The organism is Micromonospora sp. CA-240977, assembly GCF_050942285.1.
In the GTDB taxonomy this organism is placed as follows: Bacteria; Actinomycetota; Actinomycetes; order Mycobacteriales; family Micromonosporaceae; genus Micromonospora.
Genome location: NZ_CP192055.1, coordinates 7,388,415 through 7,499,610, shown reverse-complemented (window position 1 = coordinate 7,499,610; position 111,196 = coordinate 7,388,415). Strand labels below are relative to the sequence as shown.

Here is a 111,196-nt window from a genome sequence, read left to right as displayed (position 1 = left end):
GACCCTTCTGAACCGAAAGCGGAATCCGCTGTCCAGGTGTAGCCGTTCGCTGGAGATAGTACGGGACGATCGTGTCACAGGCCCGACCGAAATATTCTCCTCCACAGGCTGGGGAGCATGTTCCCGCAGGTCAACGACCTAAGGCCAAGAATTCCCCAATGGTTATCCACAGGCTGTGCACACCCTGCGCACATCATGTCCCCCGGCATCCACAGGTTGTCCCGAGGCTCGTCCACCGGCCTTGTTGAGTCTCTGACCTCGGGGTCCGTATGGTTGGCCCTCGACCGCCGGCACGATGGCCCCCGATCGACCGGCCTGGTCGAAGGTGAAGTGTCGTACCCCAGCGGTAGAGCTGGAATCGGATCCGGCGCAGTGGAGGGGGGACCCGTGTCGGTCACCGACGACATGCGGGCGGAGTCACGGTCCGGTGGTGGCCAGCCACCCGCGCAACGAGACGGCCAGTTCGACAAGACCCCACCCCAGGACGTCGCCGCCGAGCAGTGCGTCCTCGGTGGCATGCTGCTCTCCAAGGACGCCATCGCCGACGTCGTCGAGATCCTCAAGACCAACGACTTCTACCGGCCGGTGCACGCCACCATCTTCGACATCATCCTCGACATCTACGGCCGGGGTGAGCCGGCCGACTCGATCACGGTCGCGGCGGCGCTCGCCGACTCCGGCGACCTGGTACGCATCGGCGGCGCGCCCTACCTGCACACCCTCATCGCCAGCGTGCCGACCGCCGCGAACGCGGCCTACTACGCGCGCATCGTCAGCGAACGCGCGGTGCTGCGCCGGTTGGTCGAGGCGGGCACCAAGATCGTGCAACTGGGCTACGGCACCGCCAGCGGCGGCAGTCGCGACGTCGACGACGTCGTGGACCTCGCCCAGCAGGCCGTCTACGACGTCACTGAACGGCGGGTCAGCGAGGACTTCGCGATCCTGGCCGACATGTTGCAGCCGACGCTTGACGAGATCGAGGCGGTGGGCGCGCAGGGCGGCATGATGACCGGCGTCCCCACCGGCTTCAGCGACCTGGACCGGCTGCTCAACGGCCTGCACGCCGGCCAATTGATCATCGTTGCTGGCAGGCCTGGTTTGGGCAAATCGACCGCTAGTATGGACTTTGCCCGAAATGCCGCCATTCGCGCCAATCAGGCCGCTGCGATCTTCTCGCTGGAAATGAGCAAGGTCGAGATCGTCATGCGGCTGCTCTCCGCCGAGGCGCGGGTGCCACTGCACGTGCTGCGCAGTGGGCAGCTCTCCGACGACGACTGGACCAAGCTGGCCCGGTGCATGGGTGAGATCAGTGAGGCGCCGCTCTTCGTCGACGACACGCCGAGCATGAACCTGATGGAGATCCGGGCCAAGGCCCGCCGGTTGAAGCAGCGGCACGACCTCAAGATGATCGTGGTCGACTATCTCCAGCTGATGACGTCGCCCAAGCGCACCGAGAGCCGCCAGCAGGAGGTCGCGGACCTGTCCCGTGGCCTCAAGCTGTTGGCCAAGGAGGTCGAGTGCCCGGTCATCGCGGTCAGTCAGCTGAACCGTGGTCCCGAACAGCGCACCGACAAGCGACCTCAGCTGTCCGATTTGCGGGAATCAGGGTCAATCGAGCAGGATGCCGACGTTGTCATCCTTCTGCACCGCGACGACTACTACGACAAGGAGTCGCCGCGTGCCGGGGAGGCGGATTTCATTGTTGCCAAGCATCGAAATGGACCAACGGACACCGTAACCGTAGCGGCGCAGTTGCATCTCTCTCGATTCGTCGACATGGCCATCGGCTGAGGAATCCTGCACGACGGGTCAGCCGAGCAGCGGGAACCAGCCCGCCGACTCGCCAAGCTCCAGCCGGTCCCGATCGGTCAGCGGAACGCGCCCGGTGGCCTTCAGCAGGAATTCGTTGTCGTCCCAGGCGGCCGGTCGGACGGCGTCGTCGCTGAGCAGCCCGTCCATGGTGGCCACCGCGACGCGTACCGCCAGCGGGCCGGGAGGCGGCGCGTCGGGCAGTTCCAGCGTCAGGTCCAGGTGGTGGACGACAGCCTCGGTGGTCAGGGTGGCGAGGAAATCGGGTACGCGCAGCACGTGCCCCTGCGTGGTCACGTACCCCTCGGGGTTGGCTGACCAGGCGGCGCGGACCGCCGCCGGGGCGGTGTCCCGCCAGAGGGTGACGATCGCGGTGGGACTGTCGAAGGCGGCGGCAGACCGGCGGACCCACCAGGCGTGCCGGGCGCTCTCGTCGTCGCCGGCCGGAAAGTCGCGCCAGTAGCTGACATCATCGACGTCGGCGGGGCCGTCGACGGGGCTGGCGAGTGTGACAAGCGCCCGCTGGGCATCGCCGAGGACGTGCAGGAGCAGGTCCGCGACCAGCCAGCCCGGGCAGCGGGTGGCCCGTTGTAGGCCGGCGTCGTCCAGGTCGCCGACCACCGCGGTGATCCCGTCGTACGCCTGGGCCAGCGCCTCGGCCGGCCGGAACGCGGTCATGCGATGCAGCCTCGCACGGACCACCGCGCCCGCCAACCGTCTGACGGGTGGGCGGTGTGCCCGGGTCGACGCGTGATCGACCCGGGCCGGTTGTCAGTCTCGGCTCAGCCGAACATCTCGTCGAGGAAGCCCTTGCGCTTCTTCTGCCGGTAGTGCCCGTGGTAGCCGTGGTGCTGCTGTTGCTGGTGGCCGTAGGCCGGCGCCGGCGGGTAGCCGGGCGGAGGCGGCGGCGGGACGGCACCGTATCCGGGCTGGTGCGGAGGCGGGGGCGGCGGCGGGTAGCCGGCCGGCTGGTGGCTGGGTTGTGGCGGCGCACCACCGGTCTGTTGGCGGCTCCAGTTGGCCTCCGCCTCGAACAGCTTCTCCAACTCGCCGCGGTCCAGGAAGATGCCTCGGCACTCCCCGCACTGGTCGATCACGACGCCGCTGCGCTCGTACTGACGCATTTCTCCGTGACACTTGGGACAGGTGAGACTACTCATCGCCCGACGGTACCTGGTCGACCTAAGCGGTTGCTGTGAGCGCTTCGGTGACTTCTTCGTCGGACACCTCGTGGAAGTCCTCGTAGTAGACGCTCACCGCGCCGAAGTCCGGTGGGCGTTGGGCACAGATGACCTGGTCCGCCTCTGCGGCGACCAGTTCGTACGCCTCCTGTGCGCCGACCGGGACGGCGACCACTACCCGGTGTGCCCCGAGTTGGCGGACGACCTCCACGGCGGCGCGGGCGGTCGCACCGGTGGCCAGGCCGTCGTCGATGATCAGCGCGGTCCGTCCGGTGAGGTCCAACTGTGCGCGGCCGCCTCGGTAGAGCCGCTCCCGTCGGGTCAGTTCGGCCTGCTCCCGTTGGCTGACCTCGGCGATGTCGTCGCTGCTGAGTCGGCTGGCGACCGCGTCGTTGAGCACCTGGACACCGCCTGGCCCGAGCGCGCCGAAGGCGACCTCCCGGGCCCACGGCATGCCGAGCTTGCGGACGACAAGCACGTCCAGTGGTGCGCCGAGTCGTTCGGCGACGACCTGGGCGACCGGTACGCCGCCACGGACGAGGCCGAGGACGACCACGTCCGGGTCGCCGACGAGTGCGGTGAGCCGCTCGGAGAGCACCCGGCCCGCGTCGGCCCGGTCGCGGTACGTCGTCATGCCTTCAGGTCTACGCCCTGGCGGGCCGTCGCGCCCAGCAGTTACGCCGATGTGGTCCGAGCGGACAGGTCGGGAAGCGCTGTGGTCGGCGTGTCGACCGGGCGGTGCAGGGCGGGTGCCCAGGTGAGCAGGGCCATCGGGTAGAGCAGATAGCCGAAGCGGGTCGAGGGCATCAGGGCGATGGCGGCGAGGAGCCCGTACCCGCAGATCAGCGTCGTGGCGACGGCGGTGCGGGGTGGGCGGCGGGCGAGCCGGACGGCGATGGCCACGCCGGCGGCGACGAGCAGCGCGGCGGCGACGAGCCGGCCGGCGGGGAGCGCGGTGGCGATCAGGTGGCCGGGGAAGGGGGACTGCGCGGGGCTGGTGACCAGGCCGTGGCCGAGGGGGAAGCGCAGCACGTTCTCGGTGAGCGCGTCGCTGTCGACGAGCATCGCGGGGATCAGGGCGGCGACGGGCAGGCCGATCGCGCCGGCGGCGACCCGGGTGCCGGCGCGTCGGGTCAGGCCCCAGACGATCAGGACCAGCGCCACCGGCCAGGCGAAGAGCTTCAGCGCGCCGGCCACCCCGATCGCGAGGCCGGCCCGGCCGGGTCGGTCGGTGGCGGCGAGGGCGAGGGCCAGCAGGCAGAGCGCGAGTACGGGGAGGTCGTCGCCGCCGGTGGCGAGGGTGAGGGCGCAGATGGGCAGTACGGTGGCGGCCTGCACGCCGCGCAGCAGCGCGGCGTCTCGCCGGTGAGCCTGCTGGGCGGGGAGGGCGGTGGCCGGTGTGGCGCGCAGGGCGGCGACGGCCACGGCGAGCGCCAGCAGGGTGCCGACCGCGAACCAGACCCGGGAGTCGGTCCACCAGGTGTCGATCAGGGCCCGGGGCAGGCCGAAGATCGCCATGCCGGGTTGGTACGGGGTGTAGCCGAGCAGTTGCTCGGCGGGGGGCAGGGCGGCGATCGCGTCGGGTCCGAGGTACGGCGTGCCGTGCTCCAGGAGGCGGGTGCCGGCGTGCTCCACGACCAGCACCTCCTCCTGTGCCCGGTCGGTGCGTCCGTTGGCCCGGTCGATGCTCTGCCAGAGCAGGGGCAGTAGCGCGGTGCTCGCCCAGGTGAGACCGGTGATCGTCCAGCGGGCTCCCGGGCCGGCCAGCCGCGCGGTCGGGCGGTGCCGGCGCAGCAGGAGTTGGGTGATCACCGCCAGCGTCGCGACCAGGTACCCGACGGCGGCGACCGCGCCCCACGCCCGGTGCGGCAGCAGGGTCGACGTGACAGCGGTGATCGCGGCGAAGATGGTCGAGACGGCGTAGAGGCCGAGGTCGACGGCGAGTCCGCCGGCGGCGGTGTCGAGCGTCCGCCAGGGCCAGGGCCAGGGACGGCGGCGGGCGGTCGGGGCGTCGGCGATCACGGGCGCCAGTCTGGCAGACGGGGTCGTACCTGCACCGGACCGTGTGGCGCGGTCGGCCGGTGCCGCTCAGGCGGGCAGGTGCGGGAGGCGCGCACGGCCGGGCTGGCGGCGGTTCTGGCTCAACCGGATCACCGCGCCGGCGTCGTGCAGGGGCGCCACGAGGGCGCCGGGACGCCCGCCGGAGCCACGCTGCATCGCCGCGAGGAGGGTGCCGGCGGGCACCGGCCGCGCGAACAGGTGGCCCTGGCCGGCGACGCAGCCCAACTCCCAGAGGGCCCGCCGTTGCGGCTCGCTCTCCACCCCCTCGGCCACCACCGCCAGGTTGAGACTGCGACCCAGGTCGAGGGTGGAGCGGATGACGGCGGCGGCCTCCGCGGAGCTTTCCATCGTCGTCACGAAGCTTCGGTCGATCTTCAACTCGTGCACCGGGATGCGGGAGAGGAGCGAGAGCGAGGAGTAGCCGGTGCCGAAGTCGTCAAGCGCCAACCGGACGCCCTCGTCACGGAGCCGGCTGAGCACGCGGTCGACCACGTCGAGTTGGCTGAGCGTCAGCGTCTCGGTCAACTCCAGCACCAGCCGGTCCGCCGGGAGGTCGTGGGCGCGCAGGCGGGCCAGCACCGAGCCGGGGAACCGCGCGTCGAGGAGGCTGCGGGGGGACACGTTTACCGCGACCGGTACGTCGAAGCCGGCGTCCCGCCAGGTGCCGGCCGCGATCAGCGCCTGGTCGAGGATCGCTTCGGCGAAGGCCGGCAGCAGACCGGACCGTTCCACCGCCTCCAGGAAGCGCAGCGGGTCGATCATGCCGTGGGTGGGGTGCCGCCAGCGGGCCAACGCCTCCGCGCTTGTCACCTCGCCGGTGCCCAGGTCGACGATCGGTTGGAAGTTGACGATGAACTCGTGGTCGGCGACCGCCCGGGGCAGGTCACCGCCGAGCGCGAGTCGACCCAGGTCAGCGGTGTCCCGGGTCGTGGCGTAGGTGGAGATTCTCTGCCCGGCACGCTTCGCCTGGTACATGGCCACGTCGGCGCGGCGCAACAGCTCGGCCATGCCACCGCTGGCCGGGGCGACGGAGATGCCGCCGCTGGCCTCGACGCTGATCCGCATGCCGTCCAGCTCGAACGGCTCGTGCAGAGCGGCGAGCAGCGACTCGGCCCGGTGCGCGGCCACCGCCGGGGCCGGCAGCCCGCGCAGGAGTACGGCGAACTCGTCGCCGCCGAGGCGGGCCACCAGGTCGCTCGCCTGCGCGGCGCCCCGTAACCGGTCGGCGACCTGCACCAGCACCTGGTCGCCGGCGGCGTGACCGAGGGTGTCGTTGACCTCCTTGAAGTGGTTGAGGTCGATCAGCACCAGTGCGGTCACCCCGTCGGCGTGGCGGGCGCTCAACTGCTCGGTGCCCTCGTCGAGGAGGTGCCGGCGGTTGGCCAGCCCGGTCAGCGCGTCGTGGGCGGCTGCGTACGCGTGTTCGTTGGCCACCCGGGCCAGTTCGGCGTACGCCTGGGCGTTGCGCACGGCCGTGCAGAGCGCGGAGGCGAACGTGCGCAGCGTGTACTGCTCCCGTTCGGAGAGCTGCACCGGGCCGCGGAAGCGCAGTCGTAGCACGCCGACGTCGACGGTGCGGTCGTGCCCTTCGAGCGGGGTGGGGACGACGGTGCCGTCCACGTCGGTGGGCTTGCCGATGGGGCCGTCGAAGGTGATGCCGCCGGTGCCGCCGCGCACGGCACGGTCGCCGTCGCGCAGCTCGATCTCGACCTCGTCGGCGGAGAACAGCTCGGCGGCCTGGGTGACGGCGGTGGTGAGGACGGTGTCGAGGTCGACAACGTTGAGCGCGTCGGTGGTGCGGGCGAGGCGCTGCCACGCCTGCTGTTCGGTCCGGGAACGGATTCTTGTGGAGTAGGCCAGGTGCAGGCTGAGCACGAGTGGCGGAATGGCCAACAGGAGTTTGAAGTTCGCGTCGAGGATCAGCAGCGTGCAGACCGCCACGATGAACCGCACGGCGAAGCCGGCGAGTCGGAGGTCGAGGTTGGTCCGGAACTGCTTGGAAATCTTGGTGGAGGAGGCCAGCGCGATGACCGGGATGGCCAGCAGGTCGTCCAGCAGTGCCGCGACCAGGTACGAGGCAGCCACCGGCACTATCAGGGCGACGGTGCTCTCCGGTGGCCAGGTCCAGGTCGTCATTGCCAGCGTGATGCCGGCACCCCAGGCCACAATGACGTTCTTGCCCACACTGAAGGCCATCTTGATCGGCGGCAGCCGGAGCGAGGCGAAGGTGATGCCCACTGCGGTGCAGAGGACCACCGACTGGGCCGGAGCGATGGCGAGGCCGATGATGATCGCGGCCTCGGTCCAACTGATCGAGTGGGTGGTGGACCGGATTCGTACTCTCGCCTTGACCAGGGTTCCCAGCGCGATGGCGATGGTGAGCGCGACGAGGATCGCGATGTCGGTCGGCGTGGCGGTCATCGCCGAGCGTGCCGCGACCGGTAGTGACGTGGCCGTGATGATAGTCGCTACAACGACGACGAGACCGACGAGCAGCCGTAGCCGCCGATCGGTCTCAATCTCTCGTCGCTGAGGAAGGGTCATGCCACTCCCGAAGGCCTGCCTCTGCCGTGCTCGTAGCCTACCGCTCGAGGCTCGTGCACGTCCCCAGTCGAGGGGTCAGTTCCACTCGCTGCCGCGCATCGCGTTGCCCCCTTCTCGCTAAGCCAATTCGAGGACCTTCCAAACGGGAGGTCTTCCTCGGAAAGGCAGCTTAAGAGAAGGATTGGCGGCTTAGAAAGAATAAATGTCGGTATGCGCAACATTAGCCAAGATGGAGGCCTTTTGTGACGTTCTGTCCATCGCTGCTGAACGGAGTGCGGTCGAACTCGCCTGCGTTGGATTCGTGGGACAGCGAGTAACTGCAGACGGTATCCGACGAGGTGACGGTCGCGTTATTCGCTAGGTCCGCGGTAGCCGGGAGTTGCCTCATCCGGAGTTTGGACAGGCGTGAAGGCGGCGTGGGCAGAGTTGACGCGTCCGGGGTGTCGGGCAGGCGGGGTAAAGGTGTCAGTCGGCGAGGATCAAGGGCGACGACGTGGAATTTGCGTCCCGGCCCGTGCCGATGCAACTTGCCGCCGACACGGTGCAGCTGCGGATAGGCAATCAAGCGGCCCTCCTCACGGTAATCCTGAAGTCACCAACAGCCATCTCCTTCGTCAGTGAGCAGCACGTCACCGAAGAGCATCGTAGGCATCGTTGCGTGATCGACTGAGTACGTGGCAGGGCAGGAACAGGGAACCGGTGGGGATTCGGGTTGTGGGCGACCTTTCGGTGCAACTGTCTACCCGCATGCTGCGCCTCGGTACGCCCCAAGTGGCAGCCAATCTTCGGGATGCGCACAGTGCAGCCCGGTCGGCTGGTGACATTGGACGACCTCGTCGATGAGTTATGGGCCGATTGCCCACCGCGATCAGCTGTGGCTAATGCGGCCAATCTGCGCTGGACTATCGAGGTTTCCCGAGCGGTCACGGTGCCATCGAACGCCAACGTAACGGCTATCGACTCGTTGCGGACCGGAGCGGGTCAACGTCTTTTGCTTGGCGCTGGAACGGAACGCGGTCGGGAAGCGCTGACGGCTGCTGACGCAACCCTGGCCGCAGAGCGTCGAACTGCCTGAACGGCGCGGGTCCCCGGCAACCCTCGGCGGCGGGTCGGTGAAAGGGATCGGCGTTCGACAGGTGCGCCGTCGGCACCCGGCGCGGCGGTCAGCGCGACACCGCTCCTTCCGAACGCCGTCGTACCGCACCGATAGGCTCACGGCCGTGACCGAACCCGCGCAGCTCAGCCACGTCGACCGCGCCGGCGCGGCCCGCATGGTCGACGTCTCCGACAAGGCCGTGACGGGCCGGTTGGCCGTCGCGGCCGGCCGTTTGCGGACCACACCCGAGGTCATCGACCTGCTGCACCGCGACGGGCTGCCCAAGGGCGACGCGTTGGCGGTCGGTCGGCTGGCCGGGATCATGGGCGCGAAGCGCACCCCCGACCTGATCCCGCTGTGCCACCCGATCGCCCTGCACGGCGTCACTGTCGACCTGCGGTTGACCGCCGACACCGTGGAGATCACGGCCACCGCCCGCACGGCGGACCGCACGGGGGTGGAGATGGAGGCCCTCACGGCGGTCGCCGTCGCCGGTCTCGCCCTGATCGACATGGTCAAGGCGGTCGACCCGGCGGCCTCGGTGGAGGCGGTCCGGGTGCTGCGCAAGGAGGGCGGCAAGACCGGCGAGTGGGTCCGGCCGGAGGACCGGCCGTGATCCGGGCCCGGGTGATCGTCGCGTCCAACCGGGCCTCGGCCGGCGTCTACGCCGACACCAGCGGTCCGCTGCTCGTGGCCGGCCTGCGCGAGCTGGGATGCCAGGTCGACGAGCCGGTGGTGGTGCCCGACGGCGAGCCGGTCGGCGCGGCAGTGCTCGCCGCCCGCGCCGACGGTGTCGACGTGGTGCTGACCAGCGGTGGCACCGGGGTGACCCCGACGGATCGCACCCCGGACGTCACCCGGGGCCTGCTGGACTACGAGATCCCCGGCATCGCCGAGGCGATCCGCGCGCACAGCCGCGACCGGGTGCCGACCTCGGTGCTCTCCCGCGGCCTGGCCGGGGTCGCCGGCCGGATGCTGGTGGTCAACCTGCCCGGCTCGACCGGTGGCGCCCGGGACGGGTTGGCCGTGCTCGGGCCGATCCTCGGGCACACCGTCGACCAGCTTCGCGGCGGAGACCACTGAATCGGAGGCGGAGACCACCGGCCGGTCCACGCCAGGCTCGGACGGGTGTCGGTCCGTGCCGATAGGCTCGGCCGGTGAGCACGGAAACCGCACCCACAGCGGATCGGACCGCCGCACCTCCGCCAGCCGAGTGGGAGGAGGCGCGGTCGCGGGTCTACGCGGTCGGTCTGGCCGCCGCGCTGCCCGCCCTCGCCCGACCACTCGCCGACATCGACGGGTCGACCCTGGCCGAGCCGTTGACCACCCGCACCGACCTGCCCGCCTTCCCCACCTCCAGCGTGGACGGCTGGGCGGTGCGCGGCGGCAGCCCGTGGCGCATCGTCGGCCGGGTGTTGGCCGGCAGCACCCCCGCGCCGCTCACCGAGGACCACACGACCGTCGAGATCGCGACCGGGGCCATGGTGCCCGAGGGCGCCACCGCCGTGCTGCGGGTGGAGGAGTCCACGACTGTCGACGGTCTGGTCAGCGGCGTACCCCGGGAGACGCCGGAGTGGCGCGAGCCCGGCGAGGAGGCGTACGCCGATGAGGAGCTGTTGCCGGTCGGCACGCCGGTCGACCCGGCGGTGATCGGCCTGGCCGCCTCCTGCGGGCACGACACGCTGCGGGTCCGGCGGGCGCCGCGCGCCGCGCTGCTGGTCTTCGGCGACGAGTTGCTGACCGCGGGCCCGCCTGCGGCCGGTCGGGTCCGCGACGCGCTGGGTCCTGCCGTGCCGGCGTGGCTGCGGCGCTACGGCTGCCAGATCCGCCCATCGGACGTGGTCGGCCCGGTGGCCGACACACTGCCCGCGCACGTGGCGGCGCTGCGTTCGGCGCTGGCCAGTGCCGACCTGGTCTGCACCACCGGTGGCACGATGAACGGCCCGGTCGACCACCTGCACCCGACCCTGGAGGCGCTCGGCGCCGACTACGTGGTCAACACGGTGGCGGTCCGCCCGGGTTTCCCGATGCTGCTGGCCCGGCTGGCCGGCCACGACGGGCGGGTCCGGTTCGTGGCCGGGCTGCCGGGCAACCCGCAGTCCGCCATCGTCGCGCTGGTGTCGCTTGTCGCGCCGCTGCTCGCCGGCCTCCAGGGCCGCTCGATGCCGGTGCTGCCGCACGCCACGTTGGCCGAGGCGGTGCCCGGCCGCGGGGACCACACCCACCTGGCCCTCGTCCGACTGGACCGGGCCGCCGGGACCGCGTCCCCGGTGCGCCACGTCGGCTCGGCGATGCTGCGTGGCCTGGCCGGCGCGGACGGGTTCGCCGTCATCCGGCCCGGCACCAAAGGCGAGCAGGGCGACCGGGTGCCCATCGTGCCGTTGCCGCTGCTACCTGGGGAGCGTTCGTCATGACCGCGCCGACGATCACCTTCGGTGAGATCACCGATCAGCCGCTCGACCTCGCCACCCACGAGGCGGCGGTCGCCGACCGTCGGGCCGGCGCCGTGGTCTCCTTCCAGGGCGTGGTCCGCGACCACGATCACGGTCGGCAGGTCACCAGCCTGGAATACGAGGGCCACCCGAGTGCCGCGCAGGTGCTGCGCGAGGTGGCCGCCGAGATCGCCGCGGAGCCCGACGTCTACGCGGTGGCGGTCTCGCACCGGGTCGGCCCCCTGGCGATCGGTGACGTGGCGCTCGTCGCCGCGGTGAGCACGGCGCACCGGGCGGCGGCCTTCGCGGCCTGCGCCCGGCTCGTCGACGAGGCCAAGGCGCGCCTACCGATCTGGAAGCGGCAGGTCTTCACCGATGGCACCGAGGAATGGGTCAACTGCCCCTGACCGCTCAGCGGCGGCCGTTGACCGCCATGGTCCGGGCGAGCCGGTCGCCGTAGAACGCCGGCTCCGCGCCCGGACGCCAGGGCAGCGCGGCGACCAGCACGATGAGCGCGAGCGCGAGCGAGTTTTCCATCAGGGCTCCGAAGAGACCGTCCTGGTAGTGCGACATCTCCGGCAGCTGGTGCTCGTACGGCCAGATCGGGGAGATCAGGAAGAGCAGGTAGAGCCCGATCGCGGCGCCACCGTGCCGGAGCCCGGTCAGCGTCGGGTACCAGATCGGCGGCCGGAGCCCGTTGACCCCGGGCACCCCTCCGAACACGGGCCCCTGGCCGGCGCGCGGTGGCATCGTCCGGCTCGCCTCCCGGCGGCGCACGGCGGCGTCGGCCAGCACGATGATCGCCGGGATCACCCAGACCAGGTGGTGCGTCCAGGAGATCGGGCTGATCACGTTCGCGGTGAGGCCGACAAGTGTGAACGCGGTCAACTCGTCCCCGTCGGCGCGGGAGCTGGCCGCCCGGGACAGGCCCAGCGCCAGGACCAGCACCGAGAAGGCGAGCCAGAGCAGCCCGGGGGTCTCGATCGAGTCGTACAGGCGGGCGAGCAGGCCGGCGAGTGACTGGTTCGGCGTCATGTCCGCCGCGCCGACCCGCTCCGTCTGCCAGAGCACGCTGCCGAAGTACGTCCGCGACTCGTCACCGACGATCGCGAAGGTCGCCACCGTCACGCCGATCGCGGTGCCGATCGCGGTGGCCGCCACCCGCCACTGGCGGGTGATCAGCAGGTAGGCGATGAAGAGCGCCGGGGTGAGCTTGACCGCGGTGGCCAGGCCGATGCCGGCGCCGGCCCAGGCTCCGCCGTAGAGGAAGCGCAGGAGGGGGCCGTCCGTCGCGGCGTAGTGGGTGCCCCGGCGGGAGCGCCAGCGCAGGCCGATCAGATCAGCCATGATCAACGCGAACAGCAGGATGTTGACCTGGCCGTAGCCGAGCGTCTCCCGACCTGGCTCGATGGCGACCGCGAGCGGCACCGCCACGGCCACCGTGAACCACAGTGGCCACCCCAGCCGGTCCACGATGGGGCGGAGCAGCCCGGCCAGCACCAGCGCCAGCGCGGCGATGCTGGCGACGGCGTTGACCATGCCGGCGGCGTCGATCGGAAGCTGCGCCATCGGCAGCATGACCAGCCCGCCGAACGGCGGGTAGGTGAAACCGAGGGTGGTGCCGGGCGCGATGAACTCGTAGAGCTCATGACCGCTCGCCCACCACACCACGGCACCGTGGTAGATCTTCATGTCGAAGAAGTTGTACGGACGCCCGAACGCGCCGATGGCGAGCCATGCGGCGTAGGCGACGGCGGCCACGATGGCGCCCCGTACGACGTTCTTGCGATCGATCCGACGCGTCACGCGTTGGATTGGGGCGAGGCGGTCCGCCCGACTACCGACAGCCGTCGGCATGGCGTGGCCACCCCCATACCAAGGTCGTCCTACCCGTCCAGGTCCTGCACGGAGCCTAGAACGGCGCCTCACGTCAGTGCCTCCCGCGTTATGCGACCGTGTCCGATCCCACACATGTTTTTGACATTTCCACCGCGTTAACGCCTACCGGGTGGTTCAGGTAATTCGCGGCCTTAGCGGGGGGTGGGGATGGCGCGGAGAGGCATCGATGCAGGTCAGCCGGGCAGTCGACGTGCCGTGGACGCGGACCGGACGGCGATCCGGGCTTCTCGGCGGGCGGTTCGGACGGCGCGCTGCATGGAACGTCGAGAGTGGCCGATGCGGTGACCGGTCCGCCAGCGCAGACCAGGCTTGCCACCGGTGTCGGCGGCGGCCAACAGCAGACCGCCGAGGAGACCGAGGTTCTTCAGGGCGTGAATCTGGTTGTTGTTCTTGGCGATCGGGTCGTCGTTGTTCCAGAAGGGATGCCCGGCGATGGTCACCGGCACCAGCGTGCCGGCGAGGACCAGCGCGGCGGGTCGACTGAACCGCCCGGTGGCCAGCATCACCCCGGCGCTGACCTGCACCGCGGCGTTGAGTCGGATCAGCGTCTCGGTGTCGGTGGGGAAGCTCGGGTGCGCCTTCTTCAACAGTGGCGCGACCTTGTCGGTGACCGGTGCGGCGGCCTGCGCCAGCCGGGCCGGGTTGCGGAAGTTGCGATACCCGCTGACCACGAAGATGCCGCTCAACATGGCGCGGGCGAGGGAGCGTACGGGCGTCATGGATCAGTCATACCCCGTCGCGGCGTTTGCTACCCCGGCAACGGTCGGATCGGATCGGTGTTCATACACGTCGCCACGCCGATTCGAGCGACAGCCACGGATGGACCGGCCGCGGCGGGTAACGTCGCGCGGGTGACCACGCTGCGGCTACGCCCCGAGGACCCGGCCGACGCCGGTCCGCTCCGCCGCGTGCTGGCCACCGCTTTCGCCCGCCCCGACGTGGCGACGCCGCCGGAGGTGAGCCTGGTCGACGAGTTGCGCGGCACCGCCGCCTGGTTGCCGCAGCTCGCGATGGTCGCCGAGTACGGGGGCGAGGTGGTCGGGTACGCGCTGCTCACCCGGGTGCGGGTGCGGCCGGAGCGGGGCGCGGACGTGCCCGCCCTGGCGCTCGGTCCGGTGGCGGTCGCGCCACACCGACAGCGCGTCGGGCACGGCACCGCGGTCGTGCAGGCGGCCCTGGACGCGTCCACCGAGCTGGGTGAGCGGCTGGTCGTGGTCCTCGGCGACCCGGCGTTCTACCGCCGGTTCGGCTTCAGCGCCGCGGCGGAGCTGGGCCTGACCAGTCCGTGGGCCGGTCTCGGTGAGCCCTGGCAGGCGTTGGTGCTGCCGCCGTCCACCAGCGAGGAGGGTCCCCCGCCCCGCGGTGAGGTGCTCTTTCCGGCGCCCTGGTCGAAGGTCTGACCGCGTCCACGACCCGGTCGGCGGTCAGGCCGGCTGGGTGCGCAGGTACCTGCCGAAGTGCGGCACCGTGAACGCGACAGTGCCCCGCTCGCCGGAGTAGATCAGCCCTTTCTTGATCAGCGCGTCCCGCGCCGGGGAGAGGCTGGCGGGCTTGCGGCCGAGGGCCCGGGCGATCTCCGCGGTGGGCACCGCGGCGTCCATGTCGTCGCGGATCACCGCCCCGGACTCGTCCTCGACCGCGGACATCATGGCCATCGCCCGCATGTACTCGCGTTCGGCGGGGGTGGCCCGCTCGAACCGGGAGCCGAAGAAACCGACCGCCAGTTCGGCTTCCGCCTCGGGTGCGGCGACCCGTACGTCCGCCGCGGTGATCGGCGAGCGCGGCGCGTGGTCCCAGGTCGCCTTGCCGTACGCCTGGACGAAGTACGGATAGCCGCCGGACTTCTCGTAGAGCAGGTCGAGTGCCTTCTGCTCGTACTCGACGTCCTCGCGCTCGGCGGGTGCGCAGAGTGCCTGGTCGGCCGCGATCCGGTCGAGCCGGTCGATGCGTTGGTAGCGGAACAGCCGTTCGGAGTACGACTTGGCGGCGCTGAGCACCGCCGGCAGGTGCGGGAGGCCGGCGCCGACGACGATCAGCGGCGCGCCGAGTTGGGACAGCTCGTGGCAGGCCGCGCAGAGTGCCGACACGTCCTCCGGGCCGAGATCCTGCATCTCGTCGATGAAGATCGCGATGCCGGTGCCGACGTCACTGGCCACCGCGGCGGCGTCACTGAGCAGCTCGACAAGGTCGATCTCGATGTCGCCGGAGTCGGCCCGGCCGCTGGCCGCCGGCACGTCGATGCCGGGTTGCCACCGGTCGCGCAGCTTCGGGGTGGCGCCGGCCCGGCCGGTCGGGGTGGACCGTTGGGCGAACGCCTTGAGGACGCCGAGGAACGCGTCGATCCGGTCGGGTGCGCGGTGTCGGGGCGCCAGCTCCCGGACCGCCATGTGCAGCGCGGCGGCGACCGGGCGGCGCAACGACTGGTCCGGTCGTGCCTCGATCTTGCCGCTGCCCCAGAGGTGGTTGATCGCCTGCGACCGGAGGGTGTTGAGCAGAACCGTCTTGCCGACGCCACGCAGCCCGGTGAGCATCAGGCTGCGTTCGGGTCGTCCCCGTGCGATGCGTTCGAGCACGATGTCGAAGACGTCCAGCTCCCGCCCCCGCCCGGCGAGTTCGGGCGGACGCTGGCCGGCGCCCGGCGCGTACGGGTTGCGGACCGGATCCACGCATCGCAGAGTATCGGGCCGTCTAGCTGCGGGGCTAGACATGGATAGATGGGGCTATCGGCGTGTCGAGACCGTCGACAAGAAACTAGGGCTGTCTAGCGTCCACGCTAGACAGCCCTAGTTTTCGTAATCGGACTACCGCTTCCGCAGGCACAGCACGTAGTCGAACAGGTCCACCGAGTTGTCGTGCACGTAGGTCGCGTTCGCCTGGGGTGCCAGCGACTCGCACCGGTCCGCGTCGGTGGTCGCCGCGATCCGCAGCAACACCTGATAGGTGTCCGGGCCGCACGGCACCTTGCGCAACTCCGCCTCCTGGTCGGTGCCCTCGTTCACCACGCAGTCGCCAGTGGCGACCTCGTCGTCCGGCGTCGGCGGGGCCGACCTCGGCGCGTCGGTGGGCAGGGCCGGCGGGACGACCGGCGCGCTCGTCGACGGCGTGCGCGTGTCGTCGGCGGCGTCGGCGACCCTCCAGACCGCCCAACCGGCCAGGCCGAGGCACGGGCAGAGCACGAGCAGCACCACCAGCGCGACGATGAGGGCGACGTTGCGGCCGGTCTTCCGTACCGGTGCGACGGGTGGCATACCGTAACCGCCGGGCGGCGGCTGTCCCCACGGTGCGGGCGGCTGACCCGGCATCGGCCCGGCCGGTGGGAACGGCCCGGGTGGCGGGTAGCCCGGACCGGAGGACGGCGGCGGGCCCCACCCCGGTGCGGCGGGCGGCGTCGCGGCGGGCGGCGGCGGGCCCCACTGCTGCCTGGTCGGATCTTCGGCGGGCGGCGGGGCGCCCCACTGCGGCACTGTCGGGTCGACCGCTGGCGGGCCGTCGGGGTCGGTGGGCGGGCGCTGGTACGGGTCGTCCGGCTGATCGGAGCCCGCTGGTCCGTAGGTCGTCATGTCATCCCCGGGGGTGGGTTGTCTCAGCGTTGCTTCAGGCAGAGGACGAAGTCGAGGGTGTCCAGCTCACTGTCGAAGAAGTACCAGTTGGTGTAACCCTTGACCTTGTCGCACTTGGCCTCGGCGTCCCGCTCGCCGCTTGTCGCGCCGTCGATCCGGCTCAACACCTCGTACGACTTCGCGGCACACTCGCTGATCAGCAGCTTGGGCTTGCCGTCCGCCGCGGCGTCGTTGCGGACGCACTGACCGACCTTCGCGAACCGGGGATCGGCCGACGACTCCGGGGCTGGGGCGCTCGGTGCCGGCGCGGTCCCGTCGGCGTCGGCGCTGGGCTCCAACGCGGCGGTCGAGTTGGTCGGCGCGGCCACCGGAGCCGGGTCGTTCTGCCCGCGACGGAACCAGAACGTGCCACCGACAGCCACCAGCAGCAGTACGACCGCCAGCACTGCGATGAGCGGCCCCCGACCGCGCCGGCCCGGTGCCGGGGTGGGAGCCGGGCCGTACGGGTCCTCGTCGGGCCGGTACGGCTGCCCGCCGTACCCCGGATTCGTCCCGGTCGGCTGGTACGCGCCGCCGTAGGGCGCTCCCGAGCCGCCCCCGTAGGGCGCGGTGGGCGGACCGCCGTACGGCCCGGGTCGTTCCTGGGGCGCCGGCGGGTACGACGGCGCCGCCGGCGGGTACGGCCCGGGTGCCGGCGGGTAGGGCTGCTGCACCGGCCGGCCGGGCCTCTCGTCCGGTCGCTGCCCGCGCCACGGTCCCGGGTCGCCGCCTCCGGGTGGTCCGTAGTTCGTCATGCCGCCCTCCTGCACAAGTGGTGAGAGCCTGGCCACCGGTACGCGACGCGGACTCCCACGTCACCGTAGCGTGGTCCCCTGATGAGCCCACCTCCACCGAGCGCCGCAGCCGCCGTCGGCCGCCGCGCTGACCTCGCACCGACAGTGATCTGGACCGCGTTGATCGTGGTCTACCTCCTCTGGGGATCCACCTATCTGGCCATCCGGATCACCGTGGAGACGCTGCCACCGCTGCTGTCGGCCACCCTGCGATTCGCCGTCGCCGGCCTGGTTCTGGCGGTGGTGCTGCGGCTGCGCCGGGGCCCCGGCGCGCTGCGGGTGGAGCGGCGGCAGCTCGTCTCGGCCGCGCTGGTCGGGGTGCTCCTGCTCGCCGGCGGCAATGGCCTGGTGGTGCTCGCCGAAGCCGGGCCGCCCGGGGTGGCGCTCCCGTCCGGGATCGCCGCGCTGCTGGTGGCGACAGTGCCGTTGCTCGTGGTGTTGTTGCGCGCCGCCACCGGGGACCGCCCGCCGATCTGGACGTTCGCCGGGGTCACAGTGGGTTTCGTCGGCCTGGTCCTGCTGGTGCTGCCCGCCGGCAGTTCGGACGCCGTACCCCTGGTCGGGGCGTTGACAGTGGTGGCGGGGGCGGTCTCCTGGTCGGTCGGGTCGTTCCTGTCCGGCCGGATCCGGATGCCCGCCGACCCCTTCGTGGCAACGGTGTACGAGATGCTGGCCGGCGCGCTCGTGCTGGCCGTCATCGCCGCCGGGCGAGGCGAGCTGAGCGACTTCCACCCGGCGGCGGTGAGCACCCGCTCGTGGCTGGCGCTCGGTTACCTCATGGTGGCGGGCTCACTGGTGGCCTTCACCGCGTACGTCTGGCTCCTGCACAACGCGCCCATCTCGCTGGTGTCGACGTACGCCTACGTCAACCCGGCCGTCGCGGTGGCGCTCGGCGCGCTGCTGGTGGCCGAGCCGATCACTCCGCAGGTGCTGCTCGGCGGCGCGGTCATCGTCGCCGGGGTCGCTCTGGTGGTGAGCACCGAACGGCCGCGCCGGGCGGGCACGGGTTCGCGATCGGGGGCCACGCCGGGGAGCGACCGCCAGTAACGTCCGGGCCATGTCGGCCGCCGCGCTGGTGTCGATCGCGCTGCTGGGGGCGTTTGTCGGTCTCGTCGTACCTTCGGTGTCGTGGCGTTTCGCCACGGCGGACGCCAGGCCACCGGCGTTCCCGGGGCCGCGGCCGATCCGACGGCAGTGGGTCGACCCGATGGTGGCGACAAGCGTCTTCGTCGGCCTTGCCGTCGCTGTGGGTGACGACCCGGCGCTGCCGGTCTTCCTCGCGGTCGCGGCGGTCGGGCTGGTGCTGGCGCGGGTCGACCTGGCCTGCCTGCGGCTGCCCGACCCGTTGGTCCTCGCCGCCGGGCTGCTGGCCTGCGGGGGTCTGACCGCCGCGGCGTTGCTGTCCGGCACTGCCGGCCGGCTGCTCGGCGCGCTGGGTGGTGCGATTGTCGCGGCCGCGGCGCACGTGCTGCTGGCCCTGTTGCCCGGCTCACGACTGGGCTTCGGGGACGTGAAACTCGCCGCCGTCCTCGGCCTGCCGCTCGGCTGGTTGGGCAGGGATGCCCTGCTTGCCGGGCTGCTCCTGCCACACTTGCTGCACGGCGGTCTGGTGCTCGGTCTCCTTGCCGCGCGGCGGGTCCGCCGGCACACACTGCTGCCGCTCGGCCCGGCCCTGCTGGTGGGTGCCTGGCTCGCCGTTCTTCTCGACTGACCGGCCGCACCCGTCAGATCAGGCGGAGCTGGCGGTCCTTCGGGCGACGCGGCTCGGCCTCGCCGAACCGTTCGAACAGGCCCGGATCGATCACGCTGAGGAACGGCGACGGAACACAGTCGCGTTCCGCGCCGTGCCGGGTGCGGCGGGCGGCGTGACTGACGTACAGCCGGTCCTGCGCCCGGGTCAGGCCGACGAAGAAGAGCCGGCGCTCCTCGGCCACCGCGTCCTCGTCGGGCGTCGAGCCCGGCCAGCGCAGCGGCAGCAACCCGTCCTCGACGCCGACCAGGAAGACCACCGGGAACTCCAGGCCCTTCGCGGCGTGCAGGGTGAGCAGCGTGACCGCCTCCGCGCGGGGGTCGAGCGCGTCCACCTCCGCGCCGGTCGCCAGCTGCGACAGGAACGTTTCCAGGTCGTCGCCGCAACGCCGGGCCAGCGGCATGAGCAGGTCCACGGCCGAGCGGACGGCCTCGGGGCGTACCGTGCCGGTGCCATCCAGGGTGGGCACCGCGAACCGTTCGGCGACCACCTGACCGGCCAACCGCACCCGGGCGGCCAGCGAGCCGGCCAACCCGTCGGCGTGCCGCAGCTCCCGGGCGATGGCCGCGACCCCGGGCCGGTCCCGCAGCCGGTCGTGGGAACGCTTCTGCACCGGGATGTTGGCGCGGGCCAGAGCGTCGACGATCGGCGCGGCCTGCGCGTCGGTGCGGTACAGCACTGCGATGTCGGAGAAGGACAGCGAGGTGGACCGGCCGTCGATCCGGCCCGAGTCCAACGAACGGTGTGACAGCCCGCCGACCAACTCGTCGACAGTCCGCACCACGAAGTCGGCCTCCTCGGCGACCGACCCGGCCGGATAGCGCCCGACCAGCGGGGCCTCCGGGTCGAGCCGGGCCGGATCCAGCCGCCGGCCACGGACCAGCGAGGACGGGGCGATGGCCTGCACGGCAGCGGCCAGGATCGGCGCCGACGAGCGGTAGTTGCGGTTGAGCCGGACCAACCGGGCGTCCGTGAAGTCCTCGGAGAAACGCAGGAAGTAGCCGACGTCGGCGCCCCGGAACGAGTAGATCGCCTGGTCCGGGTCGCCGATCGCGCAGAGGTTGCCGTCCGGTGGGCTGAGCAGCCGCAGCAGCTCGTACTGCACCTCGTCGACGTCCTGGTACTCGTCGACGAAGATCCACCGCCAGCGGTCCCGGTAACCCTCGACCAGCTTCCGATCGGCGCGCAGCAGCTCCACCGGCAGGGTGACCAGCTCGTCCAGGTCCACCAGGTCCTGCTTGCGCAACAGCGCCGTGTAGCTGGCCAGGTCGTCGCCGGCCTCGGAGCGGGCCGCCGCCCGTTCGGTGTCGTCGGCGATGCGGAAACCGGCCGGCAGGCCCGCCGCGTCGGCGTTCTCCCGCAGGATGGTCAGGCCCAGCGCGTGGAACGTGCCCACCGTGACGTCCTCGGCCACCGGACCGAGCAGGCTGTCGAGGCGGTGTCGCAGCTCCTCGGCGGCCCGGCGGGTGAACGTGATCGCGAGGCAGCGCTCGGGGAAGACGTTCAGCTCCGCGCAGAGGTACGCGATCCGGTGCGTGAGTGTCCTGGTCTTGCCGGTGCCCGGCCCGGCCACGATCAGCAGCGGCCCTCCCGGCGCGGAGGCAGCCACCCGCTGCATCGCGTCCAGCCGGTCCAGCAGGCCGGTGCCGACCTCCTCCATGCCGGAGAGCATCGGCTCGAACGGCTCGTGCGGGGACGGCGGCGGCGCGATCGGGGGTGCCGGGGTCGGGGTCGGCTTACGCTTCGGCTCCGCCTTCGCCGCCGCCGGGCGCCTGGTCGCCGGTCGGGCCGCCGGCTCCGCGGGTCGGCGCTGCGCCGGCACCGGTACGTCGAACAGCGTCTCCTGGCCCGCGCTGGCGCCGCCCAGTTCCGCCGGGTCGAAGAGCGTGATCACCCCGTACTCGCCGTCGTAGCCCGGCACCCGGCGCACCTCGCCTCGTCGCAGCCGACCGATGCCCTCCGCGAGCAGCTCACCGCCGGCCTGCGCGATGTCGGTAAGCGGCGTCGTGGTCAGGATTTCCAGCTCCGGGCCGAGCGCGGCGAGCAGCTCGTTGAGTCGCCCCTCGACCTTCTTCGACCGGGCGCCCACCTTGTTGATCTCACCGAGGATCTCGGCAAGCGGCACCAGGTGGGTAACGTCCCGGGCCTGTGCCGGCCGGTGCCCCACCGGCCGGTCGGCCAGCTCCTCGATCCGGCTGAGAACGCCCACGGTGAGCGGCTTGCCGCACTCGGGGCAGCGCCCGCCGGCGGCCCGGGTCCGCTCCGGGGACCAGTTGACCCCGCAGAGCCGGTGCCCGTCCGCGTGGTACTTGCCCTCCTCCGGGAAGAACTCGACGGTGCCGGCCAGACCGTCACCGGTCCGCAGCGCCTCCCGGACGGCGAAGTAGTCCCGTTCGGCGGTCAGCACCGTCGCCTCCCGGCCCAGCGCCGGCGGGGAGTGCGCGTCCGAGTTGGACACCAACTGGTAGCCGTCCAGGCTGCCGACCCGCCAGTTCATCGCCGGGTCGGAGGAGAGGCCGGTCTCCACCGCGAAGATGTGGTCGGCCAGGTCGGCGTAGCAGTCCGCGATCGCGTCGAAGCCGGACTTCGAGCCCAGCGCGGAGAACCACGGCGTCCAGATGTGCGCCGGCACCAGGAACCCGTCCGGGCTGGCCTCCAGGGTGATCTCCAGCAGGTCGCGGGAGTCCAGGCCGAGGATCGGCCGGCCGTCCGAGCCGATGTTGCCGATCCGGCCGAGGGCGGTGTTGAACCGGGCCACCGCGTCGAGATCCGGCAGGTAGATCAGGTGATGCACCTTGCGGGTCCGGTCGTCCCGCTTGTAGATCGTGGAGATCTCCACGCTCAGCATGAACCGGACCGGGTCTGCCTCCGCCGCGTCGGCGAGCCGGGGCGGCAGCCGCCGGGCGATGTCCCGCTCCGCCTCGGCATCGAGCCGGTACAACCCTGGCTCCGCCGGGCGCAGGGTCTCCCGCAGGTGGTCGTACCAGGCGGGGTGGGTGAAGTCACCGGTGCCGAGCAGACCGATGCCCTTACGGCGCGCCCACCATCCGAGGTTCGGCAGCGTGAGGTCACGGCTGCACGCGCGCGAGTATTTCGAGTGGATGTGCAGGTCCGCGACGAATGGCGAGAGGCCACCGGAGGGTACGGCACTGAACGGGGGCACGCCGCATCCTGTCACGCCCGCCGCGCCGGCCGCCCGCCGCCACGCGCGGACGTGACGTCCGCTATGCCGAGCGCAACTCCACAAGACTGATCTGCGGCTCCGCCCCGACCCGGACCGGCGGGCCCCAGAAACCGGCGCCGTTCGTCACGTAGACCTTTGTGCCGTCGACCTCGCCGAGGCCGCTGACCACCGGCTGCGCCAGCCGGACGACCAGGTTGAACGGCACCACCTGCCCACCGTGGGTGTGCCCGGACAGTTGCAGGTCGACGTCGTACCGGGCGGCCTGGACCGCCGCCAGCGGCTGGTGGGCGAGCAGCACCACCGGGCGGCTCGGGTCGCGGTCACCGAGAGCGGCGGCGAAGTCGGGCCCGGCGGCGACGCCGGTGGTCCCGGTGGCGTCCAGGTCGTTCACGCCGGCCAGGTCGAGCACGCCGCCCCGGGCCCGGATCTCCTGCCGCTGGTTCTGGAGCACCCGCAGGCCGAGCCGGTCGACCTCCTGGACCCACTCCTCCACCCCGGAGTAGTACTCGTGGTTGCCGGTGACGAAGAAGCTGCCGTACCGGGAGCGCAGGTCGCGCAGCGGTGCGGCGGCCGGGCCGAGTTCGGCGACCGATCCGTCGACCAGGTCCCCGACCACCGCGACCAGGTCGGCGTCGAGGCGGTTGATCGCGGCGACGATCCGCTCGGTGTGTGCCCGGCCGCGCAGCGGGCCGAGGTGGATGTCGGAGACGGTCGCGATGCGCAGGCCGTCCATGCTGCGGGGGAGCTTGGCGAGGGGGATCTGCACCCGGTCCAGGCGGGGCGGGCCGAGGGCGGTTCGCACGCCGTACCCGGTGATGCCGGCGGCGGTGAGGCCGGCGAAGATGGCCGCCCCACGGGCCAGCAGCAGCCGGCGGCCCGGGTCGTGGTCCGGGGCCGTGACGGCGTCGGCCACCGGCGGCTCGGGCGGCCCGGCGGCGCCGACCAGCACCGGCTCGGGCGCGGCGGTGGTCGGCTCGGCGGCGGCGAGCCGACGGCGTAGCACCAGCCGGGTGACAAGCATCGGCACTTCGAGGACGGCGAGCACGACGAGCAGGTAGAACATCAGGGCGAGCCACAGGAAGCCCGGCCAGGCGAGCCAGTAGAGCCCGGACTGCGTCCCGGCGAGGGTGGCCGGCACGAGCAGCGCCAGCAGCAGGGCGGCGATCCCGCCGACCCGTCGCCAGCGGCCCGGCCTGGTGGTGTCCCGAACGAGCCGCTTCCACAGGTAGAGGTGGATGAGACCGGTGGTCAGCGCCAGGACGCCCACGAACCCCAGGACCGCCAACATGTGTGCGCCTCCTCAGCCGCCCGCGAACGGGGGCAGAACGTCGATCGTGGCCCCGGCCGGCAGGGGTGCTTCACGATCATGACAGGTGACGCCGTTTACCAGAAAGCTCGCGACTCGCAGCACGGCGGCGAGTCGATCGCCGTGTCGCCGCACCAGCTCGGCGGTGAGGTCGTCGAGCGACCGGCCGGCGGGCAGGACCTCCTCGGCGTGCCCGGCGGCGGCGCGGGCACCCGCGAAGTAGCGGACGGTCAGCGGTGTGGGGGGCACGCCTCAACCCCCGATCGCGGACATCGGCCGGGTCGGCTGGAGAAAGGTCGGGTCGTCGATGCCGTGCCCGGCGCGCTTGCCCCACATCGCGGTGCGCCAGCGTCGGGCCAGCTCCTCGTCGTCCGCGCCGGTGCGCAGCGCCGCGCGCAGGTCGGACTCCTCGGTGGCGAAGAGGCAGGCGCGGACCTGGCCGTCCGCGGTCAGCCGGGTGCGGTCGCAGTCCCCGCAGAAGGGTCGGGTGACGCTGGCGATCACACCAACCCGGGCGGGACCTCCGTCGACCAGCCAGGTCTCCGCCGGCGCCGCGCCGCGCTCGGCCGGGTCGGGGCTGAGATCGAAGACGGTACGCAGGGAGGCCAGGATCTCCTCGGCGGTGACCATGGTGCGGCGGTCCCAGCCGTGCTGGGCGTCCAACGGCATCTGCTCGATGATCCGCAACTGGTAGTCGTGATCGACGGCGAAGCGGAGCAGGGCGGGCGCCTCGTCCTCGTTGACACCGCGCATCAGCACTGAATTGATCTTCACGGGGCTGAGCCCGGCGGCGGCGGCCCCGGCGAGCCCGGCCAGCACCGCGTCGAGGCGGGGACGGCGGGTGAGTCGGGTGAACCGGTCCGGGTCCAGGGTGTCCAGTGAGACGTTCACCCGGTCCAGGCCGGCCGTGCGCAGCGCCGGAGCCAGCCGGTCGAGCCCGATGCCGTTGGTGGTCAGCGAGACCCGGGGACGAGGCCGCAACGCGGCCACCTCGGTCACGATGCCGACCAGACCGGGCCGGATCAGCGGCTCGCCGCCGGTGAACCGCACCTCGGTCACACCGAGCCGCTCGACGGCCACCCGGACCAGCCGGACGATCTCCTCGTCGGTCAGCAGCTCGGGGCCGGCCAGCCAGGGCAGCCCTTCCGCCGGCATGCAGTAGGTGCAGCGCAGGTTGCACTTGTCGGTGAGGGACACGCGAAGGTCACGGGCGACGCGGCCATACCGGTCGACGAGGACGCCATCGGTGCCCGGGGCGGCGCTCACCTGTCGACCGTAGCGCGTGCGACAGGGGCCGGGACGGCGCGGGCGGCCTGGAGGACCGCGTCTCGATAACCGCCGCCGAAGAGCGCGGTGTGCACGAGCAGCAGATGTAGTTGATGCAGTGGCACCCGCTCCCGCCAGCCCGCCGGCAGCGGCCAACTCTCCCGGTAGGCGGCCAGCGCCCGGTCCAGGTGGGGGATGCCGCCGAAGAGGGCGAGCTGGGCCAGATCCGTTTCCCGGTGCCCGCCGTGCGCCGCCGGGTCGATCAACCAGGCCCGGTCGGCGGCGCCCCAGAGCACGTTGCCCGGCCACAGGTCGCCGTGGATGCGCGCCGGTGGCTCGTCGCCGCCGAGCCCGTCGAGCCGACCGATCACCTGCTCGACCACTGCGGCGTCGGCGCTGGTCAGGGCGCCGCAGTCGACCGAGCGTCGCAGGTAGGGGACGAGACGTCGCTCGGCGAACCACGTCGACCAGGGCCCGTCGGTGGGGGTGTTGTCCTGGGGGAGCGACCCGATGAAACCCGGCCAGGCCGCGCCGAAGGTGGGTGACCCCGCCCGGTGCAGGTCGGCCAACTCGCGGCCGAAGCGTTCCGCGGCCTCCGGCGTCGGCTCGCCGGGCTCCACCCAGTCGAGCGCCAGCAGGCCCGGCAACGCCACGATCACCTCTGGTACGGGGATCGCGCCGGCCTCCCGCAGCCAGCGCAGCCCGGCCGCCTCGGCGGCGAAGAAACCCTCCGGCGCCGGTCGGTCGGCGCCCTCGGGCCAGGATTTGGCGAAGACGGAGTGGCCGTCGTCGAGGGTGAGCCGGGCGGCGGCGCAGATGTGCCCACCGGCCACCGGCGTCTCCCGGATCCGTTGATGGGTCCGGAAGGTCGGCAGGTGTGCCGGATGCGCGCGCAGGTACGCCAGGTCCATCAGCGCACGGTAACCGCTCCGTGTGACGACACGGTGCCGCCCGAGGACATCGGGCCTCTTTCGGCATCGGTAGGTTCGCGATGAGCAGGGAAAACACGTTGAGTAACTGTGGATAAGTCGCGTGTCATCCACAGGGGCGGCGACGCCGGGCAGGCCCGTCGCAGGCTTCCGACATGACCTCGACCCCACGCCCTCAGCTCGCCGTCCGCTCGCCCGCCGATCTGATCGCCGCGGTGCCGTACCTGCTCGGCTTCCATCCCACCGACAGTGTGGTCGCTGTGGCGTTGCTCGGGCGGCAGATCATCTTCGCCGCTCGCGCGGACCTGCCCGACCCGTCGGCTGATCCGGTCGAGCGGGCCCGGCACCTGGCCGGCGTGATCCGCCGGCAGGGCGCGGAGGCCGCCACCGTTGTCGGTTACGGCCCACCCGATCGGGTGACGCCGGCCGTGGACGCGGTGCGCGCCGCACTGAGCGCCGCCGGGCTGGAGGTGCTCGACGCGCTACGGGTGACCGAGGGCCGGTGGTGGTCCTATCTCTGCACCGAGCCCGACTGCTGCCCGCCCGAGGGTCGGCGCTACGACCCGTCCGCCAACCCGGTGACCGCCTCGGCGGTCTTCGCCGGCCAGGTCGCGCTCCCCGACCGGGCCGCCCTCGTGGCGCAGGTGGCGGCGATGGACGGCCCGGCCCGGGACGCGATGCGGGCGGCCACCGCCCGAGCCGAGCTGCGCCTGACCGAGCTGCTTGAGCAGGCTCCCGCGAGCGACCTGCTCGGCGGCCGGGCGATGTGCGCCGCCGGGGTCGCGGCGGTCCGCGAGGCCCAGCGTCGGCAGCGCCGCGGCGAGCGGCTCGACGACGACGAGGTGGCCTGGTTGAGCCTGCTGATGACCCACCTGCCGATCCGCGATCACGCCTGGGAACGCACCGACGGTCGGGACCGGGACATCGCCCTCTGGACCGACGTGCTGCGCCGGGCCGAGCCGAAGTGGGCCGCCGCGCCCGGCGCGCTGCTGGCGTTCGCGGCCTGGCGCGCGGGTCAGGGGGCGCTGGCGGCTGTCGCACTGGAGCGCACGCTGGGCCTGCACCCTGACTACCCGCTCGCCGTGCTGCTCGACGACATGCTCCGGCGCGGGGTGCCGCCGTCCGAGCTGGACGGGTGGCCGTCGGCCGGGATGCCAGGGGTCATTCGTCCGCGCAGGCGGAGCCGACGTGGCCGCCGCTGACCGGCCCCGCCACACACCAGGTAATACCGACGGTGCTACCAGGATTGATACCCTGGAGGACATGACCGTGAAGCGCTCCGTGAGCCTCCCCGACGATGTCGCGGAGTGGCTCGACCAGCAGCCCAACGTCTCGGCCGCCATCACCGCGGCGGTGCGGGCACAGATGGACGTCACGCACCTGCATGAGGTGCTGCGGCGCGCCGGTATCGAGGTGACCGAGGCGGGCAGGGCGCGGTGGCGGGAGCGGCTGGCGACGCCCATCCCGCCGGACGCCCTGGCTGAGGGGCGCCGCATGTTGGGGCGTGCCGGATGAGCGATCAGATCGCTGCTGTGTTCGACGCGTCGGCGTTGACGGCCTACATCGAGGGCAACGTCTCGGTGGGGGAGTTGATGCTGGAGGTCGCCGACGAGGGCAGGCAGATTGCCGTCCCTGCGACGTGCCTGGCTGTCGCCATCGCGGGCACGGGCGACGAGATCGATGTCGCGCTACTGGCCCTGATGACGAGCGCTCCGATGATCCGCCTGCTGCCGCTCAACGCCGAGGACGTGCGAGACACAGGCACGCTCGCCCGTGCCGTTGATGGGGACATCTCGTTCGGCCATGCCGCCCGCGCGGCAATCACCCACGAGGCGCACTACGCGACAGTGCAACCCCAAGCGGCAGCGAAGGTCCTACCCGCCAGGTGGAGCATCCTCGACCTGGCCTGACGCCGACACCGTCGCCGCCCAGCCTTGGTCAGGGTGTCGATAGCGGTAGGCGGACGGCTGGCGGCAGTGGTCCTCGCATCGGACTTGTCTGGAATGACTGGATCATGAATGCCGCGAAACGACGGGCGGCTGCCAGGCGGCTGGCGGTCGACTCGGCTCGTATGCCTTCGTTGGCCATCAGTGCCAGGATCAGATCCTCCAGAACAAAGTCGTCCCGAAGTTCTCCTGTCGCTCGCGCCCGATCAACGAGTTCGGCCAGCATGCGCAGTGTTCGGGTGCGATCGGCGGTGAAGCCGGCTTCCTGGGGAAGTTGGCTGATGAAGGCACGGGCGAAGCCTCGATCGTGGGCATGCGTCTCCATGAGCTTCTCCACCACCAGGCGGAAGCCCAGCCAGGCATCAGGCTGAGTGAGGCCCTCCTCGACTATCGCCGAGCACACTGTCATCTGCTCGGCGAATGCCTCGGCGAGCAGTGCGTCCTTGGTGGGGAAGTGCCGGTAGATCGTGGCGGCGCCCACCTGTGCCCGCCGTGCGATCTCCCGGATCGGCACGTCGAGCCCGTTGATCGCGAACGCCAGGCGAGCGACGGCCAGAATGCGTTCCCGGTTGTCGCGCGCATCCGACCGCTGGGCTTGTCTCACTTCGGCCGTCACCGGTCTCACTTTAGCTAACCGGACGGGGTGCTCCGTTACGGTTCGGCCCATGAGAGCTGTCGTATTCGCCGAGTTCGGGCCACCCAACGTTGTGCACGTCGCCGAGGTCGTGGCCCCGCACCCCGGGCCGGGCGAGGTCCGCATCGCTGTGCGTGCCTCCGGGCTCTCGACAGGGGAGGTGCTGATTCGCGCCGGCAAGCTGGTCGACATGGTGCCCGTGACGTTCCCGTACCGAACCGGCTTCGAGGCGGCTGGCGTGGTTGACGAGGTTGGTGACGGCGTTACCGGCGTCACCGTCGGCAATCAGGTCTTCGGCATGACCTCGCCGGCCACGCGTGGCGCCAACGCCGACCACGTGGTGCTAACCGCGTGGGCCGGTAAGCCCGCCGCCTGGAGTTGGGAGGAGGCGGGCGGCGCTGCCGGCAGCGTCGAGACGGCCACCCGCGTTCTTGATCGGCTCGGGGTCACAGCGGGGCACACTGTGCTGGTGAACGGCGCGGCTGGCGCGGTCGGCAGCGTCGCCGTTCAGGTCGCAGTCGCCCGTGGCGCCGTTGTCATCGGCACGGCGAGCGAGCGCAATCACGACTTCCTGCGCTCGCTCGGCACGGTGCCGACGACGTACGGCCCCGGGCTGCCCGACCGAATCCGCGGGTTGGCACCGGGCGGGGTCGACGCGGTGTTCGACTGCGCCGGAGGAGCGCTGCCCGACCTGATCGCCATCGCCGGAGATGCGGCGCGCGTGGTGACGATCGCCGACTTCGCGGCCGCCGCCCACGGCGTCCACCTGTCGCACGGCGCACCTGCGGATCGGACTGGCAAGGCGGTGGGGTCCGGTGCCGACGTGCTCGCGGTACACGGCCTCGACATCGCGGTGCGCCTTGCCGAATCCGGTCGGCTGCACATTCCCGTCGCGGCCACGTTCCCGCTGACGGAGGCTGCGGCCGCACACGAGTTGAGTGGGGCGCACCACGCACCTGGAAGGATCGTTCTGGTCAACTGACGCAGAGATCGCCAGTCACGTCACTCACCGTAGGCGAACATCCTTCTGGATGTCTGGTGGGACAACGCGTCAGCCGCAGGGGCCGATCTTCTTCGCCAGCCCGACGAAGCCCGCCCAGGCTGCCGGCCCGAACGTCAGCGTGCCGCCGTCCCGGTCTTTGGTGTCGCGCACGAGCACGACACCCGGCAGGTTGTCGGCCACCTCCACGCACGCGCCACCGTTCGAGCTGCTGCGGGTGCTCTTGCGCCAACGGGCGCCGGTCAGGTCATCCATGCTCGCGCCCTCATCAGGTCGATGGTCAGGTCTCGCGGTAGCGCTAACGACCTCACGCTATCCCAGACCGCCCACAGCGGAGCAACGTCATTACTGAGGCGTCCGGCCGCCTGGTCGTCGAGGTAGCCGACGTCATCGCCGTCCGGTGTGTTGGCGATGACGAACGGCCCGGCCTGGCCGGGGTGAAAACCGGCCGTCAGGGGGAGGACGTGGATCATCACCGCCGGCCGCTCGGCGAGCATCATCAGGTGGTCGAGCTGGTCGGCCATGATGTCGGGTCGTCCCCGACGCAGCGCGGCCTCGTCGATGACGAAGACGCTCAACGGCGGCCGAGGTCGATCGAACACGGCGGCCTGCCGGCGGAGGCGGGTCTCCACGTGGGCCTCCAGGTCGTCGTCGGCCCAGAGCCCGCTGCGCAGCACGGCCCGCGCGTACGCCTCGGTTTGCAGGAGACCGGGAACGACCGCCGACTCGTACCACCGGAGTCCCACGGCCTCGCGTTCGATGTCCGTCCAGGGCCGGAACCACGCCGGCTCGCGCCGCTTGTACAGGTCGGGCCAGAGGTCGCCCTCGTCGCGGCCCAGGACCTCGGCGACCTTCGACCGGTGCCGTGTCTGCGGAATCCGTCCCGGGTTCGCCCACTTGGCTGCGGTCTTGGGATCCACCCCGATCCGGGCGGCGAGGCTGTCCGCGGTCAGGCCGGATTTCGACATGGCTTCAGCAACTGCGCGGTTCATCCGCTTCTCCTCCAGTACGTCCGAGACGTCCACGGGAGATATTCCTACGCTGTGTATTCGGATAGCAACCCTTGGCAGTGTGCCTGTCAGACGGCGCGATCGGCAGGGACCACTCGAGACCCGGCGGTCGCGTTCGTGCCGGGGCCGCCTCGTGGGCGAGCACTCAGGGGCGGCCCCTCCCAACAAGGAGGGGAAACCATGCCGGACAACATGAGGGCTGGCCGATGACCGAAAACGCGGAACATCCCCTGCTCAAGCCGGCGTGGCGCTGCCGTACGTGCGGGATCGCCTGGCCCTGCTCGACCGCCAAACTGCGCCTGCTCGGTCAATACCGCGGTCGACCCGACGAGCTGGTCGCGCACCTGGAGGCACTGCAAGTCGAGGCGACCGAACACCTGACCGAGCTGTACGGCGGCAGGACGCCGGATGGCCTGACCGAACGTTTCATCGGCTGGGTCAGGGCTCGATAGCCCCGTCGGCTCCCGCCCCGACGCTGATCCCTCGTCCCCCGAGGTTGATCGCTCGGGGCGGGTTCCTCCGCCAAGGCTCCTCCGCCAAGGCTCCTCCGCCAAAGGATGTACGCCGCACTGCTGTCCACGGCCGACGCGGTAGCGCCATCACTCCCGAAGAATGATCTCGTGTCCACTCTTCGCACTGGTACGACATGACCCCCGAACTGCTGCTCTCGCTGACCGGGCTGGCATTGGTGGACAGCACCAGCATCGGCACCCTCTTCATCCCGGTCTGGCTGCTGCTCGCCCCCGGGCCGGTCAACGCCCGGCGGCTCCTGGGCTACCTCGCCACCATCGCGGCGTTCTACCTCGCGGTGGGGCTGCTGCTGGTGTGGGGCGGCAGCAGACTTGCCGACGCGCTTGGTGGTGCCCTGGACAACCCGGGCGTGCTCTGGGCGCAACTCGTGCTGGGCGTGGCGATGCTGGCGCTCAGCTTCCGCTACGACGGCAAGCGGCGTCCCCGTACCGGTGGTGTGCTGCGCTGGCGGGACCGGGCCACCGCCGGGGACTCGTCGGCCCGCTGGTTGGTCGGGCTCGCGTTGCTGGCGGCGCTCGCCGAGGTGGCGACAATGCTTCCGTACCTCGGCGCGGTGGGTCTGTTGGCCACCTCCGAGGTCGGCCCGGCGGCCGTGGTGGCGTTGCTCGCCGGCTACTGCCTGGTCATGGTGCTGCCCGCTGTGGTGTTGCTGGGTGCCAGGGTGGCCCGTCCGGCTCTGGTCGAGCCGGTGTTGGCCCGCCTGAACGCCTGGATCGTCGCGAAGGCGGGCGGCGCGTTGGGCTGGATCCTCGGCATCGCCGGCTTCCTTGTCGCTCGAGACGCCGCCGCACGGCTGGCCCTGTTCGACCTGATCGGTCGCTGAGCGTCAGGCCGGCTGTTCCAGGGTGATCCGGTGTGGCCCGGTGTAGACGTTCATGGTCCGGCCCCGTAGGAACCCGACAAGTGTCATCCCCGCCTCGTCGGCCAGTTCGGCGGCGAGCGTGCTCGGCGCGGACACCGCGGCCAGCAGCGGCAACCCGGCCATCCACGCCTTCTGGGTCAGCTCGAAGCTGGCCCGGCCGGAGACCAGCAGCAGGTGCCCGGCCAACGGCAGCCGACGTTCGCGCACCGCCCAGCCGATCACCTTGTCCACCGCGTTGTGCCGGCCCACGTCCTCCCGCAGCACCACAAGCTCTCCGTCGGGGGTGAACAGACCGGCCGCGTGCAGCCCGCCGGTCCGGTCGAAGCCGCGCTGGGCGGCGCGTAGCCGGTCGGGCAGTTCGGCGAGGAGCGCGGCCGGCACGCTGAGCGGATCGGCGGCGACCGGGAACAGGGAGCGGGTGCGGATCGCGTCGATGCTTGCCTTGCCGCAGACACCACAGGAACTGGTCGTGTAGAAGTTCCGGGACGGGTCGGTGGTCGGTTCCGGCACGCCGGGGGCGAGCGTCACGTCCACCACGTTGTACGTGTTCGGTGTCTCCGCGCCAGCACAGAGCTGCGCGGTCAACACGTCGTCGGTCGACCGGATCAGCCCCTCGGTCAGCAGGAACCCGATCGCCAGATCGAGGTCGTCACCGGGGGTACGCATTGTCACGGCGAGGGGCGGTCGCCGACCCGGGCCGACAGCGCCGACCCGGATCTCCAGCGGTTCCTCCACCGCCAGCGTGTCCGGTCGACGGATGGACCCGCGCCCGACGGTCGCCGCGTCCAGGTCGATCCGAACCACGCCCCGCCGATCAGTTGCCCGTCCCATCCCGCCATCCTCCACCTCCCGCCGGCACGCCCGCACGGCCACCGGTCGGTGGGCACCCGGCAGCGACAGCCAACAAGCCTCGACACGGCTACCGTGACCGGGTGGGGACGTATGCCGCGGTGGTGCTCGCAGGTGGGTCCGCCCGACGGATGGGCGGCGTGGACAAGCCCGCCCTCCCGGTCGGTGGCCGGCCGATGCGCGCCCGGGTGCTGGCCGCCGTCGGCGACGCCAGCCCGCTGGTGCTTGTCGGTCCGGCCGACGACGTCCCGGAGGGCGTGCGGGTCACCCGGGAGGACCCGCCGGGCGGGGGTCCGGTCGCCGCGGCGGCTGCCGGGCTGGCGCTGCTGGATCCGGACACCGCACTTGTCGCGCTGCTCGCCGCCGACCTGCCGCTGCTCACCCGCTCCGCGATCGGCGACCTGCTGACCCACCTCACCGGAGAAAACCCCGTCTCCGCCCTGGCGGGCGGTGGCTCTCCTTCCGTACCGATGGTCGGCACCGACCCGGTCGGGCGCGAGCGGCCGGACGGCGCGTGCTTCGTCGACGGGGACGGGCGGCGGCAGTCGCTCTGCGGTGTCTGGCGGGTCGCGGCGCTGCGGGCCGCGTTGGACCGACTGACTGTCGAGCGGGGCAGCCTGTCCGGCGCCCCGGTCCGGGCGCTGCTGGCCGGGCTCGTCGTGCGGGAGGTGCCCTGGTCTGGCGACGGCCCGCCGCCCTGGTTCGACTGCGACACTGACGAGGACGTACGCCGGGCGGAGGAGTGGGCGCGATGACGGTGATGGACGACTGGGTGACGGCGGTCTGCGCCGAGCTGGATCTGGACCCGGCGGGGGTGCCCGTGCAGGCGGTGCTGGATGTGGCCCGCGATGTCGCCCACCAGGTGTTGCGGCCGGGCGCGCCGGTCACCGCGTACCTGCTGGGGGTGGCGGTCGGCCGGGGCGCGGAGCCGGCGGACGTGGCGGCCCGGCTCAGCGCCCTGGCCGGCGCCTGGCCGGTCGAACTGGGCGCGGACCCGGCGGATCCGACGGCCCCCTGACTGCCGTTGTCCGATCCCGGTCCGGGCTGACGGGGTCCGTGGGCGGCGTGGGTAGGGTGATCGTGACGGACGGAGGCGATCATGACGGCTGACCACCCCTCGGCGCCGCTCGGTGACCTGCCCGGCGCTACGACTGAGCCGGCGGAATCGATCCTGCTCGACGAACCAAGCACCACCGATCTGCGGGCGAAGGTGACCGAGGCCTGGCAGGAGTTCGCCCGTGCGCTCGCCCTCCGGCTGCGGGAGCTTCCCGTCGGCGCGCACCTGGAGGTGACCCTGGACCCGACCGCCTCCGGCACCGGGGACGCCGTCTACTCGGTAAGCGTGGACGTGCGCGACGCCGGCGGGTTGTCGGCGCGGGCGGTCGGGAACGCCACGCTGCCGGCGGGCTACCGGCTGGACCGCAGTGCGGTGGCGGACATGGTCGCGCTCAGCTGGTCGCCGCCCGGGGTGGTCGAAGGCTCCGGCGGTTTCTTCGGGCTGGACGGCCGGACGAGCGAGTCGACCCGGATCGCCGCGCTGCTCTCCCGGACGCTGCGGGACGTCTACGGCGCCCCGCACCCGGCTTTCCTCGTCTACCTCGTGCAGGACACCGAGGGTGAGCCGCTGGCCGTGGACCCGTTGGGCACGGCGCGCAGCGAGTTCGGCCCGGACGCCGACGTCGAGGCCGACCTGGAGGAGGCGCTGGCCGAGGCGGCCTCCGCGCAGGCCGAGCGGGACGACGTGCTCGACCTGGCTGATCGGGTCCGGACCGTGGTCTCCACAATGCTGAAGTCGGACACCGACCGGTTGCAGGTCGACTCGGACGGCGACATCAACATCCGGGCCGGCTCGGCGATGGTCTTCGTGCGGGTGCGGGACAACCCGCCGCTTGTGGACGTGTTCTCGCCGGTGCTCACCGAGGTGGAGCCGACCGAGCGGCTCTACGTCAAGCTCTCCGAGTTGACGAACCGGATGCCGATCGGCCGCCTCTACTGCGCCGACGACACGGTCTGGGCGTCCATCCCGGTCTTCGGCCGCAACTTCCAGGCCACCCACCTGATGCTGGCGGTGCAGGTGATGACCGGTCTCGCCGACGAGTTGGACGATCGGCTGCACGGTGAGTTCGGCGGCAAGCGGTTCTTCGGTGAGGGCGACAAGCCGGTTCGGCGCGACGAGTCGGAGCACCGCACCGGCATGTACCTCTAGGCGACGTCCAGCAGGGTCTTGCCGACCGTCGCGCGCGCCTCGATGGCGGCGTGCGCGTCGGCGGCGCGTTCCAGCGGGAACCGCTGGCCGATGAGTGGTCGCAGGCGGCCGGCTGTCGCGTCCGCCAGGGCCTGCCGGGTGTACGCCCGCAGCCGCGCGGGTGACGTGTCCGGCCGGACCAGTGTGACCTGCCGTGCCGCGGCGGCCTCCACCGACACCGGGGACCACTCCCCGCTCGCCAGGCCGTAGCTGACCATCCGGCCGCCGGGATCCAGTAGGTCGAAAGCCGCTCGGGCGACCGCCCCGCCGACCCCGTCGAGCACCACGTCGATCCCGCCCGTCGCGGCCCGGACGCGGTCGGCCCAGTCGGGTCGGAGGTAGTCGACGGCAAGGTCGGTGCCCAGGCCGGGGAGCAGATCCACCTTGCGTGGCCCACCGGCGACGCCGATCACCCGGGCGCCGGCCCGGGCCGCGAGCTGCACCAACAGGCTGCCCACGCCACCCGCGGCGGCCTCCACGAGCACCCGGTCGCCGGGGCGGACGTCGACCGCCTCGATCAGCATGGTGGCGGTGCGCCCGTCGGCCAGCAGCGCAACCGCCTCGTCCATGGCCAACCCGTCGGGCACCTCGATCGGCGCGGTTGCGTCCACCGCCGCGCGTTCGGCGTATCCGCCGGAGCCGCCGGTGGCGCTTACCACTCGCCGCCCGATCAGTGCGGGGTCGACGTCCGGGCCGACGGCGGCGATCACCCCGCCCACGCCGTTGCCGGGAATCAGCGGCGGGGTGATCTGGAAGGGCCCGGGGCGGCCGGAGCGCTGCTGCGTCTCGACGAAGGTGATGTTCGCGTGTGCGACGTCGACAAGCACCTGGTCGGGGCCGGGCGTCGGGTCGGTCGCGGGGCCGGGCACCAGCACCTCGGGCCCGCCGAACTCGCGTAACCAGACCGCCCGCATCGTGTCCCCCTCGGTTGCGGTGGGCGGCGCGCCCACGCTCCCGACCACTCCACCTCCTCAACCGGGGTTGAGGTCAAGCGGTGCCCGCGGACGGGCCGACGCCGGGGGACTCGACAAGCCGGGACAGCACGATCGTGCTGCGGGTGGAGGTCACGAAGGACTCGGCGCGCAACCGTTCCAGCGCCGCCTCCAGGTGGGCGATGTCGGCGGCGCGCAGGTGGACGAGAGCGTCCGCCTCCCCGGAGACGGTGTACGCGCCGACCACCTCCGGGTGCCGCCGGGCGGCCACGCCGAGCTGGGCGGGGGTCGTCCGGCCGGCGCAGAACAGCTCGACGAACGCCTCGGTGGTCCAGCCGACGGCGGCCGGATCAACCACGGCCGTGAATCCCCTGATCACGCCGGTGGCCCGCAGTCGGTCGACGCGACGCTTGACGGCCGGGGCGGAGAGTGACACCCGGGTGCCGATGTCGGCGTACGACGCACGGGCGTCGGCGACGAGTAACGCAATGATCCGCTGGTCTACCGCGTCTATCTGCAACGTTCCGCCTCTGGGAAGCAACGGTTGTGGCTGTTACCAAAGTTCTACGGTACCTACTCTTGGTGACCGTGAACCAGCACCGAGTCCCGCGAAAGCGGACATATCTCATGTGCTCGCCCGAGCACTTCGCGGTCGAGTACGCGATCAATCCGTGGATGGACGTGACCACCCCGGTCGACCGGGACCTGGCCGTCAAACAGTGGGACCGGCTGCGCGAGACGCTTGTCGGCCTCGGTCACGAGGTGCACCTGCTCACGCCCGAGCAGGGCCTGCCGGACATGGTCTACGCCGCAAACGGCGCCTTCGTGGTCGACGGCAGCGTGTACGGCGCCCGGTTCAAGCACGAGCAGCGGGCCGCCGAGGCCGCCGCCCACCACGCCTTCTACGAGGCGCAGGGCTGGCGGTTCATCGCGCCGAGCGAGACCAACGAGGGCGAAGGTGACTTCGCGTACGTGCCGGAGGCGCACGGCGGGCTCATCCTCGCCGGGCACGGCTTCCGCACCGAGCTTCCGGCGCACGCCGAGGCGCAGGAGGCGCTGGGCCGTCCGGTGGTGTCGCTGCGGCTGGTCGACCCGCGCTTCTACCACCTGGACGTGGCGCTGGCCGCCATCGACGACTCGAACGTCGTCTACTTCCCCGGCGCGTTCTCCGCGGCGAGCCAGCGGGTGCTCACCCAACTCTTTCCGGACGCGGTGCTCGCCGACGACGCCGACGCGTTGGCCTTCGGGCTGAACCTGGTGAGCGACGGCGCGAACGTGGTGCTCAACAGCGAGGCCACCCGGCTGGCCGGCAAGCTCAAGGCCGCCGGTTACACGCCGGTCCCCGTCGAGTTGGCCGAGCTGAAGAAGGGCGGCGGCAGCGTGAAGTGCTGCATCGCCGAACTGCGGCACTGATCCGCGAAGCGTCGGGGCCGGCCTCCCAGTGGGAGACCGGCCCCGAACCGTGCTGCGGGTGGGCGTTCAGCCCAGCGTGGCCAGCTCGTTGATCAGCACGTTCGACATGACCTGGCCGTCGCGCTGTACCTCCCGCAGGTACCACTTCTGCTGCGGGGTACGCGGCTGGTTGAACTGCCAGATGCCGCGCGGGCTGTCGATCTGGCCGATCTTGCCGAGGGCCAGGTTGACCTGCTGCGGGTTGGGCGAGCCGCCGGTCAGCTGGATCGCCTGGTCGAGCACCTGCGCCGCGTCGTACGACGCCATCGCGTACGTGGTGGGCGTGACCTGGTACTTCTTGCGGTAGGCCGAGGCGAAGACCCGGTTCGACGTGTTGTTCAGGTCGGCTGAGTAGTTCAGCGCGGTCTGGATGCCCAGCGCGTTGTCCTTGAGGTTTTCCAGCACGTCGCCCTCGGTGAGGAAGCCGGGCGCGTAGATCGGCCCGCGGAACTTCTCCCGCAACTGCTTGATGAACTCCACGGCGGCCGCGCCGGCGAAGAAGCAGAAGACCGCTGTGGGATCCTTCGCCAGCGCCCTGCTGATGTCGGCGGCGTAGGTGGTCTTGCCGGGGTTGGGGTTGGCGCTGGTGTAGGTGACCGGGTCGCTGATGCGCGGGTCGGTGGAGCCGAACTCCTGCCGGAAGCCACGCACCACGTCCGGGCTGCCGACGTTCTCCGGCATGATGATCGCGATGCGGCCGTTGGACGGCAGCTGTTCGCGCAGGTAACGGCCCAGCGCCTTGCCGGCCTCGTCCAGCACGTACGACGTCCGCCAGATGTAGAAGACGCTCTGCAGGCTGCTCGGCGAGGCGTTGGAGCCGATCAGCGGGACCTTGGCCTGCTCGACGGTGTCCCGGATGCCGACCATCACCGCCGAGTTGACCACGCCGGTGAGCGCCAGCACGCCCTGCTTGAGCAGGCCTTCGACGGCGGCCTTGCCGCTCTTCGCGGTGTCGCCCTCGTCGGCGGTCAGCAACTCCACCGGGTGGCCGCCCAGCCGCTTGTCGTGGAGGTCGAGGAAGAGCTGGAAGCCGTTGGTGATGTCATCGCCGATGCTCTTGAGACCGCCGGCCTGTGGCGTGATCATCCCGATCTTGATCGGGCCGCGGTTGACGGTCGGCTGGGCGTCGGTGTCGGAGCCACACCCGGCGACGAACCCGGTGGTACCGAGCGCGGCCAACAGTTGGAGCGCCCGCCTGCGATTCATCTGTGACACCGAGTTCCTTCCAAGGAGCGTTGCAGGGCTGAACACCGCCCCTCCGGCGTTCTACCTGGTCCGCGACGCTGCGTCAATGGCTAGTGATCAACGTGCAGGGACCGTAACGAATCAAGGACCCGGGGCCAGGCGACGGACTCCGGGTCGATCAGCCCGAAATGCTCGCATCCGGGCAGTTCAAGAAGGGAGATATCGGATCCTGCGGCGGTTGCTTCCGCGACGAATCCCCTGCTCATCTCCACCGGCACCTGCTGATCGTCGGAGCCGTGCAGAACTACGGTCCGTGTCTGGATGGGCACCAACGATCGTGGATCGGCTGCCGCGTACCGGTCCGGAACCTCGGTCGGGCCGCCGCCGAGCAACGCGGCCACCGCGCCCGAGTCCAGGTCCCGCCGGTACGCCTCGGCCAGGTCGGCCACCGGGGCCAGGGCGAGCACCCCACCCACCGTCGGCGCGGCGGTGGCCGCCACGTACAGCGCCAGGTGGCCACCGGCGGAGTGCCCGACCAGAATCGGCGCGCCCTCGGTCACCCGGCCGGGCAGCGCCGCGGCGGCCAGCACGGGCAGCTCGGCCACCCCGGTCAGCACGTCGGTCAACGTGCCCGGCCAGCCACCTCCCGGCTGCCCGGTCCGCCGGTATTCCAGCTGCGCCACCGGGTAACCGTCGGCGGCGAGTGCGGCAGCCAGTGGGTCGGTGTGCCGCCGGTCGTACTCGACCCGCCAGAAACCGCCGTGCAGGACGACGACCAGCGGTCGCGCCGGACCAGCTCCAGCCGGGCGCCGCAGGTCGGCCACCTGGTCCGGGTGGTCGCCGTACGCCACGGTCCGGTCGGGCTCCGGTGCGGGCCGGGTCAACACGGCGCGCGGGTCGGCAGGCATGGCGCGACGGTAGCGCGCCCGCGCGGGTGGTTCGGGCCCGGTAGTCGGTCCCGGCTGCCACGGGTCCTGCCCACTGGGTAAAGATGGACCCCATGACCGAAGCGCGCTCAGCTGGACACGACGACGAGCCGGGCACCGACGACTCCGGCAACCCCGGCACTGTTGTGGTGGTCGGTCCGGACGGCCGGCCGATCGGGACGATGCAGACCGACGAGGGCCAGGGTGAGGATCCGACCCGCCTTGTCGAACAGCCGGCCAAGGTGATGCGGATCGGCAGCATGATCAAGCAGTTGCTGGAGGAGGTGAAAGCCGCCCCTCTCGACGACGCGAGCCGTAACCGGATGCGCGAGATCCACGAGCGATCGATCGTCGAGCTGAAGGAGGGCCTCGCCCCCGAGCTGCGCGACGAGTTGGAGCGCATCTCGCTGCCCTTCACCGAGGACAAGGCCCCGAGTGAGGGCGAGTTGCGGATCGCGCACGCCCAGCTCGTCGGTTGGCTGGAGGGCCTGTTCCACGGCATCCAGGCAGCCCTGGTGGCCCAGCAGATGGCCGCCCGGGTCCAGTTGGAGCAGATGCGCGGCGGCCGGCAGGCGCTGCCCAGCGGCCCCGGCGGGGTCGTCCCCGGCATGCCGGGCATCGGCCAGCCGGGCGGCGGCGAGGGCCACAACACCGGCCAGTACCTGTAACCCGGCTCAGCCCACCCCGAAAACCTTCTCCAGGTACGCCGCCACGCCGTCCTCGGTGTTCGCCGTCGTCACCTCGTCGGCGACCGCGAGGACGGCGCGGTGCGCGTTGGCCACCGCCACGCCCCGGCCGGCCCAGCTCAACATCGGCACGTCGTTGGGCATGTCGCCGAAGGCCAGCACGTCCGCGGCGGGCACCCCGAGCCGGTCGCAGTACCAGGCCAGCCCGGCCGCCTTCGTCACACCGGCCGCGGAGATCTCGACAAGCCCGGAGGACGACGAGTGCGTGGCCTCGGCCAGCCCCGCGACCGCTGCGGCGATCAGTTCGACGAAGGTGTCCGGGTCCTGCTCGCCGGCCCGGGCGAGCAGCTTCACCGCCGGCGCCGAGAGCAACTCCTCCGGCGTCTCGATCGGTCGGATCCCCTCGGGGTCGACGTCCCACCGCAGCGGGTAGTGCGCCTCGTGCCGCATCTCCCGGCTGTCCAGGATCTCCACGGCGAAGCTGATGTCGGGCACCTCGGCCCGTAGCCTCCGGGCCACCTCGGCCAGGTGGTGCGGCGCGAGCGGATCGGCCCGCAGCACCTCGTCGGCAAACGGGTCGTAGACCACCGCGCCGTTGGCGCAGACGGCCGGCAACGGCTCGGCCAGTTGGTCGTACACCATCTTGAGCCAGCGGACCGGACGGCCGGTGACCAGGATGACCGGCGTGCCTCGCGCGGAGATCCGCGCGAGCACGTCGGCGGTGCGTGGACTGACGGTGTGGTCGTCGCGGATCAGCGTGCCGTCGATGTCGGTGGCGATCAGGCGGGGCGTCTCTCCCATCACCGGGACAGTAGCCGGTCGAGATACACCGCCACACCGTCGTCGTCGTTGCGCAGGGTCACCTCGTCGGCGGCGGCGCGCAGGGTGGGGTGCGCGTTGGCCACCGCCACCCGGGACCAGCCGGCCCACTCGAACATCGGCAGGTCGTTGGGCATGTCACCGAAGACCAGGACGTCGGCCGGGTCCACCCCGAGGCTCTGCGCCACCACCGTCAGCCCGGTCGCCTTGTCCACGCCGGGCGGGCAGATCTCGATGAAGCCGAGCCCGGCCTGGGTGAGCGTGGCGACCTGCGGCGAGATGATCCGGCGGGCCACCGCCAGCAGTTCGTCCACGTGGTGGTCGGCGGTCCGGGCGAACGCCTTGATCACGTCGCAGGAGAGGCACTCCGCGCGGCTGCGCGCCTCGAACCGGTCCTGGTAGGGCCAACTCTCGTGGTAGTCACCCCAGAGGGGGGCGTCGTGCTCGTCGGACGCCTCGACCATCACGGTCAGCGGGCCGACCTCGGCCTCCAGGTCGGCGAGCAGCCGGGCCAGCACCTCGGCGGGCAGCCGCTCGTCGCGGAGCACCACCGGGCCGGTCGGGTCGCTCTGGTCGACCACCCGGCCGCCACCGGCCATCACCAGGAAGTCGGCGGCCCGGATGTCGTTGCGGGTCAACTCGGTAAGCCGAGGGCCGCGACCGGTCGCGCCGACCACCGGGATTCCGGCGGCCCGCACCCGGTCGAGCACCCCGTGGGTGTACGCGGAGACGGTGTCATCGCTGCGGACCAGCGTGCCGTCGAGGTCGGTGGCGATCAGCTTGGGCAGTCCCGGGCGGGTCATCGTTCCTCCTTCGCCCATCGCCGTCGCGCCTGCTGTCCCCCTCTGGTGGGGAGACCCTGGCGTCATGGCGGGCAGCAACCGTACCTCGCGGAACGGGTCGCATCCATGGCTTCCAGGCGAATCGGACGCGAACAGCGGCACCCTCGGTGATCTTGCGCGTTCCGTGATCCGCCGTCACTTCGAGGCGGAAATTGCCAGGTCGGCGCGGGTGGGGTCAGGACGGCGGGGTGGGGTGGGTGGTGAAGGGGGCCGCCGGAGTGACGGTGAGGTCGGCCGGCGCGGGGAGGGCGTCACCCTCGACCGGGCCGCGGTCCCGGTGCCGCCGCCACGGCCGGGTCGCCGGCGCGTCCGCGGGGCGGTCGTCCCCCGCTGGCCCGACCGGTGCGCCGGGCGGCGCGGCCGGAGCCAGCCGCAGAGCCGCACCGAGCAGTACGCAGGCGACGAACGCCATCACCACACCGCGGCCGTACTCGGCCCGGAAGCCGTCCTGCGGCGAGTAGAAGAAGTCGCGCTGGCTGAGGTCGTCGAGGGTGGCCGTGGCGGCGACCAGCAGCGCCAGCAGCGCGCCGGCCAGGGTGAGCCCAACGAGCCGGGCGTTCGGCCGCACGGCCGCCGTGCCCCGCAGGGCCAGCGCCACGGTGCAGACGAGACCGAGGAGCCCGACCAGGTAGCCGACCCCGAAGCCACCGACCTCGGACACCCCCGCCGGCACCTCGATCGTGCCCTCACCCTCGGGCCCGCCGTTGGGCAGACTCATCACCAGCCACTCGCCGACAAGCGAGGCGACCCCCGCCACCGCGCCCAGACCGGCGAGCAGTAGCGGCAGCCGAGGGTCCTGCGCGAGACCGGCCAGGGACCAGCCGAACCGGCGTCGTGGAGCCGGGTCGACAGCACCCCACTCGATCACGGCCGGCTCGTCGGACCGGTCGCTCTGCCGCGGGATCGGAAGCTCGTCGGACATCGGCCATCCTTCCGCCGGTCACGGACCTGGTCGCATCATGGCACAGCCAGCCCGTCGTGACAGGGATCGCAGGGCAGACGTCAGTGCCGGTCGGTCGCTCGGCGGTCACCTTTCCGCTAGCGTTCTCCTCATGCCTATCCGTACCGCTTCAGCACAATGGCAGGGCAATCTCACCGAGGGTGCCGGCACGGTCCGCACCGGTAAGGGCGGCCTGTCGGGCAACTACTCCTTCAAGTCGCGCTTCGAGGAGGGCGAGGGCACCAACCCCGAGGAGCTGATCGCCGCCGCGCACGCCGCCTGCTTCTCGATGGCGTTCTCGAAGGCGCTCGCCGACGCCGGCTCGACTGCCACCTCGGTCGAGACCACCGCCAAGGTCCACCTGGACAAGACCGACGCCGGCATGACCGTGACCCGGATCGACCTGGAGACCGTCGGCCAGGTCCCGGGGATCGACGACGCGGAGTTCCAGAAGCTCGCCGAGGCCGCCAAGGCCAACTGCCCGATCTCCCGCCTGCTCTCGCCGGGTGCCGAGATCACCCTCAGCGCGCGCCTGGCTTCCTGAGCCGGTCGACCCACCACCGCACGTTCACGGACAGAGTCTCCGCCCGCCCCTGGGCGGTCGCTCTCTCCGTGAGCCTGCGGGGCCGGTCAGCGGCGCCTCACGACGGGCCTGCCGGGTCCGGCATCGGGCAGAATGGGTGACGTGCCGGTGGAGATGACCCGTGAGCGCTTCGAGGAGCTGGTTGCCGATGCCCTCGACGAGGTGCCCGAGGAGCTGCTCGGCCTGATGAGCAACGTGGTCATCCTCGTCGAGGACGACCCGCCGCCGGGCGAGACCAACCTGCTCGGCCTCTACGAGGGCCACGCCCTCACCAGCCGTGGCTGGGACTACTCCGGCGTGTTGCCGGACCGGATCTTCATCTACCGGCGCCCGATCCTGCGGATCTGCGACAACGACGACGACGTCGTCGACGAGGTGGCGGTGACCGTCGTGCACGAGATCGCCCACCACTTCGGCATCGACGACGAACGGCTGCACGCGCTGGGCTGGGGCTGAGCCCACCGACGGCCACGTGGTCGCCGCTCGGCCGATGGCCCGTAGTTGCCCTGGTCGCCTACCGTCGGTGCAGCGACCGCAACCCTGTCAGGAGGCACCTTTTCATGCGCAGTGAGCTGTTCTCGGCGGAGAATCTGGAGAAGGAGTCCGCGCAGCCCGGCATGCGGCTGCAGAACTCCAAGATGTTGAAGATCGAACTCAACGGCGAGGCGATGGCCCGGGTGGGGTCGATGGTCGCCTACCAGGGCAATGTGCAGTTCCAGGCGCTTGGGTCGGGCGGGCTCGGCAAGTTTCTCAAGCAGAAGCTCACCGGCGAGGGCGTCCCCCTGATGAAGGTCTCCGGCCAGGGTGACGTCTTCCTCGCCGAACTCGCCAAGGACGTGCACATCATCGACCTGGAGCCGGGCGACGCCCTCTCCATCAACGGCTCCAGCGTGCTCGCCTTCGACTCGACCCTCCAGTACGACATCAGGATGGTCGGCGGCGCCGGCATGGCCTCATCGTCCGGCCTGTTCAACTGTGTGTTCAGCGGCTACGGGCGGATCGCCATCACCACAAAGGGCACCCCGGTCGTGCTCAACGTGGACGCCCCCACGTACGTCGACCCGCAGGCCGCGGTCTGCTGGTCGGCCAACCTCCAGACCGGCTACCACCGGGCCGAGCAGTTGGGCCTCGGCACGCTGCTGGGCCGCCGCACCGGTGAGTCGTTCACGATGAGCTTCGCCGGCCAGGGCTTCGTTGTGGTGCAGCCCTCCGAGGAGCCGCCGGTCATGGGCAGCGGCCAGCAGCAGCAGGAGGGCGGCCTGCTCGGCGGTCTGCTGAGCTGACGACCCCGGCGCGGGCGCTCCCGAGCTTCGGGAGCGCCCGGTCAGGTCAGGTCACCGGTGCGCAGTCGGGCCAGCCAGGCCGCCGCGTCGACGTAGTCGGCGTCGGAGAGGCCCGCCGGCGCGGGCACCGGCCGGTCACCCGCCGCCTCGGCCCACCGGTGCCGGGGGTACGAGCCCAGGAAGCGGACGTCCGCGCAGACCCGGCGCAACCCCTGCAACGCCTCGCCCAGTCGTCCGTCGGCCACGTGCCCTGTGCAGTCCAGGAAGAAGACGTAGCGGCCCAGCGCCTCCCCGGTGGGGCGGGACTCGATCCGGGTCAGGTTGACGCCCCGGACGGCCAGCTCCATCAGCACGGACAGCAGCGCGCCGACCCGGTCGTGGGCGATGTAGACAGCGAGCGAGGTGAGGTCGTCGCCGGTCGGCGGCGGGGGTGGACCGGGCCGGGACACCAGCGCGAACCGGGTCACCGCGTCCGGGTGATCGGCGATCTTGTCGGCGAGGATCGCGAGGCGGTGTCGGGCAGCCCCGATCGGCGCGCAGATGGCCGCGTCGTACGAGCCGGCACCGGCGCCCGCCGCTGCCGCCCCGTTGGAGAGCACGTCGATCACCACGGCGTCCGGCAGATGGTCACGCAGCCAGCCCCGGCACTGGGTGGAGGCCTGCGGATGGGCCGCCACGGTGCGGATCGAGGTCAGCGGCGTGCCGGGCCGGGCGCCGAGCACGAACTCCACAGGCAGGATCACCTCCCGGGTGATCACCAGGGGCTCGCCCTCGGCCATCTCGTCCAGGGTGACGCCCACCGCGCCGCCGATCGAGTTTTCCAGCGGGACCAGTGCGGCGTCAGCGTCTCCGGTCCGGACGCTGTCCAGCGCCTCTCCGACGCTGCGGGCAGGCGTGCAGGTGCCGCGCTCGGCGGCGGGGAGGGTGCGCAGGGCCTGCTCGGCGAAGGTGCCCTCCGGCCCGAGGTAGACGAAGCGTGTCGGCGGTGTTCCCGGCATGCCGACCAGCCTACGCACTCGGCCGGACGGGCGGACCGGCGTCGCAGGCGAGGGCGCGGATCCCGGCCGGGCCGGTGGCGCGTACCTCGATGGTGCAGACGTCGGTGCCGGCGGTGACCAGGGCCGGTGCGCTGGCCTGACCCCGGGTGACCACCTGGAGCTCCTCGTGGCCGGTCACCTCCAGGACGGTGTACTGCCACTCGCCGGCGCAGAGCGGCCCGGTGCGGACCTGGACCCGGACGTTTGTCGGCAGCACTCCGGCCCGGCCCCGCAGCAGTTGCACCACCCGCTGGCCGGTCGGGCCGTTCCGGCAGGCCGTCGCGACCAGCCCGGCGTCCGCGGTGGGCGTTACCGGACCGGGTGGCGGCGCGCTGGCCGGCGGGCGGGTGGGTGGGGTGCTCGGGCCGGATGCCGTCGGGGCTGCGGTGCGGGTGGGCACGGCAGTCGGCTCCGACAACTCGGGTGGGGCGCCACAGCCGGCGAGCACCGCGACGGCGAGCACCGCGAACGCGACAGGTCGGATCCGGACCGTGGGTCGCGCGGGGACGTGATCGGACGCCCGGCCACGCGGCGCCGATGGAAGGTGGATTGTCGCCCGGGGTGGGGGAGACGAGGGGCGGGGCGGGGTGAACGGCACGGGCCGATCCTCGGGACATCGGAGAATTCGTCGCGGCCGGGGTGGCCGAGCCCATCGTAGGGTCAGCGGCCGAGCCGGTGTAGGTCAGCCGGTGACGCGGTGCCCGGCGCGCTGGAGCGCGGCCGTGCCCTCGGTCAGCCGGACGGCCGGCACCAGCAGATAGTCGGTGTCGAAGGTGGAGAAGGTGAGCACGCTGACCCGTGCCTCGGCGAGCGGGTCGACGAGCGCGGCCAGACTGCCGGTGCTGGCCAACTGCACCGGGGCGGTCACCCGTAGACAGCGCCAGACGGTCTCCACCACGGCCTGCGCCGGAACCCGATCTGCCGGGCAGATCACCGAGATCCCATCGGAGGTCCAGCTCACCGTGACCACGTCGGTGCCGCTCAGCCCGCTCGACAGCGCGTACGGCAGGGCGGTGCCGGTGGCCAGCCGACACACAGCGTATTCCCCTGGCAGCACTGCGACATCGAGCATGAGGGCACCTTACGGCCTCGTCGCGCAAGGCTGAGCCAGCAACGCCGTGGGCGGCTTGCCGCTGGTCAGACCTCGGAGAAGAAGGTGAGCGAGCCGGCCACGGCACCGTCGGTGAGCACCGGGGTGGAGATCGCGTCGACTGTCGCGTCGGAGCTGTTCGCCGAGGCGGCCTGCACCCGGAGTAACCCGCGGGCGAGTCGACCGGAGGAGAGCGCCAACAGGGGCGGGATCTTGTCGATCTCGGCCTCGGTCAGCTCGCCCCGGTTGGCGGTGAAATCGAGCAGGCGCAGCCCGCCGTCGAGCAGCGGTCGCCCGATCAGGCCGTCGGGCTCGCCCAGGCAGAGCAGCTCGCAGCCGGCGGTGGAGATTGCCACCACCAGGGTGTCGGCGTCGATCAGCAGGCACGGCTCGGAGGCCCGGGAGACCGTCGAGGACCACTGACCGACGTTGCCGGACTCCGGCTCTGTCGAGGCCCGCGCCGCCGGCACGAACGCTTCTGAGAGCGAAAGTTCGACGTGGGCCACCGCGCCTCCTATGTGCACCGATCGACTGTCCACGCTAGCGGGTCGCCGACGGAATCACCGAGCGCACCGGGTCACCGAGCCGCGCAGGGTGAACCGAGGCGGTCGGCGACGGCGCGGAAACCGGTGAGGTCGAAGGGGGACCGGAGCCGCGTGGCGTCGCCGGTGACGTTACCGGCGGTGGGCCGGCTTGTCAGCGGCCGTTCGGCCCTCGTCATACCACCGGTAGTCGGCTGGTGGACGGTACGTGCCGTTCAGCCAGGTGCCGGGGTGCTGGGCGACCCGGGAAAGCTTTTCGGCGGTGGCCGGGCTGATCCGGCTGCCACCGGCCACGAGGAGCCGGTCCAGCTCTCGATGGGTGGCCATCAGACAGTCCTTCGGCAGGCCGTAGACACTGATCACGCCGGAGCCGACGAAGGTCAGCACCGGCGTCACCGGGACCGGCAGCCCCACCGCGTCGGAGAGGGCCTTACTTGCCCGCTTGGCGTCCCGGCGGGACTCGGCCACGTACGGCGGACGCTTGCCGTTGATCTGCACGACGTCCCCGGCGACGAGCACCCTGGCCCGGCCGTGGTCGGCGATTGTCACGGCGAAGAGGCCACTCGGCCCGATGGCGAGGAACCCGGCCCGCTCGTCCTGACCGCGGTCGAGGACGTCGGTGACGTCGGTGCGCGGCCACTCGATGACGTGCCAGGCGGGCCCGAGGTGGTCGAGTTGACCCAGTGCCCGCGCCCCGGCCGCCTCCAGGCGGCGCGCGCCCCGCTCGGCACGACGGCGGCGGGCCCATTCGAGCGGTGTCGGACGGACCGGTTCGAGAACCCCCGGCGACTCGACGCGGGGGTGTGGCACCGCGACGGGCGGCAGTGCCCGAGCGGACGGTACGGCTCGTCGTGCGGGAAAGACAGTCATCGCGACCTCCGGCAAAAGGTCCCTCGAAGTTATGTCCTCACTACCCTACGTTGCCACTACCGGTGTTCGGCAAGCCGGAGCGCCGGAGTGACTACGGATGAATGCCATATTCATCCACAGTTCTTTTCTCGGATGCCGCCAAACCCTGCCCTACGCTGCGGGAGTGACCCACTACGTCGACAGTGAAGTCGGCCGGCTCGGCACCGTACTGCTGCACCGGCCCGGCCCCGAACTGGCCCGGCTCACCCCACGCAACAACGACTCGCTCCTGTTCGACGCGATCCCCTGGGTCGGACGAGCCCAGGAGGAGCACGACGCGTTCGCCGCCGCCCTGCGCGACCGTGGAGTCGAGGTGCTCTACCTGGCCACCCTGCTGGCCGAGACGCTCGCCGTCGCGGACGCCCGGGCCGAGCTCACCGAGCAGGTGCTGCGCTCCCGCCGGCTCGGCGACACCCTGCGGGCCCGCGTCGCCGATCATCTCTCCTACCTCGACCCGGCCGCCCTGGCCGACGTGCTCACCGCCGGGCTGGCCCACGAGGAACTGCGGATCAGCTCGGAGCGGCCGGGCGGACTGGTCTACACGCTGATGGACCGGCACGACTTCGTCATCGACCCGCTTCCCAACCTGCTGTTCACCCGCGACTCGTCGCTGTGGATCGGCGACCGGGTCGGCGTCACAAGCCTGGCCATGCCGGCCCGACGCCGCGAGACCACCCTGACCGACGCGATCTACCGCCACCATCCCCGCTTCGCCGGCACCGAGTTCGTCTACCGCCCGAACCTTGAGCACCTGGAGGGCGGGGACGTGCTGCTGCTCGCCCCCGGGGTGCTGGCGGTCGGGGTGGGCGAACGGACCACCCCGGCCGGCGCGGAACGACTCGGCCGACAGGTCTTCGCCGCCGGCCTGGCCCACACCATCCTGGTGGTGCCGATCGCCCAGAAGCGCGCCACCATGCACCTCGACACGGTCTGCACGATGGTCGACGTGGACGCCGTACTGATGTATCCCAACATCGCGAGCTCGCTGTCCGCGTACACGGTTATCGCCGGCGCGGACGGTGCGGACCCGCGGGTGGACGGACCCGCGCCGTTCCTGCGGGCCGCCGCCGACGCGATGGACCTCGACCTGCTGCGGGTCATCGACACCGGGCTGGACCCGGTGACCGCGGAACGCGAGCAGTGGGACGACGGCAACAACACCCTCGCCCTGGCGCCCCGGCTCTGCGTCGGCTACGAGCGCAACACCGAGACCAACGCCCAGTTGGAGCGCGCGGGCATCGAGGTGATCCCGATCGCCGGCTCCGAGTTGGGCTCCGGTCGGGGCGGGCCGCGCTGCATGTCCTGCCCGATCACCCGCGACCCGTTGTGAGAATGGGCGCCTTCTCCGGAGAAGGCGCCCATTCGCGGCTCAGCGGAGGGTGAGTTGCCGGCCGAGCAGTCCCTGGCGGGAGCGCCGGGCGGCGGCGTCGAGCGGGTCGGTGGCGGCCAGCGCCTCGGCGTACCGCTTGGCGAACTGCGCCACCGGCTCCTCCCAGTCGGCCGCCGGAGTCGCCTCCGGCAGGTCCCAGACCGGCACCAGTCGACCGTGCGCGCGGAACATGCCGGCGAACTTGGTCTGCTCGCCGAGCGTCAGCGAGCCGGCCGCGCCGAGGCGGGCCAACGCGTCCAGGGCGTCGTCCTCGTCGTCGGGCAGCACCCACCGCACGTGTGCCTTCTCCGGGACCTGGCACCAGTACGCGGCCTTCGCCGCGGTCAGCCGCACTGTCGGGTAGATGGCCGCGTTCGCCCGCTCCAGCGACGCCTGGACGGTCGGATCGTCGGCGGCCCCGGGGTCGAGCCAGAACTCGAATCCGTCGTGCATGGTGATCTCCAGGGGGCCGTCCACGAGGACGTCCTGGAGGCGCGGCCCGGGGCCGGGCAGCGGCGGCACTGTCACCTGGCCACCCGGCTCGGTCCGCAGCGCGCTGAGCAGCGCCTCGGCCAGATCCCGGGAGACGTCACCGGACTGCTGGTGGCGTTGGAGACCGATGAGCACCCGACCGTCCGGCTTGGTGATCGCCGGAGCGGCCATCGGCAGCACCGTGGCGAGCGTCGCCGGCCGGTCCCCGAACTCCTCGACCAGGGCGGGCGAGAGGCGCAGCGGCGCGGAGGCGGCCGGCACCAACTCGCGTAGCGCGATCCACTCGACCTCGTCGACCAGCCCGTCGAACGGACGCGGCACGAAGACGTCCCGAACCTTGTCGCGGCGGGGGGCGGTGTCGGTGGCGGTGCGCTGGCTCTTTCGACGCTTACTCACGGCGTCACAGCCTAGAGCCCCGGCCGGCCCGACGTGGGCCGGACCCGCCAGAGCCGGACTCAGCCCGCCGGCACCAGGTCGGATCGGGGCGCCGGGGCCGGGTCGAACTCCGCCCAGACGCGTTGGCCCATGCCGTCCCGCTCGACACCCCAACGGGTCGCCAGACCGGCCACGATGTGCAGCCCTCGCCCGTCCGCCGCGTCCGCGCTGGCCGTCCGGATCCGTGGCGCGGTGCTCGCGCCGCCGTCGGTGACTCCGAGCTGGATCAGTGGGCCCTGGGTGGAGGGCCGCAACCGCCAGGCCACCCGGACCACTCCGCCGGGCAGCGGCCTGGCGTGCCGCACCGCGTTGCCCACCAGCTCCGCGAGCACCGCGATCAGATCCGCGAGGAGCGTCGGGGGCACGATGTCCGCCAGTTCACCGGCGAGCCGGTGCCGGGCCAGTCGTGCCCCGGCCGGGTGGTGCGGGACCACCACGCACCACGCCTGATCCCTCGCTGCCGCTGCCGCTGCCACCGTCGCCTCCACGTCGCGCCACCTCGGTCAACCGCGTGGTAGCCGCACCTCTGCGACCGTACCGCCGTCGGTCCTTGGACGTAGGGATACCCATCCATTCTGTTGTTCAACGATCCGGCGGACGAGATAGAGGCCGAGCCCCGCCCCCGGGTAGCCGCGCCGGTCGCCGGACTCGCCCTGCCAGAACCTGTCGAACGCCCGCTCCACGTGCTCCGGTCGGATGCCGATGCCCCGGTCGCTGACGCGGAACGCCACAAGTTGACCGTCCACCGAGGCGGTGATCTCGATCGGCGACTCCGGTGGGGAGTACTTGCCGGCGTTCGTCGTCAACTCGGTCAGCACGGTGGCCAGGCTGGGCCGGTGGCCGAGCGCCTTGGGCAGGTCGCCGGGGAGGCGGAGCACCAACCGGCGACGCAACTCCGTCGGCAGGTCCAGGACCGCGGAGCGCAGCGCCTCGCCGAGGTCGAACGGGGTGGGCGGGTCGTCGCCCGGCCCGGCCTCGGCCGCCGAGCTGAGGAGACGGTCGACAAGCCGGGCCAGCTCGTTGGCGCGTTGCCCGATGACCCGGGCAGCCTGCCGTCGGTCGACCTCGGTCAGCGAGTCCCAGTGGTCGGTGAGGGTGTCGGCGTACCCCTTGATCACGGTGACCGGGGTGCGGAGTTCGTGGCTGGTCACCGCGACGAACAACTCCCGGTCGTGGTCGCGGCGCTGCTGGTCGGTGATGTCGCGGAAGGTGACCACCCGCAGCGTGCCCGGACCGGGCAGGTCGCCGGAGGTGATCCGCAGCCAGCGGCCGTCCGGCATCCGGTGATCCCGCACCTGACCGGAGGGCGGCAGTGGAAACGGCAGCGGACGGCTCAGCGCCTGCTCGACCGGCCGGCCGGTGACCTGGGCGGCGGCCGGGTTCCAGAGCCGGACGTGCCCGTCCCGGTCGACGACGGCCAGCCCGTCGGCGAGGGCCGCCACCACCGGGCCGTCACCGTGCACCGGCAGGCCGGTCTGGTCGCCGTACATGTGGGCGACACAGGACGCGAGGTAGGCGACCACCCCCTGCCGCTCGGCGTCCGGCTCGTCGTCGCCGGGATAGAGCGCGTGCAGGCTGCCGACGGTGTGGCCGCCGATCTCGGCCCGCGAGACCACCATCCAGCGCAGGTCACTGCCGGCCAGCTCACCGGCCAGCTTGCCGTTCAGGCGGCCCACCAGCACGTTGCGCACCCGTGGCCCGTTGAGCAGGCAGACCGTGTCCGGGTCGTCGACCGCCAGCGGACGGCCGAGGGCCCACCCCGCCGCGCCGGTCGCGGCGATCACCCGACCACCTGTCGGACCGAACTCGACGAACGCCATCCCGGTCGCGCCGAGGGCCGGCTGGGCCACCCGGAGCAGCTGGGTGAGGACCGGAAGGCCCGCCTCCCCAGAGTTGATCATCTCGATGACGACTGTGTGACCGGTGAGGAGAGCGGGGAAATCGATACGCTCCGGCATGTGCCCGAGTCTGCCCCGCCGACCCGGATTTGGCACCCCTGCCCGGTCAGCGGTCCAGCCGGGCGAGGGCGTACCCGGGCCGGTCGGTGATGATCCCGTCCGCCCCGGCCGCCAGCACCAGCTCAAGGTCGGTCGGCTCGTTGACCGTCCAGACGTACACCTGGTTGCCGGCCGTGCGAAGTGCGGGCAGCAGCTGCGGGCGGGCCCGGACCAGGCTGATGCCCGGTCCGGCGATCCGGGTGCCGAAGGGCAGCCGACCCAACTGCGGCCAGCGCGGCAACACCTCAAGCAACAGCACAGTGGGCAGCGTCGGGGCGAGTTCGCGCACCCGGCGGACCGCCAGCGGGGAGAACGACATGACGGTGACCTGCACCGGGTCGTCCGGCGCCGGCTCGGCCAGCCCGTACCGACGCAGCAGGCTGACGAGTCGCCGTTCCACGTTCGAGCCGTAGCGCGACGGGTGCTTCGTTTCTACCAGCAACCGGACCGGCCGCCCGGCGGCGAGCACCGCGTCCAGCAGCCGGGTCAGGGTCAGCAGCCGGGTGTGCGAATCGTCCGGCGGGACGTCCCCGTTCGGCGCGCTGCCCGGATGCCACGAGCCGAAGTCCAGCGCGTCCAGCTCGGCGAGGGTACGCGCGCTGACCAGACCGCGACCGTTGCTGGTGCGGTCGAGTCGTCGGTCGTGCACGCAGACCAGGTGCCCGTCCCGGGTCAGCCGGACGTCGCACTCCAGGCCGTCGGCGCCCTCGTCGAGAGCGCGCAGGTACGCGGCGAGGGTGTGCTCGGGAAGGTCGTACGAGGCGCCGCGGTGGGCGAAGACAAGTGGACCACCCATCCCGGCCGCCTCAGATGACCTGGCCGGGCTGCCCGTTCGCGTCGACCACCGGGCGGCCGACCGCGGCCCACTGGCGCATTCCGCCGTCGGCGTTACGCACCTGCTCCCAGCCGTTGTTGACCAGGTAGGCGACGACCTGGGCGGAACGTCCCCCGGAGCGGCAGACGACCGCCACCTCCCGGTCGGTGGGCACCTCCGCGAGCCGGGCCGGCAGCTCCATCATCGGCAGGTGGTGGGCGTTGGGAGCATGGCCGGCCGCCCATTCGTCGGCCTCCCGCACATCCAGCAGGTAGGTCTCGTCGGCGATCTCGGTCACGGGCACGGTGGGAACCTGGGGTCCGAACACAGGAAGCAACACTAGATCCTCGTGGACCGGTTCCGCACCGACCTCGCCGTCGACACCGTCACAACCGGGTCACCCACTGCGGGTTGGCCTGCGCCCAGGACGGCATCTGTCGGCCGCGAACCGCCTCGAACAGCCCGTTGCCGCCGTTGTCCAGCACCACGTACGACACCTCGTCGATGATCTGTGGGGACGACGGCACCTGGACGCCCCGCATCCCGTCGGGCGGCAGCGCGCGCAGCGCGAGGAGCAGGTCCTCCAGGGGTACGCCGTTGGTGTCGACTGTCAACGAGCTGCCCACCGCCCGGAGCACCTGATCGAACTTGACCGGGTTGCTCCGCAGGTCGGCCTTGCCGGCGCTGTCCAGCATCGCCCGGAGCAGTTGCTGCTGGTGGTGCTGCCGGTCGTAGTCGCCGCCGGGCAGGTCGTAGCGCTGCCGGACGTAGTCGAGCGCCTGCGCTCCGTCCATCTGTTGGCAGCCGACGGGGAAGACCCGGTTGGTGTGGATGGAGCGGACCTCGGTGTCCACGCACATCTGCACCCCGCCGAGCAGGTCGATGACCTTCCGGAAGCCGGAGAAGTCGATGAGCGCGGCGCCGTCGAACCGGATTCCGGTGAGCCGGTTGAGGGTCGCGGAGAGCAGTTGCGCTCCGGCCGGTCCGCCGCCGCCGTGCTCGTACGCCGCATTGATCTTGTCTTGACCGCCGCCGAAGCCGTTCGCGGGCGGGATGGCCACCAGCAGGTCACGTGGGACGGAGACCAGGTATGCCTCCCGCTGGCCGGCCGGCACGTGCACGATGAGGATGGTGTCGGAGCGTTGGTCCGGTCCGCTGCCGCCGGGGCGGCGGTCGGAGCCGACAAGGAGATAGTTGAGCGGCCCGTTCAGGTCGGTGCGGTCAACGCGGGCATTGGGGTCGAGCAACTGTTCCTTGGTCACCGTGCGGTCGTACCGGTTGCTCAGCGTCTTGAGCCCGACCATGGCGAGCCCGGCCAGCAGGACGAGGGCCAGGCCGACGCCGAGCATGATCCGTGACCCTCGGGCGCGGCGTGCTCGGGTGGGCGGGGCCGCTCCGGCCCGGCCCGCCACGTTCCGTCCCCACCTGGACGTGACCGCCTCCCCGCAGCCGATACGTGAAACCTGTTCACGTCAGGCTACGGGCGGTGACGGGGTGGTCGCCGGCTTTCTAGGACTTCCGGCCGCCGTCCCTCACTTGCGGGTGGAGATCACCTCGGGGTGGTTGAAGACGAACTCGGCGAGCTTGTCCTGCTTGACCGCCCGGAACATGTCCTTCGTCTCGTCGTTCAGCGCCTCGGTGCCGTTGCTGGTGCCGTTGAAGGTGCCGTTGTTGGTCTTGAGCATGGTCAGCTCGTTCGCTGTCACCCCGCGCATGGTGAAGATGAAGTTCTCGATCGACGCGCCGCCGGTGTCCAGCACGAACGCCTTGCCGGCCGCCTTGATCAGCTGCTGGAGCTTTGTCGGGTTGGTCAGCATCCCGCCGTCGGTGGCCTTCTTGGCCATCGCCTTGATCAGTTGCTGCTGGTTCTGCTGCCGGTCGTAGTCGCCACCGGGCAGCCCGTAGCGCTGCCGGGAGTAGTCGAGTGCCGCCCAGCCCTCCATCTGCTGGCAGCCCTTCTTGTGCACCACGGCGGTGCGCGGCTTGCCGGTCTTCTTGGCGTCGGCGTTCCACATCGGCTTGCCGTCGACGATCGACATGTGCTTCGACTTGACCTCGTGACTCACGCAGATCCGCACGGTGCCGAGGGTGTCGATGACGTTCTTGAAGCCGCCGAAGTTGATGATCGCCGCGCCGTCGAAGCTGATGCCGGTGAGGCCCTTGATCGTCTGGGCCATCAGCTGGGCGCCGCCCTCCCAGCCGCCGCCGTTGCGGGCGCCGGCCTCGAACGCAGCGTTGATCTTCGCGGTGCCGCCGGTGTAGCCGCTCTTCGGGAACGCGGGGATCTGCGCCTCGGTGTCCCGGGGGATGGAGATCAGGTACGCCTGATCGTGCGTGGCCGGGACGTGCAGGATGATGATGCTGTCCGAGCGCACGTCGTCGGCGGCCCAGCGCTCCCGGGCGTCCACGCCGAGCAACAGCATGTCGATCGGGCCGTCCAGACTGGCCCCGCCCTCGGCGTCGGACTTGCTCGCGTCACCCAGCAGGTTCCGTTGCGCGATGTCCCCGGTCGCCTGGCCGATCAGCACCTTGCCGCCGACGATGCCCACACCGCTGCTGAGCATCAGCACCGCCCCGAACACCACTGTCAGCCGGGCCCACAGCGGATCCTTGCGCTTGGTCCGCTTCTTCGCCGACCCTCCGCCGACCACCCGGCCGCCGTCGCCGCTGCCGGGCGGGCGACCGCCCGGCCCACCACGCGAGGGCTGCGCCTGCATGGGTATGGCCGCGGCGACACGGCCGCTGGGGGCGGCGGACCCGGGGGAAGGAGGGCGGCGACTGGCCTGAACCGGCATGCGTGCTCCAGCTCGTGATCAGGAGGGGGCGGCACCACTGTACGTACATCAAATCGACTTGGCGAGTTCATCCTGGGTCAATCTCGACGCCGATGCACACGAATCAGGTCGATCGTCGCGCCTCGATGACCCGAACAGCGGGGTGCCGGTCGGCCCGGCGTACCACCGGACCGACCGGTGCGGTCAGCCGCCGTCCTTGCCCTTCGGCGGGTTGGCCTTGACCCAGTCCGCCATGGTGTCGGCCGTCATGGCCTGGTACATGGCGAGTGCCTTCTCCCGGTCCGACACCACCACCGACTCGCCGTTGATGGTGTCGCTGCCCGAGTTCGGGCTTGTCACAAAGGTGAGGTTCTGGCCGCGCAGGTTGCGGAACTGCAGCGCCATGTCGGTAACCGAGAAATCCCTGTCGACGGTTACGGCAGCGGTCACCGACTTGAGGAAGTTGTTGAGCTTGCCCGGGTTCGCCAGCGTGCCGGTGCTCGCCGCCTTGTCCATCAGGGCCCGCAGGAACTCCTGCTGGTGCCGCATCCGGGCGAAGTCCCCGTCCGGGAACTGCTTGCGCTGCCGGATCCAGTCCAGCGCCTCCGCGCCGTCCATGTGGTTGGTGCCCTTGGTGAACGTCCGGTACGGCTTGTGGATCGAGGTGATGGTCCGCTCCACCTTCAGGTCCACCCCGTCGAGGGCGTCGGTGACCTCCTTGAAACCGCCGAAGTCGATCGCCATCACGTGGTCGATCCGGACGTCGGTGAAGCACTCCACGGTGCGCACCGCCAGCGGCAGACCGCCGAACGCGAACGCGGCATTGATCTTCGCGCGCTGTCCGGAGCCGCAGTCCGCGCCCGCGCTCTCCGGGATCGGCACGTAGAGGTCACGCGGGATGGAGACCAGGTACGCCTCCTGGTGGTCGGCCGGGATGTGCATCACGATGATCGTGTCGGCGCGCCACTGGCTCTTGCTGTCGACAGGCGCGTCCGGGTCCCGCGAGTCGCTGCCCACCAGCAGGATGTTCAGCGCGCCATCCACCGTCTTGGCCGGCCGGCCACCGGTGATCTCCGCGAACGGGTCGGTGCGGGCCAGGTCGCCGTCGAGGTTGCGGGCGTACAACCAGGCGCCGATGCCGCCGAGCAGCGCCAGCACCAGCACCGCGACCCCCGAGACGAGGGCGATCCGACCCCAACGGGGGCGCGGCCCACGCGGCCCCGAGCCGCCGAGGCCACCCGGCCCGCCGGGCCCCCGTGGCCCCACCGGACCACCGGGCCTGGGCTGCTCCTCGTCGTACGGCGGGTAGAAGCGCGCCTCGGTCGGACGGGCGCGCCCGGAGGCGCCCCGATCGGGGCCGGGGACCGACGCGCGTCCGGCGCTGCGGTGCAGGTGCGGATGCGGGACGCCGGCAGACGAGGTCGCAGACATGTCACTCAGGGTACGTAGCGGGAGCCACCGCCGCCTTCAGCCGACACTCAGAGACCGCCGGTGCCGACGAACTGGTCATCCCAGCCGCGCCCGGAAGTACGCGATGGTGCGTCGCAGGCCATCTTCGGGCGTCACCGTCGGCTCGTAGCCGAGCAGTTCGCGGGCGAGCGTGAGATCGGGCCGGCGCATCTCCGGGTCGTCCGAGCTGCGGGTGACATAGGTCACCGACGAGGTGCTGCCGGAGAGTGACACGATCAACTCGGCGAGTTGCCGCATCGACAACTCGTGCTCGGTGCCGCAGTTGACCGGGCCGGTCTCGGTCGAGTCGAGCAACAGCAGGATGCCCCGCACCAGGTCCTCGACGAAGCAGATGGACCGGGTCTGGTTGCCGCTGCCGTGCACGGTGATCGGCTCGCCGCGCAGCGCCTGGGAGATGAACGTGGGGATGGCGCGACCGTCGTCCGGGCGCATCCGCGGGCCGTACGTGTTGAAGATCCGGACGATGGCCGCGTCGAGCCCGCGGTAGCGGTGGTACGCCATCGTCGCGGCCTCGGAGAAGCGCTTCGCCTCGTCGTAGACGCTGCGGACCCCGATCGGGTTGACGTTGCCCCAGTAGGTCTCGCGCTGCGGGTGCTCCTTCGGGTCCCCGTACGCCTCGGAGGTGGAGGCCATCAGGAACCGGGCGCCGTCGGCGGTCGCGCGCTCCAGCAGGTGCAGGGTGCCCACCGAGCCGACCCGGAGGATCTCCACCGGCAGTTGGGCGAAGTCGGTGGGGCTGGCCGGCGAGGCCATGTGCAGGATCGCGTCGAACCGCTCGGCCAGCGCCGGGTGGTGGGTCGGCAGGCCCTCGGAGATGTCCGCTTCGACGAGGGTGAAGGTGGGCTGGTCCAGCAGGTGGGCGACGTTCTCCTTGGAGCCGGTCACGAAGTTGTCGAGCGCCACCACAGTGCAGCCACGGGCGATCAGGACATCCACCAGATGCGATGGGACGAAACCAGCGCCGCCGGTGACGAGAACACGGTGACCGGAACCGAAGCGCTCAGCAACCTTCATGCTGGTCAGCCTACCGACCCCGGGTTGCCGGGACGGGCCCCCGGTCGACGCGTGGCGTTGACCGGGGGCCCGTCCTCGCGAGCTGCGGTGATCAGTGGGCGCCATGCCCGGTGAGGGCGCGCACCTCCAATTCCGCGTACTTGTCCTCGTCGTGCTCCTTGGAGATGACGGTGCCGATCCACCCGCACAGGAAACCGAACGGGATGGAGAGGATGCCCGGGTTGGACAGCGGGAACCACTGCCAGTCGTGATCCGGGAACATCGAGGTCGCCGCGCCGGAGACCACCGGCGAGAAGAACACGAGCAGCACTGCCGAGAGCAGACCGCCGTAGATCGCCCACACCGCGCCGGAGGTGTTGAACCGCCGCCAGAAGAGGCTGTAGAGGATCGCCGGCAGGTTGCCCGAGGCGGCGACCGCGAAGGCCAACGCCACGAGGAACGCCACGTTGAGGTTCTGCGCGTAGATCGACAACAGGATGGAGATCGCGCCGATCACCAGGGCGGAGATCCGGGCGACCCGTACCTCCTGGCGCTCCGACGCCTCTCCCCTCTTCACGACGTTCGCGTAGAAGTCGTGCGCGAGGCTGGACGAGGAGGCCAGGGTCAACCCGGCCACCACCGCCAGGATGGTGGCGAAGGCGACCGCCGCGATGATCGCGAGCAGGGCTGCCCCACCCAGGTCACCGCCGAAGAAGTCGAGACCCAACGCCTCGGCCAACTGTGGCGCGGCAGTGTTGCCGGCCTTGTCCTGTTCGGTGATCGCCTTGCTGCCGACCAGCGCCGCCGCACCGAAACCGAGGGCCAGGGTGAGCAGGTAGAACGTGCCGATGATGCCGATCGCCCAGAGCACGCTCTTGCGGGCCGCCTTCGCGGTCGGCACGGTGTAGAAGCGGATCAGGATGTGCGGCAGGCCGGCGGTGCCGAGCACCAGGGCGATGCCCAGGGACAGCAGGTCCACCTTGTTGTAGAAGGTCTGCGTCGAGTTGCCGGCGACCTCGACCCCGTATCGCAGTCCAGGTTCGAGGAACGCGCTGCCCTTGCCGGACGCCTCGGCGGCCTGGCCCAGGAGTGCCGACAGGTTGAAGTTGAACTTCGCCAGCACCAGGATCGTCATCAGCAGCGCGCCGCTCATCAGCAGGAACGCCTTGACGATCTGTACGTAGGTGGTGCCCTTCATGCCGCCGACGGTGACGTAGATGATCATCAGCGCGCCGACCATGATGATGGTGGCCACCTTCGCGGTGGCCGCGTCCATGCCGAGGAACTCCGTCCCCGGCTTGATGCCGAGCAGCAGCGCGACAAGCGCGCCGGCACCCACCATCTGGGCCAGCAGGTAGAAGATCGACACCGTGATGGTGGAGACCGCCGCCGCCGTACGCACCGGACGCTGACGCATCCGGAACGCCAGCACGTCGGCCATCGTGTACCGGCCCGAGTTACGCAGCAGCTCCGCGACCAGCAGCAGGGCCACCAGCCAGGCGACCAGGAAGCCGATCGAGTAGAGGAAGCCGTCGTAGCCGTAGAGCGCGATGATGCCGGCGATGCCGAGGAACGACGCGGCCGACATGTAGTCGCCGCCGATCGCCATGCCGTTCTGGAAACCGGAGAAGGACCGGCCACCGGCGTAGAAGTCGGTCGCCGTCTTGGTCTGCCGGCTGGCCCAGATCGTGATGGCCAGGGTCACCGCCACGAAGACCAGGAACAGCGTGATCGTCAGATTGCGGGCGGTGTGGTTGCCCGCCTCGGCCGCGAGGACCGTCTCAACCGCGAGGACCGTCTTCACGGGTCACCTCCCCGATCTCTTCGCGGATCCGGTCGGCGATGGGGTCGATCTTCCGGTCCGCGTACCGGGAGTACAGCCAGGCGATCACGAACGTGGAGACGAACTGGAGCAGGCCGAAGACCAGCGCGACGTTGATGTTGCTGCCGAACAGCTTCGTGCCCATGAAGTCCCGGGCGTACGCGGAGAGAATGACGTAGAGCGCATACCACAGGAAGAACGCGACGGTCATCGGGAAGACGAAGCCGCGCAGCGCACGCCGCAGCCCGGCGAACTCGTCCGACCGTTGTACGGCCAGGTACTTGTCCGACTGGGAAGCAGCCGGAGCGGGTGTGTCCGTGGACATCTGTGGATCACCACCTTCACAGGCGTCAGAGGAGTTTCGCGCACCGTAAAGAGCGCGCTCCCCGACAGGGAAGGCTGAGATCGACGCCGGTAGGCGAGTGCGCCGAGCGGTTGGTTGCTTGCGCCAAGTGACTCAGATCACCCCGGTGACCGGTCGCTCCGGTCGAGCCGTCCGTTCAGGCCGGCAGCTCGTGGTACCGGCCGCGGTAGTGCAGCAGCGGAGACGCCTCCCCGGTCAGCTCGACCGTCTCGATGGTGGCCTCCACCAGCAGGCCCCAGCCGTACTCCCGGGCGTTGTCCAGGCGGCATCCGGCCCAGCCGCCGGCGTCCCCCGGCACCGGCCCGTACGGCGTGTCGATCCACTCGCCGGTGGCGAAGAGCCCGCCCGGGGCGGGGAAGAGGCCGGCGAACCGGTCCGCGAGCTGCCGGTGCGGCGGGCCGAGCGGCGTGACGGCGAACCGGCCGGCCTCCTCCACGGCCGCCCACAGGTCGGACTCGGCGTCGATCAGCCCGAGCAGCCGGTCCGGTTCCCCCTCGGCGACAAGCGTGGACGACACCGTCAGCCCGTACGGGCCGGGCGCCGTCCAGAGCGTCACCGGCGCGGCGAGTCGGCCGCGCAGTCGGCGTACCGGGGACCGTTGCCCGCTCGGCACCGCGAACGGGTCGGTGGAATGGATCTCGGCGCCCGGCTCATGATTCACGTGAAACATTGTGACCCGGCCGCCCCGCCTCCAGGATCCGACCGGCGAAGGTCCGGATCAGGGCGGCCACCTCGTCCGGACGCGTGTCGAGCACGAAGTGCCCGCCGTCGAGCACGTGCACCTCCGCCTCCGGGACGTCGGCCCGGTACGCCTCCGGCTCGCTGACCTCGAACGACGTGTCGTGCCGGCCCCAGACGACAAGCAGCGGTGGCCGGGTTCGGCGCAGCCACTCCTGCCAGAGCGGGTACGAGGCCACATTGGTCCGGTAGTCGTACATCAGGTCCAGTTGGACCTCGACCTGCCCCGGTCGGCTGAGGAAGGCGTGCTCGTCGACCCACAGGTCGGGGTCGTACCGCTCGGTGGCGGGATCGTTGCCGACGTGCCGGGTGCGGGTGGCCGCCAGCGAGAGGATGTTCTCCCGGATCGCCGCCTCGTGCCCGGCCCGGTCCTGCCAGAAGGCCCGGCGGGTCGCCCAGAGCGGGCCCAGCCCCGTGTCGTGCGCGACGGCGTTCTGCACCACCAGCCCGCGCAGCCGGCCCGGGTCGGCGAGGGCCATCCGGAACCCCACCGGGCCGCCGTAGTCCTGCACGTACAGCAGATAGTCGTCGGCGCCGACGGCGGCGGCGAACCCCGACATCGTCGTGGCGATCCGGTCGAACGTGTAGGGGAAGGTCCCTCGGTCCGGCACGTCGCTGTGCCCGAACCCCGGGTAGTCCGGCGCGATCAGCCGGAACCGGTCGGCGAGCCGGTCCAGCAGCGGTTCGAACATCCGCGACGAGGACGGGAAGCCGTGCAGGAGCAGCAGCACCGGTGCGTCCTCCGCGCCCGCCTCCCGGTAGAAGATGGAAAGCCCGTCGACGACAGCGCTGCGGTAGCGGGTGTGCACACTCATGTCGACTGCCCCCCCGTGCCGATTGATCGCACCATAACGGGCGGCCGGCGCGGCAGGTCGGCGTTTGGCCGGACGCCCCCCGCCGAATTCGCGGGCGCCGGCCAGCGGTGCCGCGGTCAGCGGCGGGGGGTGACAGTGGCCAGCAACTCCGGCTGCCGCCGGTCCAGCACGTCGCCGGCCAGGTACGCGCCGAGCAGTGCCACGCCCACCCCGTACGCCGCGCCGAGTGGCAGGGCCAGCCAGAGCCACACGTCACCGAGCAGCGCGGCGGCCACCACCATCGGCACCGCGGCGACCGCCGAGGCGACCATCGTCAGCAGGGTGAGCAGCCCCTTCGTGAGGCCCGCGCCGCTGTTCATCGCGAACGGGTTGCTCGACTCCGGCAGCGAGTAGGCACCGAGCACGGAGACCAGGCTGTTCACCGCCAGCCCGGCGCCATAGGTGGCGACCAGGCTGCCGAAGGTGAGCCCGATCCAACCCGGTCGACTGAGCAGCACCGACAGCACCACCGACACGAACGCCAGCATCGGCAGCACGTACAGCGAGAAGGCCGTCATCCGCGCCCGCAGCTCCACCCGACCGGGCACCCCGGCCACCACGTTCGCGGCGTACGCGCTGCCGTCGAAGCCGAACTGGTTGGCCAGGGTGGCCGCGGCGAGGACACCCACGAGAACCATGGAGATGGTGACCACGACCGGCGAGCTGTCGCTGGCCGCCGCCGTCAACCCCCCGCTCTCCATGGCCGTGAAGTCCCCGCCCGTAACGTTGATGAACACGGGTACGAAGATGCCGACCACCGCGATCGTGATCAGGTTGGCCCGGCGGCGGGCGTCCCGCCACCAGTAACGGGCCTCCCGGGCGACAAGGGCACCGAACCGGTCCCGGCGCGCCCAGCCGGTGGCCCGGGGGAACAGTTGGGCGACAGCGCCACCGGCGACGCCGCGCCGCACCGGGGCCTTACCGGCGCTCGCCGCACCCACCATCGCCGACTCCAGCGACCGGGACCACCAGACCAGCAGGGCGCCGAGCGCCACCACCGTGATCAGCAACTTGACCGGCGCCGCCCACACCCGCCCCTGGGCCACGTCGATGCCGGCGGTCCACGGCGCGCCCAACGGCGTCCAACCGATCACGGTCGCCACGCTGGAGAGCCGGTCCCAGTCCGCCTCCCGCAGCGCGGCCAGACCGAAGACCTGCAACGGGCCGATCAGCGCGGCGGTCACCGCCAGCAGCACGGCCGCCAGGTCGCGTACCCGGCGGGACCGCAACATGGTGGCGAAGGCGCTGGTCACCGCCCGACTCGCGGCCACGCAGAGCAGCAGCCCGGCGAGCACGCCCACGACCGCGACCAACCCGGCCGACCACCCACCCAACGACCAGGAGGTGAGCACCAGCCCGAACGACGCGATGAGCATCGCCAGCACCGGCACGCTGATCAGGGCCGCCACGAACAGGCCGGTCACCAACGTGCGGCGGGGCAGCGGCAGCAGCGCGAACCGGGCCGGGTCCAGGGTCTCGTCCACACCGAAGAAGACAAGTGGCAGCAGCAGCCAACCCAGCACCAGCAGCCCGCCCCCGGCCGCCGCGATCAGCACCGCGTACTCGCCGTCGTCGGCCAGGCCGGGCGCGGCGAAGAGGAAGAAACCGCTGGCGGCGAACCAGAGCCCGAGCACCGCGCCGCCGATGAACAGGGCGATCCGCCAGCCCTGGCCCCGGAAGTTGTTGCCCATCACCCGCAGCTTGAGCCGCGCGAAGTGGCGAGCGGAGACCGTGCGGACCGGCGCGGCGGGCGTGGCGTCCACGCTCACCGGGACAGCCACGACAGTTCCTCGCCGGTCGCGGTGCGCCCGCCGACCACCTCGACGAAGATCTGCTCCAACGAGCGGTCGCCACGGACCTCGTCGAGCGTCCCGACCCGCTTGATGACGCCCTGGGCGAGAATCGCCACGTGCGAGCAGAGGCGCTCGACGACCTCCATCACGTGACTGGAGAAGATCACCGTGCCGCCACCGGCCGCGTAGCGGGTGAGGATGTCCCGGATCAGCGCCGCGGAGACCGGGTCGACGGCCTCGAACGGTTCGTCGAGCACCAGCACCCGAGGGCCGTGCAGCAGCGCGCAGGCCAGGCCGATCTTCTTCTTCATGCCCGCCGAGTAGTCCACCACGAGCGTCCGACCGGCGTCACCGAGCGCCAGCACGTCAAGCAGCTCGGCGGCCCGCTGGTCGACCACCGCCGGGTCCATCCCCCGCAACAACCCGTTGTACGCCAGCAGCTCCGCCCCGGTCAGCCGGTCGAAGAGGCGGACCCCGTCGGGCATCACCCCGAGCAGCCGCTTGGCCGCCACCGGGTCCTGCCAGACGTCGTGCCCGAGCACCCACGCCGATCCCGCGTCCGGCCGCAACAGCCCGACCGCCATCGACAGGGTGGTGGTCTTGCCGGCGCCGTTCGGGCCGAGCAGGCCGTAGAAGGAGCCGGCCGGCACGTCCAGGTCGACGCCGGCCACCGCGACCGTGCCGTCGAAGCGTTTGGCCAGGCCACGCAGTGCGAGCGCGGGGTGCGCAACAGTCATGAGCTGACGTTATCCGTCGCTCGCCAGTTGCGCCTTCCGGCGGCGGACAGATTAGCGATCCTCCTGGAGGTGCGGTCGGGCGCTCATCCGACGCGCGACGGGGTACGGCGCTCGGGGCGACCGGTGGTCGGCCGCATCGGCGTGGCGGGCGGGTGCGACCTCACCAGCCGAACCCCTTCGCGCCGTACGTACAACTCGCGGCGTGCTCGGGCGTCTCCCGCCGCGTTCAGCTCATAACCTTCTATCCACACCCATCCGTCGTACGTGATCCGCTCCGGCAGTTCGCGGATGATACGAACACAGATCGGGCGCAGAAATTGCACACTCGCGTCGGTGGTCAGAAGGACTACGTCGCCGGCTGTCATCTGCACCGTCACCGCGGCACCCACCGGCACTCAGGCACGCGGTTCGCGCGCAAGCCGGGACGCGGCGGGACGGGACCGATGGTTCCCACCGGGCGCGGGACCGACGCGGGCGGTGGTGCCGGGTTCGGTGCGGGTCGGTGGTCGGGCATGTGTCTCCCCCTCCGGTGGGTTGGGAGGGGCCGCCCCGTGAGTGCTCGCCCGCGGGGCGACCCCGGGCCAGCACCGCCGCCGGGCTACGCCTCCACCAGCGGTGCCGCTCACCCGACACCCTGCCGTTCTGCGACGGGACGCTCACACGCCGTGAGCGTATGCTTGTGGGACATCCGGGACGTCCTTAATGGAGGCACGGTGAACCGAGTCCTGATAGCGGCGATGACCGAGGTCGGTGAGACCGCCGAAAGCCTCGCCGCGCAGGTTGGGGTTGATCCGAAGACCGCTCAGCGGTGGGTGAGCCCCGGGCGTACGCCGAGGCCGAGACAGCGCGCCCAGGTCGCGGAACTCCTCAGCCGGAGCGTGGAAGATCTATGGCCGGACGTCCTCAAGCGACGCGAACCGGCGTGGTTCCGGCCGTGGGTCGACATCGAGCGGGAGGCGGTCGCGTTGCGGTGGTTCGAACTCGCGTGGGTCCCGGGCCTGTTGCAGACCGAGGCGTACGCGCGAGCGACGCTGTCAATGGAGTCGCTGACCGCCGAGGAGATCGACGAACGCGTGGCGGCGCGGGTGTCGCGGCAGACGATCCTGCACCGCTCGCGCCCGCCGTTGGTCATCGCGGTGCTGGACGAGGCGGTGCTGCGCCGCCAGGTCGGGGGCGACGGCGGGACCATGCGCGAGCAGTGCGAGCAGATCGCGGCGTACGGGCTGCTCCCGCATGTGCAGGTGCACGTGGTGCCACTAGACACACCCATGTACCTCGGAATGGGTGGCCCATTCACTATGGCCGAAATGCCTGACGGTGCACAGGTGACACATGTGGATGGACAGGTCCGGGCGCAGATCATCGAAGACACGGCGGAAATTGCTACCCTGGGCCGCAGGTGGGCGCGCATAGTTGGCGATGCCCTACCTCGGGCGCTATCACTCGACCTCGTCAGGAAAGCGGCAGCATCATGGACATGACCGGCGCGCAGTGGCGAAAGAGCACCCGCAGCGGCAGCAACGGCGGTAACTGTGTCGAGGTCGCCGACAACCTTCCGGGTGTGGTCCTCGTTCGGGACACGAAGGATCGTGACGGCGGGGTGCTGACGTTCAGCGCCGCCGCGTGGCGTGGGTTCGTGTCGATGGCGCGGAACGCCGGCTAACCCACCGACCGCGACCGCTTCCGGCCCTGGTCGGAGGCCTTTCGACGGGTCCAGCCCCCGGTGCCGTGCCGGCTCCGACGGCGGGCACGTCGACCAGCTACAGCCGGACGGTCTCGGGCGTGTGCAGGCGGAGCATGATGGCCGCGACGTCGGCCGGGGCCCGACGCCGGGTCGCCATCGACACCACGACCATCACGGTGAAGGCCAGCGGCACCGTCCAGGCGGCCGGCTGGGTGGTGAGCGTGGCCGGCCAGCCGGTCAGCGGCGGGCCGAGCACTGTGACAAGCACCGCCCCGATCGCCGCCCCGCCGCCGACCACCACACCGGCGGCGGCGCCCACGTCGGTCAGCCCACGCCACCAGATGCCGAGCACCAGCAGCGGGCAGAAACTCGACGCGGCGACCGCGAACGCCAGCCCGACCACCTGCGACACGTCCAGCCCGGAGACGTGCAGCGCCAGCAGCGTCGGCACCGCCCCGGCGATCACCGTCGCCAGCCGGAAGCCGCGTACCGAGCCCCGGCCGAGCACATCCGTCGAGATCACCCCGGCGACGCTTGTCAGCAGCCCGGACGAGGTGGAGAGGAAGGCCGCGAACGCGCCCGCCGAGACCAGCGCGGCGAGCAGTCGCCCGGTCGTCCCGTCGCCGAGGGCCGCACCGGGCAGCAACACCACCACCGCGTCGGTCTGCCCGCTGACCAGCAACTGCGGCGTGTAGATCCGGCCGAGCACCCCGTACAGGGTGGGCAGCAGGTAGAAGACGCCGACCAGGGCCAGCACGACAAGGGTGGTCCGGCGCGCCGCCGCGCCGTCCGGGTTGGTGTAGAAGCGCACCAGTACGTGCGGCAGGCCCATGGTGCCCAGGAACGTGGCCAGGATCAGGGAGTACGTGGCGAACAGTCCGCGGTCGTCGTTGCCCGCGGCGCTGGGCAGCAGCCAGTCGCTGGCGGCGGTGGCCACCCCGGACACGTCCGGCACCGGGTCGCCGGCCGCGAAGGTCAGCTCGTCGCCGGGGCGTACCTCGCGGATGTCACCGTCGGGCAGCGTGAGGGTCGCGCGGTGCTCGACCACGACGGTGGTCGCGGCCCGGAACGTCGGCCCGTCGGGCGGCGTCACCGCCGGGCGGCCGTCGGCCTGCCACTGCAACGCCAGGAAGATCACCGGTACGGCGAGAGCGGTCAGCTTGAGCCAGTACTGGAACGCCTGCACGAAGGTGATGGCCCGCATCCCGCCCAACGCCACGTTGGCGGTGACCACGGCGGCCACCAGCAGGGCGCCGACCGGGTACGGGGAGCCGGCGACGGTGGCCAGGGTCAGCCCGGCGCCCTGGAGTTGCGGCACCAGGTACAGCCAACCGATGAAGATCACGAACGCGGTGGCCAGGATGCGCAGCCGGCGGGACCCGAGCCGCAACTCGCAGAAGTCGGGCAGGGTGAACGCGCCGGAACGGCGCAGCGGCGCCGCCACGAAGAGCAGCAGAGCCAGGTAGCCGGCGGCGAACCCGACCGGATACCAGAGCACGTCCACGCCGTACTTGAGGACCAGACCGGCGACGCCGAGGAAGCTCGCCGCCGACAGGTACTCACCCCCGATGGCGGCCGCGTTCCACGTCGGACTGATCGCCCGGGACGCCACCAGGAAGTCGGACGTGGTCCGGGCCAACCGCAGCCCGTAGAAGCCGATCCCGACGGTGACAAGGGTGACCGCGACGATGGCCGGGACCACGAAGTCGTTGCCCACTCAGCGCTCCGGCCGCTGCACCAGATCGGTGAAGTCCTGCTCGTTGCGCTCGGCCAACCGCACGTACGCCCAGCCCACCCCGATCAGGAACGGGAACGAGGCGACCCCGAGCAGCAGCCACGGCAGGTTGACGTCGGCGACGGTGGTCCGGCCGAGCGAGGGCGCGATCGCGAACAGCAGCGGCAGCCCACCCAACCCGATGGCCACCACCAGGGAGAGCCGCAACGCCAACGCGAGTTGGGCCCGGACCAGGCCGCGGACCAGCGCCTCGCCGACCTGGGTCTGCTGGGCCAGCTCGGCGCGGGTCCGCTCGGCGCGGGTGTCCTGCCGGCTGATCTCGGCCAGCACGATCCGGGCCCGTCGGGGCGGCGGTACCGCACCGCCCGACCCCACGTCAGGGAGTTGCTTGGCCACCCCGGCAGTCTTGCCCGCCGGGCGCGATTGTCAAGCGCTCGCGCTCACCAGCCCCGCAGAACGGTGCAGTCCATCAGCGCGGCGGCCCCCTGGACCTCCTCAAGATCGCGCCGCGCCCGCTCCCGGCCGAGGTTCGTCCCCCAGAGCCCGTCCCGGGGCAGCTCGGCGGCGAGCTGCCGCAGGGCGCAGCCGCGCATCGGCTCGGGCAACCGGGTCAGGGCCGGCACGGCGTCCGCCGACAGCCCGGACAGGTATGTCACGTCCAACCGGCCGGTCTCCAGGTACCTGTCGACGTTCCGGTCGGCGATCAACCGGTCCGGGTTGACAAGCGCCAACCCGAGCAGCGCCAGCACCGCCGTGCCAACCACCAGCCGGGGCAGCCAGGCGGCCCGCAGCCGCACCACCGCCACCCCGACCAGGACGAAGAGCAGCCCGAGCCAGAGTTCGACTGTCGTCACGAAGAGCCGGAGGCGGGTGGCGCCGTACGCGTCGGTGTAGACCTGCATCCGGTAGAGCGCGGAGGCGACGACCACCAGGCTGAGCGCGGCGAGAGTGCCGAGCAGCGCGCGGACCAGCAGTCGGTCCGCTCGGGTGGCCGTCGGTGCCCGGCGGGCCGCGACCGCGATCACCAACAGGGTCAGCGCGGTGACGGCGAGCAACTGCCAGAAGCCGCCACGGGCGTACTGGGCGTAGGTGAGCCCGGCCGTCCGCAGCACGTGCCCCGCGCCGCCGAAGAACACGGTGAGCTGGACCAGCACGAACGCGGCGAACAGGCCGTCGAGCAACACCAGCGGCAGGGTCCACTCCAGCCGGTGCGCCGGTCGGGCCGGCCCCGGACGCAGGCCTTCCAGGTCGGGTGGGCGACTGACCAGGTACGCGGCACCGAGCAGAGCGCCGCCGATGAGCGCCAGACGCACCAACCAGCCAACGACACCATCCGGTGAGATGTCGGGCAGGAGGCCCGTGACCAGATCGGCGAAAACCGCGTCGGCGGAGGAGAAGAGCAGGCCGAACAGCACCAACAGACCAGCGGAGATCGTCAGACTCTTCAGGACGCGTCCCACACCGATCCCCGCCCCGGCCGGACGGGTGTCGCGCAGTCCGCGTACCGCCCAGGGGAGCGCCCGTACCGTCGCGGCCGGCGGCAGCGTCGCGGCGACAAGCATCCCGAGTGGGCTACGCCCACCGGTCACCGCGAGGGTCCCGGTCACCGTGGCCGCGACCAGGCAGAGCGCGAAGAGCCAGCCGGCGGCGCGGACCGTCCCGACCGCTACCAACGCGATCGTCGCGACGACCCAGGCGATCTGTACCGCCCGCCCCGGTGCCCCCGTGGCACCGGGACGGGCGAGCGCCTCCGCAGTTGGCGGAGCCGGCGTGCTGGCGGTGGCCGACCCAGCCGGCGGTGCCGGCGTGTTGGTGGTCGGTGGTGGCGCGGTTGGCGGGGTTGGCGCGGTGGTGGCCGGTGGGGGCGTGCCGGGCTGGGCGGTTGGCGGTGCGGGCGTGGTGGTGGTGGCCGACTCAGCCGGGGGTGCTGGCGCGGTGGTGGTCGGTGCGGCCGTGCTGGCGGTGGTCGGCGCCGGTGTGTTGGCGGTCGTCGGTGCGGCGGCGCGCGTCGCCGGCCCGCCCGGTGCGGCGGCCGGCGTCGCCGGCCCGCCCGGTGCGGCGCTGGGCGCGGGCGGCTCTATGACGCCCTCCGGCCGGGGCGATGTCCTGGGACGGACGACGCCGGCGGTGACCAGGGCTGCGGTGCCGGCCAGGGTGGCCACCAGCCAGCCGAGGCCGGGACGAACCATCGTGAGCGTGGCGGCACCGACGACGGCCGCCGCCGTCAACGCCGCCAGGACCAGCGGACGGGCGGCGCCGGACGGCCCCGGCCAGCGCCGCTCGATCGATGACGGTGGCCTCGGTACGGCCGGTGCGCCCGGCCACGGATGGATTTGCTGACCGGCGGGCGGTGCGGTGGCCGGACCCGGTCTGCCGGCCGGGAAGACCTGCGGTCCGGTCGGTCCGGTGGCCGGCAGCGGGGTGGTGCCAGGGCTGGTCATGCGACCTCTTTCCGGTGTGGCCCATCGCTCGGGATGGTGACCTGGATGCGGCAGCCGGGCCGATCAACCCGGTGCGGCTTGACGGGATCGAGGACAGCGATCCGACCACCGTGCAGCTCGACGACCCAGCGGGCGATGGCCAGGCCGAGCCCGGTCCCGCCGCCGGCGGACCGATCGCCGCGGGTGAACCGTTCGAAGACCCGGGACCGCTCGCCCGGCGAAATGCCCTGGCCTTCGTCGCTGACCTCGAAGCGGAGTTGGTCGGCGTGTTCCTCGGCGCTCAGCCGCACCGTGCCGCCGGGTGGGCTGTGCCGCGCCGCGTTGTCGAGCAGGTTCGCGAAGACCTGGTGCAGCCGCCACGGGTCCGCCTGGACGGTCAGTGGCACCGGCAGTTCGCGGAGCTGGAAACGTACGTCCAGCGCCGCCCCGGACGCGCTGGCGGTGGCGTGCTCCACCGCCTCGTCGAGGAAATCGCCCACGTCGATGCGTACCCGGCGCAGCGGCACCACCCCGGCGTCGAGGCGGGACAGGTCGAGCAGGTCGGCGACGAGGTGCCCGAGCCGTTCGGTCTGGGACAGCGCCGAGCGCAGCGCGGCCGGTTCGGGATCGGCCACCCCGTCGACCATGTTCTCCAGCACGCCCTGCAAGGCGGTGATCGGCGTCCGCAACTCGTGCGAGACATTGGCGATCAACTCACGTCGGCGCTGGTCCGCGGCGTGCAGATCCTCAGCCATCTTGTTGAACGCCTGGGCCAGCTCGCCGACCTCGTCGCGGGAGGTGGCGCGTACCCGGCGGGTGTAGTCGCCCCGGGCCATCGCGCCGGCAGCCGCCGTCATCTCGCGCAGCGGCGAGGTCATCCCGTGGGCGAGCACCTGCGAGGTGACAAGCCCGATGCAGATGCTGGTGACCGCGGTGCCGGGCGGGAGCCATCCGATGCCGTACCAGAAGTAGCCGATGGCCACGGCCCAGGACGCGACGAGCAGCACGCCGAGCTTCATCTTGATCGAGCGGACCGGATCCAGCGGACGCGGTAACACCCGTTCCAGGCAGTCCAACAGGCGGCCGATCACGCGGGCACCTCCAGGGCGTAGCCGACGCCGTGGACCGTCCGGATCAGGTCGGCGCCGAGCTTGCGGCGCAGCGCCTTGATGTGGCTGTCCACGGTGCGGGTGCCGCTCCCGTCCGCCCATCCCCACACGTCGGCGAGCAGGCGTTCCCTAGGGAGCACGGTGCGGGGCCGCCCGGCGAGGTGGACCAGCAGGTCGAACTCCGTCGGCGTGAGGTGCACATCAGCGCCGGCCCGGCGGACCCGCCGCTCGGCCTCGTTGATCTCGATGTCGCCGAGGCGGATCGCGGGCGGCGTCGGGGCGGCGGCCCGCTCCACCCGCCGCAGCAGGACGTGCACCCGCGCGGCCAGCTCCCGCATCGAGAAGGGCTTGGTGAGGTAGTCGTCCGCGCCGACCGCGAGCCCCACCAGCAGGTCGGTCTCGTCGTCCCGGGCGGTGAGCATCAGCACCGGTACCGGCCGGTCGGCCTGGATCCGGCGGCACACCTCCAGGCCGTCGAAGCCGGGCAACATCACGTCGAGGACGACGAGATCCGGCTGGCCGGTGCGGAACTGCGTGACGGCGCTGGGCCCGTCCGCCGCGACCTGCACCGTGAAACCCTCGGCCCGCAGCCGGGCGGCGATGGAATCGGCGATGGTCCGTTCGTCCTCGACGACCAGTATCCGGCGTTCCTTCATGGGTCACGACTGTAGGGAGCCGCCGTGGAGATCAGTGGGTCGCGTTGTGAACAACCTGTGGAGAACCGCTGATGCCTGTGGATAACTCCGCCGCCGGGCCGGCTGGGGTGTGGGAACTCCCGAGGCCCGTTGTGGACGACCTGCTGAGCTGTCCGGCTCTTCCTCTCCGCCCCAGGAGTGCGACGTCGGCACCCGGGCTTGATCCACTCGTCTTCCTGAAAGTCGGGCTCTCCGGGCCGAGGGGTTGGCCCGAGTTGCAGGATTCCGAGCCGAAACGGCGGCGGGGCCGGTGGCGTAGTGCCACCGGCCCCGCCGCGTCGAACCGTCAGCTGGTCGGAACGACCAGATCCACTGACATGCTGCCGCTGGCCGGGACGGCGAACCGCGCCAGCTTGCGGGTGCCATCCGGCTGGGTCACCAGATAGCGACCGTCGAACTGCTTCGCACCGAGGGAGACGTTGTAGGTGAAGAAGATCTTCTGCGAACCCTTGAGGCGGATGCTGAACTGCCCGTCGGTCATCCAGGCGTTGCCCGCGATGTCGCCGGTGTCGACGCTGCGGGCGATGACGAACCCGCTGGTGAAGGGGGTGCCGTCGGGCGTACGGAAGGTGCCTGTCAACTGGACGCCCTGGTCGAGCTGGACGTTGTTGGTGGCTGCCGTTCCGGCGGTGACCGTCACCGGAGTGGCGGTGAACCGGCTGGGCTTGTCGCCGGACCACTCGCTGACGTACGAGAAGCCGCTGACCACCACGGGCCAGGCGTACGGGCCGAGCCCCGTGAGGGTGTAGGCGCCGTGCTCGTTGGTGGTGGCGTCCTCTGCTCCGACCCCCGGGTGGGCGGTCAGCACCGACACGCCGGCGTCCGGCGCCGGCTTGCCCGTCGGGTCGGTGACCGTGCCGGTGACCGACCCGGCCCGGTCCAGTTTGATCTGCGGTCCGGTGACGACCTGGCCGGCGATCGCGGTGACGACGGCTGCCTCCCGCTCGTCGCCGGTGCCGCCGTTGACGCCGACCCACTGGCGGCCGTGGATTCCGTTGCGCGGCACCGCGAAGAGCTTGTAGCTGCCGGCGACGAGCGGGCCAGTCTTGATCTTGCCGGCGCGGTCGCTGCAGTCGCCGTAGCCGGCCCCGAGCTTCGCCTGCTTCGGCAGGAACGTGTCCAGGCAGATGTCCGCCACGGGAAGGCCGCTCTGCCGGTCCACGATGGTGGTGCTGATGACCGCGGCGGGCCGCAGCTTCACGGTCAGCTTCCTGTCGCGGCCGGCCCGCACGTCGACCCCGGTCACCTCGCGGGAGAAGTGCAGCCCGTCCGACACGTCCACGTTGAGGGTGTGGCTGCCCTGCGGCAGGTCGGTGACGGTCACCGTGCTGCTGCCGTTGCTGCAGACCGACTGGACGCAGAAGTTGGCGATGGTCGCGCCGGTGACCGAGTCGACCGCCGTCACGGTGACCGAACCGGTGCCGAGCAGGCTGTCTGTGATCGTCGTCTGCTGCCCGCCGCGCACCTCGACTCGGTCGGCTTCCTCGAAGGCCAACTTGCCGCGGTAGTACTGCTGGCGATCACCGGCGTACAGGCCGACGACGTACGAGGCCGGCAGTAGTTGCGCGGTGAACTCGCCGTTGGCGTCGGTCTCCGTGTATGCCCCGCTGCCGCCGGTGGGGAGGTTGACGCTGACCTGGGCGTTGGCGAGCGGGGCACCGGCGGCGGTGGTGAACCGGCCGCTGAGGGTGCCCGCCGACAGCGTGGTCTCGTTGACCACCGTGGTCTCGTCCGCCTTCACCTCGAAGACGCTGGCGCTGTCCTGATCGATCTTTCCGGGCACGTACTGCACCTGATCGGAGCCCGGGATCGGCTGGAGGCTCAGGACGTAGCGGCCCGGCTGGGTGGTGAAGGTGAATCGACCCTGCTCGTCGGTGAGGCCACCGGTCGCGGCGCCCGTCTCGACCTCGCGGGCGTCGATGGGCAGGTTCGGCACCGGCTCACCGGCGGCGTTGACGATCTGACCGGTGACGGTGCCGATAGCGAAGAGTTGGTCGTCGGCCCGGGCGGTGCCACCAGCGGTGACGTCCACCGGGGTGGCGCTGAAGATGGTCGGCTGCTGGTGGTAGTACTGCCCAGGCTGCTCCAGCGGAAAGTAGCCCACCAGGTACGAGCCCGTGGGCAGCCCGGCGAGTGTGTAGTTGCCGTCGGCGTCGGTGCTGGTGTTGTCGATGTACGAGTAGCTGTCGGAGTCGTACACCTGCACCAGGACCTCGGCGGCGGCGGTGCCGGTGCTGGTGGTCAGGCGTCCGCTGACCGCCCCGGTGGCCGCGGCCTGGGCCGGGCTGGCGCCGGGCAGCACGAGTGCCGCCACGACGGCACCGGCCAGCAGGGCGCGGCGGGCTGTGGATAGCTGCATAGATGTCCCTTTGTGAGGGTGGTGGGGCGACTTGAGCAGGCTTCGCCCACACCGACCCTGCGCCCCGTACGCGAATCGGCTAACGGAGGATAGGCCACCGGCGATGTCTGTCGGCAGGGCCGGTCGGGCGGACCTGAACGACCGGTCATCCCTCCTCAGCGGACTGTCACTCCAGGCCGACGCGCTCCGGCCGGGCCGAGGCCGAGCCGAGCCAGGTGTGCGGGTTGCCGTACCAGCACCAGCCCAGCTTCGGTGCGCCCTGACTGATCCAGAGCGCCGGCACCCGCTTGTCGCCGCACCGGGAACCGACGAGCGAGAAGCACCTGTTGCTCGCCAGCGCGGCCGGGTGCAGCGTGACGAAGGCGAGACCCTCGTCGATGGTGAGCGGCAGCCGGCCCTGGGCGGTGATCCCCTCCATGGCGGCGGCCGGGGCCAGATTGCGGAACTCCTCGCCCCGGTCGACGTCGAAGAGCAGGTACGCCGGCCCGGCCGGCACCTCCAGCTCCTTGATCGGGTCGAAGCGCGGCAGGTCGTCGTCGGCGTAGTTGCGGTCGAGGACGCCGGGCTTGCGCTTGCCGGCCAGGGTGGTGAGCCCCAGTCGCTCCACCACCCCGATCAGGTCCCGGGTGATGACAAGCAGGAACGGCACCCGGGCGTCGGTGGGGGCGGGCAGGCCGGCAGCGCCCTCGATCGCCCTGGCCCGCAGCGGCGCGACCAGGTCGCGGAAGGCGGGCTCGGGCAGCCCCGCCAGCGCGGGGTAGCCGAGCTGCACCAGGCGGTCGAGTTGACTGTCGAACTCGGTGGCGGCGTCGAACACGGCGGCTCCATTCGTCGGTTGACAACGTACCGTACGACGTACGGGGAGGCGCGGTTATTCCCACCGCGTTGGCGCGATCGTGCTGTCGGCAGGAGCGCCGGGTCAGCGGCCCCAGTCCTGCTTCGCCGCCCGGACCAGCTTGTCCTTCAACTCCCGGGTGTGCCGCCGGCTCACCGGCAGTTCGGTGGCGTCGATGACCACGACGTAGCCGGAGTTGACAAGCCGCAGCTCCGCGATCAACTTGAGCTGCACCAGGTACGACCGGTGCACCCTGACGAAACCGGCGTCGGCCCACCGCTCCGCCAGCGTGGCCAGCGAGACCCGCACCAGGTGCGACCCGTCCGCCGTGTGCAACCGGGCGTAGTCGCCCTGCGCCTCCACCCACCGCACCGCCGAGCGCGGCAGCATCCGGGTCGTGCCGGCCAACTCGATGGGAATGGTCGGGTCCTCCTCGGCGCGGGCCAGCGCCGCCGGGTGCGACGGCACCACCCGTGCCCCGATCACCCGCCGCAGCGACTCGGCCAACCGGTCGGCCCGCACCGGCTTGCGGACGTAGTCGGTGGCGCCCAGGTCGAAGGCGTCCACCGCGCCGTCGTCGTACGCGGTGACGAAGACGATCGCCGGTGGCCGGGCGAACCGGCGCAGCACCCGGGCCAACTCCATCCCGTCCAGGCCCGGCATCCGGATGTCCAGGAAGACCACGTCCACGTCAGCGTCCCGCAGGAGCCGCAACGCCTCCGTCGCGTCCCCGGCGGTGTGCAGCCGGGCCACCCGCGGATCGGCCCGCAGGTGGTACGCCAACTCGTCGAGCGCGGGCGGCTCGTCGTCAACCGCCAGCACCCGGAGAAAACCGGACCCGCTCACGACCCGGCCCGTACGCCGGGGTGGAACTTCGGCACCCGCATGCTCACCTTCGTGCCCGAGCCCAGCCCCGTCTCCACCACCAGGCCGAACCGGTCCCCGAAGACCGACCGCAGCCGCTCGTCGACGTTGGAGAGGCCGACGTGCTGACCCGGGTCGTCGCCCGGGTCGCCGGTGCCCCGGGCCAGCTCGGCGATGCCGGCGGTCAGCGTGGTCGGGTCCATCCCCACTCCGTCGTCCTCCACCGTGATGTGGCATTCGGCGCCCGCGTCCCGGGCCTCGATGCTCACCATGCCCGTGCCCGGCTTGCGGGACAACCCGTGGCGGACGGCGTTCTCCACCAGCGGCTGAAGGCAGAGGAACGGCAACGTCACAGGCAGCACCTCCGGGGCGATCTGCAACCGCACCTGCAACCGGTCGCCGAACCGCGCCCGCTCGATCGTCAGGTAACGGTCGATCGAGCGCAGCTCCTCGGCGAGGGTGGTGAACTCCCCGTGCGCCCGGAACGAGTACCTGGTGAACTCGGCGAACTCCAGGATCAGCTCCCGGGCCCGCTCCGGGTCGGTGCGGACGAACGAGCCGATGGCGGTCAGCGCGTTGTAGATGAAGTGCGGGCTGATCTGCGCCCGCAACGCGCGGATCTCGGCGCGGGCCAGCCGCTCCCGCGACGAGTCCAGCTCGGCCAGGGCGAGCTGGTTGCCGGCCCAGTGCGCGGTCTCCAGGGTGGCCTGCACCAACCCCGGGGCGGGCGGACTGTCGGCGATCGCCACCAGCGCGCCGACCACCCGGCCGTCCGCCCCCTGCAACGGCGCTACCACCGCCCCCCGGATCGGGCAGTCGACCCGGTCGCAGTGCAGCTCCTGCTCGCCGAGCACCGTCGACCGCCCGGTCTCCACCGTCCGCCGGGCCGCCGCGAGCAGTTGGTCGCCGTGGTGCGTGCCCCGCCCGTCCAGGGCCAGCAGCCGGTCGACGTCGGTGAGGGCCAGCCCGACCGCGCCCACCAGGGCCCGGAGATGACGTACGGCCTTCGCCGCGCCCGCCGCGCTCAGCCCCGCCCGCAGCGGCTCGGCGGCCAGGCCGGCGGTGTGCAGCACCTCGTAGGTGGCCCGCTGGGTGGCGGTGGCGATGCCCCGGCGGGCCCGCAGCCGCAGCACCGCCAGCAGGGCCGCGGTCAACGCGGTGACGAGTGATACGACGCCGACCACGGCGGAGAGGTTGGCGCCCACGCAGTGATCCTTGCCCCTGGGAGCCGGTGCGCCAAGGCCCTAGTACGCGCCCTTGCGGGCGAGCACCACTCCGACGGTGCGCCACAGGATGCTCAGGTCGTACGCCAACGACCAGTTGTCGACGTAGTAGAGGTCCAGCCGGACCGACTCGTCCCAGGACAGGTCGGAGCGGCCGGAGACCTGCCACAGGCCGGTCATGCCGGGGCGGACCAGCAGCCGCCGGCGTACGTCACCCAGGAAGTCGCCGTCGTCGGCCGGCAGCGGGCGTGGCCCGACCAGCGACATCTCGCCCCAGAGCACGTTGATCAGCTGCGGCAGCTCGTCCAGCGACGAGGCCCGCAGGAAGCGGCCCACCGGGAAGACCCGGGGATCCTGCTTCATCTTGAACAGCATGCCGTCGGTCTCGTTCCGGTCGACAAGGCTGGCCAGCCGGTCCTCCGCGTCGACGTACATGGTCCGGAACTTCCACACCCGGAACGTGCGCCCCTCGTGCCCCACCCGGGGCTGGCGGAAGAAGACCGGCCCGGGGTCGGAGATCCGGATCGCCACGGCGATGGCCGCGAAGAGTGGGACCAGCAGCAGCAGGCCGAGGCCGGCGGCGACCCGGTCCATCAGGTTCTTGGCCAGCAGCGCCGGCCCGGAGAGGGTCGGCTCCTCGACGTGCAGCAGCGGCAGACCCTCGATCGGGCGGATGTGCACCCGGGGGCCGGCGATGTCGGTCAACTGCGGGGCGACCACCAGGTCGACGCCGGAGCCCTCCAACTGCCAGGCCAGCCGGCGCAGCTCACCCGGCTCGGCGCTGGCCGACCCGCAGACGGCGATGGTGTCCCCGCCGACCTCACGGACGAGGGCGAGAACGTCGCGTCCGGCGTACACCGGGACGGGGGTCGGCATGCCTCGGGCCGCCGCGTACCCGTCGGTGATGTGGATGGCGACGGGCATCAGCCCGGCGGCCGGGCTGCGGGTGACCGCCGCGTAGACCTCCAGGCACTCGGGCAGGGTGCCGACCAGCACCATCCGGTGGGCGGCCTGGCCGGCCCGCCGCCGGATGTAGTGCAGCGCCCAGCGGGCCACGAAGCGACCCCAGAGGATCAGCAGCGTCGCGCCGACCAGCGCGGTGCCCACGGTGAACCGGGAGAGCTGGGTCACCGTGGAGAAGGCGAGGAACGAGACACTCGCGGCCACCGTCACCGAGGCCCGGATCACCCGCTTGAACTCGTCCGGGCCGAGCCCCAGGTAGCGCCGGTCGTAGGCCCGATTGCTCCAGAGGATCACCACCCAGCCGAGCGGCAGCAGCAGGTAGGAGACGGTGTGGAACCAGGTCGGGTCCTGCTGGGTGCCGGAGAACCCGGAGGCGGCCTGGTCGAACAACTGGATCGCGATCCAGCTCGCGAACGCCGCAGCGCCGAAGTCGAGAAGCAGCAGGATGGCGATGTAGGGGCGATGCCAGCGCGAGACCCGGCGACGCGACCTGGTCCACGCCGACCGGGGGACGCCGTTGTGGGACGGCGGCGTCGGCGGCTGGATCTCGAAGCTGTCGACGTGCCGCACGAGTCTGCTCCGGCCTTCGTTGGTTACCGGGCGCTGGAGGCTTGCCGTCACCTCACCCATGTCCTCCCGCATGACACGGGCCGCTCACTCGGCGTGAGGACCCGGGTCGCCCACCGTCCCAGTCTCCCACGCGGGCTCCGACCGGTCGCCGCCCCGAAGGAGATTGGCGAGCGATGGTGCCGGTGCGATCTGGCCGGCTCCGCACCATTTCAGAAGCCGGGGACCGGGCCACTATACCGATGGATGCGCGCGTGGCCAGAACGGCGGACCGGAGCTTCCGCTCAGCGTGGGCGATTCCGCTGCGTAGTCTCGAAGTGGAATTACTCACCGTACGAGACGGGACAACCGTCGGTCAGCGAGCGGCTTCCCGCCGGTCTGGCAGGTGGGGCAGTACTGGAGGCTGGAATCGGCGAACGACACCTCACGCACAGTGTCCCCGCACACCGGGCAGGGCAGCCCGGCGCGGGCGTGCACCTTCAGCCCGGAACGCTTCTCGCCCTTCAGCTCCGCGGCCCGCTGGCCGAGGGACCGTTGGACAGCGTCGCCGAGGACCTGCCGGGTGGCCGCGTGCAGTGTGGCGATCTGGGCGTCGGTGAGCCGATCGGTGATCGCGAACGGGGACAGCTTCGCGGCGTGCAGGATCTCGTCGGAGTACGCGTTGCCCACCCCGGACAACACCGACTGGTCGGTCAGCACCCCCTTGACCTGCCCCCGCCGGCTGCGCAGTCGCTCCGCGAAGGTGGGTAGGTCGGCGGCCAGCGCGTCCGGGCCCAGCTTGACCACCCCGGGCACCGCCGCCAGGTCGGTGACCAGGTACGCGGCCAGCTTCTTCTGGGTGCCGGCCTCGGTGAGGTCGAAGCCGGAGCCGTCGTCCAGGCGGACGCGCAGCGCGATCGGCCCCTTTCCGGGACGCAGCGGGGTGGTGGCCGGGAACGCCTCCCGGTAGTGCAGCCAGCCCGCCCGGGCCAGGTGGACCACCAGGTGCAGGTCGCCCTCGAAGAGCACGTCGAGGAACTTGCCGTGCCGGCTGGCATCGACAACCGCCCGGCCGGCGACCGCTGTCGGTGCCGGTTCGTACGTCTTCAGGGCGCTGATCGCGGCGATCTCCAGTCGATCGACGCGCCGGCCCACCGCGCGCTGTCGCAGATAACCCGCGAGCGCCTCAACCTCCGGTAGTTCGGGCACGACTCAACGGTAGCCTTCTTTCCCGTGAGAATCGTGGTGGCGCACAACCGGTACCGGGAAGCCCAACCCTCCGGCGAGAACACCATCGTCGACTCGGAGATCGCTCAGCTCACCGCCGCTGGCGTCGAGGTGCTGCCCTTCATCCGGAGTTCCGACGAGATCCCGTCGATGTCGAAGGTGGCGAAGGCGCTGCTGCCGATCTCGCCGATCTGGGCTCCGCGCGCCCAGCACGACCTGAGCCGGCTGCTCACCGAGCACCGGCCGGACGTTCTGCACCTGCACAACCCGTACCCCCTGCTGTCGCCCTGGGTGGTGCGGACGGCGCACCGCCACGGCGTGCCGGTGGTGCAGACGGTGCACAACTACCGGCAGGTCTGCTCGTCGGGGATCTACTTCCGGGACGGCGTGATCTGCCAGGACTGCAAGGGCCGGGCGCTGGGGGTGCCGGCGATCAAGCATCGCTGCTACCGCGACTCGGCGGCGCAGAGCGCGCTGATGGCGACCACCCTGGCCGTGCACCGGGGGACCTGGCGGTCGGTGGATCGGTTCGTGGCGCTCACCTCGGCCATCGCCGACCACCTCCGGGACTACGGCATTCCGGACGAACGGATCGTGGTGAAGCCGAACTCCGTCCCCGACCCGGGTCGGCCGACGCCGATCGGCGACGGGTTCGTCTACCTGGCCCGACTCTCCCCGGAGAAGGGCGTCGACCTGCTGTTGAACGCCTGGCGGCGCCATCCGGTGGGTGCCCTCGGCACGCTCCGCGTGGCGGGCGACGGTGAGCTGCGCCCGCTGGTGGAGGCCGTCGCCGCCGAGCGACCCGACGTGGTCTACCTCGGTCAGCTCGACCGGGCCGGGGTGCGGGCGGCGGTCGAGGCGAGCGCCGTGGTGATCGCCGCCTCGATGTGGCACGACGTGCTGCCGACCGTGATCATCGAGGCGTTGGCGAGTGGCCGACCGGTGCTCGGCACGGCGTTGGGCGGCATCCCGTACCTGGTCGGCGCCGACGCCCCCCACGAGCCCGCCGGCACCGGCCCGGCCGCTGTCGCCTCCGCCGTCGTCGGCGGTGGATCTCCCATGCCCGCCGGCATCGGGACGGGCGAGGCCGGCTGGGTGGTCGCGCCGGAGGTGGACGCGCTGGCCGCCGCCCTACCTGTCGCCCGAGCCGGCGCGGCCGGACTGGCTCCGGCCGCCCGCGCCCGCTATGAGCGCACCTTCCACCCCGACGTGGTCACCAAGCAGCTCATCGACATCTACGCCGGCCTGGCCCGAACCCCTAACCACGTCTAACCCCGCGCGTCGCCCCCGCTCGCGCCCGCGCGCTGTGCCCCGCGCGCCGTGCGCCGCGCGGCCGCGCGTCATGATCGCGCTCGATCCAGGATGTAGTGGCATCCGGCCGCTTTGAAGCCACTTCATCCTGGATCGAGTGCGATCTTGGGGGCGGGCGGGCACCCGGGGGCGCGGGCGGGTGGGGTCAGCGGAGGGAGGCGCGGGCGGAGAAGGCGATGCTCGCGAGCAGGAAGCCGCCGTTGACGATGGTGAACGCGACAATCACCCAGAGGACCAGCGCGGGAGCCACGGCGAGCACCAGGGCGGCCACGAAGACCACTGCGCCGTAGTCGCGGACCAGCTTCACGAGGCGCACCGGCAGCGAGGTCGAGGTGACCATGCTGGCGGCGTTCGGGCCGGCCTGCATCACCGAGGTCACCAGGTTGACCATCCAGGTCCCCGCGAACGTCGCCACCAGCCAGGTCGGGGTGGACGGCTGCTGCGCCACGGCGGTGGCGGCCAGCGCGGCGACAAGGGCGATCTGCGCCGCCACGTCGCAGAGCACGTCGACCCGGGCCCCGGCCGCACTGCCCTGCCCGGTCACCCGGGCGAGCTGCCCGTCGGCGCAGTCCAGGGAGTACGCCACCTGCCAGCCGACCAGGGCGAGCAGGCCGACCACCCAGGCCGGTACGTCGCCGGCGGCCACCGGGCCGGCGAGCGCCACCACGGTGACCGAGGTGGCCAACCCGAGCACCAGGTTGGTCATGGTCAGCGCCGTGGGACGCAGGCCGAGGCGCTGGGCGACAACCGCGAAGACGGCGCCCAGCCACTGGCTGATCGACTCGCTGAACAGGCCGCCGCCCCGGTTTACCCGGTGGAAGTCGGCGACGGTGGGACGGGGGTCAGCCAAGCTGGTCGCGGATTGCACCGGCGTAGTCTGCCAGCCGCTCCCGCGTCTCGGTAGGAGACAGCGCCAGGTGTTCGAGGATGGTGTACCGGTCCGGTCGGGTACGCGGGGCGAACTGCACCGCCTCCACGAACTGGTCGTCGGTGAGCGCCACCTCGGCGGGAAGTCGGGGCAGACCGTGCCGGGCCAGGCAGGCCGACATCTCCCCGAAGCGACGCAGGTCCCCGCGCAGCCAGGTGCAGAACAGCGCACCCAGCCCGGCCAACTCGCCGTGCGAGGCGGTGCCGGGGAAGAGCGCGTCGACGGCGTGCATGATCTCGTGACAGCCGCCACTGCACGGGCGGCTGGTGCCCTCGATGGCCATGGCCAGGCCGCTGGAGATCAACGCTTCGGCCAGCACTGTGACGAAGGCGTCGTCGGCCATGTCGCCCGGGTGGTTGAGCACCGCTTCGGCGCCCGCCCGGGACAGCGAGGCGGCGAGCCCGTCGAACGGTTCGACGCGTACCCGGCGGGCCAGCTCCCAGTCGGCCAGCGCGCTGATGTTGCTGATCACGTCGCCGATGCCGGCCCGGTTGTGCCGGTCCGGGCCGCTGTCCACGAAGTCCAGGTCGACGATCACCGCGATCGGGATGTGCACCCCGTAGGAGCCCTTGATCCCGTCGGTGATGAGGCTGGCCACCGGGGAGGCGATTCCGTCGTTGGCGAGGCTGGTCGCCACCGACACCATCGGGAGCCCCCGGCGGGTCGCCGCGTACTTGGCCACGTCGATGGTCTTGCCGCCACCGATCCCGACGACCGCGTCGTACGACCGGGCGCGCAGTTTGCCACCGAGGTCGTCGGCGGCGTCCAGCGTGCCCCCGGAGACGGTGAACACGTCGGCCGTCCGCAGGGACGGTCGGATCAGCTCCGCGATCTGGGCGCCCTGACCTGGGCCGACCACCACCGCGACGTCACCGCCGGCGGAGATCCGCCCGTCGGCCAGGATCGCGCCCAGGTCGGCCACCGCCCCACGTCGCACATCGATGTGCAGCGGGGTGAGGACGCTCCGAGCTAGTAGCGGCACGCGATCTCCCGTGCGCGGGCCAGGTCGGCGTGGTTGTCGACCTCGACCCACGGGACGTCACCGATCGGTGCCGCCCGTACCTCCCCGCCGCGGTCGGAGAACTCCTGGTAGCCGTCCTCGTAGTAGAGGTTCGGGTCCCGTCGCCAGGTCGCCTCCAGCGCGTCGGCGAGGGCGTCGGCCACCTGCGGCTCGATCAGCGTCGCGCCGATGTACTCCCCGTACGCCTCGCCCGGATCCATGATCTTGGTGATCCGGGTGAGCTGGCCGGCGGCGTCGAAGGTGGTCTTCATCTCCTCCTCGGCCAGCGGCTTCAGCGTGTCCACGGCGAGCAGGATGCCCGGCCCGCGCTCGGCGAGGAGCGTCTTCTCGATGCTCACCGGGTGCACGGTGTCGCCGTTGACAAGCAGCACCCCACGGGCGAAGTACTCCCGGGCCAGCCAGAGCGAGTAGGCGTTGTTCCACTCCTCGGCCTTGTCGTTGTGCACCAGGGTGAGCGTGACCCCGTACCGCTTCTCCAGGTCGGCCTGCCGCTCGCGGACCGCGTCCGCCGCGTAGCCGACCACGATCACGATGTCGGTGAGCCCGACCTCGGCGAGGTTGCCCAGCGCGATGTCCAGGATCGTGGTGTCGCCGTCCACCGGCACCAACGCCTTGGGCAGGGTGTCGGTGTACGGGCGCAGCCGGCGTCCTGCTCCGGCCGCGAGCACCATTCCGATCATCGCGACATCCTCCCTCGTCCTGGTCCCCGTCACCGCTGGAGGATAGCCCCGGCCGGCCCCGCCGCTCCGGCCAACCGGGTCAGCCGGGCAGTGCGGCCAGGTCGGCGAGCATGGTCAGCCGCTCGTCCGCGCTGAGCACGGAGTACGGGCCGGCGGCCCGTCGGTCGGTCTCCAGCTCGATGGCGAGCCGCTCGGGCCCGGCCGGCAGGGCGGCGATGCTGGACGCGGTGTGCCCGGCCGCCGCCCAGGCGTCGGCGTGCGCGTCGGCGCGGTGGTAGCGCAGCGTGCCGAGCCGGTTGAGCAGCAGCACGCCCGACGGGGTGCCGTCCGGCTCGTGGGGAGGCGCCATCGCGGTGAAGGCCGAGCCGCCCCGGTCGCCCTCCTCGTCGGCCAGCACCAGGGCGTACGACAGCAGCCGGCCGAGCACCGCGACCAGCCGGGACACCCGCTCGTCGTGCCCGGCCCACAGTTCCTCGGTGACCTCCGCGTGCACCTGGTACAGCTCGGTGAGGAAGGCCGTGCCCCGCTCGGTGGCGCAGAGCGCGCCGTCCGGGCGGCGGTGGAGCATCCCGTGCGCCACCTGTTTGTCGACGCTCCGGCGGCTGACGACCGGATCCCAGTACCTGGTGATCGCCGCGAATCCCGGGCCGTCGACAGTGCCGCCCGGCGCGGCCAGGCGGGTGCGCAGGTCCACCAGGAAGCCGTTGGCGGTCGGCCCGCCGTACCGCTGGCTCAGCTCGGCGCCCCCACCGTCGCGGCCGGCCAGCATGCCGGCGCGGAAGACCCGGTCCACGGCCGGGGCGAGCAGCCCGGCGACGCGGTGCGGCGCCAGTTCGACGGTGTTCACAGACCGATCGACCGCAGGAGCGCGAAGCCCTCCTCCGCGATCCGCCGGATCAGCCCGTCGTTGACGTCGCGGTGTTCGTCAAGCACTGTCACCTCGTGCTCGGCCAGCCAGCGGAACTCGGTGTGCTTGCCGGCCTCCAGCGCCGGGCGGTCCAGGTCACCGTCGACCCGGACCAGGAAGTCGTACTCGACGCGGGCCAGGCCGTCGTCGCCCACGTAGCGGTACTCGCCGACCGGGCCGAGGACGTGCGAGAGGAACCAGCCGGTCTCCTCGGTGATCTCCCGGCGGAGCGCCTCGTCGATCTCCTCGCCCGGCTCGAGGTGGCCGCCGACGATGTCCCAGCAGTCGGGGAAGAGGCGTCGGTGCGGTGAGCGGCGCTGGAAGAAGATGCGGCCGTCGTGGTCGACGATCAGCGCGCCGGCGCAGCGCAGGGGCTCGGTGGACACGGTCCGACAGTAGCGAGCGTCCGCTGGTACGGCGATGTTCGGTCTTGTCCCGGAAACATCCACGGACGACCATGTCCGTACCGAAGGCCACCGTCCCAAAGGAGTGATGGGTGATGCAGGTACGGGATGCCATGTCCAGCCAGGTTCTCGTCGTCGGTCCGGAGCACACGCTCCGTCAGGCGGCCCGGATGATGTCGGCCCGTGGTGTCGGGTCGGCCGTCGTGATCGACCCGGATTCCGAGGGGGTCGGGATCATGACCGAACGCGACGTGTTGAAGGCGATCGGCGCCGGCCTGGACTGCGACGTGGAACGCACCGGGGCCCATCTGACCTGGGACGTGGTCTACGCGGGGCCGGAGTGGACGGTGGCCGAGGCGGCCGCGGCCATGGCCCGTGGTGGATTCCGGCACCTTGTGGTGTTGGACGGTCGCGAGGTGGCCGGGGTGATTTCCGTCCGGGACATCATGCGGGTCTGGGCGGAGAGCCAGGTGACCGCCACGACCTGAGCCGCGCCAGGTGTGCCAGGCCGGATCGACGGGTAAGGATTCCCTGCGGGCGCGGAGATGCCGTGGCTCGCGAGGGAGGGCCCGATGCGTGACGCGGAGCGCCTGGTCGAGCAGCAGTACGCCATGCTCCTGCGTCGGGATGTGGCCCGTCTACCGGATCTCTACGCCCCGGAGGCGTTCTACGCCATGCCGGGTGTGACGGTCCGCCCGATCGAGCTGCCCGCGCTGCTGCGCACCTGGACCGGCGCCTTCCCGGACCTGCGGGTGGACCCGCTCGGCGCGGTCCGTACGGGCGGCGGGGCGGCCGTCGAGCTGCGCCTGAGCGGCACCCACACCGGCACGCTGCACTCGCCGTACGGCACCGTCGCGCCCACCGGTCGACAGGTGAGCTGGGAGGTGGCCGACGTGGTCCGGGCTCGTCAGGGTCGGATCACCGCCTGGCGTTCCTACTTCGACTGGAGCCAGCTCCTCGACGCGCTCGGCGTGCAGTTTGACGGGCTTTCCCGGGTGGCGCACCACGACGCGCTCGCACTTCCGGTCTGATCTGACGCCGACCGGTGGAGTCGGGTCACCCGTCCCGGTGGCTCAGGATGCGGACATCGCCGTGCCGTCCGCGCGTCCCCCGCCGCCGCCCGTACGCTCAACATCCATGACCGCCGAGCAGTTGATCTCCTTTGCCCGTGGGGCTCCCTCGCTGGACATCGTCGATGTCGAGGGGCTCAAGGCCGCCGCCGTCCGCGCCTTCGACGCCGACCCCGCGGGGGTCACGGCGTACGGCACCTCCGTCGGTTACCTTCCGCTGCGGAAGTGGATCGCCGACAAGCACGGCGTCCAGGCCGACCAGGTGCTTGTCACAAACGGGTCGCTCCAGGCCGACGCGTTCCTCTTCGACCACCTGGTCCGCCCCGGCGACGCGGTGGTGGTGGAACGCCCGACGTACGACCGGACGCTGCTCAACCTTCAGAAGATGGGCAGTGAGCTGCACGGCATCTCCGTCCAGCCGGATGGGCTCGACACCGCCGAGCTGCGCAAGCTGCTGGAGTCCGGGGTCCGGCCCCGGCTCGCGCACGTCATTCCGAACTACCAGAACCCGGCCGGCATGACCCTCTCGCTGGAGAAGCGTCGGGAGTTGCTCGACCTGGCCGCCGAGTACGAGTTCACGATCTTCGAGGACGACCCGTACGCGGACATCCGGTTCCGTGGCGAGGCGTTGCCGTCGATGCTCTCGCTGGACACCCGCAACGTGGTGGTGCACGCGTCGAGCTTCACCAAGACGGTCTGCCCGGGTGTGCGGGTCGGTTACCTGGTCGGTCCGGCGGACCTGATCGCCGACATCGCCAAGAACGCGACGAGCCTCTACATCTCGCCGGGCATGGTGTCCCAGGCGATCGTGCACGAGTTCTGCGTCTCCGGTGACATCGACCGCTCGATCGAGACGGTTCGGGCGGCGTTGGGCGAGCGGTCCCGGGTGCTCGCCGAGTCGCTGCGCCGGCACCTGCCGCAGGCGCGCTTCGTGGAACCGGACGGCGGCTACTTCCTCTGGGTCGAGTTCCCGGAGGACGTGCTCGTCGATCGGCTCGCCCCGGCGGCGGCCGAGCGTGGGGTCGCCGTGGTCAAGGGCAGCGACTTCGTGCTGGACGGTGGGCGGCACGCCCTCCGGTTGGCCTTCTCGGCGGTGACCGCCGACAAGATCGACGAGGGCGTTCGGCGGCTCGCCGAGGCCGTCGAGGCGGTCCGTAGCTGAATTGACTGTCGGGTTCCCGACAGAACGACGACGCCGGCCGTCTCGGGGCTCCCGCCCGGGGCGGTCGGCGGCCCACAATGCTGCGAGCGTCACCCACCAGCTGTTGCGGAGGTCACCACGGCCTCCGGGCCGGCCGCGACCTGGGTGCCGCGACAGCACAACCTCCCGCCCCCACAGGCGCCGGGTGGGCCGTGTCGTCCCCGCACACCCCCCGATGCGGCCCGGCCCGCCCGGCGCCGCCCCCACGCGACCGCCGTCACAGGTGTCCGGGACCGCGGTCGGCGTAGCCTGCAAGCCGCAGCCGAGCGTGGGAGGTGACGCGATGACGGATCGGACAGAGCGGGACCGGACGGCACCGCCGACCACCGGTCGGGTACTGCGGCCCCGAGCGTGGCCCTCCCCGGTCCGGGCGATGACCCGGATCCTCAACGCCGACGGCTCCCCGCCCGTGCCGACGCCCACCGGCACCGGCCGCAGCGCCGTTGTCGACTGCGCCCTTTACATCGACGGCAAGCGGCAACCCGGCGACTGGACGTACGCCGACGCGCTGACCGCGGCCCGCCGCGAGGAACACGGCTTCGTGTGGATCGGCCTGCACCAGCCCGAGTTGACCGAGATGACCGCCATCGCGGAGACCTACGGTCTGCACGAGCTGGCCGTCGAGGACGCGGTCAAGGCCGAGCAGCGCCCGAAGCTGGAGCGGTTCGGCGACGTCGTCTTCCTGGTGCTGCGTACCGCGCGGTACTGCGAGCACGCCGAGCTGACCGAGAACTCCGAGGTCGTGGAGACCGGGCAGGTGATGCTCTTCATCGGCCCGAACTTCGTGATCAGCGTCCGACACGGCGATGCGTGCCGGCTGGCCCCGATCCGTGCCGACCTGGAGACCAAGCAGGATCTGTTGCTGCAGGGCCCGTGGGCGGTGGCGTACGGGGTGACCGACCGGGTGGTCGACCTCTACCTGGAGGTGGCCGAGCAGATCGAGGACGACCTCGACGTGCTGGAGGCGGAGGTCTTCGACCGGCAGGGCCACGGGCGGATCCAGCGGATCTATCAGATGAAGCGGGAGCTTGTGGAGTTCAAGCGGGCGGTGGTGCCGTTGCAGCGGCCACTGATGACGCTGACCTCCCAGGTCAACCGGGACGTGCCCAAGGAGATCCGCAAGTACTTCCGGGACGTGCAGGACCACCTGAGCCGCACCGTGGAGCAGGTGAACTCCTACGACGACCTGCTGAACTCGATCCTCCAGGCGCGGCTGGCCCAGGTCACGGTCGACCAGAACAACGACATGCGCAAGATCGCCGCCTGGGCGGCGATCGCCGCGGTCTGGACCTCCATCGCCGGCGTCGAGGGCATGAACTTCGACAACATGCCCGAGCTGAAGATGACGTACGGCTATCCGGTCGCCCTGGCCCTCATGCTCGGCGTCTCGCTGGCCCTCTACCGCTGGTTCCGCCGCAACGGCTGGCTCTGACCGCGCGGCGACAGCTCCCGGACCGCTCCGGGACCGCTCCGCGGCCGGACCGGCGCTGTGATCCACTCGGCTTCCGTGAAGTCGGGCCATCCCACAGCCCCGGACACCCCGATCTCCTTGAAGCCGAGTGGATCTTGCGAAAGCCCCGCTTGACGTGGGAGCGCCGGCGCGCGGGGTGGTCCCGCGTCGCCGGCGCTCGATGCGCTGTCGTCGGGTCAGCGACGGCCGTTGGTGCGGGCGGTGTCCTTGCCCAGCGCCTTGGTGAGGTCGTCGGTCGGCCGACCGGAGACGTCCGTGGCGCCCTCGGCGACCGACGGGACCTTGTCCGTCGGACGGGTGCTTGTCTGCTTGGCCGGGCTGGCGGTGCTCGCGCTGGAGCCGCCGGCCACCGCCGAGCTGCCGGCGCCGGTCATGCCCGCCGCGCCGGTCATGGCCGCCCCGTCGGTCCCCTTCGGGGCGGACGGCGTGCGCACCTCGATCGAGTCGACCTCGTCACGCATCGGCTCTAGGTTGCGGGTCGGGTCGTACTCGGCCCACTCCTGCTGCTCCCGGCGGCGGCGCATCGCCACGGCGCCGGCCAGGCCGGCGACGACACCCGCGGCCAGCAGGCCGGTCATCATCGAGCCGCGCCGGCGCGGCTGCTTCTTCTTACCGGTGATCCGCATGGTCTTCGACTTGGCCTTCCTGGTCAGCGGCCCTGCCTGCGCGGCGCCGTCACGGGCCGCCGCGGCCAGCGGTGCCAGCGTGGTGAGTGTCGTCCCCCAGCCGGTCGACGCCTGGTCGCGAACCCTCGCCGCCGCCGGCCCGACGTAGCCCCGGGCCACCTGGACCCGCGGACCGACGGTCGCGCCAGCACCCTTCGCGGCGTGGTTGGCTGCCTGCATCAGGTGGCTGATGCTCTGGTTCAGCTCGGCCTTGGCCAGCTGTCCCTGGGACTTACGCCGCCCGAATCCAAACACGGTCCTACCTCCTGGGAGTTGTTCCTTCGTCATCCTCCACCTTCGGATGCCTCCGCGATGCCAGATCGGGCACATGGGAGGATCCGCATGGAACTGACCAACGAGTGAGGAGTACCCGTGGCCGAGGCTGTCTACGCCACCCTGCACACCAACGCTGGCCCGATCCGGCTGGAGCTCTTCCCCAACCACGCGCCGAAGACCGTCCGCAACTTCGTCGACCTGGCCGAGGGCAACCGTGAGTACACCGACCCGCGCACCGGTCAGCCGGGCAGTGGGCCGTACTACGACGGCACCATCTCGCACCGGGTGATCAGCGGATTCATGGTCCAGATGGGCGACCCGACCGGCACCGGTCGGGGCGGACCGGGCTACAAGTTCGCCGACGAGTTCCACCCGGAGCTCCGCTTCGACCGTCCCTACCTGCTGGCGATGGCGAACGCCGGACCGGGCACCAACGGTTCGCAGTTCTTCATCACCGTGTCGCCGACGCCGCACCTGAACAACCGGCACACCATTTTCGGGCAGGTCGCCGACGAGCAGTCGGTGAAGGTCGTCGATTCGATCGCGAGCACCCCGACCGGTCCGAGCGACCGTCCGCTCCAGGACGTCGTCATCGAGCGGGTCGAGATCGAGCGGTCTGCTTCCTGACCGACCGGCGAGGTACCTTTGCTCGCATGATTGAGCGCTCCGGAGCACCGCACCGGCCGGCGTCGGTGGTTCGCGCGGTGGACGGAGGGGTGGCCCGGTGAGCGAGTCTCCGCCGACCACCCCGGTCTGCTACCGGCACCCCGGCCGGGAGACCTACGTCCGGTGCACCCGCTGCGACCGGCCGATCTGCCCGGACTGCATGCGGGAGGCGTCCGTCGGGCACCAGTGCCCGGAGTGCGTCAACGAGGGGCGTCGCAGTGTCCGGCCGGCGCGTACCGCCTTCGGTGGCGGTACGGCCGGCCGGCACGGCTATGTCACGAAGGCGCTGATCGCCGCGAACGTGCTGTTCATGGTGCTCTCCGTCATCTCCGACGGCGGTGGGGACTCGATAGCGGGCGGCAGCGGCTTCGGCGGGCTGGTCGGCGGCGAGACGCCGCTCACGCTGTGGGGCGGGGTGCTCGGCTACGCCTCGTACGTCCCGTTCGGTCCGGTGCACGGGGTCGCCGCCGGTGAGTGGTACCGCCTGGTCACCGCCATGTTCCTGCACTACGGCGTGATCCATCTGCTGCTCAACTCGTGGGCACTGTGGGTGCTCGGTCGGGAGTTGGAGGCGGTGCTCGGTCGGGTGCGCTTCCTCGCCCTCTACCTGATCGCGGGTCTCGGCGGCAACGTCGCGGTCTTCCTCTTCACCGCACCCAACCAGACGCCGACCGTCGGCGCGTCGACGGCCACGTTCGGGCTCTTCGCCGCGATCTTCGTGATCATGCGACGCCTCGGCCACGACACCTCGTCGATCGTGCCGATCCTCGTCATCAACCTGGTCTTCACCTTCACCGTGCCGAACATCTCCGTCGCCGGGCACCTGGGTGGGCTGGTGGTCGGCGCGTTGATGGCGTTGGTGCTCGCGTACGCGCCACGTGGTCGACGCACGTTGGTGCAGGTGGTCGGCGGGGCGATCCTCCTGCTGGTCCTGCTGGGCCTGGTCCTCGGCCGCACCGCCTACCTGCTCGGCTGACTCATCCGGTCGGGTCCCGGCGGGCGGCACGCAGCTCGGCGGCCACCTCCTCCGGTGTAGCTCCCAGGTCGTACCGGCCGAAGAGGTGCAGCGAGTCGCCCGCGTCGATCTCCAGCGTCTCGCTTGTCAGCCCCATCCGTGCGCGACGGTCCACGGCGATCGCCTCGACCGTCGACCAGGGCAGCGACCGGCGGCCCGCGAACCCGTGGATCACGGTGAGCCCCGCCGAATCCACCGCCAACCGGACCGGCGCGACCAGATCGCGTACCGCCCAGCCGGACAACATGGCGGCGGCCAGGACGGCCACCACCAGCCGGACCGGGTCGCCGTCGGCGAAGAGCAGCCCGAGCGCGACAAGCAGTGCCGCGCCGACCAGCTTCACCGCGGGCAGGGTCGCCGGCACCCGCCACTGTCGCACCGGGGGATTGTCGTCCACCCGCCCAGCATGCCAGCGACGGCCGGGTGCCGGGGTGCGGCATCTCGACGGCTGGTCGGCTGACCGGTCCCGGGACGACGTAGGATCGGGGCCAGCCCACGTTACCGGGGAGTAAACATGAGTGACGCGGTCATCGTCGGCGCGGTACGCACCCCGGTCGGGCGGCGCAGGGGCAGCCTCGCCAGCGTCCACCCCGTCGATCTCTCGGCGCACGTGCTGCGCGCCCTCGCCGAGCGCACCGGCATCGACCCGGTCCAGGTCGACGACGTCTTCTGGGGCTGTGTGTCCCAGGTCGCCGAGCAGTCCTGGAACGTCGCCCGCATCGCGGTGCTCGCCGCCGGCTGGCCCGAGACGGTGCCCGGGACGAGCCTGGACCGGCAGTGCGGCTCCAGCCAGCAGGCACTGCACTTCGCCGCCGCGACGGTGCTCTCCGGCCAGGCCGACCTGGTGGTCGCCGGTGGCGTGGAGTCGATGACCCAGGTGCCGTTGGGCACCGCCAGCGCCTCCGGCGGCACGCCGTTCACCGACCAGGTGCGCGCCCGCTACCGGGGCGTCGACGGCTTCGCCGACGACGCGCACCTGCCGTTCAACCAGGGTGTCGGCGCCGAGCTGATCGCCCAGCGGTGGCGGCTCTCGCGTCCGCAGCTCGACGAGTATTCGCTGGCCAGCCACGAGAAGGCGGCCGCCGCACAGGATGCCGGCGCGTTCGACCCGGAGATGACGCCGGTGCCGCTCGCCGATGGCGGCAAGTTCCTCGCCGACGAGGGCATCCGCCGCGACACGTCCCTCGACAAGCTCGGCGCGCTGGCCACCCCGTTCCGCGCCGACGGTGTGGTGACCGCCGGGTCCGCGTCCCAGATCTCCGACGGCGCCGCGGCCCTCGCGGTGACCACCTCGGAGTGGGCCAGCCGGCACGGCCTGCGGCCACTCGCCCGGATCCACACCGCGGTCGTCGCCGCCGCCGACCCGGTCACCATGCTCACCGCGCCCATCCCGGCCACCGCGAAGGCGCTGCGCCGCGCGGGGCTGGGCATCGAGGAGATCGGGGTGTACGAGGTGAACGAGGCGTTCGCCTCGGTGCCGCTGGCGTGGCTGGCCGAGACCGAGGCGGACCCGGAGCGGCTCAACCCGCGCGGTGGGGCGATCGCCATCGGTCACCCGCTCGGCGGTTCCGGTGCCCGGATCATGACCACCATGCTCCAGCACATGCGGGACAACGGGATCCGGTACGGACTGCAGACCATGTGCGAGGGCGGCGGCATGGCCAACGCGACGATCGTCGAGCTGGTCTGACGGTGCGGGCGGAAAACGCCTCGCCCGGCCCGGGGAGTGCCGCCTAGGGTGCCCAGCGTGACGACGATCGCGGGTGAGCGCGTCCCCGACTGGTCCAGCGAGCGGTGGCAGGCGCGGGCCCGGTCCTGGGTCGACGCGCAGTTGAGCCGGGCCGGCCGCCGGGTGACCGGGGCGGTGGAGCCGCGGGTGCGTCCGTGGTCGTTGGTCTGGCGGGTGCCGACCGACGACGGCCCGGTCTGGTTCAAGGCCAACAACCCGGGCACCGTGCACGAGGCGGTGCTTGTCGCGACGCTCGCCCGGCTGACGCCGGAACGGGTGCTGACCCCGATCGCGGTGGACCCGGCGCAGGGCTGGTCGCTGCTGCCCGACGGCGGCGAGTCGTTGCGCGACGTGCTGGCGCGCGACCCCGACCTGGCCCACTGGGAGCGGGCGCTGCCCGGGTACGCGGCGCTCCAACGGGCCACCGCGCCGCGCGCCGACGAGCTGGTCACTCTGGGCGTGCCGGACCACCGCCCCGAGGTGCTGGCCGGGCTGCTCGCCGAGCTGCTCGACGATCGCGAGTCGCTGCTGATCGGCGCGGAGGGCGGGCTCAGCCCGGAGCTGCACGAGCGGCTGCGGGCGGAGCTGCCGTCGTACGCCGAGCGGTGCCGGCGGCTCGCCGACATCGGCATCCCGGCCACTGTGCAACACGACGACCTGCACGACGGCAACGTCTTCGCGGCTGCCGACGGCTACCGCTTCTTCGACTGGGGCGACGCTTCGGTGGCGCACCCGTTCGGCACGTTGCTGGTGACCCTGCGTTCGATCCGGTACGCCACGGAGCTGGCGGCCGACGACGTCCGGTTGGCCCGGTTGCGCGACGCGTACCTGGAGGCGTGGACCGACAGGTACGACCGGCGGACCCTCGTCGAGGCCGCCGACCTCGCGATCGACCTGGGGGCGGTGAGCCGGTCGCTCTCCTGGCGTCGGGCCCTGGACACCGCCGAGGAGTCGCGGGCCGAGTACGCCGACGCCGTTCCCGGCTGGCTGGCGGAACTGTTCGCTGCCAGTCCGCTCACTACCGACTCCTGACCATGATCCGTCCACGTCGGAAATCGGACAGGCAGTGCGACCTGCCGCGTGGAACTTCCAAAAAAACGTCGTGACCCACGTCACCCCGCCGGGGGCGTCGTTGGGCAGGTCATGGACGTCTTCTCCCGAACGTTCCTCCCGGCCGCCGCCGAGGCTGGCCTGGCCGTGCAGACCGTGAGCCGGCACATGCCGGTCTTCCGGCGCTGTGTCGGCTCCGGTGACGCCACCATCCTGGTCACCCGTTGCAGCCGCCCCGACCGCCCGGTCACCGGCGACTACCTACTCCTGCTCACCCATCGTCGGCTCGTGGTGACCCAGCAGACCCGACTGCTCCACCGGCTGCGTCTGCACCTCAACACCGAGTTACGCGAGCTGAGCAACGTCACCTGGAGCCCGGACCCCCGACTGCACTCGGTCGAGATGGCGGCCACCGCGATCGACGGGATCCGCGAGCGGTTCCTCATCCGCACCAGCCACCCGAAGCAGGTCTGGCAGCTCGACGCGCTGCTCAACCAGGCGTTCCGGACCCGCCTGCGGCCGCCCGGCGCGCGGGTCGTCGCCAGCATCGGCGACACGCCATCCGTCGCGCGACCCGGGGTGTACGCCCCGTCCCGGTGAGCTGACACCCGACCGGGCTTACCGCACCTTTACCGAACTCGAACACACGCCGATCGCCCCGAGCGTTCGCCGTCGGCAATCATGGGCCGGTGACCGTCGAACCGCCGCACCGCGGGCTCGTCCTCGTGGTCGAGGACGAGCCGGCCATCGCCGACCTCGTCCGGCTCTACCTCGCCCGGGACGGGTTCGGCGTCCACCTGGAACGCGACGGCGAGGCCGGGCTGCACGCGGCTCGCCGGTTACGCCCGGTGGCCTGCGTCCTGGACATCGCGCTGCCGGGCCTTCCCGGCACCGAGATCTGTCGCCGGCTTCGCGAGGCCGGCGACTGGACCCCTGTCATCTTCCTCACCGCCCGGGACGACGAGGTGGATCGGATCGTCGGCCTGGAACTGGGCGCCGACGACTACGTCACCAAGCCGTTCAGCCCCCGGGAGTTGGTCGCCCGGGTGCGCGCGGTGCTGCGCCGGGCCGCCGGCGGCCCGGCGGGGGCGGACCGGCCGCGCGTCGTCGGCCCGGTGACGCTCGACCCGGGCCGCCGCACTGTCACCGTCGCCGGCGCACCGGTGCAGCTCACCTCCACCGAGTTCGACCTGTTGGCCCACCTGATGGCCCGGCCCGGCCGGGTCTTCACTCGGGAGGAGCTGCTGGCCGGGGTCTGGGGTTACGCGGCGCACGCCGGCACCCGCACCGTCGACGTGCACGTCGCCCAGGTGCGGGCGAAGCTCGGCCCGGCGAGTGTCATCCGGACCCACCGTGGCGTCGGGTACGCGGTCGATGCCTGACCACCCCGGGCCCGTCGAGTCGCCGACCATGACCCTGCCGGTGATCGGCGCCGGCCCGCCCGCCGCACCTCGACGAGGCCGGTTCGGCCGCACCCTGACCGCCCGCGCGGTGCTTGTCACCTGCGCTGTCGCGCTGGTGTCGGTGCTGGTCACCGCTATCGTCGCGGTGCCGTTGGCGATCCGTGGCGCGGAGCGACGCGATCAGGACGCGCTCGCCGCGCAGGCCCGGCTCGCCGCCGAGGTGCTGCGGACCCGCCTGGACCGGGGCCGCACCGCCGACGAGGAGCGGCTCATCCAGCAGTTGCGCAACCAGGGCATCGACGCGTACCTGATCCGGCGCGGGGCGGTCGACCGGCCGGGGCTGCCCTCTCGGGTGGTGCAGCGGATCGAGCAGGGCCGCAACGTGTCGGTGCGGCGCGTGGTCAACGGCGAGCGTGCCCTGATCGAGGGCCGCGCGCTACCCGACGGCAACGGGGTGGTGCTCTCCCGTAGCGCGTCGAACGGGCTCTGGGCCCGGGTGCTGCTCGGTCTCTGGGTGCCGCTGCTGGCCGGGTTGGCCGCCGGTGTGGTGGCCGGCCTGCTGCTGGCCCGCCGGCTGGCCCGGCCGATCCGCGTCGCGGCGACCGCCGCCGCCCGGCTACGCGCCGGCGACCGCGCCGTCCGGATACCTGTCGAGTCACCGGACGAGGTCGCCGACCTGGCCGAGGCGTTGAACGGGCTGGCCGGCGCGCTGGCCACCAGCGAGGGGCGGCAGCGGGAGTTCCTGCTGTCCGTCTCGCACGAGCTGCGCACCCCGCTGACCGCGATCCGGGGGTACGCCGAGGCGCTCGCGGACGGGGTGCTCGGCGCGGACGACACAGTCGACACCGGTCGGACCATGCTGACCGAGGCCCAACACCTGGACCGGCTGATCGGGGACCTGCTGGCGCTGGCCCGGTTGGAGGCCGCCGACTTCCCGCTCGAACCGGTGCCGGTGGATCTGACCGGGTTGGCAGTGGACGCGGAGCCGACCTGGGCCGGTCGCTGCGCGGCGGTGGGCGTGCCGTTCCGGCTGGAGACGCCCGGTCGGCCGGTGCCCGCGTACACCGATCCGGGGCGGATCCGGCAGGTGCTTGACGGGTTGCTGGAGAACGCGCTGCGGGTCGTACCCCCTGGGTCGCCGGTGGTGCTCGCGGTCCGGCCGGCCGGCGCGGACCCGGCCGCCGGCGGTGAGTTGGAGGTCCGCGACGGCGGACCCGGCTTCACGGACGACGACCTGGCGGTGGCGTTCGAACGCGGTGCGCTGCACGAGCGGTACCGGGGAGTGCGCAAGGTGGGCAGTGGGCTGGGGTTGGCGCTGGCCGCCGGTCTGGTCCGTCGACTGGGCGGGGAGATCACCGCGGGGCACGCGCCGGAGGGCGGCGCCGCCTTCACGGTCCGGCTGCCCGGGGATCCTTACCTGGCTCGAACATCGGCCTGACGCTCCGCTCGTGCTCGGCGGGAATGCTGAGGACTCCACGGACGAGAGGGAACGTCATGCCACGTTGGGGATTCGCCACCGGCACCACGGCACTGCTCGCGGCGGTCACGCTGGGCGTCACCGGCTGCGGTGCGGCCGAGGTGGCCAGCCAACCCGCCCGGGAGGCCGCCGTCGAGGTCGCCGCCGCGATGGGGGTGGAGGGTCAGGCGCTGGCCGCGATGGGCTTCGACGCCGACGACCTGGACGTGCTGACCGTGGCCGCGCCGGCCAGCCCGGCACCGGGCGCCTCCCCCACGGCCGGCGAGAAGGCCCGGGAGAAGCGCGGCGAGGAGTGGCGCAAGCGCCGCCAGGCCCGCGTGCTGCTGCGCAAGAACACGCTGCACGGCGAGGCGGTGGTGAAGACCAAGGACGCCGGTACGCAGACAGTGGCCGTGCAGCGCGGCGAGGTGACCGCCATCGACGGTGACTCGATGACCGTCAAGTCGACCGACGGCTTCAGCATGACCTGGACCTTCGGCGACGACCTGCGGGTCGTCGAGCGGCGCGCCACGGTGCAGCCGAGCGAGGTCAAGGTCGGCGCGACGCTCGGTGTCGCCGGCGCGAAGGACGGCGACAAGGGTGTGGCCCGGCTGATCCTCATCCCGAAGGCCAAGTGAGACGAGGGGCCCCCGATCGACTCGGGGGCCCCTCCGTCCGTCAGTAGACGCGGGAGCCGATGAAGTCGTCGTGACCGTAGCCGACCGGGTTGGCGGCGGTACGGGCCTCGAACGACCACTGCTGTCGGGTGCTGCTTCCGCAGGTGACCAACCGCAGGCGCGGGCTGCCCAGCAACGGGTTGTCGAACGCCACGCAGAGGTTGCTCGCCGCCGCCGGCTTGAGCTGGTTGCCGGCGAAGACGAACTGCTGCGCGGCGGTGCCGTTGCAGTCGTAGATGTTGACCGCCGTGCCCGAGGTCATCGAGCTGTTGGCGACGTCCAGGCAGCGGTCGTGGGACAGCTCCGAGTGCAGCGACCGCCGGGTCGAGTCGTACCAGAAGCCCTGGTTACGCCCACCGTGACAGGAGTAGGGCTGCTGCACTGTGCCGTTGCGGGAGTCGTACCCCTTGCCGTCGACGCAGGTGCCGGTGGCCAGGTTGCGCAGTTGCCTGAAGTCGAGCAGCCCCGGGTAGAGCACGCCGCTGCCGGTGCTGGCCGGGTCGACGCAGCTGGCCCGGTCCTGCCCGGAGTTCCAGAACTGGGTGATGCACTGGGCGAACATGCCGTGCCCGCGGGCGTTGGGATGGAACGACTGTCGGGCGGCGTTCTCGTTCCAGATTCCGACCTCGATGAAGAGGCCGCGCACCGAGGTGTTGTCGGTGCACACCTCGTGGCCGTGGAAGAGTCGGCTGGCGTCCAGGTAGCGGGTGCCGGTGTTCGCGGCGGCCGACCGGAGCGCCGACTCGAAGAGCGGCACTGCCTTGTTCCGGGCGAACGCCGCGTCGGCCAGGTAGAGCAGACAGCCACCGGCGTACCACCCGGGGAAGTTCGGGTTGTCCTCGACGTCCGGGCTGCCGGGGCTCGGGTACGACATGAGCACCAGTTCGTAGTCCGAGCGCAGGTAGCCGGCGTCGGTCATGGTCTGCCGGATGTCGGTGAGCGCGTCGGTCACGGCCTGCCGGCTGCCGTCGGTGCGGATCGTCCACTGGTCGGTGTAGGTGGGGTAGCAGGGCCCCTGGAAGAGGACCCGACGGATGGCGCAGTCGGTGGCGACCGGGCCGAACTGGATGGTGCCGTCGCCGTTCGCGCCGACCACCACCCAGATCAGCTTCACGTGCGTGTTGCGCGCCTTGATGCCCAGGTAGTCGCCCTGGTTCAGCTCGTTGTGCTGGGTCGGTCCGCCGGCGATGAGGTTCCACGGGGTGGCGCCGGAACAGGCCAGGTTGTACTGCGCGTCCGACGGGATGCCGGTCCGGAAGACCGCCTGGTCGTACGAGCGGTCGCACCAGTTGCCGTCCTGGTGGGTGCCGGGGACGTAGTTGCCGACGCCCTCGCCGGAGATCTCGCTGTCGCCCATGGTGATCAGCGCGGTGCGACGTTGTTCGATCGGGCGGATCGCGGGGCTGCCATAGAGGGCGGTGGCCTCGGCGGCCCGGACGGCTTCGAGGTTGGCGGGCAGCGGCTGGACGGCGGGCCGGTCGGCGGCGGTGGCGGGGGTGGCCGGTCCGGCGAGCATCGGTAGGACGAGAGCGGCGACGGCGACGACGACGGTGCTGGCCCGTCGTCGGGTCGCGCGTTCGGGCCTGGCGGGGATTGCAGGCATCGACGCACTCCTTTCGGCTCAGTCGCGGGACGTCGACTGAGTTACCAGACGGTAACGTGCGGATCAATGGATGTGAATGCGCTTCGGATCCTTGCGCGCGGGCTGCCGAACCGCCCGGATCGGACGATCCGGACGACCGGTCAGCGGCCGGGTGGCAGCGCGTAACCGACGTAGTCGCGGAACTCCCACCGCCAGCCGGGCGGAACCAGCTTGGCGCAGGCCGGCCGACTGCCGGTGCAGACGATCGCGTCCACCGAGGTGGGGTCGGCCGGCGGCCGTTCGGGCAGTACCGACTGCAACGACACAAGCTCCGGTGAGCTGCCGTCCGGCTGGCGCAGCAGCAACCACCACGGGTACTCCCAGTTGTCGTTCTGCTCCACCAGCCCGATCCGCCGGGCGTCGCTGTCCCGGACCGCCGCCGCCGCCCAGCGGAACTCGTCGGCCCACTGCGGGCGGCGCAGGAACCGGGTGTCCCAGTCCGAGGTGGTGAAGACCGAGCCGGAGCCGACGAGCCGGCGTGGGAAGCCGTACGACAGCGCGAGCACCCCGGCCAGTGCCGAGGTGGCCAACACGAGGACCACCGCCACAGTGGCCACCGACCGCCGCCCGTGGCCAGCCGTGCCGGTGGCGCGGCGGCGCAGGAGCGCGTCCAACCACAGCCCGGCGAGCGGCACGGCAAGCACCAGGGCGTAGAGCAGCAGCCGGTTGCCCCACGGCTGCCATTTGATCATCGCGGCGTGCAGCAGGACGGTGGCCAGCACCACCACCGCGTACGCGCGCAGCGGCCCGACCTGCCCGGGGCCGATCCGGCGCGGCCGGGCCAGCGCGACCACCGCACCGATCAACGCCAGCGCCCCGGCGACCGGGAACGCCACCCGGTCCTCGTCCGGGTACCAGGCGGGTTCCGGGAAGAGCTCCCGGCCGAAGGTGATCGCCCGGTCCTGCGGGTCGACGCCGATGACGTCCGCGCCGCCGATGATCGCCTCCCCACCGAGGTGACGCAGCGGGGCCAGCGGTGTGTCGAACGCGGTGTGTCCGATCCGCAGCGCGTTGATCAGGATCGACGGCGGGTCGTGCCGCTCCATCGGGATCGACTCGCGCAACCGGGGCGGACCCAGCGGATGCCCGAACTCGGCGGTCACCCGGGCCAGGAACGGGCCGACCACCACGGCCGCCACCAGCACGACAAGCACCGAACCACCGATGACGCGCGCCACCTGCGCCACCGGTCGGGACGCGGGCGCCTCGGCCGGAACGGCGCGGGCAGTCGACCCCCCGGCGGCCGGCGCCCGGGTGGCCCGGGCCAGCCGGAGCTGCGCCAACCCCCAGAGCACCAGCAACGGACCCACCGCGATCAGGCCACTGGTCTTCGTCAGCGCGGTCAGCCCGGTGGCCGCTCCCAACCCGAGCACTGTGCCCCAGCCGGTCCGCCGGCGCAGCCCGTCCAGCACCAGTGTCGCCGCGCAGGCCACCCATGCCGCACAGACCAGGTCGGTCTGCGTGCTGGTGGCCTGTAGCACCACCATCGGCGTGGTGGCCAGCACGAACGCGGTGATCAACTGAGCCCGCCGGCCGCCGCCGAGCTGCGCCGTGATCCGTGCGGCGACAAGCAGGCAGAGCACCCCGGCGGCCCACTGCACCAGGTTGTGCAGGTGGTCCCCGCCGGTCAGCAGGCGCAGGTGCAGCAGCAGATACTCGGCTCCGGGCGGGATGGTCACCTGTCGGTGGATGGCGGTCGGCCAGAAGTCCAGGTCGCCCTGCGCCACCCAGTGCTCCACCTTCGGCAGGTGGTACGTCTGCGAGTCGAAGTTGTTCGGCTCGGCCAGCAGCGCGACAAGCAACTCCACGAGGACCAGCCCGCCGACCGTGCCGGCGAGCAGGCGTTCACCCCGACCGGCCGTACGCCAGGCGTCGACCGCCCGGGCGAGCAGGCCGCCGCGTACCCGATCGTCCTGGCCCGGCCGCTGCTCGGATGCGGCCCGGCCGTCGGCGATCGGCGCGGGCAGCTCCGGGACGGCGCCGACGGGTACCGCCGCGCCGACCGGCACCGGCCGGTTCGCCGCGGCGGGCCACTGCGCGACGGCGGCGTCCCGACGCCGGCGCAGCCCCGCCGCGCTCGCGCAGGCGAGCAGGAAGAGCAGCCAGGCGGCGACGAACGCCGGCCGGGTCAGCGCGTGCGACGCGCCGAGCACCTCGACGACGAGTACCGCGTACGCCCCGCTGAGCAGGGCGGCGCGTACCACGGCGAGCCGCAGCGGCGCCACCCCGGCGGCGCTGCGCGGCCTCGTCACGACGGTGAGCAGGAGCACCGCGGCGGCAGGTACCACCGCGAGCAGGGAGCCGGCAGCCGACATGGCGGGAAGTAAACACCATTGGTCTGGGACCGCCACGCCGACTGCCCGTCGATGGCGGCATACGTCGGGCTGACCAGCCAGGCTAGGCTATGCCCGACGTGTCGTCGCCACCGTGGAGATTCCCGTGAAGCTCTCGATCCTGATGCCGGTCTTCAACGAGGAAGAACGCATCGCGGATGCCCTCAAGCAGGCATTGGCGGTGGACTATCCGTGCGAGATCGAGCTGGTCGTCGTCGACGACGGGAGCCGGGACGGCACCGGCGAGGTCCTCGGTCGCGCCGACGACGCACGCCTGCGGGTCATCACCCACCAGCGCAACGCCGGCAAGGGTGCCGCCATCAAGACGGCGGTCGACAGCGCGGAGGGCGACTACATGGTCATCCTCGACGCCGACCTGGAGTACGACCCGCAGGACATCCCCAAGCTGCTGGACCCGGTGCTCGACGGGCGAGCCACCGTCGTCTACGGCAATCGCACCTTCGGCAGCCACAGCGCCTACAGCTTCTGGTACGTGATGGGCAACAAGGGCGTCACGATGGCGGCCAACGTGCTGTTCAACTCGTACATCGGTGACCTGGAGACCTGCTTCAAGCTGATGCCGGTGGCGCTCTACCGGTCGCTTGAGGTGCGCTCGCGCGGCTTCGGTATGGAGGCCGAGGTGACCGGCAAGCTGCTGCGCCGCCGGATTCGGCCGTACGAGGTGCCGATCAGCTACCGCGCACGTGGCCGGGAAGAGGGCAAGAAGATCACCTGGAAGGACGGCGTCGAGGCGATCTGGATCCTCGGCCGTGAGCGCGCCCGTCGCCGCCCCGCCCCCTCATCCGCACGCTGACCCCAGGAACGCGCTTATCGACCGCCGCAGACCGGCGGCGTCCAGGCCATGCCACCGGGTGTGGTCGGCCGGACTGCCGTACCGTCGCAGGTCGGTCTGACCCACCCCGAGCGCGAGCAGCCGATGCGGCACGTCCGCCATCGCCCGGCTGACGACAGCGCTCGACGTGCCCGCCAGGTACGGCTCGACAAGCACCACCTCGGTCCCCGCGAGCGCCCGTAGCCCCGCGGTGTCGAACGGCCGGGGCGTGTGGGTGTACGCGACAGTCACGTCCATCGCCTCGGTGGCCGCCAACGTGGCGTCGAGCGTCGGCCCGACGGCCACCACCAGCGGCGCGTCCGTCCCGCCCCGCCGCAGCACCCGGAGCCGGTCCGCGTCCGGGTGCGCCTCGGCGTTGCGCTGCTCGCTGAGCCGCAGGTAGACCGGGTCGTCACTGGTCGCGGCGTGCCGCAGCAGCGGCGCGACCTCGTCCGGGTGGCCGGGCACCCGCACCGTCCAGCCGTCGCCGAGAGAGCCGAAGAGCGCCACGTCCCCGGGCGACTGGTGGGTCCGGCCCTCCGCCGACCCGTCGTACGACGCGCCGATGCTGACCAGGACCGCGCCCACGCCCTGGTGGTCCAGATCCAACTTGATCTGCTCGTACGCCCGATCCACCAGGAACGTCGCGTACGAGTGCACGATCGGGCGCAGCCCGGTCAGGGCGAGCCCGCCGGCCACACCGATCATCAGTTGTTCCCGGATACCGACGTTGAGCACCCGGTCCGGGTGTCGTCGACCGGCCGGGCCGAACTGGCTGGCGGAGATGTCGGCCACGACGAGCGCGGTACGCGGGTCCTCGTCGAGGAGCGCTGTGGTGCTGTCGATGAAGGCGGCACGCATGGCGGTCATCCCTTGCTCTCGATGCGGGCGACCACCAGGTGTGGCCGCCGTGAGCGGTGCCCGGTCAGCGCTCGGTACAGGGCGGTGTGGTCCCGGCCGTCGACGGTGTCGGCGGTCCAGCCGTTGACGGTGAACCGGCTGGCGATGCCACCGGACCAGCCGTGGGTGGCCGACGAGTTGTCGACGACGATCGCGGTGAGGCTGTCCAGGCCGGTCGCCCCCGCGTACGCGATCGCCTCGTGGTTGGACCCCTCGTCCAGTTCGGCGTCGCCGAGCAGCACGTACACCCGGGGTGTGAGCAGCCCCTGGGCCCGCAGGCCGAGCGCGGTGCCGACGGCCAGCCCGAGCCCGTGGCCGAGCGAGCCGGAGCCGATCTCGACGCCGGGCACCAGCAGCCGGTCCGGGTGGTGGCCGAGCCGGCTGTGTGGCCCGGCCAGGTCGTCGAGCCAGGCGTCCGGGATGAAGCCGTGCGCGGCGAGCACCGCGTAGTAGGCGGCCGGCCCGTGCCCCTTGGAGAGCAGGAAGCGGTCCCGCTCCGGGTCGTCGACGGTGTCGGGGGTGACCCGCAGCACCCGGTCGTAGAGCACCTGGAGCACGTCGATGGTGGAGTGCGCGCTGGGCGCGTGCTTCTCGTCGCCGGTCAGGCGTCGGATCAGCCCGGGGAGCCGGGACCCGGTGTCGGTGGTCAGTGTGGTGGTCATGCCACTACTGTCTGACTTGAAGTGCACTTCAACTCAAGGACCTGGTGATGCAGGATCTACTGACGATCGGCGAACTGTCCGCCCGCTCCGGCGTGGCACCGTCTGCGCTGCGCTACTACGAGCGACTCGGGCTGATCCGCGCCGACCGCACCGGCGGCAACCAGCGCCGGTACGCCCGCGCCGAGCTGCGCCGGGTCGCCTTCATCCGGATCTCGCAGCAGGTCGGCGTCTCGCTCGACGAGATCCGGGCGGCGTTGGAGTCGCTTCCCGAGGCCCGCACGCCCAGCCCGCAGGACTGGGCGCGGCTCTCCGCGAGCTGGCGGGGCCGGTTGGACGAGAGAATCCGGCTGCTCACCAACCTCCGCGACGACCTGGACAGCTGCATCGGCTGTGGCTGCCTGTCCCTGCAACGCTGCACGCTCAACAACCCGGGGGACACGCTGGCCGGCGAGGGGCCAGGCGCCCGCCTGATGCTGCCCCGACCGACTGACGACACGCTCGTCTGACGCCGCTGCTCACCCGCGGGTGAGCAGCACCTTGCCGAAGTGGTCGTTCGACTCGACGAGCCGGTGCGCCGTCGCCGCCTCGCTCATCGGCACCCGCCGGTCCACTACCGGTCGGACCATGCCGGCCTCGATCAACGGCCACACCTCGTCCCGTACGCCCTGGACGATCTCCGCCTTCTCGGCGAGCGGTCGGGAGCGGAGCGACGTCGCGGCGACGCTCGCCCGTTTGGTGAGCAACGCGCCGAGATCCAACTCGGCCTTGCGCCCACCCTGCATGCCGATCACCACCAGCCGGCCGCCGGTGGCCAGCGCGGAGACGTTCCGGCCCAGGTAGGACGCGCCCATGATGTCCAGGATGACATCCGCGCCCCGACCGTCGGTGATGCGTCGGACCTCCTCGACGAAGTCCTGATTTCGGTAGTCGATCGGGTGGGCCGCGCCCAGCTCCCGCAGCCGGGAGTGCTTGGCCTCCCGGGCGGTTGTCACCACCGTCGCGCCGAGGGCCGCCCCGAGTTGGACCGCGAAGGTGCCGATCCCGCTGCCCCCGCCGTGCACAAGCAGCGTGTCACCCGCGCCGAGCCGCCCCACCTGGACCAGGTTCGACCAGACAGTGCAGGCCACCTCCGGCAGCGCCCCCGCGTCCACCGGGTCACAGGCCGGCACCGGCAGCAACTGCCCGGCCGGGACCGCGACCCGCTCGGCGTACCCCCCGCCGGCCAGCAGCGCGCACACCTGCTGCCCGACCGCCCACCCGGCGACCTCCGACCCGACCTCGGTGATCACCCCGGAGCACTCCAACCCGGGGTACGCGGACGCGCCCGGCGGCGGCGGGTAGTGCCCCTGCCGTTGCAGCAGGTCAGCACGGTTGACCGCGCTGGCCCGCACATCCACGATCACCTCGCCGGGGCCCAACTCCGGGTCGGGCACCTCGGCCCAGACCAGCGCGTCGGGTCCACCGGGCTCGGGAATGGTGATGGCTCGCATGGGCCCAGTCTTCCCGATCTCGTCGGCTGTCGCAGGCGCACCCGCCAGCCCACAGTGGACGGCCGGCCGGCACGGTCCGGTTGACGCGCTGGCAGGTCCGGGCCGCGCTGCCCACCGGGGAGGCGCGTTCGAGGAGGGACGGCGGGCCGTCCGGCGGGAGCCGTGGCAGACTGTGCGTGGCCGTACGCCCACGGGTGGCGGCCCAGGAGGGTTCGCCTAGTGGCCGATGGCGCTGGTCTTGAAAACCGGTAAGGCAGCGATGTCTTCGTGGGTTCGAATCCCACACCCTCCGCCCCTCTGGACAGCAAAAACGCCCCGTGACCAGCGCGAACGCTGGCCGGGGGGCGCTTCTGCGAATGGGAGTCAGTCTCACTTCGTCCCGTTCGGGGCCGCCGCGTCTCACTTGTCGCGGCAAATGGGCGGCAAAGTTTCGTCGGCCGGTCGGCCGCTCTCCTGCTGGTCGGGAGTGGCTAGCGCCGCCTCGATCCGCTTGCGTGCGGCCTCGTCCTGACCGTCGATGCATGACGCGTAGACCTTGAGTAGGACGTGCACGCTGTGCCCTGCCCACTCGGCGACCTGGGTAGCCGGTACGCCAGCGTTTAGCCAGAGCGACACGGCGGCGTGCCGCAGGTGGTACGGCACCCGTGCCAGAACGGAGCGCTGCTGGGCGGGGCTGAGCGCCTTCGCTCGTGCCTGTCGCCGGGCTCGCAGGTAGGTGCTCTTTGTGACGGGGCCGGGGCGGGAACCTGGCGCGTTGAACATCCGCCCGCCCGGGTTGCCGTAGTGCTGCCGGTGATGCCGCAGAATGCGGACAAGTTCCGGGCAGGCCGGCACGTCGCGCGTCGCCTTCTTCGCTCGGTGCTTTTAGCTCTCGGTCCTCGCGCATTTCGCCGCTGTCCGTCCATTCCTCGCCGACGTGTTGGGTTGACCCGCTAAGGTGAAGCCATCCCCATCCCTCGTCGGGCAGTTCGCATTCGTCGTCTCTCAGGTGCATCACCTCGGATCGTCGGAGCGCCGCGAAGTACATGCACGCGAAGAACCCTGTTAGCGCCGGATCTCGGCCGTTCACAGCGGCCAGCAGCAGACGGGCTTGCTGCGGATTTGCGACGACCTTCCGGTCGATCTTCTCTTCGTTCTTGGGTGCCCGCCACTGGACGAAATCCATCGGGTGGGCGTCGAGGTATCGCAGCTCTACCGCGTATTTGAGCGCGCTGTAGAGGACGGCTCGTTTGCGGGCAACGGTGTTAGCGGCGGCTGGTCCATCGTCCAGCCGGGTTGCGTAGAGGATGCGCTCTGCGCGGCCGAGCGCCGGGCCGTCGAGACTGCCGAGCCCACGCCTTACGGCCGTGAGGTCATCGTGGCTGCCCAAGAAGCAGGAATGCCGGTAGCAGTAGTTAGCAACAACTCGCCGGGCGCAGTATTTGCTTACCTGGCGGCGCATCGGCTCGCCGGGCACATCTCACCAGTAGTCGGCCGGGCGTACGCCGATCCGGACCGCATGAAGCCTAACCCAGAACCGATCTTGCAAGCTGCCCGTGTCCTCGGCGAGCAGGCGGGCCGGTGCGTCCTTGTCGGCGACTCGCTGTCAGATATAGAGGGAGCGAGGGCCGCAGGCGTGCGGACGGTCGGTTACGCGAACCGGCCTACCAAAGTCGGATTGTTTCGGGATGCCGGGGCGGACGTCGTGATCACCGGTATGGGCGCGTTGGCTCACGTTCTGCTGAAACGCCGGGTAGGTGACAATACATGACCATTCGGCGTGCTTCCGCTGCGCGGCCGAGTCAACTTCCTCTGTGAGGAGCTGCAAGGTAACATGACTCGCTGTGCGCCCATTCCAGCGACTATCGGATCGACTTGCGGGCAAGCCAATCGATGATGTTCTTCATGATGGTGTTCCAGACTGGCTCGAAGTGCCGATGCGCACGTGGCTCGCTGAGGCACTCCACAAGCCACGCGGCCTAGGAAGAAGGGTTGCGGTCAGGCTTCAAATCGGGATGCCGCACGGCGACAACCGTGCCGAGGCTCTCGCTCTGGTCAACATTGACACGCATCTGCTGCTTGACGTAATCGATGCAACGCTTCAAATTCATCCGGGATGGAATCCGTACACCCCAGCGAATGATCCATTCGACAGTTGGAACCAGTCAGAATGGCGGGAAACGCTCGTCAGCCTAGGGCTGCTGCTGGCTGAGGGTAACTCGTTATACCGGATTGACACCGACGGTCGTTGCCTTGAGCGTCGCGTCAGCGAAGAGGCCGATGGGGCTTTCAAGGCTGCAACCCAGGCAGCGCCTCCCACTGCGGCTGACCACATTCGGCAGGCGTGGAAAGCCGCGTATGGCCGGAAGCCTGATCCTGATAAAGTGTTCACTGAGGCAATCCGGGCTGTGGAAGAGATCGCCTGCCCGTTGGTGCTGCGACAGAAGGCCGCGAGTGGGAACGCGACACTCGGCGGGGTGATCGGGGAGCTTCGATCGAACCAAAAGTGGAAATTGGTCCTTCCTGCAAAAGATGGTGCGCCGCAGGATGTCGGAGCCGCAGTCGCCATGATGGAATCGCTGTGGAATGCCCAGCGTTCGCGTCATGGTGGCGGAGCCAATTCTCGTCGAATGACTAGCGCGGAAGCCGAGGCGGCGGTTCACCTTGCTGTTCTTCTCGTGCAGTGGCTCTCGACTGGCGTCATCGTTCAGAATCCGTAGCCGGGCAAAGGTTTAATTCAGCATCAACCTGATGGCTCCATGGTGATCCGTGCCCGACGTCAACTGGCCGCAGGTATGGGCTAGAGGCCGATCGATATGGGGGAGAACGTTCCTGGGTCCGTCGCAAGGGGCATCTTGTTGCGGTCAAGGAGTTGCAGAGCGATCTCAATCCGTAGCGCATGTGATTGTCCCAGAGCGGCGGGGGCATCGACGCGGGAAGAGGGGCGACGCGATCATGGATTACGTTGATCCGCAGAGGGGCGGGGGTCCGTTCCGTCACGTTGCTTTTTGGGCTCGCTTCGCACGATATCTACGAAGTCGCCGCTGACGGTTTCCCCCATTCTCCATCCAGTGGGGAGTACGCACTTTATCGAGGCAAGCGCGCTTGCGCCGTCAAACTTGTACGCCTGCCCCTTGTGGTTCGTGAACCTAACCCCTCGTTTAAATATAGTGCCTTGAAATAGAGCGTTCGCAGCGAACTCGATTTCGTTGAATGTCGCCCCGCCGTGGAAAACGGCGGCCGAGCACAGGAGGTTGCCGCCGAAATTCGCACGGCGGAAGTTAGCGTCGCCTTCAAAGATCGCATCATCAGCTATGAAGTACAGGTTCGATTGGAAACCTGCAAAGTTCGTTCTGCCTATAAAACGTGCAGACCGGACGTCAATGGCATTGGCAATGCATCGGGAAAAATCGAAATCGATGAGGGTTGCATAAGACAAGTCAAGTGAAACGTCCCAAATGTCATAATCCTCGCCGAGTGTTATCAGGGGAGGGCGCAGCCGACGGGCGAGGATGCCTTGCGCTGTCAGCCTTACCTCTCGCTCCTCGCGTCGCCGCTGCTCTTCGTCGAGTCTGCGCTGCCTTTCCGCAGCACGTAGTTCGGGTGGGTTACCGAACCGTACAAGCTCAGTCCCCTGGTCTGTCGGCTGCGGTGGCTCGTAAGGCATTCGCAGGTAGGCGCATATCACGTTGGTGATGGTCTGCCGCTGCGCCGGGTTTCCCTGACCGATGCGGTCTAGTGCGTATAATGCGGCGAGCCTAACCGGGGCCTTTTCGGAGCCGAGCTGTTCGGCTGCTTTTACGTACAGCTCTGTTAATCGGCGCTCGTCCGCGTCATGTTTTGAGTCAGCCGCCGCGCGTGCCTTCAAGTCTTGGTCTACGTGGTCAACACGCTCTTGGACGTACTGTCGACGAATTGCAACGAGCAGGGCCACGAGGGCTCCCATTCCGGCAAAGACGCCGAGCAGATTGCGTATCAGATCAACCCGTAGTTGCGCCTTGCGGACAAGAAGGTCAACAGGCTCGGGAGACGCACTCGTCGGCACCTGCGCCGTTTCCCACATCCAAACAACAACGAGGCCAGCCAATGCGACCGAGACGGCAGCCATCACCACCAGCGCTAGGGGACTCATTGGGCGGAACTGTTGGTCCCTGGCCCCCTTGTTCGCATCTGGCTGCTTTTGTCCGTGTGTTTCGCGTCGTGCTCTCACCATGACAGAGTGTCGTACTGGTCAAGCGACAGGAAGACGCCGCGCGGACCGAGATCCGTCGAGCGGATCTAGCGGATCCTTCGTACGCTTGTGCGATGCCGGGGTGCGGGAGCGGGTCGGGCGCTGGTGGAGCGGGACATGGGGACGGCTTACGCGGCGTGACGTCTGGCTCGCTCGCGAGGTGCGGTGGCATGTCGTCGCCAGGTCGGGCGACTCTGAGACGGGCAAGGTGCTCCGGTGGGACTTTGACACCGAGGATGATGCACGGCGGATGGTGGAGCACCTGATCCGGGCCGACGGTGGCAAGTGGCGCGAGCAACCAAGCAAGGCTGCGGGGCCGCCGGAGTGATTCGCCTCGGGTCTTCGTTAGCGCGCCAGGCGGCAAATCGGCGGCAGCGGGCAGGCGCGGCCAGGCGTTTTGGCTGGACAGGCGCTTGCGGGTGGTGGTCTTGAAAACCGGTAAGGCAGCGATGTCTTCGTGGGTTCGAATCCCACACCCTCCGCCTGCTGGTGATCTACGTTGACGCAGCTCAGCCCTCGTTTCCCCGACGGGGCTGAATGCTGCTGGGGGGCTGGTGGGGGTACTACGCGGCGCCGTTGCCGTTGATGAATCGAAGCATGGCGATGGGCTGGGTCTGCTCATCGTGTGCGTTGGCCTCAGCGGGGGACGGCCGTAGCGCCACCCGATGTGTCGGTAGACGACGAAGCGCCCCCAGCCATCACAGCCGAGGGCGCATAGTTGGGCGCTAGATC

At 71.4% G+C, this 111,196-nt stretch carries 114 protein-coding genes, 1 tRNA gene and 2 pseudogenes (1 of these 117 running past the window's edge); 44 read left to right on the top strand and 73 right to left on the bottom strand.

Features of this window, described 5'->3' with window-relative positions; all coding sequences use genetic code 11:
- Positions 1-387: 387 nt before the first annotated feature.
- The gene (dnaB, locus tag ACQPWW_RS34250; protein WP_433127917.1) at positions 388-1,791 is read left to right on the top strand and encodes a replicative DNA helicase; all 1,404 of its coding nucleotides are present in this window, start codon (positions 388-390) and stop codon (positions 1,789-1,791) included.
- An 18-nt stretch (positions 1,792-1,809) separates the two neighbouring features.
- Here the strand turns inward: dnaB and ACQPWW_RS34245 are convergent, their stop codons facing one another.
- From ACQPWW_RS34245 to ACQPWW_RS34225, 5 genes are all read right to left on the bottom strand, one after another.
- Positions 1,810-2,487 carry a maleylpyruvate isomerase N-terminal domain-containing protein gene (locus ACQPWW_RS34245; protein WP_433127916.1) on the bottom strand — a complete coding sequence of 226 codons (678 nt, stop codon included), beginning with the start codon at positions 2,485-2,487 and terminating at the stop codon, positions 1,810-1,812.
- A gap of 104 nt (positions 2,488-2,591) precedes the next feature.
- The gene (locus tag ACQPWW_RS34240; protein ID WP_433127915.1) at positions 2,592-2,969 is read right to left on the bottom strand and encodes a zf-TFIIB domain-containing protein; all 378 of its coding nucleotides are present in this window, start codon (positions 2,967-2,969) and stop codon (positions 2,592-2,594) included.
- Positions 2,970-2,991: 22 nt separating this feature from the next.
- Positions 2,992-3,624 carry a phosphoribosyltransferase gene (locus ACQPWW_RS34235; protein WP_433127914.1) on the bottom strand — a complete coding sequence of 211 codons (633 nt, stop codon included), beginning with the start codon at positions 3,622-3,624 and terminating at the stop codon, positions 2,992-2,994.
- 41 nt (positions 3,625-3,665) lie between these two features.
- Positions 3,666-5,012 carry a glycosyltransferase family 87 protein gene (locus ACQPWW_RS34230; protein ID WP_433127913.1) on the bottom strand — a complete coding sequence of 449 codons (1,347 nt, stop codon included), beginning with the start codon at positions 5,010-5,012 and terminating at the stop codon, positions 3,666-3,668.
- A gap of 66 nt (positions 5,013-5,078) precedes the next feature.
- Positions 5,079-7,595 (bottom strand): putative bifunctional diguanylate cyclase/phosphodiesterase, encoded by a 2,517-nt coding sequence (locus tag ACQPWW_RS34225; protein WP_433127912.1) that lies wholly within the window; start codon positions 7,593-7,595, stop codon positions 5,079-5,081.
- A 493-nt stretch (positions 7,596-8,088) separates the two neighbouring features.
- Here ACQPWW_RS34225 and ACQPWW_RS34220 point away from each other — a divergent pair, with 493 nt between their 5' ends.
- The 5 genes from ACQPWW_RS34220 (at position 8,089) to ACQPWW_RS34200 (ending at position 11,530) form a co-directional block, all read left to right on the top strand.
- Entirely contained in the window at positions 8,089-8,265 is a 177-nt protein-coding gene (locus ACQPWW_RS34220; RefSeq protein WP_433127911.1) for a hypothetical protein, read from the top strand.
- A gap of 550 nt (positions 8,266-8,815) precedes the next feature.
- Positions 8,816-9,307: a cyclic pyranopterin monophosphate synthase MoaC gene (moaC, locus tag ACQPWW_RS34215; protein WP_433127910.1), complete on the top strand. Its 492-nt coding sequence runs from the start codon at positions 8,816-8,818 to the stop codon at positions 9,305-9,307.
- Positions 9,304-9,774, top strand: a complete 471-nt coding sequence (locus ACQPWW_RS34210; protein WP_433127909.1) for a MogA/MoaB family molybdenum cofactor biosynthesis protein — start codon at positions 9,304-9,306, stop codon at positions 9,772-9,774. The genes moaC and ACQPWW_RS34210 overlap by 4 nt, the downstream gene beginning before the upstream one ends.
- A gap of 74 nt (positions 9,775-9,848) precedes the next feature.
- A complete protein-coding gene (locus ACQPWW_RS34205; protein ID WP_433127908.1) occupies positions 9,849-11,105 on the top strand; it encodes a molybdopterin molybdotransferase MoeA in 1,257 nt (418 codons plus the stop codon).
- A complete protein-coding gene (locus tag ACQPWW_RS34200) occupies positions 11,102-11,530 on the top strand; it encodes a molybdenum cofactor biosynthesis protein MoaE (RefSeq protein ID WP_357411229.1) in 429 nt (142 codons plus the stop codon). The genes ACQPWW_RS34205 and ACQPWW_RS34200 overlap by 4 nt, the downstream gene beginning before the upstream one ends.
- A 4-nt stretch (positions 11,531-11,534) precedes the next feature.
- Here ACQPWW_RS34200 and ACQPWW_RS34195 read toward each other — a convergent pair whose 3' ends face one another.
- Both ACQPWW_RS34195 and ACQPWW_RS34190 read right to left on the bottom strand, forming a co-directional pair.
- Positions 11,535-12,980, bottom strand: coding sequence for a glycosyltransferase 87 family protein (locus tag ACQPWW_RS34195; RefSeq protein WP_433127907.1), 1,446 nt, complete (start codon positions 12,978-12,980; stop codon positions 11,535-11,537).
- 215 nt (positions 12,981-13,195) lie between these two features.
- Positions 13,196-13,741, bottom strand: a complete 546-nt coding sequence (locus ACQPWW_RS34190; RefSeq protein WP_433127906.1) for a DoxX family protein — start codon at positions 13,739-13,741, stop codon at positions 13,196-13,198.
- A 132-nt stretch (positions 13,742-13,873) separates the two neighbouring features.
- On the opposite strand from ACQPWW_RS34190, the gene ACQPWW_RS34185 reads away from it, so the two are divergent.
- Positions 13,874-14,422, top strand: coding sequence for a GNAT family N-acetyltransferase (locus ACQPWW_RS34185; RefSeq protein ID WP_433127905.1), 549 nt, complete (start codon positions 13,874-13,876; stop codon positions 14,420-14,422).
- A 24-nt stretch (positions 14,423-14,446) separates the two neighbouring features.
- Here ACQPWW_RS34185 and ACQPWW_RS34180 read toward each other — a convergent pair whose 3' ends face one another.
- From ACQPWW_RS34180 to ACQPWW_RS34170, 3 genes and pseudogenes are all read right to left on the bottom strand, one after another.
- On the bottom strand, positions 14,447-15,688 hold the full coding sequence (locus tag ACQPWW_RS34180; RefSeq protein ID WP_433127904.1) for an AAA family ATPase: 1,242 nt from the start codon (positions 15,686-15,688) through the stop codon (positions 14,447-14,449).
- A 135-nt stretch (positions 15,689-15,823) separates the two neighbouring features.
- Positions 15,824-16,582: an LppU/SCO3897 family protein gene (locus ACQPWW_RS34175; protein ID WP_433127903.1), complete on the bottom strand. Its 759-nt coding sequence runs from the start codon at positions 16,580-16,582 to the stop codon at positions 15,824-15,826.
- Positions 16,583-16,605: 23 nt separating this feature from the next.
- Positions 16,606-17,067, bottom strand: a pseudogene (locus ACQPWW_RS34170) (LppU/SCO3897 family protein); the annotation flags it as partial.
- Between the two features lie 390 nt (positions 17,068-17,457).
- On the opposite strand from ACQPWW_RS34170, the gene ACQPWW_RS34165 reads away from it, so the two are divergent.
- Together ACQPWW_RS34165 and ACQPWW_RS34160 are read left to right on the top strand one after the other, a co-directional pair.
- On the top strand, positions 17,458-18,462 hold the full coding sequence (locus ACQPWW_RS34165; protein ID WP_433127902.1) for an EamA family transporter: 1,005 nt from the start codon (positions 17,458-17,460) through the stop codon (positions 18,460-18,462).
- Between the two features lie 10 nt (positions 18,463-18,472).
- Complete coding sequence (locus ACQPWW_RS34160) at positions 18,473-19,126, top strand: prepilin peptidase (protein WP_433127901.1); 654 nt, start codon at positions 18,473-18,475, stop codon at positions 19,124-19,126.
- 13 nt (positions 19,127-19,139) lie between these two features.
- Here the strand turns inward: ACQPWW_RS34160 and ACQPWW_RS34155 are convergent, their stop codons facing one another.
- From ACQPWW_RS34155 to ACQPWW_RS34135, 5 genes are all read right to left on the bottom strand, one after another.
- A complete protein-coding gene (locus tag ACQPWW_RS34155) occupies positions 19,140-22,328 on the bottom strand; it encodes a UvrD-helicase domain-containing protein (RefSeq protein WP_433127900.1) in 3,189 nt (1,062 codons plus the stop codon).
- 61 nt (positions 22,329-22,389) lie between these two features.
- Positions 22,390-23,637, bottom strand: coding sequence for a metallophosphoesterase (locus ACQPWW_RS34150; protein WP_433127899.1), 1,248 nt, complete (start codon positions 23,635-23,637; stop codon positions 22,390-22,392).
- Between the two features lie 12 nt (positions 23,638-23,649).
- Positions 23,650-23,904, bottom strand: a complete 255-nt coding sequence (locus ACQPWW_RS34145; protein WP_433127898.1) for a MoaD/ThiS family protein — start codon at positions 23,902-23,904, stop codon at positions 23,650-23,652.
- A gap of 3 nt (positions 23,905-23,907) precedes the next feature.
- A complete protein-coding gene (gene moaA / locus ACQPWW_RS34140) occupies positions 23,908-24,921 on the bottom strand; it encodes a GTP 3',8-cyclase MoaA (RefSeq protein ID WP_433127897.1) in 1,014 nt (337 codons plus the stop codon).
- Positions 24,918-25,832 carry a fructosamine kinase family protein gene (locus ACQPWW_RS34135; protein WP_433127896.1) on the bottom strand — a complete coding sequence of 305 codons (915 nt, stop codon included), beginning with the start codon at positions 25,830-25,832 and terminating at the stop codon, positions 24,918-24,920. The genes moaA and ACQPWW_RS34135 overlap by 4 nt, the downstream gene beginning before the upstream one ends.
- A 173-nt stretch (positions 25,833-26,005) precedes the next feature.
- On the opposite strand from ACQPWW_RS34135, the gene ACQPWW_RS34130 reads away from it, so the two are divergent.
- From ACQPWW_RS34130 to ACQPWW_RS34120, 3 genes are all read left to right on the top strand, one after another.
- The gene (locus ACQPWW_RS34130) at positions 26,006-27,052 is read left to right on the top strand and encodes a DUF4192 domain-containing protein (RefSeq protein ID WP_433127895.1); all 1,047 of its coding nucleotides are present in this window, start codon (positions 26,006-26,008) and stop codon (positions 27,050-27,052) included.
- Positions 27,053-27,113: 61 nt separating this feature from the next.
- Positions 27,114-27,365 (top strand): hypothetical protein, encoded by a 252-nt coding sequence (locus ACQPWW_RS34125; protein WP_387195958.1) that lies wholly within the window; start codon positions 27,114-27,116, stop codon positions 27,363-27,365.
- Positions 27,362-27,760 carry a hypothetical protein gene (locus ACQPWW_RS34120; protein WP_433127894.1) on the top strand — a complete coding sequence of 133 codons (399 nt, stop codon included), beginning with the start codon at positions 27,362-27,364 and terminating at the stop codon, positions 27,758-27,760. The genes ACQPWW_RS34125 and ACQPWW_RS34120 overlap by 4 nt, the downstream gene beginning before the upstream one ends.
- 28 nt (positions 27,761-27,788) lie before the next feature.
- Here ACQPWW_RS34120 and ACQPWW_RS34115 read toward each other — a convergent pair whose 3' ends face one another.
- Positions 27,789-28,412 carry a TetR/AcrR family transcriptional regulator gene (locus tag ACQPWW_RS34115; protein WP_433127893.1) on the bottom strand — a complete coding sequence of 208 codons (624 nt, stop codon included), beginning with the start codon at positions 28,410-28,412 and terminating at the stop codon, positions 27,789-27,791.
- A 49-nt stretch (positions 28,413-28,461) separates the two neighbouring features.
- On the opposite strand from ACQPWW_RS34115, the gene ACQPWW_RS34110 reads away from it, so the two are divergent.
- Complete coding sequence (locus ACQPWW_RS34110) at positions 28,462-29,412, top strand: NADP-dependent oxidoreductase (protein WP_433127892.1); 951 nt, start codon at positions 28,462-28,464, stop codon at positions 29,410-29,412.
- Positions 29,413-29,481: 69 nt separating this feature from the next.
- Here the strand turns inward: ACQPWW_RS34110 and ACQPWW_RS34105 are convergent, their stop codons facing one another.
- Both ACQPWW_RS34105 and ACQPWW_RS34100 read right to left on the bottom strand, forming a co-directional pair.
- Positions 29,482-29,685, bottom strand: a complete 204-nt coding sequence (locus ACQPWW_RS34105; RefSeq protein WP_433127891.1) for a DUF397 domain-containing protein — start codon at positions 29,683-29,685, stop codon at positions 29,482-29,484.
- Positions 29,673-30,422, bottom strand: coding sequence for a Scr1 family TA system antitoxin-like transcriptional regulator (locus ACQPWW_RS34100; RefSeq protein ID WP_433127890.1), 750 nt, complete (start codon positions 30,420-30,422; stop codon positions 29,673-29,675). Before ACQPWW_RS34100 ends, ACQPWW_RS34105 begins: the two co-directional genes overlap by 13 nt.
- 224 nt (positions 30,423-30,646) lie before the next feature.
- Here ACQPWW_RS34100 and ACQPWW_RS34095 point away from each other — a divergent pair, with 224 nt between their 5' ends.
- Both ACQPWW_RS34095 and ACQPWW_RS34090 read left to right on the top strand, forming a co-directional pair.
- Positions 30,647-30,892: a flavin reductase gene (locus ACQPWW_RS34095; RefSeq protein WP_433127889.1), complete on the top strand. Its 246-nt coding sequence runs from the start codon at positions 30,647-30,649 to the stop codon at positions 30,890-30,892.
- 194 nt (positions 30,893-31,086) lie between these two features.
- The gene (locus ACQPWW_RS34090) at positions 31,087-31,794 is read left to right on the top strand and encodes a GAP family protein (RefSeq protein WP_433127888.1); all 708 of its coding nucleotides are present in this window, start codon (positions 31,087-31,089) and stop codon (positions 31,792-31,794) included.
- Positions 31,795-31,797: 3 nt separating this feature from the next.
- Here the strand turns inward: ACQPWW_RS34090 and fdhD are convergent, their stop codons facing one another.
- Positions 31,798-32,664: a formate dehydrogenase accessory sulfurtransferase FdhD gene (gene fdhD, locus ACQPWW_RS34085; RefSeq protein ID WP_433127887.1), complete on the bottom strand. Its 867-nt coding sequence runs from the start codon at positions 32,662-32,664 to the stop codon at positions 31,798-31,800.
- Between the two features lie 101 nt (positions 32,665-32,765).
- Here fdhD and mobA point away from each other — a divergent pair, with 101 nt between their 5' ends.
- From mobA to ACQPWW_RS34070, 3 genes are all read left to right on the top strand, one after another.
- Complete coding sequence (gene mobA / locus ACQPWW_RS34080; RefSeq protein WP_433127886.1) at positions 32,766-33,437, top strand: molybdenum cofactor guanylyltransferase; 672 nt, start codon at positions 32,766-32,768, stop codon at positions 33,435-33,437.
- Entirely contained in the window at positions 33,434-33,700 is a 267-nt protein-coding gene (locus ACQPWW_RS34075) for a DUF6457 domain-containing protein (RefSeq protein WP_433127885.1), read from the top strand. Before mobA ends, ACQPWW_RS34075 begins: the two co-directional genes overlap by 4 nt.
- An 81-nt stretch (positions 33,701-33,781) precedes the next feature.
- On the top strand, positions 33,782-34,888 hold the full coding sequence (locus ACQPWW_RS34070) for a T3SS (YopN, CesT) and YbjN peptide-binding chaperone 1 (protein WP_433127884.1): 1,107 nt from the start codon (positions 33,782-33,784) through the stop codon (positions 34,886-34,888).
- On the opposite strand, the gene ACQPWW_RS34065 is transcribed toward ACQPWW_RS34070, so the two are convergent.
- Complete coding sequence (locus tag ACQPWW_RS34065) at positions 34,885-35,841, bottom strand: zinc-binding dehydrogenase (RefSeq protein WP_433134750.1); 957 nt, start codon at positions 35,839-35,841, stop codon at positions 34,885-34,887. The two genes, ACQPWW_RS34070 and ACQPWW_RS34065, sit on opposite strands and share 4 nt — an antisense overlap.
- A gap of 73 nt (positions 35,842-35,914) precedes the next feature.
- A complete protein-coding gene (locus tag ACQPWW_RS34060; RefSeq protein WP_433127883.1) occupies positions 35,915-36,379 on the bottom strand; it encodes an Lrp/AsnC family transcriptional regulator in 465 nt (154 codons plus the stop codon).
- A 107-nt stretch (positions 36,380-36,486) separates the two neighbouring features.
- On the opposite strand from ACQPWW_RS34060, the gene ddaH reads away from it, so the two are divergent.
- Positions 36,487-37,272 carry a dimethylargininase gene (gene ddaH / locus ACQPWW_RS34055; protein ID WP_433127882.1) on the top strand — a complete coding sequence of 262 codons (786 nt, stop codon included), beginning with the start codon at positions 36,487-36,489 and terminating at the stop codon, positions 37,270-37,272.
- 66 nt (positions 37,273-37,338) lie between these two features.
- Here the strand turns inward: ddaH and ACQPWW_RS34050 are convergent, their stop codons facing one another.
- Together ACQPWW_RS34050 and ACQPWW_RS34045 are read right to left on the bottom strand one after the other, a co-directional pair.
- Positions 37,339-38,526 (bottom strand): ABC transporter substrate-binding protein, encoded by a 1,188-nt coding sequence (locus ACQPWW_RS34050; RefSeq protein WP_433127881.1) that lies wholly within the window; start codon positions 38,524-38,526, stop codon positions 37,339-37,341.
- Between the two features lie 80 nt (positions 38,527-38,606).
- Positions 38,607-39,404, bottom strand: coding sequence for an alpha/beta hydrolase family protein (locus ACQPWW_RS34045; protein ID WP_433127880.1), 798 nt, complete (start codon positions 39,402-39,404; stop codon positions 38,607-38,609).
- A gap of 83 nt (positions 39,405-39,487) precedes the next feature.
- Between ACQPWW_RS34045 and ACQPWW_RS34040 the strand changes: the two genes are divergently transcribed.
- The gene (locus ACQPWW_RS34040; RefSeq protein ID WP_433127879.1) at positions 39,488-40,090 is read left to right on the top strand and encodes a bacterial proteasome activator family protein; all 603 of its coding nucleotides are present in this window, start codon (positions 39,488-39,490) and stop codon (positions 40,088-40,090) included.
- A gap of 6 nt (positions 40,091-40,096) precedes the next feature.
- Here the strand turns inward: ACQPWW_RS34040 and ACQPWW_RS34035 are convergent, their stop codons facing one another.
- The 3 genes from ACQPWW_RS34035 to ACQPWW_RS34025 form a co-directional block, all read right to left on the bottom strand.
- Positions 40,097-40,909, bottom strand: coding sequence for an HAD family hydrolase (locus ACQPWW_RS34035; RefSeq protein WP_433127878.1), 813 nt, complete (start codon positions 40,907-40,909; stop codon positions 40,097-40,099).
- Entirely contained in the window at positions 40,909-41,730 is an 822-nt protein-coding gene (locus tag ACQPWW_RS34030) for an HAD family hydrolase (protein WP_433127877.1), read from the bottom strand. Before ACQPWW_RS34030 ends, ACQPWW_RS34035 begins: the two co-directional genes overlap by 1 nt.
- Before the next feature lie 214 nt (positions 41,731-41,944).
- Positions 41,945-42,691, bottom strand: coding sequence for a hypothetical protein (locus tag ACQPWW_RS34025; protein ID WP_433127876.1), 747 nt, complete (start codon positions 42,689-42,691; stop codon positions 41,945-41,947).
- 130 nt (positions 42,692-42,821) lie between these two features.
- Between ACQPWW_RS34025 and ACQPWW_RS34020 the strand changes: the two genes are divergently transcribed.
- From ACQPWW_RS34020 to ACQPWW_RS34010, 3 genes are all read left to right on the top strand, one after another.
- On the top strand, positions 42,822-43,253 hold the full coding sequence (locus ACQPWW_RS34020) for an OsmC family protein (RefSeq protein ID WP_433127875.1): 432 nt from the start codon (positions 42,822-42,824) through the stop codon (positions 43,251-43,253).
- A gap of 147 nt (positions 43,254-43,400) precedes the next feature.
- Positions 43,401-43,748: a metallopeptidase family protein gene (locus ACQPWW_RS34015; RefSeq protein ID WP_433134748.1), complete on the top strand. Its 348-nt coding sequence runs from the start codon at positions 43,401-43,403 to the stop codon at positions 43,746-43,748.
- Between the two features lie 104 nt (positions 43,749-43,852).
- Entirely contained in the window at positions 43,853-44,575 is a 723-nt protein-coding gene (locus ACQPWW_RS34010; protein ID WP_030487734.1) for an AIM24 family protein, read from the top strand.
- Positions 44,576-44,616: 41 nt separating this feature from the next.
- On the opposite strand, the gene pheA is transcribed toward ACQPWW_RS34010, so the two are convergent.
- The 5 genes from pheA to ACQPWW_RS33985 form a co-directional block, all read right to left on the bottom strand.
- Positions 44,617-45,573: a prephenate dehydratase gene (gene pheA / locus ACQPWW_RS34005; protein WP_433127874.1), complete on the bottom strand. Its 957-nt coding sequence runs from the start codon at positions 45,571-45,573 to the stop codon at positions 44,617-44,619.
- A gap of 10 nt (positions 45,574-45,583) precedes the next feature.
- Entirely contained in the window at positions 45,584-46,096 is a 513-nt protein-coding gene (locus tag ACQPWW_RS34000) for a hypothetical protein (protein WP_433134746.1), read from the bottom strand.
- A gap of 198 nt (positions 46,097-46,294) precedes the next feature.
- Complete coding sequence (locus tag ACQPWW_RS33995; protein WP_433127873.1) at positions 46,295-46,684, bottom strand: ACT domain-containing protein; 390 nt, start codon at positions 46,682-46,684, stop codon at positions 46,295-46,297.
- Between the two features lie 65 nt (positions 46,685-46,749).
- Positions 46,750-47,208 carry a hypothetical protein gene (locus tag ACQPWW_RS33990; protein WP_433127872.1) on the bottom strand — a complete coding sequence of 153 codons (459 nt, stop codon included), beginning with the start codon at positions 47,206-47,208 and terminating at the stop codon, positions 46,750-46,752.
- Between the two features lie 168 nt (positions 47,209-47,376).
- Positions 47,377-48,114 carry a hypothetical protein gene (locus ACQPWW_RS33985; RefSeq protein WP_355030935.1) on the bottom strand — a complete coding sequence of 246 codons (738 nt, stop codon included), beginning with the start codon at positions 48,112-48,114 and terminating at the stop codon, positions 47,377-47,379.
- A 163-nt stretch (positions 48,115-48,277) separates the two neighbouring features.
- Here ACQPWW_RS33985 and ACQPWW_RS33980 point away from each other — a divergent pair, with 163 nt between their 5' ends.
- Positions 48,278-49,483, top strand: coding sequence for an arginine deiminase (locus ACQPWW_RS33980; protein WP_433127871.1), 1,206 nt, complete (start codon positions 48,278-48,280; stop codon positions 49,481-49,483).
- A gap of 39 nt (positions 49,484-49,522) precedes the next feature.
- On the opposite strand, the gene ACQPWW_RS33975 is transcribed toward ACQPWW_RS33980, so the two are convergent.
- The 16 genes and pseudogenes from ACQPWW_RS33975 to ACQPWW_RS33900 all read right to left on the bottom strand — a co-directional run bounded on the left by ACQPWW_RS33975 (position 49,523) and on the right by ACQPWW_RS33900 (position 65,182).
- Complete coding sequence (locus ACQPWW_RS33975; RefSeq protein ID WP_433127870.1) at positions 49,523-50,410, bottom strand: DUF5926 family protein; 888 nt, start codon at positions 50,408-50,410, stop codon at positions 49,523-49,525.
- 59 nt (positions 50,411-50,469) lie between these two features.
- Complete coding sequence (locus ACQPWW_RS33970) at positions 50,470-50,886, bottom strand: ATP-binding protein (protein ID WP_433134744.1); 417 nt, start codon at positions 50,884-50,886, stop codon at positions 50,470-50,472.
- A gap of 66 nt (positions 50,887-50,952) precedes the next feature.
- A complete protein-coding gene (locus ACQPWW_RS33965) occupies positions 50,953-52,407 on the bottom strand; it encodes a PAS domain-containing sensor histidine kinase (RefSeq protein WP_433127869.1) in 1,455 nt (484 codons plus the stop codon).
- A gap of 46 nt (positions 52,408-52,453) precedes the next feature.
- Positions 52,454-53,242: a glycerophosphodiester phosphodiesterase gene (locus ACQPWW_RS33960; RefSeq protein ID WP_433127868.1), complete on the bottom strand. Its 789-nt coding sequence runs from the start codon at positions 53,240-53,242 to the stop codon at positions 52,454-52,456.
- A gap of 10 nt (positions 53,243-53,252) precedes the next feature.
- The gene (locus ACQPWW_RS33955; RefSeq protein ID WP_355030940.1) at positions 53,253-53,588 is read right to left on the bottom strand and encodes a rhodanese-like domain-containing protein; all 336 of its coding nucleotides are present in this window, start codon (positions 53,586-53,588) and stop codon (positions 53,253-53,255) included.
- Positions 53,589-53,646: 58 nt separating this feature from the next.
- On the bottom strand, positions 53,647-54,609 hold the full coding sequence (locus ACQPWW_RS33950) for an LCP family protein (RefSeq protein ID WP_433127867.1): 963 nt from the start codon (positions 54,607-54,609) through the stop codon (positions 53,647-53,649).
- A 183-nt stretch (positions 54,610-54,792) separates the two neighbouring features.
- Entirely contained in the window at positions 54,793-56,055 is a 1,263-nt protein-coding gene (locus tag ACQPWW_RS33945; protein ID WP_433127866.1) for an LCP family protein, read from the bottom strand.
- A 183-nt stretch (positions 56,056-56,238) separates the two neighbouring features.
- Positions 56,239-57,465 (bottom strand): LCP family protein, encoded by a 1,227-nt coding sequence (locus ACQPWW_RS33940; RefSeq protein WP_433127865.1) that lies wholly within the window; start codon positions 57,463-57,465, stop codon positions 56,239-56,241.
- A 75-nt stretch (positions 57,466-57,540) separates the two neighbouring features.
- Positions 57,541-58,518, bottom strand: coding sequence for an NAD-dependent epimerase/dehydratase family protein (locus tag ACQPWW_RS33935; protein WP_433127864.1), 978 nt, complete (start codon positions 58,516-58,518; stop codon positions 57,541-57,543).
- Positions 58,519-58,609: 91 nt separating this feature from the next.
- Positions 58,610-60,301, bottom strand: coding sequence for a solute symporter family protein (locus ACQPWW_RS33930; RefSeq protein WP_433127863.1), 1,692 nt, complete (start codon positions 60,299-60,301; stop codon positions 58,610-58,612).
- Complete coding sequence (locus tag ACQPWW_RS33925) at positions 60,279-60,644, bottom strand: DUF485 domain-containing protein (RefSeq protein WP_433127862.1); 366 nt, start codon at positions 60,642-60,644, stop codon at positions 60,279-60,281. Before ACQPWW_RS33925 ends, ACQPWW_RS33930 begins: the two co-directional genes overlap by 23 nt.
- A gap of 175 nt (positions 60,645-60,819) precedes the next feature.
- Positions 60,820-61,365 (bottom strand): annotated as a pseudogene (locus ACQPWW_RS33920) (flavin reductase family protein); the annotation flags it as partial.
- The gene (locus tag ACQPWW_RS33915; RefSeq protein ID WP_433127861.1) at positions 61,334-62,236 is read right to left on the bottom strand and encodes an alpha/beta fold hydrolase; all 903 of its coding nucleotides are present in this window, start codon (positions 62,234-62,236) and stop codon (positions 61,334-61,336) included. The gene ACQPWW_RS33915 and the pseudogene ACQPWW_RS33920, both read right to left, overlap by 32 nt.
- A gap of 116 nt (positions 62,237-62,352) precedes the next feature.
- A complete protein-coding gene (locus ACQPWW_RS33910) occupies positions 62,353-64,056 on the bottom strand; it encodes an ABC transporter permease (protein WP_433127860.1) in 1,704 nt (567 codons plus the stop codon).
- Positions 64,041-64,805 carry an ABC transporter ATP-binding protein gene (locus tag ACQPWW_RS33905; RefSeq protein WP_433127859.1) on the bottom strand — a complete coding sequence of 255 codons (765 nt, stop codon included), beginning with the start codon at positions 64,803-64,805 and terminating at the stop codon, positions 64,041-64,043. Before ACQPWW_RS33905 ends, ACQPWW_RS33910 begins: the two co-directional genes overlap by 16 nt.
- Before the next feature lie 83 nt (positions 64,806-64,888).
- Positions 64,889-65,182 (bottom strand): hypothetical protein, encoded by a 294-nt coding sequence (locus tag ACQPWW_RS33900; RefSeq protein ID WP_433127858.1) that lies wholly within the window; start codon positions 65,180-65,182, stop codon positions 64,889-64,891.
- A gap of 336 nt (positions 65,183-65,518) precedes the next feature.
- Here ACQPWW_RS33900 and ACQPWW_RS33895 point away from each other — a divergent pair, with 336 nt between their 5' ends.
- Positions 65,519-66,286 (top strand): Scr1 family TA system antitoxin-like transcriptional regulator, encoded by a 768-nt coding sequence (locus ACQPWW_RS33895; protein ID WP_433127857.1) that lies wholly within the window; start codon positions 65,519-65,521, stop codon positions 66,284-66,286.
- Positions 66,283-66,468, top strand: a complete 186-nt coding sequence (locus ACQPWW_RS33890; protein WP_433127856.1) for a DUF397 domain-containing protein — start codon at positions 66,283-66,285, stop codon at positions 66,466-66,468. The genes ACQPWW_RS33895 and ACQPWW_RS33890 overlap by 4 nt, the downstream gene beginning before the upstream one ends.
- 97 nt (positions 66,469-66,565) lie before the next feature.
- Here the strand turns inward: ACQPWW_RS33890 and ACQPWW_RS33885 are convergent, their stop codons facing one another.
- From ACQPWW_RS33885 to ACQPWW_RS33835, 11 genes are all read right to left on the bottom strand, one after another.
- On the bottom strand, positions 66,566-68,206 hold the full coding sequence (locus ACQPWW_RS33885; protein WP_433127855.1) for a cation acetate symporter: 1,641 nt from the start codon (positions 68,204-68,206) through the stop codon (positions 66,566-66,568).
- On the bottom strand, positions 68,207-68,620 hold the full coding sequence (locus ACQPWW_RS33880; RefSeq protein ID WP_433127854.1) for a hypothetical protein: 414 nt from the start codon (positions 68,618-68,620) through the stop codon (positions 68,207-68,209).
- 44 nt (positions 68,621-68,664) lie between these two features.
- The gene (locus ACQPWW_RS33875) at positions 68,665-70,665 is read right to left on the bottom strand and encodes a DUF4153 domain-containing protein (RefSeq protein WP_433127853.1); all 2,001 of its coding nucleotides are present in this window, start codon (positions 70,663-70,665) and stop codon (positions 68,665-68,667) included.
- Entirely contained in the window at positions 70,662-71,735 is a 1,074-nt protein-coding gene (locus tag ACQPWW_RS33870; RefSeq protein ID WP_433127852.1) for a HAMP domain-containing sensor histidine kinase, read from the bottom strand. The genes ACQPWW_RS33875 and ACQPWW_RS33870 overlap by 4 nt, the downstream gene beginning before the upstream one ends.
- On the bottom strand, positions 71,732-72,409 hold the full coding sequence (locus ACQPWW_RS33865) for a response regulator transcription factor (protein WP_433127851.1): 678 nt from the start codon (positions 72,407-72,409) through the stop codon (positions 71,732-71,734). Before ACQPWW_RS33865 ends, ACQPWW_RS33870 begins: the two co-directional genes overlap by 4 nt.
- A gap of 325 nt (positions 72,410-72,734) precedes the next feature.
- Complete coding sequence (locus tag ACQPWW_RS33860; RefSeq protein WP_433127850.1) at positions 72,735-74,807, bottom strand: carboxypeptidase regulatory-like domain-containing protein; 2,073 nt, start codon at positions 74,805-74,807, stop codon at positions 72,735-72,737.
- A gap of 166 nt (positions 74,808-74,973) precedes the next feature.
- Positions 74,974-75,624 (bottom strand): DUF5701 family protein, encoded by a 651-nt coding sequence (locus tag ACQPWW_RS33855; RefSeq protein ID WP_433127849.1) that lies wholly within the window; start codon positions 75,622-75,624, stop codon positions 74,974-74,976.
- Positions 75,625-75,726: 102 nt separating this feature from the next.
- Complete coding sequence (locus ACQPWW_RS33850) at positions 75,727-76,488, bottom strand: LytR/AlgR family response regulator transcription factor (protein WP_433127848.1); 762 nt, start codon at positions 76,486-76,488, stop codon at positions 75,727-75,729.
- A complete protein-coding gene (locus ACQPWW_RS33845) occupies positions 76,485-77,711 on the bottom strand; it encodes a sensor histidine kinase (protein ID WP_433127847.1) in 1,227 nt (408 codons plus the stop codon). Before ACQPWW_RS33845 ends, ACQPWW_RS33850 begins: the two co-directional genes overlap by 4 nt.
- Positions 77,712-77,750: 39 nt before the next feature.
- Positions 77,751-79,322: a sugar transferase gene (locus ACQPWW_RS33840; RefSeq protein ID WP_357808995.1), complete on the bottom strand. Its 1,572-nt coding sequence runs from the start codon at positions 79,320-79,322 to the stop codon at positions 77,751-77,753.
- A gap of 264 nt (positions 79,323-79,586) precedes the next feature.
- Positions 79,587-80,447, bottom strand: a complete 861-nt coding sequence (locus tag ACQPWW_RS33835; RefSeq protein ID WP_433127846.1) for an Fpg/Nei family DNA glycosylase — start codon at positions 80,445-80,447, stop codon at positions 79,587-79,589.
- 24 nt (positions 80,448-80,471) lie between these two features.
- On the opposite strand from ACQPWW_RS33835, the gene ACQPWW_RS33830 reads away from it, so the two are divergent.
- Positions 80,472-81,737: a glycosyltransferase family 4 protein gene (locus ACQPWW_RS33830; protein WP_433127845.1), complete on the top strand. Its 1,266-nt coding sequence runs from the start codon at positions 80,472-80,474 to the stop codon at positions 81,735-81,737.
- 184 nt (positions 81,738-81,921) lie between these two features.
- Here the strand turns inward: ACQPWW_RS33830 and ACQPWW_RS33825 are convergent, their stop codons facing one another.
- The 5 genes from ACQPWW_RS33825 to ACQPWW_RS33805 all read right to left on the bottom strand — a co-directional run bounded on the left by ACQPWW_RS33825 (position 81,922) and on the right by ACQPWW_RS33805 (position 85,698).
- Positions 81,922-82,644, bottom strand: a complete 723-nt coding sequence (locus tag ACQPWW_RS33825) for a CDP-alcohol phosphatidyltransferase family protein (RefSeq protein ID WP_433127844.1) — start codon at positions 82,642-82,644, stop codon at positions 81,922-81,924.
- On the bottom strand, positions 82,619-83,686 hold the full coding sequence (locus tag ACQPWW_RS33820; RefSeq protein WP_433127843.1) for an iron-containing alcohol dehydrogenase family protein: 1,068 nt from the start codon (positions 83,684-83,686) through the stop codon (positions 82,619-82,621). Before ACQPWW_RS33820 ends, ACQPWW_RS33825 begins: the two co-directional genes overlap by 26 nt.
- A complete protein-coding gene (locus tag ACQPWW_RS33815) occupies positions 83,674-84,405 on the bottom strand; it encodes a sugar phosphate nucleotidyltransferase (RefSeq protein ID WP_433134742.1) in 732 nt (243 codons plus the stop codon). Before ACQPWW_RS33815 ends, ACQPWW_RS33820 begins: the two co-directional genes overlap by 13 nt.
- Positions 84,406-84,484: 79 nt before the next feature.
- On the bottom strand, positions 84,485-85,252 hold the full coding sequence (locus ACQPWW_RS33810) for a hypothetical protein (protein WP_433127842.1): 768 nt from the start codon (positions 85,250-85,252) through the stop codon (positions 84,485-84,487).
- On the bottom strand, positions 85,249-85,698 hold the full coding sequence (locus ACQPWW_RS33805; RefSeq protein WP_433127841.1) for an NUDIX hydrolase: 450 nt from the start codon (positions 85,696-85,698) through the stop codon (positions 85,249-85,251). The genes ACQPWW_RS33810 and ACQPWW_RS33805 overlap by 4 nt, the downstream gene beginning before the upstream one ends.
- Positions 85,699-85,811: 113 nt before the next feature.
- Between ACQPWW_RS33805 and ACQPWW_RS33800 the strand changes: the two genes are divergently transcribed.
- The 4 genes from ACQPWW_RS33800 to corA all read left to right on the top strand — a co-directional run bounded on the left by ACQPWW_RS33800 (position 85,812) and on the right by corA (position 89,419).
- On the top strand, positions 85,812-86,204 hold the full coding sequence (locus ACQPWW_RS33800; protein WP_433127840.1) for a CBS domain-containing protein: 393 nt from the start codon (positions 85,812-85,814) through the stop codon (positions 86,202-86,204).
- 84 nt (positions 86,205-86,288) lie between these two features.
- Entirely contained in the window at positions 86,289-86,747 is a 459-nt protein-coding gene (locus tag ACQPWW_RS33795) for an ester cyclase (protein WP_433127839.1), read from the top strand.
- A gap of 106 nt (positions 86,748-86,853) precedes the next feature.
- On the top strand, positions 86,854-87,948 hold the full coding sequence (locus ACQPWW_RS33790; protein ID WP_433127838.1) for a PLP-dependent aminotransferase family protein: 1,095 nt from the start codon (positions 86,854-86,856) through the stop codon (positions 87,946-87,948).
- A 322-nt stretch (positions 87,949-88,270) separates the two neighbouring features.
- A complete protein-coding gene (corA, locus tag ACQPWW_RS33785) occupies positions 88,271-89,419 on the top strand; it encodes a magnesium/cobalt transporter CorA (protein WP_433127837.1) in 1,149 nt (382 codons plus the stop codon).
- A gap of 215 nt (positions 89,420-89,634) precedes the next feature.
- Here the strand turns inward: corA and ACQPWW_RS33780 are convergent, their stop codons facing one another.
- On the bottom strand, positions 89,635-90,411 hold the full coding sequence (locus ACQPWW_RS33780) for a hypothetical protein (protein WP_433127836.1): 777 nt from the start codon (positions 90,409-90,411) through the stop codon (positions 89,635-89,637).
- Between the two features lie 84 nt (positions 90,412-90,495).
- Here ACQPWW_RS33780 and ACQPWW_RS33775 point away from each other — a divergent pair, with 84 nt between their 5' ends.
- Together ACQPWW_RS33775 and ACQPWW_RS33770 are read left to right on the top strand one after the other, a co-directional pair.
- Entirely contained in the window at positions 90,496-91,026 is a 531-nt protein-coding gene (locus tag ACQPWW_RS33775; RefSeq protein ID WP_203119037.1) for a peptidylprolyl isomerase, read from the top strand.
- A gap of 97 nt (positions 91,027-91,123) precedes the next feature.
- Positions 91,124-92,041 (top strand): rhomboid family intramembrane serine protease, encoded by a 918-nt coding sequence (locus ACQPWW_RS33770; protein ID WP_433127835.1) that lies wholly within the window; start codon positions 91,124-91,126, stop codon positions 92,039-92,041.
- Position 92,042: 1 nt separating this feature from the next.
- Here ACQPWW_RS33770 and ACQPWW_RS33765 read toward each other — a convergent pair whose 3' ends face one another.
- The gene (locus ACQPWW_RS33765) at positions 92,043-92,477 is read right to left on the bottom strand and encodes a PH domain-containing protein (RefSeq protein WP_433127834.1); all 435 of its coding nucleotides are present in this window, start codon (positions 92,475-92,477) and stop codon (positions 92,043-92,045) included.
- A gap of 117 nt (positions 92,478-92,594) precedes the next feature.
- Between ACQPWW_RS33765 and ACQPWW_RS33760 the strand changes: the two genes are divergently transcribed.
- The 6 genes from ACQPWW_RS33760 to ACQPWW_RS33735 all read left to right on the top strand — a co-directional run bounded on the left by ACQPWW_RS33760 (position 92,595) and on the right by ACQPWW_RS33735 (position 98,356).
- Positions 92,595-93,770 carry a thiolase family protein gene (locus tag ACQPWW_RS33760; protein ID WP_433127833.1) on the top strand — a complete coding sequence of 392 codons (1,176 nt, stop codon included), beginning with the start codon at positions 92,595-92,597 and terminating at the stop codon, positions 93,768-93,770.
- Between the two features lie 57 nt (positions 93,771-93,827).
- On the top strand, positions 93,828-94,841 hold the full coding sequence (locus ACQPWW_RS33755; protein ID WP_433127832.1) for a phosphotransferase: 1,014 nt from the start codon (positions 93,828-93,830) through the stop codon (positions 94,839-94,841).
- A 111-nt stretch (positions 94,842-94,952) separates the two neighbouring features.
- Positions 94,953-95,459 (top strand): hypothetical protein, encoded by a 507-nt coding sequence (locus tag ACQPWW_RS33750; RefSeq protein ID WP_433127831.1) that lies wholly within the window; start codon positions 94,953-94,955, stop codon positions 95,457-95,459.
- An 89-nt stretch (positions 95,460-95,548) separates the two neighbouring features.
- Positions 95,549-96,241, top strand: a complete 693-nt coding sequence (locus ACQPWW_RS33745) for a response regulator transcription factor (protein ID WP_433127830.1) — start codon at positions 95,549-95,551, stop codon at positions 96,239-96,241.
- Positions 96,234-97,700: a histidine kinase dimerization/phospho-acceptor domain-containing protein gene (locus ACQPWW_RS33740; protein ID WP_433127829.1), complete on the top strand. Its 1,467-nt coding sequence runs from the start codon at positions 96,234-96,236 to the stop codon at positions 97,698-97,700. The genes ACQPWW_RS33745 and ACQPWW_RS33740 overlap by 8 nt, the downstream gene beginning before the upstream one ends.
- Before the next feature lie 56 nt (positions 97,701-97,756).
- Positions 97,757-98,356, top strand: coding sequence for a hypothetical protein (locus tag ACQPWW_RS33735; protein WP_433127828.1), 600 nt, complete (start codon positions 97,757-97,759; stop codon positions 98,354-98,356).
- Positions 98,357-98,396: 40 nt separating this feature from the next.
- On the opposite strand, the gene ACQPWW_RS33730 is transcribed toward ACQPWW_RS33735, so the two are convergent.
- Positions 98,397-99,998, bottom strand: coding sequence for a ricin-type beta-trefoil lectin domain protein (locus tag ACQPWW_RS33730; protein WP_433127827.1), 1,602 nt, complete (start codon positions 99,996-99,998; stop codon positions 98,397-98,399).
- A 140-nt stretch (positions 99,999-100,138) separates the two neighbouring features.
- On the bottom strand, positions 100,139-102,352 hold the full coding sequence (locus tag ACQPWW_RS33725; RefSeq protein WP_433127826.1) for a glycosyltransferase family 39 protein: 2,214 nt from the start codon (positions 102,350-102,352) through the stop codon (positions 100,139-100,141).
- A gap of 124 nt (positions 102,353-102,476) precedes the next feature.
- Here ACQPWW_RS33725 and ACQPWW_RS33720 point away from each other — a divergent pair, with 124 nt between their 5' ends.
- Positions 102,477-103,184 (top strand): glycosyltransferase family 2 protein, encoded by a 708-nt coding sequence (locus ACQPWW_RS33720; protein WP_433127825.1) that lies wholly within the window; start codon positions 102,477-102,479, stop codon positions 103,182-103,184.
- Here ACQPWW_RS33720 and ACQPWW_RS33715 read toward each other — a convergent pair.
- Positions 103,170-104,063 carry a transketolase family protein gene (locus tag ACQPWW_RS33715; RefSeq protein ID WP_433134740.1) on the bottom strand — a complete coding sequence of 298 codons (894 nt, stop codon included), beginning with the start codon at positions 104,061-104,063 and terminating at the stop codon, positions 103,170-103,172. The two genes, ACQPWW_RS33720 and ACQPWW_RS33715, sit on opposite strands and share 15 nt — an antisense overlap.
- 5 nt (positions 104,064-104,068) lie before the next feature.
- Entirely contained in the window at positions 104,069-104,764 is a 696-nt protein-coding gene (locus tag ACQPWW_RS33710; RefSeq protein WP_433127824.1) for a transketolase, read from the bottom strand.
- Positions 104,765-104,811: 47 nt separating this feature from the next.
- Here ACQPWW_RS33710 and soxR point away from each other — a divergent pair, with 47 nt between their 5' ends.
- Positions 104,812-105,270, top strand: a complete 459-nt coding sequence (gene soxR, locus ACQPWW_RS33705) for a redox-sensitive transcriptional activator SoxR (protein WP_433127823.1) — start codon at positions 104,812-104,814, stop codon at positions 105,268-105,270.
- A 9-nt stretch (positions 105,271-105,279) separates the two neighbouring features.
- On the opposite strand, the gene ACQPWW_RS33700 is transcribed toward soxR, so the two are convergent.
- Positions 105,280-106,254: an NAD(P)H-quinone oxidoreductase gene (locus ACQPWW_RS33700; RefSeq protein WP_433127822.1), complete on the bottom strand. Its 975-nt coding sequence runs from the start codon at positions 106,252-106,254 to the stop codon at positions 105,280-105,282.
- Positions 106,255-106,459: 205 nt separating this feature from the next.
- Between ACQPWW_RS33700 and ACQPWW_RS33695 the strand changes: the two genes are divergently transcribed.
- Positions 106,460-106,546, top strand: a tRNA-Ser gene (locus ACQPWW_RS33695).
- 107 nt (positions 106,547-106,653) lie between these two features.
- Here the strand turns inward: ACQPWW_RS33695 and ACQPWW_RS33690 are convergent.
- Positions 106,654-107,088: a hypothetical protein gene (locus tag ACQPWW_RS33690; RefSeq protein ID WP_433127821.1), complete on the bottom strand. Its 435-nt coding sequence runs from the start codon at positions 107,086-107,088 to the stop codon at positions 106,654-106,656.
- 256 nt (positions 107,089-107,344) lie between these two features.
- Here ACQPWW_RS33690 and ACQPWW_RS33685 point away from each other — a divergent pair, with 256 nt between their 5' ends.
- Both ACQPWW_RS33685 and ACQPWW_RS33680 read left to right on the top strand, forming a co-directional pair.
- The gene (locus tag ACQPWW_RS33685) at positions 107,345-108,004 is read left to right on the top strand and encodes an HAD family hydrolase (protein ID WP_433127820.1); all 660 of its coding nucleotides are present in this window, start codon (positions 107,345-107,347) and stop codon (positions 108,002-108,004) included.
- Positions 108,005-108,077: 73 nt separating this feature from the next.
- The gene (locus ACQPWW_RS33680) at positions 108,078-108,953 is read left to right on the top strand and encodes a hypothetical protein (RefSeq protein ID WP_433127819.1); all 876 of its coding nucleotides are present in this window, start codon (positions 108,078-108,080) and stop codon (positions 108,951-108,953) included.
- Between the two features lie 233 nt (positions 108,954-109,186).
- On the opposite strand, the gene ACQPWW_RS33675 is transcribed toward ACQPWW_RS33680, so the two are convergent.
- Both ACQPWW_RS33675 and ACQPWW_RS33670 read right to left on the bottom strand, forming a co-directional pair.
- Complete coding sequence (locus tag ACQPWW_RS33675) at positions 109,187-110,347, bottom strand: pentapeptide repeat-containing protein (RefSeq protein WP_433127818.1); 1,161 nt, start codon at positions 110,345-110,347, stop codon at positions 109,187-109,189.
- A gap of 847 nt (positions 110,348-111,194) precedes the next feature.
- A protein-coding gene (locus ACQPWW_RS33670) for a hypothetical protein (RefSeq protein WP_355004434.1) crosses the window boundary here: on the bottom strand, positions 111,195-111,196 show a 2-nt sliver of it. Its footprint extends 313 nt past the window's final position; just 2 of its 315 coding nucleotides fall inside the window; its start codon lies beyond the right edge, outside the window; only part of the stop codon is in view: it crosses the right edge, with 2 bases visible at positions 111,195-111,196.

Excerpts from the sequence above, each read along its gene's own strand:
- ACQPWW_RS33700 (WP_433127822.1), bottom strand. The coding sequence starts at position 106,254 with ATGCGAGCCATCACCATTCCCGAGCCCGGTGGACCCGACGCGCTGGTC.
- ACQPWW_RS33950 (WP_433127867.1), bottom strand. The coding sequence starts at position 54,609 with ATGCTCGGCGTCGGCCTGGCCCTCGTCCTGCTGGCCGGGCTCGCCATG.
- ACQPWW_RS33815 (WP_433134742.1), bottom strand. The coding sequence starts at position 84,405 with ATGATCGGAATGGTGCTCGCGGCCGGAGCAGGACGCCGGCTGCGCCCG.
- ACQPWW_RS34040 (WP_433127879.1), top strand. The coding sequence starts at position 39,488 with ATGGACCCCATGACCGAAGCGCGCTCAGCTGGACACGACGACGAGCCG.
- ACQPWW_RS34070 (WP_433127884.1), top strand. The coding sequence starts at position 33,782 with ATGACGGCTGACCACCCCTCGGCGCCGCTCGGTGACCTGCCCGGCGCT.
- ACQPWW_RS34245 (WP_433127916.1), bottom strand. The coding sequence starts at position 2,487 with ATGACCGCGTTCCGGCCGGCCGAGGCGCTGGCCCAGGCGTACGACGGG.
- ACQPWW_RS34110 (WP_433127892.1), top strand. The coding sequence starts at position 28,462 with ATGAGAGCTGTCGTATTCGCCGAGTTCGGGCCACCCAACGTTGTGCAC.
- ACQPWW_RS33790 (WP_433127838.1), top strand. The coding sequence starts at position 86,854 with ATGACCGCCGAGCAGTTGATCTCCTTTGCCCGTGGGGCTCCCTCGCTG.
- ACQPWW_RS33715 (WP_433134740.1), bottom strand. The coding sequence starts at position 104,063 with ATGCGTGCCGCCTTCATCGACAGCACCACAGCGCTCCTCGACGAGGAC.
- ACQPWW_RS33940 (WP_433127865.1), bottom strand. The coding sequence starts at position 57,465 with ATGTCTGCGACCTCGTCTGCCGGCGTCCCGCATCCGCACCTGCACCGC.
- ACQPWW_RS34150 (WP_433127899.1), bottom strand. The coding sequence starts at position 23,637 with ATGTTGGCGGTCCTGGGGTTCGTGGGCGTCCTGGCGCTGACCACCGGT.
- ACQPWW_RS33710 (WP_433127824.1), bottom strand. The coding sequence starts at position 104,764 with ATGACCACCACACTGACCACCGACACCGGGTCCCGGCTCCCCGGGCTG.
- ACQPWW_RS33875 (WP_433127853.1), bottom strand. The coding sequence starts at position 70,665 with ATGACCAGCCCTGGCACCACCCCGCTGCCGGCCACCGGACCGACCGGA.
- ACQPWW_RS33860 (WP_433127850.1), bottom strand. The coding sequence starts at position 74,807 with ATGCAGCTATCCACAGCCCGCCGCGCCCTGCTGGCCGGTGCCGTCGTG.
- ACQPWW_RS34195 (WP_433127907.1), bottom strand. The coding sequence starts at position 12,980 with ATGCCGACGGCTGTCGGTAGTCGGGCGGACCGCCTCGCCCCAATCCAA.
- ACQPWW_RS34160 (WP_433127901.1), top strand. The coding sequence starts at position 18,473 with ATGTCGGCCGCCGCGCTGGTGTCGATCGCGCTGCTGGGGGCGTTTGTC.
- ACQPWW_RS34020 (WP_433127875.1), top strand. The coding sequence starts at position 42,822 with ATGCCTATCCGTACCGCTTCAGCACAATGGCAGGGCAATCTCACCGAG.
- ACQPWW_RS34030 (WP_433127877.1), bottom strand. The coding sequence starts at position 41,730 with ATGACCCGCCCGGGACTGCCCAAGCTGATCGCCACCGACCTCGACGGC.
- ACQPWW_RS34125 (WP_387195958.1), top strand. The coding sequence starts at position 27,114 with ATGACCGTGAAGCGCTCCGTGAGCCTCCCCGACGATGTCGCGGAGTGG.
- ACQPWW_RS33915 (WP_433127861.1), bottom strand. The coding sequence starts at position 62,236 with ATGAGTGTGCACACCCGCTACCGCAGCGCTGTCGTCGACGGGCTTTCC.
- ACQPWW_RS34235 (WP_433127914.1), bottom strand. The coding sequence starts at position 3,624 with ATGACGACGTACCGCGACCGGGCCGACGCGGGCCGGGTGCTCTCCGAG.
- ACQPWW_RS33985 (WP_355030935.1), bottom strand. The coding sequence starts at position 48,114 with ATGACTGTCTTTCCCGCACGACGAGCCGTACCGTCCGCTCGGGCACTG.
- ACQPWW_RS34090 (WP_433127888.1), top strand. The coding sequence starts at position 31,087 with ATGACCCCCGAACTGCTGCTCTCGCTGACCGGGCTGGCATTGGTGGAC.
- ACQPWW_RS34120 (WP_433127894.1), top strand. The coding sequence starts at position 27,362 with ATGAGCGATCAGATCGCTGCTGTGTTCGACGCGTCGGCGTTGACGGCC.
- ACQPWW_RS34225 (WP_433127912.1), bottom strand. The coding sequence starts at position 7,595 with ATGACCCTTCCTCAGCGACGAGAGATTGAGACCGATCGGCGGCTACGG.
- ACQPWW_RS33780 (WP_433127836.1), bottom strand. The coding sequence starts at position 90,411 with ATGACGAAGGAACAACTCCCAGGAGGTAGGACCGTGTTTGGATTCGGG.
- ACQPWW_RS33905 (WP_433127859.1), bottom strand. The coding sequence starts at position 64,805 with ATGACTGTTGCGCACCCCGCGCTCGCACTGCGTGGCCTGGCCAAACGC.
- fdhD (WP_433127887.1), bottom strand. The coding sequence starts at position 32,664 with ATGGGACGGGCAACTGATCGGCGGGGCGTGGTTCGGATCGACCTGGAC.
- ACQPWW_RS34135 (WP_433127896.1), bottom strand. The coding sequence starts at position 25,832 with ATGGACCTGGCGTACCTGCGCGCGCATCCGGCACACCTGCCGACCTTC.
- soxR (WP_433127823.1), top strand. The coding sequence starts at position 104,812 with ATGCAGGATCTACTGACGATCGGCGAACTGTCCGCCCGCTCCGGCGTG.
- ACQPWW_RS34035 (WP_433127878.1), bottom strand. The coding sequence starts at position 40,909 with ATGGGAGAGACGCCCCGCCTGATCGCCACCGACATCGACGGCACGCTG.
- ACQPWW_RS34095 (WP_433127889.1), top strand. The coding sequence starts at position 30,647 with ATGACCGAAAACGCGGAACATCCCCTGCTCAAGCCGGCGTGGCGCTGC.
- ACQPWW_RS34025 (WP_433127876.1), bottom strand. The coding sequence starts at position 42,691 with ATGTCCGACGAGCTTCCGATCCCGCGGCAGAGCGACCGGTCCGACGAG.
- pheA (WP_433127874.1), bottom strand. The coding sequence starts at position 45,573 with ATGCCGGGAACACCGCCGACACGCTTCGTCTACCTCGGGCCGGAGGGC.
- ACQPWW_RS34165 (WP_433127902.1), top strand. The coding sequence starts at position 17,458 with ATGAGCCCACCTCCACCGAGCGCCGCAGCCGCCGTCGGCCGCCGCGCT.
- ACQPWW_RS33935 (WP_433127864.1), bottom strand. The coding sequence starts at position 58,518 with ATGAAGGTTGCTGAGCGCTTCGGTTCCGGTCACCGTGTTCTCGTCACC.
- ACQPWW_RS33925 (WP_433127862.1), bottom strand. The coding sequence starts at position 60,644 with ATGTCCACGGACACACCCGCTCCGGCTGCTTCCCAGTCGGACAAGTAC.
- ACQPWW_RS34200 (WP_357411229.1), top strand. The coding sequence starts at position 11,102 with ATGACCGCGCCGACGATCACCTTCGGTGAGATCACCGATCAGCCGCTC.
- ACQPWW_RS33735 (WP_433127828.1), top strand. The coding sequence starts at position 97,757 with ATGCCACGTTGGGGATTCGCCACCGGCACCACGGCACTGCTCGCGGCG.
- ACQPWW_RS34010 (WP_030487734.1), top strand. The coding sequence starts at position 43,853 with ATGCGCAGTGAGCTGTTCTCGGCGGAGAATCTGGAGAAGGAGTCCGCG.
- ACQPWW_RS33865 (WP_433127851.1), bottom strand. The coding sequence starts at position 72,409 with ATGAAGGAACGCCGGATACTGGTCGTCGAGGACGAACGGACCATCGCC.
- corA (WP_433127837.1), top strand. The coding sequence starts at position 88,271 with ATGACGGATCGGACAGAGCGGGACCGGACGGCACCGCCGACCACCGGT.
- ACQPWW_RS33795 (WP_433127839.1), top strand. The coding sequence starts at position 86,289 with ATGCGTGACGCGGAGCGCCTGGTCGAGCAGCAGTACGCCATGCTCCTG.
- ACQPWW_RS33730 (WP_433127827.1), bottom strand. The coding sequence starts at position 99,998 with ATGCCTGCAATCCCCGCCAGGCCCGAACGCGCGACCCGACGACGGGCC.
- ACQPWW_RS34240 (WP_433127915.1), bottom strand. The coding sequence starts at position 2,969 with ATGAGTAGTCTCACCTGTCCCAAGTGTCACGGAGAAATGCGTCAGTAC.
- ddaH (WP_433127882.1), top strand. The coding sequence starts at position 36,487 with ATGTGCTCGCCCGAGCACTTCGCGGTCGAGTACGCGATCAATCCGTGG.
- ACQPWW_RS33740 (WP_433127829.1), top strand. The coding sequence starts at position 96,234 with ATGCCTGACCACCCCGGGCCCGTCGAGTCGCCGACCATGACCCTGCCG.
- ACQPWW_RS34105 (WP_433127891.1), bottom strand. The coding sequence starts at position 29,685 with ATGGATGACCTGACCGGCGCCCGTTGGCGCAAGAGCACCCGCAGCAGC.
- ACQPWW_RS34100 (WP_433127890.1), bottom strand. The coding sequence starts at position 30,422 with ATGAACCGCGCAGTTGCTGAAGCCATGTCGAAATCCGGCCTGACCGCG.
- ACQPWW_RS34130 (WP_433127895.1), top strand. The coding sequence starts at position 26,006 with ATGACCTCGACCCCACGCCCTCAGCTCGCCGTCCGCTCGCCCGCCGAT.
- ACQPWW_RS33945 (WP_433127866.1), bottom strand. The coding sequence starts at position 56,055 with ATGCCGGTTCAGGCCAGTCGCCGCCCTCCTTCCCCCGGGTCCGCCGCC.
- ACQPWW_RS33760 (WP_433127833.1), top strand. The coding sequence starts at position 92,595 with ATGAGTGACGCGGTCATCGTCGGCGCGGTACGCACCCCGGTCGGGCGG.
- ACQPWW_RS33965 (WP_433127869.1), bottom strand. The coding sequence starts at position 52,407 with ATGCCGGAGCGTATCGATTTCCCCGCTCTCCTCACCGGTCACACAGTC.
- ACQPWW_RS33995 (WP_433127873.1), bottom strand. The coding sequence starts at position 46,684 with ATGCTCGATGTCGCAGTGCTGCCAGGGGAATACGCTGTGTGTCGGCTG.
- ACQPWW_RS34065 (WP_433134750.1), bottom strand. The coding sequence starts at position 35,841 with ATGCGGGCGGTCTGGTTACGCGAGTTCGGCGGGCCCGAGGTGCTGGTG.
- ACQPWW_RS33890 (WP_433127856.1), top strand. The coding sequence starts at position 66,283 with ATGACCGGCGCGCAGTGGCGAAAGAGCACCCGCAGCGGCAGCAACGGC.
- ACQPWW_RS33840 (WP_357808995.1), bottom strand. The coding sequence starts at position 79,322 with ATGGGTGAGGTGACGGCAAGCCTCCAGCGCCCGGTAACCAACGAAGGC.
- ACQPWW_RS34045 (WP_433127880.1), bottom strand. The coding sequence starts at position 39,404 with ATGCCTGCCGACCCGCGCGCCGTGTTGACCCGGCCCGCACCGGAGCCC.
- ACQPWW_RS33725 (WP_433127826.1), bottom strand. The coding sequence starts at position 102,352 with ATGTCGGCTGCCGGCTCCCTGCTCGCGGTGGTACCTGCCGCCGCGGTG.
- ACQPWW_RS33750 (WP_433127831.1), top strand. The coding sequence starts at position 94,953 with ATGGACGTCTTCTCCCGAACGTTCCTCCCGGCCGCCGCCGAGGCTGGC.
- ACQPWW_RS33800 (WP_433127840.1), top strand. The coding sequence starts at position 85,812 with ATGCAGGTACGGGATGCCATGTCCAGCCAGGTTCTCGTCGTCGGTCCG.
- ACQPWW_RS34075 (WP_433127885.1), top strand. The coding sequence starts at position 33,434 with ATGACGGTGATGGACGACTGGGTGACGGCGGTCTGCGCCGAGCTGGAT.
- ACQPWW_RS33960 (WP_433127868.1), bottom strand. The coding sequence starts at position 53,242 with ATGGGTGGTCCACTTGTCTTCGCCCACCGCGGCGCCTCGTACGACCTT.
- ACQPWW_RS34175 (WP_433127903.1), bottom strand. The coding sequence starts at position 16,582 with ATGACGACCTACGGACCAGCGGGCTCCGATCAGCCGGACGACCCGTAC.
- ACQPWW_RS34190 (WP_433127906.1), bottom strand. The coding sequence starts at position 13,741 with ATGACGCCCGTACGCTCCCTCGCCCGCGCCATGTTGAGCGGCATCTTC.